A 113,899-nucleotide genomic window follows, 5' to 3' on the forward strand; every position below is an offset into this window, starting at 1 on the left:
GGCGGTCAGCATGGTGCGGGGATGCGCGATGGTCACCGTGCCGACCTCGATGAGGTCCTTGAGCTCCCGCTCGGTCTTTTCTCGCTGATCTCCGAGAAAGCCCGGAGCCCACCCGATACGAATTGGCCCGTCCAACTCGTCGTCCCACGCGCCGATCTCTTCGCGCAGCACCTCGGAGTCGAAGAAGGGCTTCCCGTCACGGGCGCCGACCACGCGCGTGAACGGGTTGACCCCACCCTTCATAGGCGCAAGCAGGACGAGAGCGGGAGTACGGTCGCCGTAGTGCAATGACTGCTTGGCGCCGCCCCGCAGTTTCGCCAAAGTCTCCAGCAGGACCGCGACTCGGCGGCGACGCTCTTCCTGAGGAAGACGCAGCGCTTCGGTGCCTCGAAGGACTGTACGAGTAGATCCTTCAGCCGTGGCCTCCTGCGCGGCGGCAGGGCTGAGTGCGACCCGCAGCCCACTGCCGTCTGTCTCGAACACGCCCACCCGCGGAACGTCCAGCAGGATGTCAGCGCCGAGGACTGCGCTGTAGAGCTCGTGCTGGTGGATGACGGGATGCTCACCGGCGGGGAAATCCCGGCTCATCGTCCCGAAGTCCTCGGTGGGCCGCTGGGGCGTGAGTGAGACCAAGGTTCCGGTCGCCAGCACGGTGTCACGCTGATAGTTCTGCTTGCTCACCGCCACCATGTAGCCGAACAGGTCGTCGTCCAAGTAGCGGTCCGGACGACCCTCGGTGTGAGCCTGCTGCTTCTTGCCCGACCCCGAACGGGTCACCCCGGACCGGGGCTCCTCGCGCGGCAGCGAGTCACGCAACCAGCGACGCACCGCCTGCGCCGAGACGTAGGGATAGACGTCCCTGCCCACCCGCAACTGCTTGGCCTTGCCGATGTTGTCTTCGCCTTCGCCGTTGTTGGGCGCGCCCGCGACGATGTCGAGAACGATCTTTCCGACCAGGTAGCTCACTGCTCTTCCTCCTCGTTGATGAACTTGGCGTCGGTTGGGTTCTCGTCCTCGATCTCTTCCAAGTCCTCCTCGGCCTTCTTGGACCTCCAGCCGAGCTCGGAGAGCTTCTCCAGCACGCCGAACAGGAAAACGTCGCGGTGGAACCAGGAGGGGTTGTCCTGGCCAGGGCCGAACAGCAGGACGAACGCCCGCTCGGTCACCAGGGGTCCGTCAGCGCCTTTGGGTGGCTTGATCGTCCATTCCAGACTGTGCCGGGTCAGCCAGGCGCGCATCTTGCGCGGGTCTCGCATGGAGACGCGTAGAGCGTTGAGCTTGCCTCCGGTTTCTTCTGTGCTCAACAAGCCGGCGACCTTGTGCGCGGCCGTCCTGATCTCCTTGAGATCCTTCTCGTTCATCTGCATCACCTCGGTGACGAAGGAATCGAGCAGACCCGACGCGGACGCAGTCTGCTCACGGTCGTAGTCGGCACGGGATACGACCCGTCCCAGGTGGCGCACTGCGGTGTTGAGCAGTCGTCCCGGCTCACCAAAGGCGGTACGGGCCAGCATCACGATTCCGGGCGAGTAGGCAGTCGTGTGGGCCTGCACCAGGAATCTGAAACCCCCTTTGTTCGCCGGGAGAAGGGTCCGCCGCAGCCACTCGGCGAGCGGCTGGGTGAGCGAATGGATTTCCAGAGTCTGGCCGCGGTTGTTGTTGTTGAAGACCAGCAACTCCACCCCGGCGGTGATTCGCTGGCTGTATCCGCGCAACGCTCGCAAGGCAACCACCTCACGGGATTGCGCGTAGCCCTCGGTGACCTTTCCGGTCTCAGCGATGATCACATTGCGGTCGACCTGGCGCTGGATGGTCCTTCGCATGAAGGCCGCGTCCCAGCTGTGCAACGCGTAGGAGGCGCCGCCGGTGAGATGGCTGCCATACGGAAGGGCATGGAAACTCACCACGCATGGACGGCACAAGGCCATTCCCGCATGCCCGCGCGGTGTGCTGTTTCGATAGGCGTCGCTTTCCGCCAGCGGCACATCGACTTTCCCGAAGAACCCGACCGCCGGACGCCCGCACAGAACACAGTCGGCATCTGGGCTCGTGCCGTTCCCGGACGCGTTGCGCCACTCTTCCACTCGGGCTTTTACGGCGGCGTCAGACTTCCTGGCGTTGCTCGGGTGGTTCATCGGCGAGTTCGGGGTCAGAGAGAAGCTCGCCTTGAGCCAGAAGCCTTTCGCGCTCTTGCTTTCCCGGACCAGAGCGGCACGGGTGGCATCCCGCGTCATGGTCTTGACGACCTGCTCGAAGTCCGCGGCGGGGACATCCTCCGGCTCGAAGTCGCCGGCTAGCGCGGCCACTGCGTATGCGCCGACTCGCTGCAGTGGGTGTGCGGTCAGCATCAACCGCTGCCCCAGGTCATCGCCGCTGTTCATGCGATCACCCAGCCGAAGCCCGCGCTGTTAGCCTGTCCCAGGCCCCAGCTCCACAGAGCCTGCAGCACATCCGGATCAGCGCTGACTGTCACTTCCACGCAGGCGCCAGGCTTACTTCCGCCCGTCCCCGTGCTTCCGGCAACAGAGAAGGACCGTTTGGGGCCGATCCAGTTGACTCGCTCCAACGTGACATCAGGATTCAGACTCAGCGTCTCTGCCTTACGGCGGAGGTTGCGCTCAAAGACCAGATCCCATCCCGGTTCCCCTGGCAAGAGCCAGTCCTGCCGCGTCTCGCGCACTCCCGAGGCTCCGATCCCAGACCCCTTCACCACCACAGGGGTGCTGGTTCGAAACACAGCACTACCAGAGGCGAACGCGGGCGCCTCCAGGACACGGACTGCGTCGACGAAGAACGCCGTCGCGCCCCAGGCAATGACCGGCATTTTGGCGAGTGCCGACCCGAAGGACTGTAAGAGCCTCGGTACCGGGCTCCCCAGCTCCCATGTGCCGGGACCGCCCAGCGTGTAGATGCCCCTGCGACGTTCCGCCAGTGGGAAGACAGGAGCTGAATAGCCGAACGGAACCATTCCGTAGGGCTTCGTTCCTTGAGCGTGTAGCTCGGCTCCCAGTTCGGGTGCTTCACGATCCAGCAGCGAGTACGCCAGTGCCCTTCCTGGCCGTACCACCGACGACCAGGCAAGTTCCCGTGCCTCGGTATGGACATCCAGTTGCACCCGCACCGTGCCCTCCCTAGTGCCCAACAGGACGGAGCAGAAATGTCGGTGGCCCCTGAGACAGTGACCACCATTCACCTCTGCGTGAGGGCGCTTACGGTAGCGCCACATTCCGGATATGTCCACCAGGACGAATAAAACTAATCTCGACGCATGTCGACAACTACGACAAATGCCTCACACGTGTCGTTGCTAGGATTGGGGCAGTCATTCCCTGGATCTGATCAGGGATCCGTGGGGTTGCAACAGATTGGTTCTCTTCGTTCGTGGTATGAGAACTCGGTACTCATTTGTCCCTCTGAGGGGCTCCAGGAAGCAGTGACCAGTAGCCTTGGGTCGCTGCTTCTTGCCTTCTGAATAGCGTTCGGTTTCAGCGACACACCGGGCTCGACTGCACTACCGGAGGTCTGCTGAAAATCAGGCCGAAAACGCCTTGATCCCATCATCTGTGACCAGCGGCTTTACCTTGGGGTCCTCATCGCCCCTGCGAGGGGTCGCAACAGCGAGTCCCACCATGAGACATGGTTTCGATCTTCAGGTCCTCATCGCCCCTGCGAGGGGTCGCAACTTCATGGCGCTGTGTGCATTCCCTTGTGCTAGGTGATCAGTCCTCATCGCCCCTGCGAGGGGTCGCAACTCGACGTCGCCGAGGGCCTTGACTCTCCAGCAGCTGTCCTCATCGCCCCTGCGAGGGGTCGCAACTTGCCGAACCCGTAGGCGATGCTCACCCGGACTTCAAGTCCTCATCGCCCCTGCGAGGGGTCGCAACATCCATCCTCGACTGCCCTTGTTGACCTCGCGGAACGCGTCCTCATCGCCCCTGCGAGGGGTCGCAACATCGCGGTGCACTCGTGCGCGGACACGGCGGCGAGGTCCTCATCGCCCCTGCGAGGGGTCGCAACTTCCAGACGCAGCCGCAGGAGATGAAGAGTTCGCCTCGTCCTCATCGCCCCTGCGAGGGGTCGCAACCGCACCGCCGCCAGGCGGTCGTACTCGACCGGCGTGGGATCCTCATCGCCCCTGCGAGGGGTCGCAACCAGGCGTCGGCCAGCGCCTCCGCGTCCTCCCACAGCCGGTCCTCATCGCCCCTGCGAGGGGTCGCAACAGACCGGTGTCTACCCACCGGAGACTTGCCTGTCAGGTCCTCATCGCCCCTGCGAGGGGTCGCAACATCGTCAGGTAGTTGCCGAGCAGGAGACGGTAGTGGTGTCCTCATCGCCCCTGCGAGGGGTCGCAACGTGGTCTCCTCTGCGGCGGGCGTGCGGCTCCGGAGTCCTCATCGCCCCCTGCGAGGGGTCGCAACGAGCAGCGGGCGATCAACCGGGCGTCCGCGATGGTCCTCATCGCCCCTGCGAGGGGTCGCAACTGATCGTCTTGCCCAGACCCATGTCCATGGCGATCAGGTCCTCATCGCCCCTGCGAGGGGTCGCAACCCGCTGCCGGTGCAGGTGAGGCCGGACCCGGTGCGGGAGGTCCTCATCGCCCCTGCGAGGGGTCGCAACCGCATGACGAAGCTGCCGTAGCGGGGCACGGTGTAGACGTCCTCATCGCCCCTGCGAGGGGTCGCAACTCCAAGCCCAGGCCGCGGTTGCGGACAGGGATGTGTGTCCTCATCGCCCCTGCGAGGGGTCGCAACCCGCTGCCGGTGCAGGTGAGGCCGGACCCGGTGCGGGAGGTCCTCATCGCCCCTGCGAGGGGTCGCAACCGCATGACGAAGCTGCCGTAGCGGGGCACGGTGTAGACGTCCTCATCGCCCCTGCGAGGGGTCGCAACTCCAAGCCCAGGCCGCGGTTGCGGACAGGGATGTGTGTCCTCATCGCCCCTGCGAGGGGTCGCAACCCGCTGCCGGTGCAGGTGAGGCCGGACCCGGTGCGGGAGGTCCTCATCGCCCCTGCGAGGGGTCGCAACTCCAAGCCCAGGCCGCGGTTGCGGACAGGGATGTGTGTCCTCATCGCCCCTGCGAGGGGTCGCAACGCGGACAGGTCGGCCGGGCGCCAGTTGAGCTTGGTGGGTCCTCATCGCCCCTGCGAGGGGTCGCAACACGAGGTTGAGCTGCCAGGACCGGATCAGCGCCGGTCCTCATCGCCCCCGCGAGGGGTCGCAACTCATGGTTGTGTCGTCTCCTGTCCTGTGGGGATGACGGTCCTCATCGCCCCTGCGAGGGGTCGCAACTGGTCCCGGCCGTCACCATGAGCTCGGCCCGCCACGTCCTCATCGCCCCTGCGAGGGGTCACAACCGGCCTGTTTGGCCGCGTACGTCTCCGGGGTCGGGGTCCTCATCGCCCCTGCGAGGGGTCGCAACACATCAACGAGTTCGGCTGGGCCTACGCGTTCGCCGTCCTCATCGCCCCTGCGAGGGGTCGCAACATCGTCATCTCGACGTTGACGATCCGCTGGTTGGCCCGGTCCTCATCGCCCCTGCGAGGGGTCGCAACACGTCTTGCCCCGTAGTACGCCATGGGCGGCCGCAGTCCTCATCGCCCCTGCGACAGGTCGCAACACGAAGTGCCGATCGGCCAGCAGGCCGGAGAGGTCGTCCTCATCGCCCCGGGAGGGGTCGCAACTGAAACTTCTCCATCACAGGAAGTTGCCCACGAAAGTCCTCATCGCCCCTGCGAGGGGTCGCAACCGATTGTGTCTCTTTGTGAGGCCAACAGCCGTTGGCCGTCCTCATCGCCCCTACGAGGGTTCGCAACACGAACAGCGCGAGCGCGGCCCGGCTGAGCGGCGGTCCTCATGGCCCCCTGCGAGGGGTCGCAACGGGTAACCGGATTCGAACCGATGACCTCCTGACCTGTCCTCATCGCCCCTGCGAGGGGTCGCAACTCGGCGTGCAGAACGACGGCCGCGGCGGGGCGGCGCCCTCATCGCCCCTGCGAGAGATCGTCACCACACGTAGAGCGCTGACCAGTCCCTCGGAGTCGTTCTGACTCGCGCCAGGTTGCAACATAAGCACGACATTCCACCGCCGAGGATTGTCATCAGTTATTACGCTGACACCAGTCAACGGTTCCCGTTGAGCCGGGGCTGAGGAACGAAGCCTCGGATCGGCGATCGCCCCCGGCCATCGACGATGGCCAGCCACAATCAGGCGATCGTAAGGGTGATCCGGTACGGCGGCGGGACGCATAGGTCGGTGAGATCGTTCGGCAACGGCGATCGTGTTGGTCGGCGGACGGCCCGGGCGCCGCCGGCCGGGACCGGCCCCCAGGCCGCAGCCCGGCCGGCGGGCGGCAGAGGGCCGGATACGGCGGCACGGCGCGCCGCCGTCTTGATCCCTCACAAGAACAATTCGGCAATGTAACCGGCCGCTATGGCGCCCACCGCAGTAGCCATCCGTGGAGGCGAGTGGCCTATTGCTTTCCGTGTACGTCGGCGATCTATGGCTGTAGCGTCGCGCTGTGGCTACCAACGAGGAGCAGACGCGCTGGATCGTCCACGGCGAACGGCTGATCTACGACAACGAGTGGATCAGGCTGGGCCTGGTTGACGTCGAGATCCCCGACGGCGAGCGCTTCGAGCACCACGCCGTGCATCTGGGACGTGCCGCTATGACGGTCGTCGTCGACGACGAGTAGCGCGTGTTGATGATGTGGCGTCACCGCTTCCTGTTCGACCGCTGGGGCTGGGAGCTCCCCGGCGGCCTGGTCGAGATCGGCGAAGACCCTCAGGTAACCGCCGCTCGCGAGGTAGAGGAAGAAACCGGCTACCGGCTAAGGGAGATCGAGCACCTGATCACCTTTCAGCCCATGGTCGGCATGGTCGACTCCGAACACCTCGTGTTCCTGGGCCGGGGTGCCGAGTTGGCTGGCGAACCCGTGGGAGAGGTCGAGGCCGACCGCCTGGAGTGGATCCCGATGAAGGAGATCCCCGGCATGATTGCGTGCGGCGACGTCTGGAACTCCGGTGTCTTGGTCGGCCTCCTATACGCCCGAGAGCGCCTCAACGGTCAGCACGACTGAGCGCCTTCCGAAGCCGAGCAATCCGTCTTCCGTTACGCCGTGAGCCGGTCATGGTGGCGAGTTGCTCGGCCCGGTAGAGGTGTGGCTGCGCAGCATCGGCTTCGCCCAGGGCGAGCAACGCGTGTGCGAGATCGCATCTCAACCCTGCCTCGGCGCGGTTGAAGGTGCCGTCCATTCCGGCAAGCGCGGACTTGAGATCTTCAACGGTCTCCGAAGTGGACGAGACAACTCCCACGCCACCGGGCCAGATGGTGCCTGTTGAGTGCCAGATAAGGCAACTCCGGATCGGTGTCGCCTTCGGGTAGGAGATCGGCGGCCTGGTCGAGCGCGTCCCGACAGGTCTTCTCGTCTCCGAGAGTGGCGGATGCCTCGGCCTCGGCCACTGCGAGCCACGTCCGCAGTCGGGCGGGCACAACGCGGTCGAACGTTCCGCGCACGTGGTGGATGACCTCGGCTGCCTCGGCCGGCCGTGCCAGGTCCATCAGCACGTATGCCTGCTGCCCCTGCGCATAGGCGAGAACGGCAGGGTCCTCAGCTTCCCGGCCTGCCGTAATGGCGCGTTCGTGATGGTCCCAAGCATCGTTGAGAGCGCAGGTGTCGATGGCCTGCCAACCGGCAAGAGAAGCGGTCTCGGACAACACATGCGCGAGATCCCGGCGTATCCCATGCCTGATGGCGTGATGGTGGGCGCGTTCGATCTGGGATATCTGGGCGCGCATCTTGTCGGCGATGGCCGCGCTTCCGAGACGCCTGTCGAGTAGCCGCAGATTATTGGTGTCGGTCGCAAGGATCATCACGGTAACTGGGTCGACCACGGCGGCGGCCTCGATCCGCGCCTTCAATTCGTCGCTCTGCTCTTGGTGGTCGTTGCCGCGGTTGCCCGTAGGTGAGGCGACGTCGAGCGGTGCCAGGCCGAGCAGCATTCGTGCGTGGTCGGGCAGGCTGAGGCCGGCGGCGATGCGCTCGAACACCTCAAGGTCGGTGACCTGCCGTTGTCCGCGCATGTGCTGGCTGACGCGGCCCTGGGAGATGCCGGTGGCGGTACTGATGCGTACCTGGCTGGCACCCGTGTACTTGACCGCGATCTTGAATAATCCGGCTATGTCGCGATTCCTGAGTATTTCCTGAGTGGACTCCCTGTCCCATACCTCGTCGGGAATGTGGATGGGCTCGTACGCATTTCCTGGCATTCCAGGCTCCGGGGCGTTCATGCTGTACGGATGCTTGAGGGGTGCGCCTTGGACCCTACCTCTTTCCGCTCGATATCACTCGCTGGTATATCCCGGTGAGATAGGACAGGAATTCGGCGCGTTCCATTCTTGCCTCATGACAACCCCGGTTAAGTGCGAAGCGTGCGACGGGCGCGGCTGGAAGATCGTCACCCGTCGCGGTCAGGCCACCGCGAGGCTGCTCGGACTGGAGACCAGCGCTCCAGAGGACTGCCTTTTCTGCGATGGGCCGTTGCAGATGAGTGAGATGTACGAGTGGGAGGTCTTCCACTCCATCGGCGGGGCGGATCGGATCGGTCCCTGTGGCACCACCTCACAGCAGGCGTCGTCGATGGACGAACTGCGTGCCGCTCTGCGTCGGACGTCCGCCGACGTGGCGGCGTGGGGGCGGATCAAGCGCCGCGCGTACCGCTTCGGATTCGTCCAGGACGACAGGGACTGTGAAGTGCTCTTTCACGCGAGGCTCGATGGAGCAGGCCAGGTCCGCTTCGAAAGAACCGGCGGGTGACCGGGCAGTACTGGCCCGGTCACTGCTCGGCTCCCCATGTTCACCCGCGCAGACCGGGAGCGGTGCAGCTGTTCTGGCACCCTGCGCAACGGTTTGAACGATGTCGCGTCGCCGCTTGGACCTGCGCCGACCATGACGGTCCTTGGTACGAGTTGTGCCACTCGGGCGGACAGTGGTTCATCCAGGCGATGCGAGGCGACCCGTCGAAGCCGACCATCCTCCACACGCGTACCTGGCGGGAAGACGAAGCGCAACGGATCTGGGCGGCCCTGCTGTTCGGCGTGGTGAGATAGGGCTTCCTCGCATCTCAGGGCACTGACAGGCGCCTGGTTAACCGCTAGTCTGCTTATGCAGACAAGTGGAAAAGTGATTGGGCGGTCAGAATGAGCATGGAATTCGCCCCTCCCAAGTACGCCCAAGTGATGGCGGCGATACAGCAGCGCATCCGGGATGGCGAGTACGCCCCCGGCGACATGTTGCCTTCAGAGACCCAACTGGTCCGTGAACTGGGCGTCGGCAGGACGACCGTGGTCCGCGCACTCCAGACCTTGGCGATGCAAGGGTGGATCGAGCGTGAACACGGTCGCGGCTCCTTCGTCAAAGGGCGGCCCGAGACGCCGACCGAGCGATCCCGGCCGGGACTCTCGGCAACCGAGGAACCAGAGCTCGGCGACGCCGTCGTCAACGTCAGCCGGGTGCCGGCGCCTCGTCACATCGCGCGCCTGCTCGGAGTGGACGAACGGACGCCGGTGGTCGTCCGCCGTCGGGTCTCTCGGCAGGGTGAGCAGGTCTTCGCCGCCCAGTCGTTGTGGTTCCCGCTTGAGGTCGTCATGGGAACCGACCTGGAGAAGCCCGACCCTCTGCGGCACGGTGTCCGCCAGCACCTCCAGGCCGTGAAGCATCTCCGCTTTGACCACGTGATCGAGCGGCTGTCCGCACGCAAGCCCACCAAGGACGAGGCCGAACAACTCGGTTCGTCTGCGCCCATCCTCGCTGTGCTGTCGTCGGTCCACGACGCGGCCGGCACGGCGTTCATGGTTGTGAGCCTCGCCCTGCCTGGCGATCTCCACGAACTCGAAGATGTCTATCAGGTGAGCTAAGCCTTACCCCACGCGTCTACTCGTTTACTTGAGCGGACGAGTGGGGTATGTTCAGAGCAACTCAATCGGACAAGTGGACGACCGAACAATAGGTTGTCCCAGAAGGAGGCTCATGGCTTTGCAGGGACCGATCCCGGTCACCTTCGCTCAGCTCTTCCCGCACGGCTGCTACATCGTCGGAGACGTCGAGCCGGTCAAGGACTTCGACGCCTCGACCAACGGCCGGTTCGTCCAGACCCGCGACAAGCAGACCCGCGAACTGGTCTGGCAGGTTCCGGTGCTCGACGCCGACCCCGAGGTCAAGCCCGCTCAGAAGACCGTGTCCGTCAAGATCCTCTCCTCGGTTCAGCCGGTGCCCCCGGCGCCGATGCCGGGGTTGCCCATCACGCCGGTGGAGTTCGGCGAGATCGCGGTCGTCGCGTACGTGAACGCGGCGGGCCGCCTGGCCTGGTCGATCAAGGTTCGTCAGATGTACGCCCCGCGCTCCATGGCCGGGGTCGGCAAGCCCGTCCCGAACATGAAGGAGAACGTGTCATGAGTGAGGGCTACGGCTACGCGAGCATCATGATCCACCCCGGCCGAGAGGCCCGGGTCAACGTGGCGATCGACGCCGGACCCGAGGCACGGGTTCGGTACTACCCCCGCCGGGGCTCGATGGGCGGTTACGTCGTCATCGACCAGGACCGCGTCAGCATGCGGATCTGCCTGCCCGACACGGACGCCGAACCGCCGATGGACTTCCTGACCGAACTGCTGGAGGCCGTGACGAGCCTGGTGGCCGAATGCCGGCCTCAGTCGGCGCTCCCCGGCCCCAACGAGACCGAAGCGGCCTGACCTCAGGTGGGGCGGCTGGAGCTTGGACCCTCCGGCCGCCCCGGTTCTCCCAGCCCACTGCATATGTTCCGAGAGGAGCACAACCCTAGTGTTTCGCCGACTTCCCGGTGACGAGGCACGAAACCTCGTCACCACCACTCCGGACACGAAGATCGTGTTCCGGCCGGTCGTGGTCAACACCCCGGCCGTCCTCACCATCGGCTTATGGATCGTCCGTCTCATCGGCGGTTCGTTCCGGATGACCTGGCGACACCCGATCGCGGTCGCCCTCGTCGGGGGACTGGTCGCCCTGGCGGTCCTGGTCGACTGGCGCGGCAGCCTCTTCCTGATCGGTGCGGCTCTGCCCATCCTCGCCAGTTGGGCCATGATCCACCGGCCGTCGTTCTCCTCCTGGATCACTTGGCCGCTGCTGGCCTTCTGGCGACGGTTCTGGATCTACCGGCGGCACTGGCAGCCCGTCATGGTCGTCTCAGGTCTCGGCCGTCACCTGCACGGACGTGACTACCTGCCCCGGCTGCGGAACGTCAGCTGCACACCGTGGGCCGATCTGGTCACCGTCCGCATGCTGAAGGGCCAATCCCTGGAGGACTGGACCAAGCGGGCCGACCACCTCGCCCAGGGCTTCGGCGCTCCCGTTGCCCGCGTCACCCTGCACACCCCCGGGACCGTACTGCTGACCCTGCCGCGTCGTGACCCGCTGGCCCATCCGATCCCGGCTCATCCGCTGCCCGACCACACCGAGCAAGGGCCGGCTGAAGTCGGTCCGGTAGACGTCGGCGACCGTGAGGACGGCGAGCCCTACCGGCTCAACGTGCACGGAACCCATGTCTTGATCGCGGGCGCTACCGGGGCAGGCAAAGGCTCGTGGATCTGGTCCATCATCCGTGGCCTGCTCACTGCGATGGCGGCCGGGCTCATTCAGGTCTGGGCGTTGGACCCCAAGCGGATGGAGCTGTCTCTCGGCAGGCCCCTGTTCGACGGCCGGTACGCCGCCACCCCGGAGGACTGCGCGGACCTGCTGGAAGCAGCCGTAGCGGAGATGCAGCACCGGGCCGACAAGTACGCGGGCGTGCGCCGAACCCACATCGCGACGACAGACGAGCCGTTCGTCCTGGTGGTCGTCGACGAAGTGGCGTTCCTGACCGCCTACCAGTCCGACAAGGGCCTTCGTCAGCGCATCACCGCCGCTCTGGCCACGCTCACCACGCAGGGGCGAGCGGTCGGCTTCGGCGTCCTGGCCGCATTGCAGGACCCGCGAAAGGAGGTCATGAACATCCGCAACCTGTTCCCCGACAAGATCGCGCTCAGGCTCGACGAGTCCGAACAGGTCGACATGGTTCTCGGCGACGGCGCCCGAGACCGGGGCGCACTGGCCGACCTCATCTCGCCCAACACCGAACAGGGCGCCGGCATCGGCTACGTCCGTCTCGAAACCTCTCCGGACCCGATCCGCGTCCGCGCCACCTATGTCTCCGACGACGACATCCGGGACATGGTCGCCCACCACCAGGCCGCGCGGCGTGCTGTCGAGAGCGGGGCGGCGTGAAGCTCACCCTGACCGGCACGCGCGCCGAGGTGACCACCGTTCCCGAGGAGCTCATGTTCCTGCGGCTCACCAGCGCAGGGGAGATGCGGTTCCTGCGCCTGGTGGACGTCCAGATCACCACCGAGCCCTACACCGGCCTGACCCGCCTGCGCGCCGACCTCGTCGAGGGAGACGACCGTGGCTGAGTTCTCCTACGTGCTGGACGACCTGACCTGCTCGTGCTGTGGCACCACCGACAGCCTGTGGATCTACCCCGTCCGCGCCGTCGTCGAGTGCCGCGAGTGCGGAGCCAAGGCGACCGTGATCCCCGACGCCGACCGCTAGGAGGTGACGTTGAGCAACCCGACCGACCGGCACACCCCGCGCGCCGTCAAGCAGGCAATGCCCCTGGCGCGCGAGGTGGTCGAGGCCATCGCGATCGACAACGGCGTCTGCATCCGCCCGGTGGCGCTTCGCCGGATGGACATCACGACCGGCACCTCCCAGATCATCGACGTCCCGTGCGGATCGACGCTGGAAGCCAAGTGTCCGCCGTGCGCCAAACGGAACCGGCAGTTGCGGATGGCCCAGTGCCGCGAAGGTTGGCACCTGGCCGCCGAACCGATCACCACCCCAGACGAGCCCACCGACTTCCAACGGCACCTGGTCGAGTGGCGGGCCGAAGCCCAGGCCCTCCGCGACACCGCACAATCCGCGGGCGACTCCATCGACGACTATGACCAGGCCATCATGGAGCTCGACGCCGAGATCAACGCGGCGGGTGTACGCGGCAACGTCGTCGGTCCGGTCGGCACGAAGCGTTCCCGCTCCACCCGTCGCCGCCAGGACGCTCCCGACCTCCCGAAGCGCACCATGACGGCGACCACGCTGGGCCGCACCTACAGCGGGGCGGGCGGGCGCTCGTACCGGCCCTCGATGTTCATCACCCTCACGCTCGACACCTACGGCCGGGTGAACGCCGGCGCGCCGGTCGATCCCGCCACCTACGACTACGTGCGCGCGGCACGGGACGCGATCCACTTCGGCAAGCTGATCGACAGGTTCGTGCAGAACCTTCGCCGCGTCGCTGGCTATGACGTCCAGTACTTCGCCTCGGTGGAGATGCAAAAGCGCCTGGCGCCGCACCTGCACATGGCTATGCGCGGCACCCTGCCCCGCGCGGACATCCGCACCCTTGCGGCGGCCACCTACCACCAGGTCTGGTGGCCCTCCTGCGACGTCATCCGCTTCGAGGGCAGTCACCTCCCGGTCTGGGACGAAGAGGCCGGCTATCTCGACCCTGCCACCGGCGAAGTCCTGCCCACCTGGACGCAGGCCCTCGACGCACTCGACGCCGACTCCCCGCCGTTCCACGTCGTCCGGTTCGGCCCGCAGATCGACGCCCAAGGCATCCTCGCGGGCACTCCGGATGCTGACCAGGCCATCCGCTACGTCTCCAAGTACCTGACGAAGACCCTCGGCCAAGCCGCCGACACCCAGGCGGCTCGCGACCACGCCGCCCGCCTGCTCGACGCCCTTCGCTACGAACCTTGCACACCAACGTGCCCGAACTGGCTGCGCTACGGCGTCCAGCCCAAGAACGCCAAACCGGGCATGACCCCCGGCCGCTGCCGGGGCAAGGCACACCGCCCCGAACACCTCGGCTACGGCGGACGCCGAGTGCTGGTCTCCCGGAAGTGGTCGAACAAGACCCTCACCGAGCACAAGGCCGACCGCCGCACCTGGGTCCTGGAGGCTCTCGGCCTCGACGACGAACCCGCCGACACCGGCCGGTACATCTGGTCGCCGGTCTCGGCCGGAGATCCCGACGTCTCTCCCATCCGGGTCCGCCTGCTGCGCTCCATCCGTGAGCGCCTTCGGTGGCGAGCCCACATGAACCGACTCCAGGCAGCAGCAGAAGGTCAAGATCTTTCGGCAATCGAAGGGCGGGCCGCGTGAAAGAGGAACTGTCCATCGACCTGCCGAGCGAGGTTCCCCACCTGACCACGCAAGCGGCGGTCCAACTGCTGGCGATCCTGATGGACGCCGTCCACACAACCAAGTCCGCGCAGCTGAACGCGGCCTGAAAGGCGATCATGAGTGAGATCCGGTTCGGCTTCTACGGCCGCGTGTCCACAGAGGACAACCAAGATCCAGCATCGTCCCGAGCCTGGCAGATCACCCGCTCCCGCGCCCTCATCGAGTCGCGCGGGGGCGGGATCGTCGCCGAGTTCTTCGACGTCGACAAGTCGCGCTCGATCCCCTGGCAGCGTCGTCCCCGCGCGGCGGCGCTCCTGACGGCCCTGAGGGACCGCAATCGCGGCTTCGAGGCGGTGGTCATCGGTGAGCCGCATCGGGCCTTCTACGGCAACCAATATGGCCTGACCTTCCCGATCTTCGAGCACTTCGGCGTGCCCTTGTGGGTGCCCGAGGTGGGCGGCCCCATCGACCCGGCGAACGAGGCGCACGACCTCGTCATGAGCGTCTTCGGCGGGATGAGCAAAGGGGAGCGTAACCGGGTGAAGGTCCGCGTCCGCAGTGCCATGGGCGCCCAAGCAAAGATGGAGGGCCGGTTCCTGGGCGGCCGTCCGCCCTACGGCTACATCCTCGTTGACGCGGGACCGCACCCGAATCCGTCCAAGGCGGCCGATGGCCGGCGACTTCACCGGCTGGAGCTCGACCCGATCGCCTCGGTCGTCGTCGCCCGGATCTTCGCCGACTACTTGACGGGGTATGGGTTGTTCGCCATTGCTGAGCGTCTGACCCGGGATGGCATCTTGAGCCCTTCGGCGCATGACCGCGCGAGGAACCGTCACCGCTCGGGCATCGCCTGGTCCAAGGGTGCCGTGCGCGCCATCCTGACCAATCCCCGGTACACGGGCTACCAGGTCTGGAACCGGCAGCGCAAAGACGAGGTGCTCATCGACGTCGATGACGTCGGCCTGGGCCACGTGTCCAAACTCCGCTGGAACCCTGAGAGCAACTGGATCTGGTCGGACCAGCCGGCGCATCCGCCGATCGTGAGCCGTGAGGACTTCGAAGCAGTCCAACTGACCATGGCCGGTCGAGGAGATCGCCACACCGACAAGACAGTCCTGCGGACCCGCCACGTCTACCAGCTCCGTGGCCTGCTCGTCTGTGGTCTGTGTGACCGCAACATGCAAGGGCAGTGGATCAACGAGACGCAGTACTACCGCTGCCGCTACCCGGAGGAGTACGCCTTGGCGAACCGGGTCGAACACCCCAGGAACATCTATCTCCGTGAGATCGACATCGCGTCTCGGCTTGATCGTTGGTTGGAGCGCCTGTTCAGCCCGTCCAACATCAACCGAACCCTGGATCTGCTCGGCGAAGTGGAAGAGACACCAGCTCCCGAGGTCACCGAAGCCGAGAACATCCGCCGTCAGATGGCCGAGTGTGATCGAAAGCTCGCCCGCCATCGCGCGGCTCTGGAAGCGGGTGCCGACGCAGCATTGGTCGCCGGTTGGATGGGTGAAGAGCAGAAACGCAAGGCCGCTCTGGAACACAAGCTCCGGCACCTGCCCGTCCCTCAACGGCGGACTTTCGACCGCGACGAGCTCGCCGCCGCCCTTCGAGACTTGGGCGGCCTGGTGGACGTCCTCGGCCGGGCTGAGCCGACCCGCAAGGCCAAGATCTACAAGGAACTCGGCCTGAGACTCACATACCACCCCGGACAAAAGAAAATCCTGGTTGCTGCTGTCAGCAACCAGGATTCCATAGGCTGTCGGTACGTGTCCGAGGGGGGACTTGAACCCCCATGCCCATCACTGGGCACTAGCACCTCAAGCTAGCGCGTCTGCCTATTCCGCCACCCGGACCGGTGACCCACACATGGAACGTCTTCCCCGCGTCGGCTGTTAAAGGTTAGCACTCCCCGCCGCGTGGTTCATCCCGAGATCCAACCGGCAGGATGGGAGAGGCAAGCCGAACCACGCTCTGGAGGAACGCCATGACCGCCGTCACCGGCGAGAACGACGTCGTCACCCTGTGCCAGGAACTCATCCGCATCGACTCCACGAACGCGGGCGACAACCGCGGGCCGGGGGAACGTGAGGCGGCGGAGTACGTAGCGGCAAAGCTGGGCGAAGTCGGGATCGAGGCCACGATCCTGGAAAGCGATCACAAGCGGGCGAACGTCGTCGCCCGGATCGAGGGCACCAACCCCGACCGTGAGGGTCTGATTCTCCACGGTCACCTCGACGTCGTCCCGTTCCGTGCCGAGGACTGGCGGCATCATCCTCTGTCGGGGGAGATCGCCGACGGGTGCGTCTGGGGGCGGGGGGCGGTGGACATGAAGGACATGGACGCCATGATCCTCGCGACCGTCCGCAAGCGGCTGCGGGAGGGGCGGCGGCCCGAGCGGGACGTCCTCCTCATCTTCACGGCCGACGAGGAGGCCGGCGGCAACTACGGCGCGCAGTGGCTGGTCGACAAGCATCCGCACCTCTTCGAGGGGGCCACCGAGGCCATCGGCGAGGTGGGCGGGTTCAGTGTCACCCTGGCCGAGGACAAGCGGCTCTACCTCATCGAGGCCGCCGAGAAGGGCATCGCCTGGATGAAGCTGACCGCCACGGGGCGGGCCGGCCACGGGTCGATGCTCAACCACGAGAACGCCATCACCGAGCTCTCCGAGGCGCTCGCCCGGCTGGGGCGGTACGAGTGGCCGATCCGGATCACCCCTACGGTCAGCTCCTTCTTCAAGGAGGCCTTCGACATCGAGATCGAGGCCGAGAGCGCCGAGGCGGCCGTGGCCAAGCTCGGGCCGCTCGCCCGGATGATCGGCGCCACGCTGCGCAACACGACCAACCCGACGATGCTCGAGTCGGGATACAAGGCCAACGTCATCCCCCAGACCGCGACCGCCCGGGTCGACGGCCGCTTCCTGCCCGGCCAGGAGGAGGAGTTCTTCCAGACCGTGGACGAGCTCCTCGGGCCCAACGTCACGCGCGAGTTCGACTACCACGACATCGCGGTCGAGACCTCGTTCGACGGGCGGCTGGTCAAGGCCATGGCCGACGCGCTCGAACTCGAGGACCCGGGTGCGAAGGCCGTGCCCTACATGCTGTCCGGCGGGACCGACCTCAAGGCGTTCAGCCGGCTGGGAATTCGCGGATTCGGGTTCGCTCCGCTCAAGCTGCCCGCTGACCTGGACTTCTCTGGGATGTTCCATGGCGTGGACGAGAGAGTGCCGGTCGATTCGCTCCAGTTTGGGGTGCGGGTGCTTGATCGGTTCCTTGACTTCTCCTGAGTAACGGCTTGCGATCACTTGGCGTGGCTGTAAAGTTACTCCGCGTTGAGGGGTTGATCCGCACTGGGCGGCTCGACGGCACCTGGGAGGTCGCGTGTTCCGCATGCCGAGTGTTCAGCGAGGGGCGTTCGCGTCCATCGCTGACCGGCGTGAGGACGCGGCCGTCCCGGCCGGGAGCCGGGAAGCTCGGATGGCGCGGTTCGCGGCCGGTTCCCGGCTGAGTCGCCTGTTGGTCGTCGGCGGTCTGATCGTCGTCGGCTGGGTGCTCGGAGTGGTCTTCGGGTTCGCCGGTGAGGCACACGCCTCCACCGGCACCGTCCCCTCACCTGTCGTCGCCGGGTCGGTGCAGGTCACCGACGGGTTCCCCACGGCGGGCGACGCGCAGGCCATGGCCGGGCGCAACGTCGACGGGCTCACCAGCTCGTCCACGCCGGTCGCGCCTCCTCCTGCCTCCGCCGAACACTCTCAGGGCAACGGGCTCGTTCCCCCGAACGGCGGCGGTTCCATCCTTTTCGGGGATGTCGCTCGGTCCTTCTCCGGCCCGCGGCCCGCGGCCCTGCCTGTTCCCCTGGCGGCCGTGCTTCCCCCGGTCGTCCGCACAGCGGCGGACGACCCTTCTTTCTCCCCTGACTGATCCCGCGATCCGGCGATCGGTCTCGCCTGTGCCCTGACTCTTCCTCGTCAGGCAGGCATCTCCTTCTCCGCGCGGAAGTCGCGGAATTCCCCAATCCTCGTGACGCTCCATGGCTCCGCTGTGCCTTCGGCCAGGAGTTCTTCTGTCACGAGTTGTCAGGTACCCCCAGAACAAATGGAGTTTTCATCATGCGAACGTGGGCGAAGGGCTCTGCCCCCGCGGCTCTCCTCGCGGCCGGCGTCATGGCCCTCGGCACGGGGACCGCTGTCGCCGACACCGACGGACAGAGCTCGATCGGTGGCGGTAACCAGGTCAACCTGCCGGTGTCCCTCCCGATCGACCTGAGCGGCAACGCCGTCGGGGTCGCGGGCGGCTCGACCGCCACGTCGAAGGGCGGCGCGTCCGTCGACAACAGCAGCACCTCCGGCAAGGGCATCCAGGGCAACACCTCCGGCAAGAGCAGCGTCCTGGGCGGCAACCAGGTGAACGCGCCGGTCAGCGCGCCGATCAACGCCTGTGGCAACGCGATCGCGCTGTTCGGCAACTCCGACGCCGGGTGCAAGGGCGGCTCGGAGGTCAAGACGTCGGGCCACGGCGGCGCCGGCAAGAACACCACCAACGGCGACCACAGCCTGCTCGGCGGCAACCAGGTCACTGCGCCGATCAGCGCCCCGATCAACGCGTGCGGCAACGCGGTGGCCATCTTCGGCGACGCCGTCGCGGGCTGCAAGGGCGGTTCGACCGTCAAGAACACCGGCGCCGGGCCCGGCGGCAACTCCACGTCCGGCCGCTCGGCCGCGCTCGGCGGCAACCAGGTCATCGCGCCGGTCAGCGCGCCGATCAACGTCTGCGGTGTCACCGTCGCGGTCTTCGGCGACGCGTTCTCGGGCTGCAAGGGCGGCTCGACCTCGACCAACGGCGACCCCGGGCCGAAATACCAGCACGGTCCGGGCAAGCCCGGCTCGACCGGCAACGACACCGACGGCCGGTTCGGCGCCGGCAGCGGCAACCAGGTGATCGCCCCGGTCAACCTGCCCGTCAACGTCTGCGGCAACGCCATCGGGGGCGCGCTGGCCGGATGCAAGGGCGGTTCCGAGGCGGTCAACACCACGCCCGGCACCGGCGCGGGCGGCAACACCACCGACGGCCGGTCCGGGGTCGTCGCGGGCAACCAGGTCGTGGCGCCGATCACCGCGCCGATCAACATCTGCGGCAACGCGGTCGCCCTGTTCGGCGAGGCCTTCGCCGGGTGCAAGGGCGGCGCCACGGCCAAGAACGGCGGCAAGGGCGCCGGGGGCAACACCACCTCGGGCCGGTCGGGCGTCGTCGCGGGCAACCAGGTCATCGCGCCGATCACCGCGCCGATCAACGCGTGCGGCAACGCCGTCGCGGCGGCGGGCGGGGCCGAGGCCCACTGCACCGGTGAGGTCTCCGCCGAAGGCGGGCCCGGCGGCGGTGGCAACAGGACCAACGGCAAGTCCGGCGTGCTCGCCGGGAACCAGATCATCGCGCCGATCACGGCGCCCATCAACGCGTGCGGCAACGCCGTCGCCGGGCTGGGCGACGCCGCCGCCGGGTGCCTCGGCGGCAGCCGGGTCGGCCGTTCGGTCCACCACACCAGCGGCGACGGCTACGACAACCTGACCCAGAGCTGGGGCAAGGTCGACGCGGCCGAGACCTCCGGCCCGCTGCCCGCCCTGCCGGCGATGAGCTCGGCCCGTCAGCTCACCAAGATGAGCGCCGCCGGTCTGCCGCTGGTCGGCGACCTGCCCGGCATGCTCGGCCTCCCGGCGCTGCCGGGTCTGCCCGGCGCTCCGGCCGTCCCGGCCGCGGCCGGTGGCAAGAAGGCTCCCGCCAAGAACGCGCAGGCCAGCCCGCTGGCCCCGGTCACCGGTGCGGCCCAGGGCCTGCCGGTCGCGGGTTCGCTCGGTTCGGCCGCCTCGGCCCTGCCCGTCAGCGGGCTCGGCCTGATGAGCGCCGCCCAGCCCGACTCGATCACCGGCATGAACGCGGGTTCGCTGGCCGCTCTGCTGCTGGGCGCCATGTTCGCCGCCTCGGCCACCCTGTTCGCCGGCGCCCGCCGCCTGCGCTTCGGCCGCCGCAAGTAACACCGCAAGTAAGAACGTGCCGCCGCCGTCAGGCGGTGAGTCAACAAGGTGTCTCCCCCGGCCGGGCGGTTCCCGCTGGGGGAGGCGGGAAAGCTTTGCCCGTCTCGGGGGCGCGGCCCGGGGCGGGCAAAGCCATGTTTAAAGGGTGCTGACCGCGCGTATGATCTTCCGTCGCAGCCAGACCCTGCGGCTGCCGTCGGAATAGAGGCGCAGACGGTGGAGTTCCCAATGGCCGTATTCGGCATGTTCCGTCAGGAGTTGACGAGCCGCTTCACGCGAGGTTCCGCGTGGAAGGAAGAGCTCCATGTAGGAGTAGTCGAGCACAGCGATTAGTCTCCCGTTGGGGACGGTGGAGTCCGATGGGCTCTATTCTGCGTCCTCGTGGGATAACGGGTCCAGGTGGTTACAGACCGGGGCCCACCCGGGTAGCCCGAGGGGGAGGGCCGCTCGTGACGGGTTACCGTGAAAGGCCCACACCGACGGGGAAAAGCAGCGAACAGCGAGGTAGGTAGCAGCGTGCCAGCGAACAACGGCAACGCCGGCGGAACCCGCCTGGTGATCGTCGAGTCGCCCGCCAAGGCGAAGACGATCGCCGGGTACCTCGGGCGCGGTTACGTCGTCGAGTCCAGCATCGGCCACATCCGCGATCTTCCGGGGAAGGGCGACACGATCCCCGAGGAGTACGCGAGCCAGGCCTGGGCCAAGCTCGGCGTGAACGTCGACGACGACTTCGAGCCGCTCTACATCGTGAACAGCGACAAGAAGTCGCAGGTCTCGAAGCTGAAGCAGCTCCTCAAAGAGGCCGACGAGCTCTACCTCGCCACTGACGAAGACCGCGAGGGCGAGGCCATCGCGTGGCACCTGCGTGAGGTGCTGAAGCCGAAGGTGCCCGTCCACCGGATGGTGTTCCACGAGATCACCCCGCAGGCGATCCGCGACGCCGTGGCCAACCCCCGCGACCTCAACCTGCGCCTGGTCGACGCTCAGGAGACCCGGCGCATCCTCGACCGTCTCTACGGCTTCGAGGTCAGCCCGGTCCTGTGGAAGAAGGTCAAGCAGGGGCTCTCCGCGGGCCGCGTGCAGTCGGTCGCGACGCGGCTGGTGGTCGAGCGGGAGCGTGACCGCATCGCGTTCACCAGCGCCTCCTACTGGGACCTCTCCGCCGTTTTCGACACCGGGCTCGACAGTGACGATCCCAGCCGGTTCGGCGCCACTTTGTTGTCGGTCGCGGGCAAGCGGGTCGCCCAGGGCCGCGACTTCGGCTCCGACGGCCTGCTGACCAGGCAAGACGTGCTCCACCTCGACCAGGCCGCGGCCACCGCGCTGGCCGGTCGGCTGAACGGGGCCTCTTATTCGGTACGTTCGGTCGAGCGCAAGCCGTACACGAGAAAGCCCTATGCGCCGTTCCGGACGACCACCCTCCAGCAGGAGGCGAGCCGGAAGCTGGGGTTCTCGGCGAAGTTCACCATGCAGGTGGCCCAGAAGCTCTACGAGAACGGGTTCATCACCTACATGCGTACCGACAGCATCACGCTGTCGGAGACCGCCGTCGCGGCCGCGCGGGCGCAGGCGATCAAGCTCTACGGTTCGGCCTACGTCCCCGACAAGCCGAGGGTGTACGCCAGCAAGGTCAAGAACGCGCAGGAGGCCCACGAGGCGATCCGCCCGTCGGGTGAGGAGTTCCGCACCCCCGGTGAGACCGGGCTCTCCGGCGACATGTTCCGCCTCTACGAGCTCATCTGGCAGCGCACCGTCGCCTCCCAGATGAAAGACGCCGAGGGCGAGTCGGTCTCCGTCCGGGTCCTGGCCGACCGCGAGCAGGCCGAGTTCAGCGCGACCGGCCGCACCATCACGTTCTACGGCTTCCTGAAGGCCTACGTCGAAGGCGCCGACGACCCGTCGACCGACCGCGACGACTCCGAGAAGCGGCTGCCGAATCTCACCGAGGGCCAGGCGGTCAACGTCCTGGAGCTCGCGCCGGCCGGCCACGCGACCAAGCCGCCCGCCCGCTACACCGAGGCGTCGCTGGTCAAGGAGCTGGAAGACCGCGAGATCGGCCGGCCGTCGACCTACGCGTCGATCATCGGGACGATCCTGGAACGCGGCTACGTGTTCAAGAAGGGCACCGCGCTGGTGCCGTCGTTCCTGGCCTTCGCCGTGGTCAACCTGCTGGAGCAACACTTCGGCAACCTGGTCGACTACGACTTCACGGCCGAGATGGAGAAGGTCCTCGACGACATCGCCAACGACCGCGCCGAGCGGGTGCCGGAACTGCGGCGCTTCTACTTCGGCGACGGCGGCGACGGTGACGAGGGTCTGAAAGACCTGGTCAGCGACCTGGGCAACATCGACGCCAAGGAGATCAGCTCGTTCCCGATCAAGGGAACCGACATCGTGATCCGGGTGGGCCGCTACGGCACCTACCTCGACCGCGAGGGCGCGAAGGTCAACGTGCCCAGCGACGTCACGCCCGACGAGCTGACCGCCGAGAAGGCCGAAGAACTGTTCGCCCAGCCCTCCAGCGCCCGCGAGCTGGGCACCGACCCGGTGACCGGCCACGCGATCTGGGTGCGCAACGGGCCCTACGGCCACTACGTGACCGAGGTGCTCCCCGAGGACGCGCCGGCCGCCGACGCCCCGAAGAAGCGGGTGAAGAAGGCCGACCAGCCGAAGCCGCGCATCAGCTCGCTGTTCAAGTCGATGGATCCCGAGACGATCACCCTCGACGACGCGCTGCGGCTGCTGACGATCCCCCGCGTGATCGGGGAGATCGACGGCGAGGAGGTCGTCGCCCACAACGGCAAGTTCGGTCCCTACATCAAGAAGGGCACCGACTCCCGGTCGCTGACGGCCGAGGAGGAGCTGCTCACGATGACGATCGAGCAGGCCAAGGAGGTGTTCGCGCAGCCGAAGCAGCGGGGCCGCAGGGCCGCCGCCGCACCGCTGCGCGAACTGGGCGAAGACCCGGCGTCGAAGAAGCCGGTCGTGGTGAAGGAAGGCCGTTTCGGGCCCTATGTGACCGACGGCGAGACCAACGCGTCGCTGCGCAAGGGCGACACGGTCGAGGACATCACGATCGAGCGGGCGGCCGAGCTGCTCGCCGACCGGCGTGAGAAGGCCCCGGTGAAGAAGACGCCCGCCAAGAAGGCTCCGGCGAAGAAGGCGACGACGGCGAAGGCCACCGCCACGAAGGCCAAGACGGCGGCGGCGAAGTCGACCACCTCGAAGCCGACGGCCCGGGCGAACACCAAGGCGAAGTAGCCGTTTCACGACGTGTGAGCCTGCGCGGTCCGCCGCGCAGGTGGCCGTTGTCCACAGGCGACAGGTTGTCCACAGGCGGCTCTCCCGGCTGCGCCGCGCGGGTTCTTTGCTCGTAGCATGAGCGCGGTCCGATAGGGGGTACGCGTGGGTTTTCTCGTCGTCGTGTTCGGCGTGGTCTTCGCCGTCCACTACTACCTCTACCGGCGGTTGATCCGGTCGACGACGCTGCCGGGGCGGGCCAGGAGGGCCCTGACCGGCGGGTTGATCGTGCTGCTCGGGCTGCTGCTGGTGGCCCTGGTGGGCAGCCGCGTGTCGTCGTCGTGGGTCGTCCACGTGCTGGCCTGGCCCGGGTTCATCTGGGTCGCGGTCATGTTCTACCTGACGCTGATCTGCCTCGTGCTGGAGATCCCCCGGCTGATCCTCAACCGCCGTTTCAAGGGCGACCCGGTCAAGGAGGCGCCGCCGCCCAAGGTCGTCCCGGCCACGGTGGGGTCGACGTTCGGGCCGAAGAAGATCGAGATCGAGGTCGAAGACGTCGTCGAACCGCCCGAGCGGCCCGACCGGCGGCTGTTCATCAACCGCGCGGCCGCCGTCGCGGCCGGGATCGGGGCCGGCACGATCGTCGGGTTCGGCCTGAAGTCGGGGCTGGGCGCACCGGTCATCGAGAAGGTGCGGATCTCGCTGCCCGGTTTCGCCGGCGGCATGCGGGTCGCCCTGGTCAGCGACATCCACCTCGGGCCGCTGACGGGCATCGGCCACACCGAGCGCATCGTCGAGCTGATCAACACCCTGAAGGCCGACTTCGTCGCCATCGTCGGCGACCTGGTCGACGGGCCGGTCAGCGAACTCGGCCCGCTGGCCGCCCCGCTCCAGCACATCCGGCCGCAGACCTACTTCGTGACCGGCAACCACGAGTACTACCTGGCCGACGGGCCCGAGCCGTGGATCGACCTCCTCGGCGGATACGGCATCAAGACCCTCGTCAACGAGCGGGTGACGATCCAGGGCCAACACGGCAACCTCACGCTGGCCGGGGTCAACGACGTCACGGGCGACACCGTGCGCCACGGTCCCGATCTGGAGCTCGCGCTCCACGGGCGGCCCGAGGGGGTGCCGACGATCCTGCTGGCCCACCAGCCCGTCATCGGCCTGGAGGCGGCGAAGGCCGGGGTCGACCTCCAGCTGTCCGGCCACACCCACGGCGGGCAGATGGTCCCGTTCGACCGCATCGTGCCGCTCCAGCAGCCGGTCGTCAGAGGGCTGGGCAAGATCGGCGACATGCCGATCTACGTCACCCGGGGGGCCGGGTTCTGGGGGCCGCCGGTCCGTGTCGGGGCGCCGCCGGAGATCACTCTGATCGAGCTGACGTGAAGCCCCGGCGCTTGGTTGGCGCTCCCGCCGAAGTGGTGGCCAAAGCGCATGACTACTGCGGCACCACGCGGTTCGTAATACCCTCAGGCGATGAGCAGCCGGGGCAAACCGGCCTGCTCCAGCCCCCCACCCGCAGCGAGCACCTGGATACGCTGACACCATGAGCACCCCCGGCCGGGCCCGCAAGCCCTCCCACGTGCTGGCCATCGCTCCGTTCCGCCGCCTGTGGACCGCGATGTCCGTCGGCGGGCTGGGTGACTGGCTGGCCCTGATCACGCTGACCGCCCTGGCCGGGACGCTCACGCAAGGAGACGGCTACCCGACGCAGAGCCTGGTGATCGGCGGGGTCTTCCTCGCCAAGCTGCTCCCGGCCGTCCTGCTGGGGCCGCTGGCCGGGTTGCTGGTCTCCAAGGTCGACTGGCGGCTGGCCATGGCCGCGGCCGACGCTGTGCGGTTCGTGGTGGTCCTGCTGGCGCTGCTGATCGGCGGCCACCAGTGGCTCATCCTGGCGATGTTCCTGATCGAGTGCGCGTCCCTGGTGTGGGGCGCGGGGCGCGACGCCGCGGTCTCCGGGCTGGTGCCGGCCGACCGGCGGGCCGACGCCGACCGGGTGGGTCTGCTCGCCTGGTACGCCATGGCCCCCCTCGCCGCCTTCCTGTTCGCCCTGGTGGCGGGCCTGGTCAACGTGATCACCGCGATCGTGCCCGGCTTCGGGCTCGGCGCCGGGAAGATCATGATCGTGGTGGCCGGGATCTGCTACCTCGCCACCGCCGCGCTGGTCTTCACCCTCGACCTGCGCAACGCGGGCGGGGCCCCCAGACCGTCGGTGCTGACCCAGCTCGCCGACGGATGGCGGCTCGCGACCGCGAACAGGGCCGTCAAGCGGCTCTACGTCGGCATGATCGGCGTGTTCGCCGCGGTCTCCATCGTGGTGGCCGTCGGGCGGGCCTACGTCGGGGTGCTCGGCGGCGGCGACGCCGGATACGCCACGGTGTTCTGCGCCGTCTTCGTGGGGGCGGCCGTGGGGTCGTTCTTCGGGCTGCGGTGGCTGACGGAGTTGTCGCGCAGACGGTTCTTCGGGCTCTCGATCATCATGGCCGGGGTGACGGTCGCCGCCGTCGGGTTGATCCACAACCTGGTGCTCGTGGCCGTGCTGACCTTCGTCTCCGGGGTGTTCGCCGGCATCGCCTGGATCATCGGCTTCACCATGATCGAGGCCGAGTCCGAGGGGCGGCGGCCGGTCGACTTCCTCCACGCCGCCGCCCGGGTCGTGTTCCTGGGCGTGGTCGCCGTGGCGGCGCTCGTGGGCGGGTTCTTCGGCGAACACGAACTGGTGGTCAACGGGCTGGTCTACGCGTTCGACGGGGCCAACCTGGTGCTGCTCGTCGGGGCCGTGGCGGCCGTGGTGATCGGCGTCCTGTCGCTGCGGCGGCTCGACGACCGGCCCGAGGTGCCGCTGCGGGTCGACCTGCTGGCCGCGCTGCGCGGCGAGCGGTTCGCGCCCGAGCCCCAGGAAGAGGCGCCGGGCATGTTCATCGCCTTCGAGGGCGGCGAGGGGTCGGGCAAGACCACCCAGTCGCGGCTGCTGGCCATCTGGCTGCGCGACCAGGGGTTCGACGTCGTCCAGACCCGGGAGCCGGGGTCGACCAAGGTCGGCATGCGGCTGCGGGCCATCCTGCTCGACTCCACCCACCAGGGCCTGTCGGCCCACGCCGAGACGCTTCTCTACGCCGCCGACCGGGCTGAACACGTCGAGAAGGTGATCAGGCCGGCGCTGAAGCGCGGGTCGATGGTGGTCTGCGACCGTTACGTCGACTCGTCGCTGGCCTACCAGGGGGCCGGACGGGTCCTCGGGACCGACGAGGTCGCCCAGGTCAACCAGTGGGCCACCGGCGGGCTGGTGCCCCATCTGACCGTGCTGGTCGACGTGCCCCCGTCGGTGGGGCTGCGGCGCCACGCCCACCCCGCCGACCGGATCGAGTCGGAGCCGCTCGACTTCCACGAGCGAGTGCGCTCGGAGTTCCGCGCCCTGGCCGCCCGCGAACCCGAGCGCTACTTCGTCGTCGACGGCACGCTCAGCCAGTCTGAGGTGTCCCGGTTGATCCAGGATCGGGTCCGTGAGGTGCTGCCCGACCCCGTGCCCCGGGAGACCGAGGCCAACACCGGAACGATGCCCGCGATCAGGGACTAGCCTTTCCGGGTGGACGTGTTCGATGACCTCGTCGGCCAGGAACAGGCCGCGACGGTCCTGCGCCGGGCCGCCGCCGCTGCCGCCGAGGTGCTCGCCGGGGGCCGCGGCGCGGGCATGACCCACGCGTGGCTCTTCACCGGCCCGCCCGGCTCCGGGCGCTTCGACGCCGCCAAGGCCTTCGCCGCCGCCCTGCTCTGCCCCGACCGGGGGTGCGGCCACTGCGACGCGTGCCACCAGGTGATGATCGGCTCCCACCCCGACCTGGAGTCGGTCCGGCCCCAAGGGCTTTCGTACGGCGTCAAGCAGACCCGCGAGCTGATCCTCCGGGCCGCCGGGCGGTCGACGATGGGCCGCTGGCGGGTGGTGCTGTTCGACGACGCCGACCGGGCCACCGAGCAGGCGGCCAACGCCCTCCTGAAGGCCATCGAGGAGCCGCCGCCGCGCACGGTCTGGCTGCTCTGCGCGCCGGCTCCCGACGACATGATCATCACCATCCGGTCGCGCTGCCGCGTGGTGACCCTGGTGACGCCGTCGAGTCAGGCGGTGGCCCATGCCCTCGTGACCAGAGACAATGTGGCTCCCGGGGTGGCCGAGTCGGTGGCGCGGGCGGCTCAGGGCGACCTGGCTCGGGCCCGGCGGCTGGCGCTCGACGAGTCGGCCAGGGGGCGGCGCGAGGCCGTACTGTCAATTCCCAAAAGCCTGACCAACGTCGGCGAGTGCATCGCCGCGGCCGAGAAGCTGGTGAAGACCGCCGACGAGGACGCCGCGGCGGCCACCGCCGAGCTCAACGAGACTGAGATCGCCGAACTGCGGGCGATCTACGGCGAGGGCTCGACCGGGAAGGGCCTGAACAAGGGGCTGGTCAGGGGCGGCGCGGGCGCGCTGAAGGAGCTGGAGACGGCGCAGAAGTCCCGGGCGACCCGGATCAAGCGCGAGTCGCTCGACACGGCGCTGCTCGACCTGATGGCGTTCTACCGCGACGTGCTGGCCGTGCAGTTCGGGGCGCCGGTCGAGCTGGCCAACGGCGACCGGCGGGCCGAACTCGAAGCCGCGGCGCGGGCGTCGCGGCCCGAGGAGACGCTGAAGCGCACCCAGGCGATCATGCAGTGCCGCGAACGACTCGCGGCCAACGTCAACCCGCAGATCGCGGTCGAGGCGCTCACCCTGGCGCTGTGGAAACCGGTCGGCTGAGACGAGCAACCTCAGAGGGTTCTGTACGTCTCTGAAGCATGCAGGCCGAAACGGTGGACATCGCCCTCTCCTCCGGTGACCGGGATGAGGCGATCAGCCGCCTCTACGAGGAGCATGCGCTCGGGCTGACCAAGCTGGCCCTGATCATGGTCGGTGACCGGGAGAGCGCCGAGGACGCCGTCCAGGACGCGTTTCTGGGGCTGCACCGGCGGTGGCGGCTGCTTCGTGATCCGGCCGCGGCCGTGCCTTATCTGCGTAGTTCGGTGCTGAACAACGCGCGCAGCGTGCTGCGGCGAAGACGGTTGCCGTCGTGGTTCGCGGGGGCCTACGACCCACCCGTCTGGTCGGCGGAGTCGGCGGCCTTACTCGGGGCCGAACGCCGGGAGGTCCTGGAGGCCCTGCATCGGCTGCCGCAGCGGCAGCGGGAGGCGCTGGTGCTGCGGTACTACGCCGAACTGTCGGAGGAGGAGACCGCCCAGGCCATGGGGGTCAGCAAGGGGACCGTGAAGTCCACGACCTCCCGGGCGCTCGACGCGCTGGGCCGCATTCTTGGAGAGAACGCATGAACGACGTCATTTCCCGCCTTAAGGACGCGACGACCGCCGCCGGTGACACGATCTCCGAAGTTCCTCCGCTACGTCTGGAGCAGGCTCGTAAGGGCTTTCTGGTGCCCGTGGCGGCGGCGCTGGCGGTCGGGCTGGCGATCGCCGGGAGCGTGGTGATGACGCGCGGCGGCCTGAACCAGACGGCGGCGGGCACGGCGGCCCCTCGGTTCATCGTGGAGGCCAGGGAGCAGTCGGAGCTGATCGTCCGAGGGGTGACGGACGGAGCCGAGCTGGACCGGGTCGGCGCGATGCCGGGGTGGCTCTACCGGAGTGTCCAGGCCGCGCCGGACAATCGCACCTTCTACGCCTTGCTGAACGGGCCCGCGTTCTGCTCCAGCAGGATCGTGCGATTCACCGTGGACGACGCCGGGCGCGCCGGGGAGCTCGCCGACGTGCCGGTACGTCCCGCGGCCCGCAGCAGGATCAGCGCGTTCGCGGTGAGCGGTGACGGGACGAAGGTGGTCTTCGGGACAGTGCCCTGTGTGCGCCGCGACGACGAGGACCGCGGCTTCCTCGTGGTCGCCGACGCCCAGTCGGGGGAGGGGCGGCGGTTCCAGGTCAAGGCGGGGTCGGGGTTCACGTCGATCTCCACGAGCGACGACGGCTCCAAGATCGCGTACACGACGATACCCGCAGGCCGGACGGTGACGGTCTCGGAACCGGCGGTGGTCGTGGGCTCCCCATCGGCGCCGCCCTGGGTCGCGCCGTCGGGAGCGCCGACACCGGTTTCGAGCGTCGTGCCTCCGCCGGCACCGGTTTTGAGCGCCGTGCCTGCGCCGACACCGGTTTCGGGCGCCGCGCCTGTGCCGACACCGGCTCCGAGCGGCGTATCTACGCTGTCACCGGCTCCCAGCCTCGCGCCTCCGCCGACTCCGACGCCGGTTCCGGCTCCGAGCGGCGTGCCTACCGCGTTCATATCCGTGCCGCCGAGCGGGGTGGCCGTGCCTTCCGGTGGGGCGCCGGAGGATGTGGTGATCGTGCCGATGCCCACGCCCATGGCGTCCGGCGACGTGGTGATCGTGGTCCCGTCTCCCGCGCCGTCGCCGAGTGGCGGGATCGTCGTGTATTCCGCGCCCACGGCCGTGCCGTCCACCCTGGGTACGCTGGAAGGGGTCAGTTCGTGCCGCTTCTTCGCGCTTCGAGAAGACGGGCAGATCCCGGTCAACCAGTTGCGCATGGTCGACTGCGCCGATTCGCCCGAGGTCTACGTGCTCGACGCCGACGAACAAGGGGATCCGCCCCGGCGTGTGGTGTTGTCGGGTGAGCTCGACGGGACGAGGGTCCATTTCTACGGGGTGCGCATGTCGCCCGACGGCACACGGCTGATCGCCGGGGTGAGCACCGGGATGACCCGGCTGGACGACCCCGAGGCCGCGATCATGGCGTTCGACCCGGCCGGTGAGGAACCGGCCGAGGTCCTCTACCGGGGCCGGGCCTGGTTGCGGGTCCTCGACCTGGCCGCCGGGGGGAGTCGTGTGCTCGTCCAGAGCGAACAGGAGATCGGGGAGGTCTCCGGGGACACGTACCGGAAGGTGATGGACATTCCCGGCCGTGTCATGGACGGAGTGGTTGCCTGGTAAAGAGGGCGCGTAGGGTGGCGGGAAGGCGCAACCACACGAGGAGGCCGGGCTCCCTTGGGCATGATGATGGCCGTGAGCTTCACCCGATACGGGCGGTTGTACTACCTCGACCCGGGTGGCCACTCTCCGAAGGTGGGCGATCGGGTGCTCGTCCCGACCGACGCCGGTTTCGAGGTCGCCGAGACGATCTGGGCCCCCCAATGGGTCTCGGAAGACGTCGACGGCCTGCCCGTCTGCGGCGGCCTCGCCGGTGAGGAGCACCTGACCCGCGATGAGGCCAACAAGCGCCGCCGCGCCGAGGCCCGGAGCGTGTCCAAGCGCCTGATCAAGCGCCACGACCTGCCGATGAAGGTTGTCGGCGTCGACTACATCGACGCCGACAACGTCTACACGGTCTACTTCTCGGCCCCCCACCGGGTCGACTTCCGCGCGCTGGTCCGCGACCTGGCCCGCAACCTGCGCGCCCGCGTCGAGCTCCGCCAGATCGGTCCCCGCGACGAGGCCCGGCTGCAGGGCGGCATCGGCCCGTGCGGGCGCGATCTGTGCTGCGCCACCTTCCTGAAGGACTTCGAACCCGTTTCGGTACGCATGGCGAAAGACCAGGACCTCCCGGTCAACCCGTTGCGCATCGCGGGGGCGTGCGGCCGCCTGATGTGCTGCCTGAAGTTCGAGCACCCGCTCTACCAGGAGTTCCGCGCCGGGGCGCCCCGGGTGGGCCTGACCGTCGACACGCCCGAGGGCGCCGGGGTCGTCGTGGGCCACAACGTGCCGTCCGACTCGGTGATCGTGCGGCTCAACGACGGCGGCCGGCGGTGCGCGTGCTCCAAGGCGAGTGTGTGCGGCCCGCGGAAGGCGTACGAAGAAACCTACGAATCGTCGTGAGGCGGCTGCTGCTGGCGCTGGCGCTGCTGGCCGCCGGGTGTTCGGCGCCGCAGGCGTCGTCGTCGCCGCCCGACCAGGCGCTGTCGTGGACGCCCTGCCATGAGGGCCTGGAGTGCGCGACTCTGGCCGTACCGCTCGACTATGACCGCCCCGACGGCGAGAAGATCGAGATCGCCGTCGCGAAGCTCCCGGCCACCGGCGACCGCATCGGGTCGTTGCTGATCAACCCGGGCGGCCCGGGAGGGTCGGGCATCGAATACGTACGTGACTCGCCGGTCTCCGACAAGCTCCGCCAGCGGTTCGACCTGGTCGGCTTCGACCCCCGGGGCGTGGGCGAGTCCACGCCGCTGCGCTGTCTGTCGGAGCCCGAGGTGGAGTCCTACCTGTCGCTCGACATGACCCCCGACACACCGGAGGAGGAGGCGGCCATGGTCGCCGGGGCGAAGAAGTTCGCCGCCGGCTGCCAGAAGAACGCCGGCTCACTCCTGGCCCATGTGGGCACCGCCGACGCCGCCCGCGACATGGACGTGCTGCGCGAGGCCCTGGGCGACGAGAAGCTGACCTACCTGGGCAAGTCCTACGGAACCTACCTCGGCGCGGTCTACGCGCAACTGTTCCCCGACCGGGTGCGCGCGCTGGTGCTCGACGGGGCGATCGACCCCCGGATCTCGGCGCTCGAACTCAACGAGGTGCAGGCCAAGGGGTTCGAGGTGGCGATGCGGGCCTTCGTGGCAGACTGCCTCACCACCGACGACTGCCCCTTCTCCTCCCGCACGGTCGAGGGCGCCCTCGACGAGATCTCCCGGTTGTTGCAACGGGCCGACCTGCTGCCCTTGCGGAACCAGACCGACTCCCGGTTGATCAACGACACGTGGGCGGCCTTCGGGGTGATCACGCCGCTTTACGATCGCGGGTCGTGGGAGATCCTGCGGGGGGCGCTCCGGGAGGCCTTCGCCGGCGACGGCACCCAGTTGTTGCGGATGGCCGACGTGCTGCTGGGGCGGCGGATCGACGGATCGTGGACGAACCAGACGGAGGCCAACAAGGCGGTCAACTGCGTCGATCACGCTTATCCGGCTGAGGTGGCCGACTACGAGTCGGCGGCCAAGGAGGCGGCCGAGGTGGCGCCGCGGTTCGGGCAGTTCGTGATGTGGGACAGTCTCGCCTGCGCGTACTGGCCTTCGCGGTCGGCGGAGGCCGACCTGAAGATCAACGCGGCTGGGGCGGCGCCGATTCTCGTCGTGGGGACCACCCGGGATCCGGCCACTCCCTATGAGTGGGCCGAGGCGCTGGCTTCCGAGCTGGAATCGGGGGTTCTGCTGTCGTATGACGGGGATGGGCACACGGCCTATCAGACCGGGTCGACGTGCGTGGACGGGGCTGTGGACGGGTACCTGACCGATCTTGTGGTGCCCGAGGAGGGCACTCGGTGTTGATCGTGGGCGCGGAGTGGGGGACGGAGGCTGTACAGTAGGACTGCTGCTTGTCAGCATGCCGCCTTAGCTCAGTCGGCCAGAGCGACGCACTCGTAATGCGTAGGTCTGGGGTTCGATTCCCCAAGGCGGCTCTCTCGGAACGGCCCGTGGTTGACGCCCCCTTCGGGGGCGGCTTTCGCGGGCCGTTCCTCGTTTCTACGGGGGGCGACCCCCGAACCCCCGATACGAGAGGGCTGCGCCCCCTCGCGCTCCCCCTGGCCGCTTCGCGTCCTCGCATCGCTGGCGCTCTGGGTCGCTGCGCTCCTGGCGAAGGGCTTCGCCCCTCGCGCTCCCTGACATGGCCTCGCTTCGCTCGGGCTGCGCTCGCTTCGCTCGGTTCCACGTGGAGGTAGCCCCGATGGACGTGAGGTCCGGAGGGGACGGGCATCGTCCCCTCCGGACATCCGGACGGTTTACGAGGAGTAGACCTCGAATTCCGAGACCTGGCCCGCGGGCCAGCCGGTGTTCGCGGTGATGGTCAGGCGCAGGTAGCGCCTGCTGGTGGCCGGGAAGGTGATGGTGGCCGTGTTCCCGGTGGCCGGGTTGAAGGTGTACGCCGCCGAGCCGACGACGTTGGTGAAGGTGGTTCCGTCTGTGCTGCCGAGGACGGTGAGCGTCTGGGTGCGGGTGGCCCAGGCGGTGGCCGGGGGCAGCTTGAGGACGATGCGGCCGACGCTGACCGAGGAGCCGAGGTCGACGGTGATCGACTGCGGGAAGTTGTTGTTGACCGATTCCCAGTAGGTGCCGGCGTTCCCGTCTACGGCGTTGCCCGACGCGTATGTCTGCACGTGGCTGGTTTCGGTGGTCGGCCGGCCCTGCGCGAGGTTGCTGACCGGAACGGCGGCGCCGGTGCCGCTGAGAGCGACGGTCAGCGGGCCGTTCGGGTCGTTGCTGGCGACGCTCAGGGTGCCCGTGCGGGTGCCCGTCGTGGTCGGGGTGAAGGTGACGTTGACCGTGCAGGACGCGCCGGCGGCCAGTGAGGCGCCGCAGGTCTTGGTCTGCGCGAAGTCACCGCTGGTGGCGACCGTGCCGAGCGTCGCCGTCCCGGTGCCGGTGTTGGTGACCGTGACGGCCTGCGCGGGGCTGGTGCTGCCGACGGTCCTTGAGGCGAACGACAGGCTGGCGGGAGAGGCCGTCAGGTTCACGGTCGGGGGCTGGTCGCCGCCGCCCGGGAAGATCTGGAACTCCGCGACCTGTGCCGCGGGCCAGCCGGTGTTGGCGGTGAAGTTCAGCCGGACGTACCGCGTGGCGGTGGTGGTCAGCGGGATCGTGACGGAGTTGCCCGTCGCGGGGTTGAAGGTGTAAGGGGCCGATGGCTTGAGCGTGGTCCACGTCGTGCCGTCGGTGCTGCCCTGGACCGACAGGGTCTGGGTCCTGGTCGCCCATGCCGCGGGCGGGGGCAGCTTCAGCGTGATCGAGCCGATGCTCTGCGTGGAGCGCAGGTCGGCCTGGAGCCACTGCGGGAAGGCGTTGTTCGCCGACTCCCAGTAGGTGGCGGTGTTGTCGTCGTTGGTGTTGGTCTGCGGGTAGCCGCCGGAGGAACTGCCGGCGGTCATCGCGGCGCCGAGGGCGAGGTTGGTGGTCGAGGTGACGGCGTTGCCGGACAGTGCCACCGACAGGGGACCGTTCTCGTCGTTGCTCGCCACCCTGAGCGTGCCCGTGCGGGTGCCGGTCGCGGTCGGGGTGAAGGTGACGTTGACCGTGCAGGACGCGCCGGCGGCCAGGGTGGCGCCACAGGTGTTGGTCTGCGCGTAGTCACCGGTGACGGTGACGCCGCTCAGGGTCGCGGCGGCGCTGCCGGTGTTGGTGACGGTGACCGCCTGCGGCGGGCTGGTCGTGCCGGTGGTGCGCGTCCCGAAGGACAGGCCGGTGGGGTTGGCGCTCAGGGTGACGCCGTTGACGCTCCTGCTGACGAAGTCGGTCCAGTTGACGTTGATCAGCGCGCCGGTGTCGGTGCTGCCCGCCGGCCTGCGGACGACGAAGTACAGCGGCCCGCTGGTGGTGGGCGGGTTGGTGAGCGTGACCGGGAAGTTCTGGTAGGTCTGCCAGCCGCCGGTGCCGGTCACCGTGGCCCTGCCGACCAGCGGACCGTTCACGGCGCCCGACCGGATCTCGATCGTGCCTCCGGCCGAGCCCGAGGCCGCGCGGAAGGTCAGGCGCTCGATCGCCGACAGGTTGACCGGGTCGTGGCTCCAGTAGTCGCCGTCCTCGATGGCGGTGAGGTTGTGGAAGCCGCCCTGCGTGTCGGAGGTCGTCTCCACCCGCGCACCGGGGTCGCCGGCGCCGGTGCCGTCGGGGGCACGTCCCGTCGCCGTGTAGAACTCGGCCTGCTTGTGCTTGGGCTGCAGCAGCACCTGCGCCCTGGTGGTCAGCGGACCGGAGGATCCGGTGCCGCCCTGGTCGGTGTAACTGGCCTCCAGCACGTAGAAGACGTTGTCGCCGTCGCTGTGCCCAGAGGACAGGGTGGTCTGGACGGTGCCCGAGCAGCCGGTGTACTGGTCGAGCGGGTGGCCGTGCGAGTCGTGCCCCAGGAAGGCCTGGAGCTTGACGTTCGCGCAGTTGACGGTGCCGTCTTCGGGGTCGGTGACCGTGACGGTGAAGTTCACCCGGTCGCCGAAGTTGAAGAAACCGCCGTTGGGCGGCAGATTGAACCTCACCGTGGGCGCGGTGTTGCCGGCCACGATCGGCACGTTGGCGGTGGCGGTCGCGCCGCCCTGGTCCTTCACGGTCAGCACGGCGGTGAAGTTCCCCGCCGTGGTGTAGGTGTACGTGGGGTTCGCCTGCGTGGAGTCGACGCTGCCGTTGCCGTCGAAGTCCCAGGCGTAGGTGAGCGGCGTCCCGTCGGGGTCGGCGGATCCGGCGCTGGAAAACTGCACGGTCAGCGGCACGGGGCCGGCGGTCTTGTCGGCCTTGGCCTGGGCGGTCGGCGCCCGGTCGCCCTTCGTGTAGTCGATCCGGTAGATGCCGGAGTCGGTGTTGTTGCCGCCGAAGCCCGAGCCCCACTCGATGACGTACAGCGCCCCGTCGGGGCCGAACTTCATGTCCATCGGCTTCTTGAAGCTCATCGTGCTCAGCAGGGGGTTGATGTCGACCAGTTGCGAGCCGTCGGCGCTGAGCTGGAAGGAGTAGAGGCGGTTCTGGTTCCACTCGCCGAAGACCGCCTTGCCGTCCCAGTAGGCGGGCCACTTGCGGGCCGACACCAGCGCAGGGTCGTAGCGGTAGGCGGGCCCGGCATGGGGTGCGCCGCCGCCGCCGAGTTCGGGGAAGGCGGGGTCGGCGGAGTAGTGGTAGTAGACCGTGGCGGCCTTGGCCGCGGGCAGGTCGGTGAGGCCGGTGTTGTTGGGCGAGTCGTTCTTCGGCGCCGCGCAGTTGAACGGCTGCTTGGAGGTGTTCGTCGCGAAGTCGAAGTCGACGTAGGCCTTGTTGTTGCCGACGCAGTAGGGCCAGCCGTAGAACCCCGGACCGTTGAGGATGTCCCACTCGACGGTGTTCTCCGGGCCGCGGGTGGCGCTGGGCTGGCCGGCGTCCGGGCCGTAGTTGGCGACCAGCAGCTTGTGCGTCTTGGGGTCGATGCCGATCCGGAAGGGGTTGCGCAGACCCATCGCGTAGATCTCCGGGCGGGTCTTCGGCGTGCCCGGCGGGAACATGTTGCCTGCGGGGATGGTGTAGGTGCCGTCCGGCTCGGGGTGGATGCGCAGCACCTTGCCGCGCAGGTCGTTGGAGTTGGCCGAGGTGCCCTGGGCGTCCCAGCTCGACCGTCCGGCGCGCTCGTCGATCGGGGTGTACCCGTCGGAGGCGAAGGGGTTGGTGTTGTCGCCGTTGGCGAGCCACAGGTCGCCGGTGGCCTTGTCGAACACCATGCCACCGCCGTGGTGGCAACACTCCGCCCGCTGGACCGGCACCTCCAGCACGACCTTCTCGCTGGCGAAGTCGAGCGTCAGGTCTGGCCTGACGGTGAAGCGCGACAGCCGGTCCACGGCGGTGGACTGGGGCGAGTAGTACAGGTACATCCAGCGGTTGGTGGCGAACGCCGGGTCGAGGACCATTCCCAGCAGGCCGCTCTCGTTGGCGTTGAAGACGTTCAGGTGACCGGAGGTGACCACGCCGCCGCCCGGCTTGACCGCTTTGACGTCACCGCTCAGGTCGATGTAGAAGACGGTGCCGTCCGCGGCGACGTCCAGCATCATCGGGTTGGAGGTGTTGTCGTCGATGGTGACCTTGGCGAACGACGAGCCCAGGCTCGCCGAGCAGTCGGCCGGCGCCACGCCCGCCGCGGTCTGCAGGCCGCCCAGCAGCATCTTCAGGAAGTTGGGCTCGGCGAAGGACTCGTCGGTGTGGCCCAGCGCGGTGTACCAGGAGCGGCCGCCGTCGTAGTTCTGGCACCAGGTGGTGGGATGGTCGGCGCCCATCGTGCCGCCGCTGTAGCTGGTCTCGTCCAGGGAGGTCAGGACGTGGACCGCGGCACGGGGGTTGGTGCGGAAGTCGTACCACTCGTCGGTGCGCGTCCAGCGGGCGGGCAGCCCGGCCGTGGAGGGGTGCGCGGGGTCCTCGACCTTGACGACGGCCTGCTGCGGCGCGGGGTGCTGCTTGAAGTAGGCGCCGACCAGATTGCCGTACCAGGACCAGTCGTACTCGGTGTCGGAGGCCGCGTGTACGCCGGCGTACCCGCCGCCGCCCTTGATGTACTGCTCGAAGGCGGTCTGCTGGGTGGCGTTCAGCACGTCACCGGTGGTGGAGAGAAAGACCACGACCTGGTATTTGGCCAGGTTGGCCGCGGTGAAGGCGGCGGAGTCCTCGGTGACGTCGACCGTGAAACCCTGTTCCTGGCCGAGTTGCCTGATGGCGGTGATGCCCGCCGGGATGGAGGTGTGCCGGAAGCCGGCGGTCTTGGAGAAGACCAGCGCGGCGAACGGCGGTCCGGCGGCGGCCTGCGCCGGACTCACCTGGGAGGGGATGAGGAGGGTGGAGACGAGCAGCAGCAGGGCGGTGAGAATTCTTCTCATGCCGCACCTCGCGCGCTGCGCAGGTGAACGTCCATGTGCATGTGCATGTCGACCTGACCTCACAGCTCAGTCAGGCAAGGCGCGCGCCGCCACGCTGATTGCCCTGGGGGGTGATTCGAGGGTCGGAGTGTGCCGACTCCGTCGTGCTGTCGAACGGTTGTAGGGCGTGCCAGGAGCAGCACATTTACGCGGCGGACGCTAGCCAATGCGGTTTTAACACGTTCATGCCAGGCGTGTATAGACACGAGATGACCCGAGGCTGTGCTTGAGCGTTTCTCGAAAAACCCCGAAGTTACCGGTCGCGCCATTCGCGACAGCGGCCGAGGAATAGGGTCAGAAGCTCATTCATTCCGCTCGGGCTGGTCGCCGACTTCATGGTGCCGGTGCTCAGAAGGACGCCCTTCGTCAACGAAGTCGAGGCGCCGCCGGTCAGAGCGGCTTGTCCCGAAAGCCTTCCTGGACGGCGGCGAGTGCCGTGGTCAGGTCGGGATGGACGGGGAGCCAGTCGGCCATGCCCGTCAGCCAGAGCACGCGGGTGCGGCGGGGGTCCCCTCCGTAAACGGAGAGCATGCCGCCGTTCTCGCGGGCGGCGCGATGTTGGTCGCTGATCGTGCCGAGACCGCCGGAGTCGAGGAACGTCACCCCCGACAGGTCAAGAATGAGTCGTGTGCCGGGGGCGGCCAACGCCTCGTTCAGCGCGGCGGCGAGAATCGATCTCGTCACCGCGTCGATCTCACCTTCGGGTGCCAGAACGCCGATCCCGTCCTCCCGCCGGGACGAAATGTGCAAGCGGGTCTTCATTGAACGCGCCTCTCCGGGGGTCGCCGATGGCACTGTCCCCCCGAGCCCACTGTAGGACAGACTGCAACGAGGAGGTGCTAGTGGCAGAGCAGGCGGCGGCGCGCGCCATGAACGCCGTCCTCATGAGCGGTGGCGTCACGGGTGCCATGATCGCGGCGCAGGACTGGTCCGGCACCCCGCTCGGCCCCGTCGACACCTGGCCCGCCGGCCTGCGTGGCGCGTTGGACGTGTGCCTGGGCAGCGAGATTCCCCTGTTCGTCCTCTGGGGGCCCGACCTCACCCACCTCTACAACGATGCGTTCATACCGATTCTCGGTGAGAGGCACCCGTCGGCGCTCGGCACGCCCGCCGAGGAGACGTGGCGTGAGGTGTGGGACGTCCTGGGGCCCATGCTCACTGGAGTCGTGGCGAGTGGGCGAGCGGCTAGCGTCGAAGACCTGTTGGTGATCACCAGCCGCCACGGGTCTCCCGAGGAGGCCTACCTCACCTTCACCTGCGGACCCATCAGAGACGCCTCCGGCGCGGTTGCCGGTGTTTTCGGCGTCGTCAGGGAAACCACCGGCGAGGTGCTCGGCGACCGCCGTGGGGCGATCTTGCACCGGCTCGCCGAGCGCACCATGACCGCGGTCTCGGCGGCCGACGCGGCCGAGATCGCCGCCGAGGTGTTCAGCGGCCACCCGATCGACGTTCCGTTCGCACTGATCTATCTGCTCGCGCCTGATCGCAGCACCGCGACCCTGGCCGGTGCCGCCGGGCTACGTCCCGGGGGCCGGTTGAGCCCCCTCACCGTCGACCTCGCCGCGTCCGAGACGGCCTGGCCGCTCGCCGCCGCGCTCACGGGCGCGGTGGTGGCTCCCTGCCCGCCGAGCCCGGAGCTGCCGCCTGCCCGTGCGGGCTTCGACCCCGTCGGGCATGCCCTTGTCCTGCCCCTCGGCTCGTCCGGGGTCCTCGTGGCCGGGCTCCACAGCGGACGCCCGCTCGACGACGACCATCGCACCTTCCTCGACATGGTCGGCGGTCTGGTCGCCGCTGCCCTCGGCAACGCCGCCGCGTTCGACCACGAGCGCCGGCGCGCGGAGGCCTGCTCGCGGTTCCTGGGGGACGTCAGTCACGAGTTGCGCACTCCGCTCACCCTCATGCTGAGCCCGCTGGAAGACGTCCTCGCCGACTCGACCGGGCCCCATCCGCGTGACCGCGACGGGGTGGAGCTGGCGTACCGGAACGCGTTGCGACAGCTCAACCTGGTGAACGAACTGCTCGACTTCTCGCGCGCCGACGCGGGGGCCGTCGAGCCGAGGCCGCAGGCGGTCGATCTGGCCGGGCTCACCTCCCATTTGGCGGACCTGTTCCGCCCGGCGATCAGCCGCAGCGGTCTCACCTTCGACGTCGACTGCTCGCCCCTCCCTCAGCCGGTGTCGGTCGACCGCGGCATGTGGGAGAAGATCGTTCTCAACCTGCTGTCGAACGCGTTCACGTTCACGTTCGAGGGTGGCGTGCGGGTTTCGCTCGACCTCGACCCTGAGGGGTCGGTACGGCTCCAAGTCGCCGACACGGGGACCGGTATCCCACCCGAGGAAGTGGGCCGCCTGTTCGAGCGCTTCCACCAGGTGCCCGGAGGAAGGCCCCGCCGCGCTGAGGGCAGCGGCATCGGGCTGTCGCTGGTCCGGGAACTCGTCGAGCTGCTCCAGGGGAGCATCGACGTGGCCAGCGAGCCGGGCGTGGGCAGCGTGTTCACGGTGACGATCCCCTTCGAGCCCGTCAACGGGGCCGTGGAGCCCTATACGACCGCGCCGGAGACAGCGGCCTTCATCGAAGAGGCGACGAGCTGGACGGCGGGACAGCCGCCCGTCGAGCAGGGCCCGGTCGAGGTGCTCGTCGTCGACGACAGCGCCGACATGCGCGCCTACCTGACCCGGGTCCTGGCGCCCCACTGGCGCATCCACGCCGTCGCCGACGGCCGTCGTGCGCTGGACTTCCTGGAGGCCGCGCAGTCGCCACCCGAGCTGGTCCTGACCGACGTGATGATGCCCGACCTCGACGGGTTCGCCCTCCTCAAGGCCATCCGCGCCGCCGATCGCCTTCGCGGCATCCCTGTGATCATGGTGTCGGCACGGGCCGGTCAGGAAGCCCTGATCGAGGGACTGGACGCCGACGCCGACGACTACCTGGTCAAACCGTTCACCAGTGCCGAACTGATCGCCCGCGTGCGCACCAACCTGACGACCGCGCGCAGCCGCCGCCACGCGGCAGACCGGATCAGGGCCCTCTCAGCGGTCGCCCAGAAGCTCAGCGGCAGTCTCCAGCCCCGTCACGTCGCCGAGATCCTCGCCGAACACCTGGTTCCCGACTACTCCGACGGCTGCTCGGTGTGGTTGCCCACCGAGGACGATCCCGAGGCGCTTCGCCTCGCCCATCTCGCCACCGGGCCGCGACTGTCTCCCGAGTCGCGCCACGCCCTGTCGGAACCCGGGGAGGGGGCCGCCGGCACCCTCGATCTCCCGTTCGAATATGCGGACGCGACCGGACAGCGGACCGCGATGTTGCGGCTCGCCTCCTCCTCGTTGGGGTTCGACGAGCGGGTCTGGCTGCGCGAACTGCTCGACGTGGCCGGGTCGGCGCTGACCAACGCGGCGAGCTACCGTCATGAGCACGGCATCGCCCTGCAACTCCAGCAGTCCCTGCTGCCCATGGCCCTGCCGGTGTCCGAGCGGTACAAACTGGCTTCCCGCTACCGCGCCGGCGCCGCGGGTCATCAGGTCGGCGGCGACTGGTACGACGCCTTCCACCTGCCCGACGGACGGCTCGGCGTGACGATCGGCGACGTGATCGGCAACGGCATCCAGGCCGCCGCCCTGATGGGCCGGGTACGCAGCGCCATGCGGGCCTACGTCCTGGAGGGCATGCCGCCCGCCAGGGCGATGGAGAAGGTCAACATCTTTCTCGAGAGCGTCGGCCGCAACCAGTTCACCACCGCGTTCTCCGCCGTGTACGACCTGGAGACCCGCTGGCTCGAGTTCGCCAACGCCGGCCACCTTCCCCCCGTCCTCGTCGCCGGCGGAAAGGCCGAACTGCTCGACGTCCGTCCCAACCTGTGCCTCGGTCTCCAGACGACGTTCACCTACACCGGCCAGCGGGTGCGGCTGGCGCCCGGGTCGACGCTCCTGCTCTACACCGACGGCCTCGTCGAGCGCCGTGACGAGTTCCTCGACGACCGGCTCGCGCAACTCCGCGACGCCTTCGCGGGCTTCTCCGGAAGCCACGACGAGATGGGCGATCACGTCCTCAGGGCGATGTCGGTGCCCGCCCAGCACGCCGACGACGACATCGCGCTGCTGACCCTGTCCGTCTGAGGTCGCGGCCGTCAGGCGATCCCCATCCGGGTGCGCATGCGCACGGTCGACCGTCCCACGCGTCGGGATATGACCACTTCGTCGCAGATCTGGTGGATGAGCCACAGGCCGCGCCCGCCACCCTTCGACGGCGGCGGTGGCGGCCCGGCTCGTAGGTGCGCCGCCGTCAACTCGCCCTTCTCGTCACTGACCTCGATCACCAGGTCGGTGCCGTCATGCCACATCGTCAGCTCGCCGCGGCCCCCGCCGTGTTCGATGACGTTGACCACTGCTTCGTGCACGGCGAGTGCGAGATCTTCGAGCCGTTCACCGGAAATGCTCGCCAGCCGCGCGCCGCGCTTCACGTGTTCTCGCAGGGTGCTGTAGTCGTCGCTGATGGCCCACCGCTCGAAATTCGCTCGTGGCATCGGCTCCGACCTCCCCGCGGCAGTGCCGCTCTGTGCTTCTATCCTCATTCGGCGCGTTGATACGCGCGGACGGGTCAAAGCACTGCCCGGCCGAACCTTCGGGACATGGACGCGATCCCCAGGTGAGTGACCACCTTGTCACCGCGTGATGGGTGCTGTCGAGACCGTAGCGTGACAGACCTGTTCGTACACGGTCACCGCGCCTGTGGCGTCGTCACCGCGAAGCTGACGCGATCGCGAAGGCGCGTTTGACGTACTCCCACACCTCCTCGTCGACCAGCCCTTTCGTGGCCTGCGCAGCTCCTTGGGCGTCGAGCTTGGCGTACATCGACGACAGCACCGACAGATCACCGCCCGCCATGTCGCGGGCCACGGCGCTCCACCGTCCGGCGAGCTCCTGGACGCGGGGGTCGGCCGGATCGACCTCCTCGGCCACGCAGGCGCGCAGCTCTTCGACCACGTCGGCCAGGGCGGACCGCCAGGTGGCGAGCTTGTCGGCATCGTGCCGCCGGCGTAGGCGGGCGAGTTGCTCGGGAGTGAACGCGCTGGACTGGGTCATGGACTTCATCACCTCGATCAGTTGTCCTGCCGATGGCAGGGGAGCCAGGCGCAGCAGGCCGGCCAGGAGCCGGCGCAGCCGCTGTGCGTCGGCGATGCGGGTTTCCACGCGGGCGAGCTGTTCTCGCACCATGGGGGCGAGGTCGGGCTCCTCGTCGAGCGCGCGGGCGATCTCCGGGAGGGGGATGCCGAGTTCACGCATCGCGACGATGCGATAGAGACGGCGCACGTCCTCCTCGCCGTGGCGGCGATGGCCGGAGGCCGAACGCTCGATGGGCGGCAGCAGCCCGATGTCCTCGAAGTGCCGCAGCGCCCGTGCCGTCAGGCCGGTGACGGCGGTGAGTTCGCCGATCCTCCAGTGCCGTATCTCCACGGTGGCGACGTTAGAACTTCACGTCGCGTCAGGTGCAAGGCCCGTCAGACGGTGGCGTAGCCGGACAGGGCGGGCTCCAGCAGGTCGAAGGCCCGGGTGGCTTCGGCGGCGACGATCTGGGCGATCTCGTCGTTGGGGTGGCCGGCGAGGGTGAGCGTCTGGATGCGGTTGAACAACACGCGGTGGACGGTGCCGAGCAGGCCGGCGGCGGTCTGGACGGTGATGTCGTCGGGCCGGCCGCCGGTGGCCTCGGCCAGGGCCCGTGCCAGGTGGTGTTCCCGCTGGTCGTGCAGGCCGCGCAGGCAGGCGCTCAGGGTCGGGCTGTCGGCGATCATGCGGGCGAACTGCGGGCCGGAGAACCCGGCTACCGGGTCCTGGACGGCCACGACGTCCAGGAACGCGCGGCGCAGTGCGGCCAGCGCCGACTCTCCCGGGTGCCGGCCGGCGACGACGTCTGCCAGGGAGGCGGCGAACTGTTCCTTGTGGTCGAGGGCCAGGTCTTCCTTGTAGGGGAAGTAGTTGGTGACCGTCTTCTTGGCGACGCGCGCGGCGGCGGCGATCTCGGCGATGGTCGTCTGCTCGAAGCCCTGCGCGATGAACAGCCGGGTCGCATGGTCGGAGATCAGTTGCCGGGTCTCCTGCTTCTTGCTCTCGCGGAGCCCGGTCGCAGCCGGTGTCTGGGTGCCCATGGACGCAATCTTACCCTCGTAGCATCTTTATGTTGACACCTTCGAGGCTCTTTGGCTAAGTTTACGTCCGTAGCAAGTTTGCGACGATAGAACCTAGCAAGGGAGACTCGTGCAGTTCACCGCCTCCACCGTTTCGCTGACCGTCGACGACGTCGCCGCCACCCAGGAGTTCTTCACCGCCCACCTGGGCTACCAGCTCCAGCAGGCCGCCGACGGGTTCGCGTCCATGACCCGTCCCGACGCCTTCGACGTCGTCGTGCTCGCCCGTGGCATCGAGGTGCTGCCGCCCGAGCAGCGCGACCAGCGGGCCGGCGGCGTGATCCTGGCCTTCACCCTCGACGGCGGCCTGCGGGAACAGGAGCAGCGGCTGCGCGACGCCGGTGTCGAGATCACCATGCCGCTGCGTCAGGAGCCCTGGGATGAGCGTCTGTTCCAGGTCACCGACCCCAACGGGGTGATCGTCCAGTTCGTCGAGTGGGTCGCCCCCGACCCCGCCTGACCTTTCCCCGCCGAGCCGAAAGAGAGCCTCCTGTTGCGCAAGCTGGTGTACTACATCGCCGTCTCCCTCGACGGTTTCATCGCCGGTCCGGACGGGGCCGACCCCACCGGCCCCGACGGCTTCTGGCCGCTGCCCGCCGACTACATCGGGCACATCGCGGCCCACTACCCCGAGACCCTGCCCGCGCCGGCTCGCGCCGCCCTGTCGATCACCGCCGAAGGCACCCACTTCGACACCGTCCTGGAAGGGCGGCGCAGCTACGAGATCGGCCTGAAGGCCGGCGTCACCGACGCCTACCCCCACCTGCGGCACCTGGTCTTCTCCCGGACCCTCGCCGCAAGCCCCGACCCCGCCGTCGAGCTGGTCGCGACCGATCCCGTGGCGACGGCACGCGACCTCAAACGGCAGGACGGCAAGGACATCTGGCTGCTGGGCGGCGCCGAGCTGGCCGGTGCGCTCTACCGGGAGATCGACCGGCTGATCCTCAAAGTGGGCGCACTGACCATCGGCACCGGCATCCCGCTGTTCTCCGGCGGCTTCGACCCCCGCGCCTGGAAACTCACCGATCACACGGTGCTCGACAGTGGCGCCGCCTTCTTCACCTACGACCGCTCCGCCGATCAAGGCTCCGGTCCGGAGTGAGAGGGCCGTTCGCGAGCCGACCGGGTCTCAGGACGACGCGCGAGTCGGGTGTCGGCGCCAGATGTGGGCGTTGCGCTCGGCGAACTCACGGAAGGTGGCCGGGCGCCTGCCGGTGACCCGCTCGACGTCCCCGGTCGGGACGGATCCGTGGCCGGAGATGATCGTGTCGGTCAGCCACCGCAACATCACCGCGTAGTCGGCGGGCAGGCCCGCGGCGATCGCCCCGCCGATCCAGGCGTCCTGGTCTAGGTCGTGGTAGGCGACCGGCTCGCCGCGCACCGCGCCGATCACGGCGGCGACCTCGTCGAAGCGGAGGGCCTCGGGGCCGGTGAGCGAGTACCGCGCGCCCGCGTGGGCGGCCGGGTCGAGGAGGGTCTCGGCCGCCACGGCCGCGATGTCGTCGGCGTCCACGAAGGCCTCGGCGCCGCCTCGGCTGGGCACCATGATCGCGCCGTTGATCAGGGGGACGTGGTCGTCGGTGAAGTTCTGCATCACCCATGCGGCGCGCAGGACGGAATGAGTGAAGGTCCGCCGGGCCGCGAGGTCGGCCTCGACGGCGGCGATGTGGATCTCCGCCGGGGCTCGGTCGGCGTTGTGGGCGCTGAGGAACGTCACGTGTCGGACGCCCGCCTTCTCGGCGAGGTCGAGGAAGCCGGTGACCTGGTCGGCGTAGGCGACACGCGGCACGGGGGTCACCAGGTAGAGGCGGTCGACGCCGGCCAGCGCCTCGTGGTGGGTGGCCGGGTCGTCCCAGTCGAATCGGACGTCGGCTCCGTTGCGGGCCGCGGTGCGGGTGGTGACTCCCCGCTGCCTTAGGCGTCTCGCCAGTGCGGAGCCGGTGCGGCCGGTGCCGCCGAGGACGAGGGTGGTGTTGGTCATGGCTCAATGCTCGATGTCACAGGTGAGCTGATCCATGGGTGAAAAGCTCGATTCACTACGCGAAACGCTCATCGGATTGACCGCGACGCGCTTTGCGCGCAGCCTGTGGTCGTGGACCTGCTGTACGACCATCTGATCCGGGCCCGCGCCACCGGCGCCGTCTTCGCGCGCACCGTGGCCGAGCCGCCGTGGGGAATGCGGCTGAGCGGCTCGATCCAGCTCGGGGTGCACGCGGTCGTGCGGGGCCGGGGATGGCTCTGGACGGACACTCCCGGCAGCGCGGTGGAGCTCTCGCCCGGGACCGTGGTGCTGGTGCGCGGCGGTCCCGACCACTACGTCGGAGACCAGCCGGGCGCCCACTGCGTGGGACCGGAGGAGTTCGGGGCCCGGCATCCACTGACGGAGGTCGATGAGAGCCCCCGGGCCACGGTCTTCCTGTGCGGCGCCTACCGGTTCTCCGGCGAGGTCGGCAGGGCGCTGCTCGACGCACTGCCCCAGGTCATGACCTTGACCCCGGCGCTCGACGACCCCCTCCGGGACGTGATCACCCTGCTGTCCCGCGAGCTCGGCAGGACCCGGCCCGCCCAGCAGATCGTGCTCGACCGGCTGCTCGACCTGCTTCTCGTGCTCGCCATCCGCAGCGACTTCGAGCAGAACACGACCGCGCCGCGCTGGTACCGGGCGTCGGCCGACCCTCGGCTGGGCGCCGCGTTGCGGGCCATGCACGAGAACGCGGCCCACCCGTGGACGGTGCCGGAACTGGCCGCGATCAGCGGGTTGTCGCGGGCCGCCTTCGCGCGGGCCTTCCAGGAGAAACTCGGTCAGGCGCCGATGCGCTACCTGACCGAGTGGCGCATGACCCTCGCCCGCGACCACCTGCGCGACGGCGACCTGAGCCTGGCGCGCGTCGCCGAGGCCGTCGGCTACGCCTCACCGTTCGCCTTCACCGCCGCCTTCCGCCGCCACCACGGCAGCCCGCCCGGAGTCTGGCGGAAGGCGGAGCAGACGGCCGCCGCGGTTCACCGGCCGGCCCTGCTCCATTCGGCGAGCCTGCGCAGCTCCTCCACCGACGGCGAGCCCGTGGCCGCCGGCTGGCCTTCTTCCGCGACCCGTGGGGGAACATGATCGAACTCTCGGAGACGCTGCCCGGCGCGGGCGCCTGACGCCCGATCGTTTGCCTGGACATTACGGGTCCGTGCCCAGGTCAGCGCGGTAATGCGCCCTATCATCGAGGTTTCTATGTTGCGGGCGTTCTTCAGGACCGAGGCGGGCAGCACGAGTGTGCTGCTCGGGGCCACCCTTGCGGCGCTGCTCTGGGCCAACTCCCCGTGGGGCGACACTTACGAGGCGTTCTGGCACCTTCAGGCCGGGTTGTCCTTCGGTGACGCCGTCTTCTCGCTCGATCTGCGTCACTGGGTCAACGACGGGCTCATGACGCTGTTCTTCTTCCTGATCGGCCTGGAGATCTCCTACGAGGTGCGTCTCGGCCAGCTCACCGACCGGCGGCTGCTGGCCGTCCCGGCGGTCGCCGCGTTCGGGGGGCTCGTCGTGCCGGCGGTGGTCTACCTGGCGTTGAACGCGGGCGGGCCGGGGGCGGGTGGCTGGGGGGTGCCGATCGCCACCGACACGGCGTTCGTGCTGGGGGTGCTGGCCGTCGTGGGGGCACGCTGTCCCGAGCCGTTGCGGGCGTTCCTGCTGACGCTCGCGATCGTGGACGACGTGCTGGCCATCATCGTCATCGCCGTCTTCTACACCGAGGACCTGTCGATGGCGTCGCTGTTCACCGCGGCGGCGCTGCTGGCGGCGATCGTGATGTTGCGCTGGTTGAGGATCTGGCGGGCGCCGGCGTACATCGTGCTGGGGTTCGCGTTGTGGGTGGCGACGCTGGAGAGCGGGGTGCATCCCACGTTGATCGGCATCGCGCTCGGGGTGCTGGTCTTCGTGTACGCGCCCAGCGACTACAAGCTGCTGACGGCGGGAGAGGCCGTCCACGAGTTCACCGCCGACCCCAGCGCCCGGGGGGCCCGCAGGGCGGCGCGGAAGGTGCAGGCGGCGGTCTCGGTGAACGAGCGGCTGCAGCTCAGGATCAGCCCGTGGAGCAGCTATCTGATCGTGCCGGTGTTCGCGCTGGCCAACGCGGGCGTGGTGCTCGACGCCGAGTCGCTGCGGCGGGCGGTCACCTCGCCGATCACCATCGGCGTGGTGCTCGGGCTGCTGTTGGGCAAGTTCGCCGGCATCGCGATCGGCACGTGGTTGCCACTGCGGCTGAAGTGGGGGGCGCTGCCGGGCAACCTGGTGTGGGGGCAGTTGCTCGGCGGCGCCGCCGTCTCGGGCATCGGGTTCACGGTGTCGTTGTTCATCGTCGGGCTGGCGTTCGACGATCCGGTCGTGCAGAGCCAGGCCAAGATCGGCATCCTGGCAGGCTCGTCGTTGTCCGCGCTGACCGGCTGGTTGATCTTCCGGATGGCCTGGGACAGGGGCGGCGTGTGCGCACCACCGGAGGCGGACCTCGAACCGGTCGAGGAGGTGCCGGTCGTGCTCTCCGAGCCGGTAGGCCCCGACGACCACGTGCGCGGCCCGGCCGTCCACAAGGTCACGATCGTCGAGTACGGCGACTTCGAGTGCCCCTACTGCGGACGCCTGCACCCGATCTTGGAGGAACTGCTGGCCAGGCACCGGACGACCCGGCTGGTGTTCCGCCACTTCCCGCTGCGCACCATCCACCCCAGGGCGGTGCCGGCCGCGCTGGCGGCCGAGGGAGCGGCGGCCGACGGGAAGTTCTGGGAGATGCACGACGTCCTGTTCGCCAACCAGCGTTTCCTGACCGACGGCGACCTGGCCCGCTACGCCGCCGACATCGGGGTCGAGCCCTGGCCGGACGTGCCGGCCCGGCTCGCCAGGATCGGGCACGACGAGGAGACCGGCCGGGCCAGCGGAGTGCGCGGCACCCCGACCTTGTTCATCAACGGCCTGCGCTACCAGGGCGGCATGGACCTGGAGTCGATCAGCCGGGCGATCAGGGAGGCCGAGCGGCAACCCTGACCGTCAGGCCTGTTCACCCTCCGGTCTGCTCACCACGTGGGCGTCGGGTCCGGGGAACACCAGGGACTCGTGGTCGTCGCCCGTCCAGCGCACCAGGTAGGGAGGAGAGCCGTCCGGGTGGCGCACCTCGGTGATCACGCCGATCTTCCGGGGCTCGTGGTCGCTGCTGCCCTCGACGATCAGCCGGTCTCCCATAGCGGCCTTCATCGTTGTTCTCCTTTCTCGACGCGCCTTTTCATCCATCGTCCGTCCGGGCACGCCCACGGCCTATGCGGTGGACGCCAAGAGACCGGAAAATGCCGTCGGCAGAAGGACAAAGCCCTTTGTGGCGGCCGGGACCGGCGGACGAAAGTGGAAGGAAGACCCGAAGAAGGACACGAGACATGGTTCCGATCATCGTCGTGGGCGTGGACGGATCAGCTCCTTCGCTCGCGGCCGTGGAGTACGCGGCCGAGGACGCCGCACGCAGGCACGCCGCCCTGCGGATCATACACGCGCGGTCGGCGGCCGTCCGGGACGCCGAACTCAACGCCGTGCAGGAGAGACACCACCAGGAGGTGCTCGCCGAAGCGCAGCGGCGGGCCTGGGAGTGCGCCCCGGACATCCGGATCAGCGCCCAGCTCGTCGTGGGCCCACCCGCCGAACGCCTGAGGGAGGCGGCGCACGACGCCGACGAGGTCGTGATCGGCAGCCGTGGCAAGGGCGGCTTCGCGGGGTTGATCCTCGGCTCGGTCAGCCTGTCGATGGTGGGTCACATCCCCGGACCGGTCGTCGTCGTCCGCAAGCCCGCCCAGCGGATCTACGGAAAACTCGTCGTCGGGTACGACGGAGGCGACGAGTCGGAGACGGCGCTGGAGTTCGCCTTCGCCGAAGCCGACCGGCGCGGCGCCCGCCTCAAGCTCGTGTACGCGTGGGAACCGCCGTCGTTCGCGGCCTCCGCCGTCGTCTACGGAGCGCTGCTCCAGCAACTGTTCGACGAGCGCATCACCTTCGTGTGGCAGCAACTCGCGCCGTGGACGCGGAAGTACCCCCACATCCCGGTCGAGCGCCTGGCCACCTGCGGTCACCCCGTCTTCCTGCTGTCGGAGGAGTCGCGCACGGCGGATCTGGTGGTCGTCGGCTCACGCGGGCGGGGCACGTTCGCCTCGACCGCCCTCGGCTCGGTCGGCCACGGCCTGCTGCACCGCGCCCACTGCCCCGTAGCCGTCGTCGCGGAGGAGGGCCGGCGATAGGTCAGCTCAGTTCAGCCGGAAGACGGTGAGCACCGCCGCGTGGTCGGAGGACCAGGAGGCGCCCTCTCCGACCGCTTCGGAGGACAGGACGGTGAGGGGGCCCTTGTAGTGGATGAAGTCGATGCGGTCCTGGGGCTCCGGTTCGCCGGTGTGGGAGTCGTAGCCGTAGCCGCCGGTGAAGGTCTTGAAGACGGGTGACCAGGTGGCGCCGGGGTGGGTCGACGGGTTGGGATTGGCCTGGCGGTAGGAGTCGACGAGCCCCGCGCCGGCCGGGGCCGTGGACGTCGGCCACGGGACGGAACCGTAGCCGCAGCGGGAGGTCGCGGGCGTCCAGTCGAGGTGGCTGGGCGCGTTGAAGTCGCCGGTCAGCAGCACCGGGGTGGTCGCCGACGCCGAGAGGTCGGCGGACATGGCCGTGAGGATGGTGTTGATCTGGCCGGTGCGTCCAGAAGAGGCCTCGCGGTTGAGGAGCTGCTTGACGGTCATCCTGCCGAAGCAGGCGTCGTACGGGCCGTAGGGGGTGTAGCCCAGGTGGGCGCTCCAGAGGCGCAGGGAGCGGGCGCCGAGGTCGATCCTGGCGGCGACGGCACTGCCCGCGACGGTCGGCGTGGTGCCGGTGATCGGATAGCGGCTGAGGACCGCGGTGTCGGAGTTCTGGAAGTACGACCAGCCGAGGGCCGACGCGAGGGCCTGGGCGGCGGAGCCCTCGTTCTCCTGGATCCCGACGACGTCGACGTCGCGTTCGAGCAGGAACCTGAGCTGCTTCTCGAAACCGTCCGCCACCCGGGTGCCGCCGTGCCACAGGTTCCAGCTCAGCGCCCTGAACTGCGGCACCAGCACGCCCGACTGGACGCGGACCGTCACGGTCGCGTCGGCCGTGCCGGAGGCGGTGGTGGCCCTGATCCCCACGACGGCGTCGCCCGCGGTGGTCGGCGTCCCGGTGACGGCGCCCGACGACGACACCGACACCCAGGCGGGACCGGAGGTCTTGGCGAAGGTCAGGCCGGTGACGTCGCCCTGCACGAGCCCGCCGACGGTCGCCGAATAGGCGGCGCCCGCCTTGGCGTTGCGCAGCGTGAACCGTGAGGCCGGGAAACGCGGCGGGGTGTCGGAGGTGATCCGCAGCGAGACGGGCTGGGCGAGCCAGGTGTACCCGTCGTCGAACAGGTAGAAGAGCTTGTAGTTCCCGGCGGCGAGTCCCGTGGTCGGCAGCGTGCCGGTGCCGGTGGCGGACGGTGCGTACACCCACTTGAGGGAGGGGCCGACATAGGTCTCGCCGACGGGCCCGTTGCCCGGGTCGCGGTAGAGGCCCACCCAGTTCTTGGTGTCGGGCCGGGAGGTGGCGTAGCCGAACCGGATGTCGGCGCCGACCGTGACTGACGGCGACGCGACCGTCAGCGTCCCGTCGGCGGCGGCGTCGGCGGGCTGGACGGGCAGGGTGACGGCCGCGACGGCCAGCACCAGGGCGAGCAGTCTTCGCATGCCGTGATCGTCCGCAGGCGGCGTGCCCGCCGGGTGACATCGCGGTCGCGCCGAACCGAACCACGGCCCAACACTGGGCGGCCCCACTACTACGTGCTACTGTTTAGCAGTACTCGGTGCTACTTAGTACCGACGGAGGTGAGGATCCTCGATGGACGACCTGACGGAGATGTTGAAGGGCACGCTGGAGGGCTGCGTGCTGGAGATCATCGGCAGCGAGGAGACCTACGGCTACGCCATCACGCGCCGGCTGAACGACCTCGGCTTCACCGACGTCGTCGAGGGGACGGTCTACACCATCCTGCTGCGGCTGGAGAAGAAGGGGCTCGTGCAGGTCACGAAACGGCCGTCCGGGGTGGGGCCGCCCCGCAAGTTCTACACGCTCAACGAGGCCGGACGCGGCGAGCTCGCGACGTTCTGGGCGAAGTGGGAGTACGTCACCTCGCGGATCGAGAAGCTCAGGGAAGGCGGGAGATGAACCTCTGGGACACCGTGACGGGCAACGACATGACCAGGGAGTGGAAGGAGTTCGCGGCCCGCGCCGGGAAACTGCCGGCCGACCACCGGGCGGCGTGGGAGCAGATCCAAGGCCATCTCTTCCTCTACGGAGACTTCACGGGCCGGAACCTCATGCCGATCCTCGACGGCGCCCTCGGGCTGCTCGAAGAGACGGCGGCCGACGGGCGGACCGTCCACGAGGTGCTGGGCGACGACATCGCCGGCTTCTGCGCGGCGCTCGCCGGCGGAGAGGGGGCCCACACGTTCCGCGACCGGTGGCGGGCGCAGCTGAACAGGAACGTGGCGAGGAAACTGGGGCGGCTGGGAGGCTGACGTGGGCATTCGGGACATCATCGAGGGCAAGCGGCAGTGGCGGGCGCATGTGGCGCGGGTCAAGGCGCTGCCGCCCGACTACCAGATCGTCCACAAGGAGATGCAGCGTTACTTCTTCAAGGTCGGCTCGGCCGAACTGCTCTCCGGGGTCCTCGACTTCTTCGAGGAGGGGGTAGCCGACGGGACGGGCGTCAGGGAGCTCATCGGCGACGACGTGGCGGCCTTCTGCGACGGTCTGATCGGTGACACGCGCACCCATGTCGGCGGAACCGCGTGACCCTGCGTCCGGAACGGCCGGCGGCCGCGGGCGTCGTGCTCGCGGGCGGGCGGTCCAGCCGGATGGGACGCCCCAAGGCCTGGCTGGAGTGGCACGGCTCGACCCTGCTCCACCGGGCCGCCGCGGTCCTCGCCCGGTCGGTGGCCGGTCCGGTCGTCGTGGTGGCCGCCCCCGGGCAGGAGCTGCCGCCGCTGCCCCCCGACGTCTCGGTGGTCGAGGACCCCGTCGAGGGGCTGGGGCCCATGCAGGGGCTGGCGGCAGGGCTCGCGGCGGTGGCCGACCGGGCCGGGGCGGCGTTCGTGTGCTCCACCGACATGCCGTTCCTCCACCCGGCCTTCGTCCGCCGCGTGCTGCGCGCCCTGCCCCCCGGGGCGGACGTCGTGCTCCCGGTGGCCCGGGGTTTCCGGCAACCGCTGGCCGCCGCCTACCGGACGTCTCTGGCCCGGCTGGTCGACGACCTCCTGGCCGAGGGCGACCTGCGGCCCGGCATGCTCTTCAAGCACTGCGAAGTCGTCCAGCTCGACGACGGGCAACTGCTGGCCGACGCCGAGCTGGCCCGGCTCGACCCGGCGCTGGAGAGCGTGGTGAACGTCAACTCCCCCGACGACTACGCCGTGGCGCGTGAGCGGCCGCGGCCCGAGATCGTGGTCGAGCACGACCGCCGGCCGCACCGGGTCCGGGCCGCCACCCTCGGGGCCGCCGCGACCGCCGTCGGGCTCGGCCTGCACCGCGGCGTGGTGGTCACCCTCAACGGCGATCGGGTTGCCCCCGACGAGTGGTTGCCTCTGGTGACAGGGGACACCGTCACCTTCTGAGCGCTGGTCGTCGACCCCCGGCTCGCCCTGCGCGAGTTCGCCGAAGGGCCTCCCACGCCACCGGCCGTCACCCACGACGAGGAACTGCTCGCTCCGCTGTGCGCATGTCGTAAGTCTTCATCCCCTGGTCACCGGCTGGTCGCACACCCGCTGACCGCGCCTGGCTGAATGTGACCGCTCGCTCTTCCGGGGCCGCGACACTCCACCTGAAGATCACGAGTCGGAAATGGTTGGCTTCGTGCAGGAGATCGCGTGAACTTCCCCACCCGCGCGCGGGCGGACCTCGCCGGGAGACCGGCATGACGGGCCTGAACGGCATCGACAGCCGGTTCGTCGCGTTCTTCGACGGCGGCGGCGCCTTCTGGCTGGCCCTGGCCATCGCCCTGGGCGTCGGCGCGATGCACGCCGTCGCGCCCGGCCACGGCAAGAGCGTCACCGCCGCCTACCTGGTCGGCACCCACGGCCGCTATCGCGACGCGGTCCGGCTCGGCGTCATCGTGGCGGTCATGCACACGTTCTCCGTGCTGGTGTTGGCCCTGCTCTGGGTCGGCGTCTCCGGGGTCGCCGGAGTGGGCACGGAGTCGATCACCGCCTGGATGCAGGTGGTGGCCGCCGTCGTCGTGATCGGGGTCGGTGTCCACCTCGCCGTCCGCCACCTCCGCCGGCGGGTGCACGTCCACAGCCACGCACACGGACACGGACATGGTCACGGGCACGGCCATGGGCACGGTCACGGGCACGAGGCCACCCATCCGTGGTCGCGGAAGGGGCTGGTCGCGCTGGCCCTGTCCGGCGGGCTGCTGCCGTCGCCGTCGGCCTTCATCGTGCTGGTCAGCGGGCTGCTCACCGGGCGGGCGCTCGACGCGGTCGTGCTGGTCCTGGTGTTCGGGTTCGGCATGGCCTGCACGCTGACCGCGGTGGGCGTCGCCACGATCCGGGGCCACGGCCTGCTCACCCGCGGGATGCGCGGCCGTTCGGCGGCCGCCGCCGTGTCGGCGTGGACGCCGGTGGTGGCGGGCGTCGCCGTCACGATCGCCGGTTGTCTCTACCTGGCGAGCGCGGTCTCCGTCCTGGCCGCCTAGCGTCAGACGTCGGTGATCAGGGAGTTCAGCACGGCCTCCCCGTCGACCTTGGTGGTCAGGCCGTAGCGGCGGGTGCTGTCGAGGGAGCCGAGGCCGAGCAGTTCGGCGACCAGGACCGGGTCCCGGCCGTCGCGGACCAGCTGGGCGGCGAAGGTGTGGCGGAGGATCAGCGGGTTGACCGGCTCGTCGGGGTCGGCGAAACCGGCGATGACGTCACGGGCCGCGCGGTCGCTCAGGCGGCGGCCCCGGTGGTTGAGGAACAGCGCCGGTTCGGTGTCGGCGCCCTTCCACCCGGCGCGGGCCTCCAGCCAGGTGGTCAGCACCTGGCGCAGGTCGGGGTGGAGGGGCATCCGGCGGGACCGGCCACCGGCCCGGACGGTCAGGCCGTCGGGAGCGACGTCGCCCGCGTCGAGGCCGACGACCTCGGAGATCCGCAGCCCGGCGAGATAGGGCAGCAGCGCGATGGCCCGGTCGCGGGGGGTCGCGGTGAGCCTGACCCGGCCGAGGTAGTGGCGGATACGCGGGCCGTCGAGGGTGCGGGGGACCGGATGGCGGACCGAGCGTTCGCGGCGGATCTCCGGCCGGCCGACGCCGCGGCGGGCGTAGAAGTCGTCGAGGGCCGACAGGTAGGTGTCGATCGTGGTGGGGGCCCGATCGGCGTTCTTGAGGTGGCCGCAGAAGGCGCTCACCGCGTCGGCCGCCGTCGCCGGGTCGGTCAGCGGGTCGCCGTCGAAGGTCCGCCCGCCCAGCCACGAAAGGTATGCGCGCAGGCGGGAGAGGTATTTGGCCTTGGTGGAGCCGGCCAGGGAGGCGGGTTCCAGCGCGGCCGCGTAACCGGCCAGTGCGGTCGCCAGCTCGGCCGACAGCAGGACCGTTCGAGACCGGGTCTTTCCGCTTGCCACGCCTTAAGTCTACTTCCGGAAACACGACATACCGGAAGTCCTGGGATATGGTGAAGAGACCGAGGACTTTTCGAGCGTTGGCACTCAGGTCGGCGTCGCCCCCGGCGAACGATGACCGAGTCACCCCGGATAAGGGGCATTCGGCCGCCCATACGACTCACGAGGAAGTTCCGTCATGACCGTGCTGGGAACCACGGCGCCCACGATCCTCCACCTGTCCGGGGACATCGACGTCTGCACCACACCCGACATCCGCCGGCGGATTCTCGGCGCCCTCGACCAAGCCGTCGAGGTGCTCGTCCTGGACCTGTCCGAGGTGACCTTCTGCGGCGCCGGGGGGCTCGGCCTGCTGCTGCACGCGCAGGGCAGGGCCCGATCGCGGGGCGTGACCCTGGCGTTGACCCGCCTCACCCCGCAGATGACCAGACTGCTGGAGATCACCGAGCTGAGCGACCGCTTCCCGATCCTGGCCGAGCAGTAGCCCGGCCAGGACCGTGAAGGCCCGGGTCCTCCCGTCTTGTCACTTCGCGTGATCGAGGGCCCAGTCGAGGACTTCGTCGGCGATGGCCTCCCAGCCGGGGGCGGCGGGGAGCAGGTGCGGGTAGCCCTCGTAGTGCTTGAGCTCGGTGATCGTCTTGGACTTGTAGTGCTTGGCGTTTGAGGCCTGGACGGCCGGGGGCATGATGTGGTCCTCACTGGCCGACACGAACAGCAGCGGGGCGCGGTCGTCGTTGTGGTAGTCGACGGCGACGGCCTGCTTGCCGGGCTGGAAGTTGGCCAGCACGCTGTCCCACAGGATGCGGCCCGAGACGGGGATGGAGTAGCGCTCGTAGAGGGCGCGCGACTCGTCTTCGGGGAAGGTGTTGGTGAAGGCGTACCTCCACTGGTCGTACTCGATCGGCACGGCCTTGTGGTGGTTGGCCGGGCTCTTGAGCACCGGGAAGGTCGACTTGACCTGGCTGAGCGGAACGACCCGCACCCCCTCGGTCGGGGCCGAGCACAGTGCGACCCCGGCCGCGCCGTAGCCGTGGTCGAGCAGGATCTGGGTGAACGCGCCGCCGGCCGAGTGGCCGATGATGATCGGCTTGCTGTCCAGGCCGTCGAGGATCTTCTCGAACTTCTCGATGATCTGCGGGACGCGCAGGTCGACGATCGGCGTCGGGTCGGCGCGCAGGGCCTCGACCTCGACCTCGAAGCCGGGATAGCCGGGGGCCAGCACGCGGAAGCCCTTGGCCTCGTAGTGCTTGACCCAGTGTTCCCAGCTCCGGGGGGTTACCCAGAAGCCGTGGACGAGGACGATCGTGTCGGGTCTCATGTCGGTCGGTCTCCATTCGGTGGGGGTGTTCTCAGCCCGTGTCGTCGAGGACTTCTCTGAGCTGGCGGCGGGAGCTCACGCCGAGCTTGCGGAAGATCTTGCGCAGGTGGTAGTCGACCGTGCTGACCGACAGGAAGAGCTGCGCGGCGATCTCGGGGTTGGTGGCGCCACCCCTGGCCAGGACGGCGATGGTCAGCTCGTGGGGCGTGAGGTCGGAGCCGGGGCCGCCCGAGCGGGCGCGAGGTTGCTCGCCGGTGGCGGCGAGTTCCGTCCGGGCGCGGGCGGCGAAGCCCACCAGTCCGTTGCGCTCGAAGATCGTGAGCGCGGCGCGCAGCTGGTGGCGGGCGTCGCGGCGCCGTCTGCGGCGGCGCAGCCATTCGCCGTACAGCAGGTGCGCGCGGCCCAGGTCGCCCGGCGCGCGCAGGCCGCCGAGGAGGTCCAGCGCCCGCCGGTACAGCGGTTCGGCGTGGTCGCCGTCGGTCAGGAGGGCCTCGGAGTAGGCCAGCACGCCCAGCGCGCGGGGCGCGCCGCTGGCGGTGGCGCGGCGGGTCAGGGTCTTCAGCGTCTCCTCGGCCAGGGTCCGGTCGCCCGAGCGCAGCGCCGCCTCGACCAGGTCGGGCAGCAGGCGGGAGTGCACGGCCATGTCGTCGCCGTCGACGAGCGTGCGCAGGAGGGCGCCCGCCTGGGCGTACTCGCCCCGGCTCAGTGCGATCAGCGCCCGGCCGACGCGGCCCTGCGCCTCCACCGCGCCCGCCCCGAGCGCGGCCGAGGCCTCCATCGTGCGGGCGAGCCGGGTCTCCAGGTCGCCGACCTCGCGCCGGGCCAGCAGTTCGGGATGGCGGTAGACCTCCCACAGGTCCTCGCTGGCGCCCATCGCCGAACGGATCTGGTGACACTGGACGATCAGCGCGTCGGCCCGGTCGAGGTCGCCCAGGACGGTCTCCTGCATCGACCAGGCGTACAGCGAGGCGTCGAGGCTGAACAGGGAGCCCGTCCGGCGGGCCACCTCGCCGGCCCGCCGGATGACGGCCCGCTGGGTGTCGTCGTCCCACAGGACCATGACCAGCGTGGTCGTCAGGATGGACTTGAGCAGGACCTCGTCGTCGGAGGTCGCCGGGTCGAGCACCCGTTCGGCCGCGCGCCGCAGGTGGGGGACGGCCGCCTCGTAGCCGTCCAGGACCAGGACGGCGAAGGACGTGAGCACCGGGTCGGTGGTCTCCAGCGCCCGCGCCGCCTCGGCGATCTCGGTGAGGCTGGTGCCGGTCGTCAGGTGCCCGGAGGTCACCGCCCGTTCGGCGGCCCGCAGCACCGCGTCGCTCGCCAGGTCGGGGGCGGCTCCGGCGAACGCGCGGGCGGCCTCCATGAACACCGCGGGGGCGGTCCCGAAGGCGCCCGGCAGGCCCAGCGAGTGGGACGCGCCGCCCCGCACGATCAGGGCGCGGCCCCGGGTGACCTCGTCGAGGGCGTCGTGGTCGACGGTGTCGAGCAAGGTCTGGGCCTGCACGGGTGCGCCGCCGATGAAGGCGGCCTCGGCGGCGGCGACCCGCCGCCGGTCGCGGAGCGGGCCCCGGGGGGTGAGTTCGGCGGCCCTGGCCAGGTAGGCGGCCCGTGCGGCGAAGCCGCCGCGCGCACCCGCCCGGTCGGCGGAGCGTTCGAGCTCGGCGGCCACCCGCTCGTCGGGCAGCAGGCACGCGGCGGCCAGGTGCCAGGCCCGCCGGTCGACGTCGGCCGGGCGTGTGGTCGCCTCGGCCAGCGCGCGGTGGGCCTGCCGGCGCGCCACGCTGGTCGCGCCGCCGTAGACGGCCGAGCGGATCAGCGGATGGCGGAACGCCGCGGTGACGCCCACGCAGAGCAGCCGGGCCGACTCGGCCGGGCCGGTCGCCGCCTGCCGCAGTCCCAAGGTGTCGGCCGCGGCGGTGATGTAGCCCAGGTCGCCGCCAGGTTCGGCGGCGGCCAGCAGCAACCAGGCCTGCGTGTCCGGCGGCAGGTCGCGCACCTGCCGGAGGTAGAGCTCCTCCAGCCTGCTGCCGATCGGCAGCGGATCGGGCAGCGAACGGCCGCCGCTGAGCTGCTCCGGCGACAACTCCCGGCCCAGGTCGCTGAGGGCGAGCGGATTGCCCGCCGTGGCGGCGACGATCCGGACGGCCACCCGTTCGTCGAGGGTGCCGTCGACGGTCGCGCGCAGCAGTTCCAGCGCCTCCGGTTCGGGCAGCCCGGTCACCTCGGTCACCGGCAACCCGGCCAGGCCCGGCAGTTCGGCCCGCATGGCGAAGACCAGCCCGATGCCCTCGGCGTAGGCCCGGCGGGCCACGAAGGCCAGCACCGTCAGCGACTCGCCGTCGAGCCACTCCGCGTCGTCGACGCAGACGAGGATCGGCCGGTCGGCGGTCACGTCGGCCAGCATGCTCAGCGTGGCCAGGCCGACCAGGAACCGGTCCGGAGGCGGCCCTTCGGCCAGCCCGAACGCCACCCGCAGGGCACCGGCCTGCGCGGGCATCAGCCGGTCGTGCCGGTCGAGGAACGGGATCAGCAGGCGGTGCAGCGCGGCGTACGCGAACGCCGCCTCCTCCCGCACCCCCGCCACGCGGACGACCCTCGCCGAGGGCGACGCCTTCTCCGCGGCGTAGTCGAGCAGCACGGTCTTGCCGATGCCGGCGTCACCACGCAGCAGGAGCACGCCGCTGAAGCCGTCGCCGAGGGTGGCGACCAGGCCGTCGAGCGCCGCGCGCTCCTCGGCGCGTCCGACGATCACACTGCCGATCACACTGTCGACCACACTGGGCGTGCCGCCCGGCACCATGCTCAGCACCCTTCCCGAAGCGCCGACTCCCGGCGTCAGCGACGCTATGCGCCGTCGCCGCCGGGCGGCATCCGTCAGCCGACGTACGCTGACGGACCCAGGGCGTCGCGCAGTTGCCCGCGCGCGGTGATGCCGAGTTTGCGGAACAGCCGGTAGAGGTGGGTGCTGACGGTGCGGTGCGACAGGTAGAGCTGCTGGCCGATCTCCCGGTTCGACAACCCGCCCGCCGCCAGCCGGGCGATGTGCAGCTCCTGGGGCGTCAGCCGGTCGACCCCGCTGGAGACACGCAGGTCGCTGACCTCGCCCGCGGCCCGCAGCTCCTGCCGGGCCTTCTCGCCCCACGCGAGCAGGCCGAGCGCGTCGAAGGCGTCCCGCGCGGTGCGCAGCGGCACCCGCGCCTCCTGGATCCGGCGGCGGCGCCGCAACCAGACCCCGTAGGCGAAGGTCAGCCGGGCCCGGCCGATGGGCCATGGCGCCGGGTCGCCGTTGAGGGCCTCCTGGTAGAGGCGTTCGGCGTCGGCGTCTTCGGCCAGGAGCGCCCGCGCGTACCGCAGGCCCTGGTGCAGCAGGGCGGCGGGGGTCCGGGCGCCGAGCTCCTCCGCCTCGGCCAGCAGCGGCTTGAGCTCCTCCCGGTGGGCGGGCAGCGCGGCGTCGACCAGGTCGGCGAGGGCCCACAACCGGGTCACGGGGTGGAAGGCGACGTCGGCCGGGTCGAACAGGCGGCGCAGGTGCCCGTAGGCGTCCTCGTGCCGTCCGGCGCAGAGCGCGATCACGCCCCGGGCGTGCTCGATGAGGGCGACGGCCGAGCTGGTGGCACCGGAACCGAGAGTACGCTCGCCTTCGGCGGCCAGGGCCAGGCCGTGCGCCTCCTCGCCCCGGAACCCCGCGACCATCGCCTGCCCGGCGTAAGCGGAGGACTGCCAGCGCGCCTGCCCTGTTTCGCGGGCCAGCCGCTCGGCCTCCTCGGCGGCCAGCAGCGCGCCCGGCGCGTCGCCGCAGAACAGCATGCTCCAGACCAGCGACACGAGCGCCTGGGCCAGCAGTCCCAGCCGGCCCTGCGCCCGCAGGTCGGCGATGGCCGCGTCGAGGAACGGCACCGCCAGGTCGTGGGCGCCCATCGCGCTGCCCGCCGTGCCGAGGATTCGCGCCATGGGCGCCTCGAAGCGCCGCCCGCGCAGCGCGGTCAGGCGCTCCACCACCACCGCGCCGCTGTCGATGGGGCTGACGGTGGCCAGGATCTGGAGCAGTTCCGGGTCGTCCGGCCCGGTGGCCACCCGTTCGGCCAGGGTGACCACCCGCTGCCGCAGCTCCCGGCCGGAGTCGGTCCACCAGCAGCGCAGCGCGGCGGCGCGCAGGAAGTTGAGCGCGAGCGTGCGGTCGGTGACGCTCTCGGCGGCGGCGATGAGCCGCAGGATGCGGGGTGGTCCCTCGTTGCGGTTCTCCTCCAGCACCTCCTTCAGCCAGGCCAGCCGCGCCTGCTGGCGTTCGCCCTCCAGCTCGGGTTCGGCCAGCGCGATCAGCTCGGCGATCTGGCCGGTCCGGCCCAGCTCGAAGGAGAGTTCGGCGGCGCGCAGCAGCCGTTCGACCCGGTCGCCGGGGTCCTCGCTCACCTCGGCGGCGCGGCGCAGCGCCGACACCGCCACGGTGATCGCGCCGCGCCGCCGGGCCCGGTCGGCGACCTGGTCCAGCTCGGCGGCGACCGCGTCGTCCTGGTGGGCGATGGCGGCGGCGCGGTGCCAGGTCCTGCGGTCGGGGTTGCCGGCGTGCACCTCGGCCAGCGCGGCGTGCACGGCCAGGCGGTCGGCGGGCCCGGCCTTCTGGTAGACGGCCGAGCGCACCAGCGGATGGTGGAAGTGGACGCCGTCGGAGTCGGCCCTGACCAGCCCGGCCTCCACGGCGGGGATCAGCGCGTGGGCGGTCGTCCCGGCGCCCGAGACGATGGCGGCGGCCTTCAGCGCGGCGGTCAGGTCGGGCCCGTCGTTGGCGGCGGCGGCCAGCAGCAGCAGCCGGGTGCCGGGCGGCAGCAGCGCCAGGCGGGCGGCGAAGGCGCGCTCCAGACGGGCGGTCAGCGGCAGGAACTCCACGTTGCCGGGGTTCGCCGCCGCCAGCGCCCGGGGCAGTTCGACCAGCGCCAGCGGGTTGCCCGCCGCCTCGGCCAGCACCCGCCAGCGCATGCCCACCGGCAGCGCGGGGGCCCGGGAGTCGAGCAGCGCCCCGGCGTCGTGCGGGTCCAGCCCGGAGAGCCGCAACTCGGCCAGGTCGCTGTCGTCGAGGCTGGTGGGGTGGCCGTCGCGCACGGCCAGCAGCAGCACGATCGGTTCCGACCGCACCCGTCTGGCCACGAAGCCGAGCACTTCGGTGGTGGGCCGGTCGAGCCACTGCACGTCGTCCACGATCATCAGGAGCGGCCGCTGGGCGGCCGCCTCGCCGAGGAGGTTGAGCACGGCGAGCGCGATGAGGAACGGTTCGGGGGAGCTCACGTCCACCATGCCGAAGGCGCCCAGCAGGGCGTCGCGCTGCCGGACGGGCAGCTCGTCGGCCGATCCGAGCAGCGGATGCACGAGCTGGTAGAGCCCCGCGAACGGCAGGTGGGTCTCGCTCTGGACGCCGGAGGTGCTCGACACCGTCACCTCGGCCGCCCGCGCGCGGTCCGCCGCGACCGCCAGCAGCGCCGACTTGCCGATCCCGGGAGCGCCGCGCACGACCAGCGCGTCACCCCGCGCCCGGATGCCGTCGACGAGCGCTTCGAGGCGCGCGGTCTCGGCGCCGCGCCCGATCAAGGAGTTCACTGGCCGGCTCCTCCCAAGATCGCCATGCGAATTGTCTCAGACATACGTCACGTGACGAATGTCCGAAGCGCTGACTCCTCTTAAGGTCAACCGTCATGCGCAGACCCGTGCTGGAGCCCGCCGCGAGAGCGCTGGCCGACGCCACCGCCCAGCCGCCCTTCCTGTACGGCATGCCGCCCGAAGAGGCCCGCACCGCCATCCGCGACCTCCAGCGCCCCGAGATGCTGGTGCCGGGCGTCACCCGGGAACACCTCGACGACGCCAACCTGACGATCTTCCGCCCGGAGGGCGCCCCCGGCCCGCTGGCCGTCGTGGTCTACCTGCACGGCGGCTGGGTCTTCGGCGGAGAGCACAGCCACGGCCGGCTCGCCCGCGAACTGGCGCTGGGCTCCGGCGCGGCCGTGGCGTTCGTCCACTACAGCCGCCCGCCCGAGGCCCGCCACCCGGTGGCCCTTCACGAGACCCGGGCCGCGCTCGACTGGCTGCGCGTGCACGGCCGCGCCCACGACCTGGACGCCACCCGCATCGCCGTCGCCGGGGACGCCGAAGGCGGCGCACTGGCCGCCGCGCTGGCCCTGCTCGACCGGAAGGGCCTGGCCGGGCAACTGCTCCTGTGTCCCGCCACCGACGCCTCGTTCGACACCGGCTCCTACCGGGAGTTCGCCGAGGGCTACTTCCTGCGCGCCGACGACATGCGCCGGGCCTGGGACCAGTACCTCGCCGACCCGGCGCACCGTACGGAGACGACCGCCAGCCCCCTGCGGGCCCCGGCCCAGGAACTGGCCCGGCTCCCGGCCGCCCTGGTCATCACGGCCGAGGCCGACGTGCTGCGGGACGAGGGCGAGGCCTACGCGGCCCGGATGCGGGCGGCCGGCGCCACGGCCACCTCCGTACGCTACGACGGGGTGATCCACGGGTTCGTCGTGCTCAACGCGCTGCGCGGCACCCACGCCGCCGCGATGGCCATCGACCAGGCCGGGCGCTTCCTGGCCCACATCCTGCAGAGGAAGTGATCATGACCGCGAAACGGGTCGTCAGCGCCGCCGTGGTGGGCAGCGTGGTGGAGTGGTACGACTTCGCCCTCTTCGGGCTGGCCGCCGCACTCGTCTTCAACGACCAGTTCTTCCCCACCGGCAGCCCGGTCGCGGGCACACTCGGCGCCATGGCCGCCTTCGCCGTGGGTTTCGTCGCCCGGCCGATCGGCGGCGCGGTGTTCAGCCACTTCGGCGACCGGGTGGGCCGCAAGCCGATGCTCGCCGCCACGTTGCTGCTGATGGGCGTGGCCACGGCGGGCATCGGGCTGCTGCCCACCTACGAGACGGCCGGCGTCCTGGCCCCGATCCTGCTCGTGATGCTGCGGCTGGCGCAGGGGTTCGGCGCGGGCGCGGAGTACGCCGGCGCGCTGGTCGTGGCGGCCGAGGCCGGCGAGCCGCGGCGGCGCGGGCTCTGGGCCTCGCTGCCCGGGATGGGGGTGGCCATCGGCATGCTGCTGGCCACGCTCGTGTTCACGGCGGTGTCGGCGCTGCCGGACTTCCACGCGTGGGCCTGGCGCATCCCGTTCCTGCTCAGCCTCGCCGGGGTGGGCGTCGGCCTCTACGTCAGGTCGCGGCTGCCGGAGTCGGAGGTGTTCGAGCGGGAGCGCCGGCGCGGGGTGAGCCGCTTCCCCATGCTGGAGGTGCTGCGGCGGCAGCCGCGCAGCGTGCTCATCGCCTTCTTCGCCACCGCGCCGTACAGCGCGATGGGCTACCTCATCCAGGTGTTCGTGTTGTCGTACGTCAGCGGGACGCTCGGCGTCTCCCCGACGGTGGGCCTGATCGCGAACGTCGCGTCGTCGGGCCTGTCGATCGTGACCGGCCCGCTGTTCGGCCTGCTCAGCGATCGGGTGGGGCGGCGTCCGGTCTTCCTCGGCGGGGCGCTGCTGCTCCTGCTGTTCTCGTTCCCGATGTTCTGGCTCGTGGACACCCGTCATCCGGTGCTCATCGTGCTCTCGGTGGCGTTCGCGTACGGGATCGGCATCTCCGCCATGTTCGCCGCGCAGGCCGCGCTGTTCGCCGAGTTGTTCGACACCCGCTACCGGTACAGCGGCATCGCCGTCGTGCGTGAATGGGCGGCGGCGCTGGTCAGCGGCCCGGCTCCGCTGGTGGCCACGGCCCTGGCCGGGGCGGCGGGCGGCGCGTCGTGGCCGATCTCGATCCTGATGGCGGGCTGCGCGCTGGTCTGCGTCACCGCGGTCGTCTTCGCCCCGGAGACCCGCGAGCGTGACCTGAACGAGCCCATGAGCCGGATGGGACCGGTCCGGTCCCATCCGGCGTCGGCGGGTCACAGGTAGACGTACCAGGCGCGCGAGGGGTGGCTGTCGCAGGTGAACTGCACGAGCGGCACGTTCGGGGCGGTGGAGACGCCGCCCGAGACGGTCAGGCACTTGCCCGTCTGCACGTTCTGGAGTTTGTAGAGGCCCGGCGTCCCGGTGTAGTTCAGGTACCAGGAGCGCGAGTTGTGGTTGTCGCAGTCGAACTGGACGATCGGCAGGTTGTTGTCGGTGGAGACGCCGCCGGCGGGGGTGAGGCACTTGCCGGTGTAGACGTTCTGGATCTTGACGCCGCCGCCGACGCCGGGGGCCAGGGTCCAGCGGCGTGAGCCGTGGCCGTCGCAGTAGTACTGGACCGCCGGCACGTTGTTGGCCGTGGAGACGCCGCCCGAGATGGTGGCGCACAACGCGGTCTGCTGGTTCTGGACGTAGTAGCCGACGGACGCCTGGGCCGCCGGGACCGTCGCCAGGGCGACGCCGGCCACGGCCGCGAACGCCACACCGGCGCGAGCGAGGTTGCGGAGCATGGGTCTCTCCCGTTCTGGATGGGACTGGGTGAGACCAGGTTGCGAGGTTTTGGCACGGTCCACATGAGTAGGCCCCTACGCAACCGCCCTTACCTCCGGGCGAGGCCGGCGAACAGGGCGATCGTGCGGTCGTGGTCGTCGGGGCGGCCGACCGGGAAGACGATCAGCTCGGTGGCCCCCGCGTCGGCGAAGCGGCCGACCGCCTTCTCGACGGCGGTCTCGTCACCGGCGACGAGGGTGTCGCCGGGGCCCGACGAGCCCTGCCGGTCGAGCAGCCCGCGGAAGGTGGGGAGGGCCGCGGCGTGGCGGAAGTCCGCGTCCACGCGCTCCCGGGCGCCCTCGGCGTCGGAGGTCACCGACGCGAGCAGCCCCACGGCGATGCGGGGCGCGGGGCGGCCTGCCGCGGCGGCGGTGACGATGGGGACCGCGACCTCGTCGAGGAACCGGGGCGTCGTCCACATGGTGAGCGCGCCGTCGGCCCGTTCGCCGGCCAGGGCCAGCATGCGGGGGCCGTTCGCGGCGAGCAGCAGGCCGGGCGGGGCCGTCGCGGGGGCGCTGACGCCGCCGACCGCCGTGACCGACGGGCCGTGGACGTCGACCTGCTCGCCCCGCAGGACCGGGCCGAGGATCTCCAGGATCTCCCGCGAGTGGCGTACGGGCGGCTGCCAGGTGAGGCCGTAGCGGCTCTCGACGACCGGCTGGTGGCTCGGGCCGACGCCGAGTGTCAGCCGCCCGCCGGTCGCGGCCTGGGTGGTGAGCGCCTGGGCGGCCAGGGCGAGGGGGTGGCGCGGGTGGGTGCCCACGACGGATGTGGCCAGGTCGATGCCGGGGGCGCGGTCGCCCAGCGCGGCGAACACCGTCAGGGGGTCCCATCCGCCGTGCTCGCCCAGCCAGAACCGGGAGAAGCCGTGCGCCGCCGCGCGCTCGATCTCGGTCAGGAGTTCCGGGACGGGCCCGGCGCCGTAGCTCGACAGTCCGATTTCCATGCGGTCCCTCCGAGGTATTCGGGGCGGTCGTTCCGCTTGGCACTATAGCGGAACGTTCGCCCCGCTTATCTGGGAGTGAGACCGGCCCTGATCAGCGGGTAGAGGCGCTCGGCCTGCTCGCCGCGGAAGCGCCGCATCGCCTGGAGGCCGACGATCAGGGTCTTGACGTCGTCGACGTCGACGTCGGGGCGCACGGTGCCCGCCCGCTGGCCCCGGGTGAGCATGTCGGCCATCAGGGTGGTGAACTCCCGCTCGGCCTCGGGCAGCGAGGTGGCCAGGTCGAAGCCGCTGCCCGCGAAGGTCTCGGTGAGCCCCAGGTCGGTCGCGCCCTGTTCGGCCAGGTGGAAGAGGAAGGCGTAGAGGCCCTCCCCGGGGTCGGTCGCCGCCTGGTCACGGGCCCGTTCGACGACCTGCCGCAGCCGGTCGGCCACGATCGCCTGGAACAGCGCCTCCTTGGTGGGGAAGTGGCGGTAGATCGTGCCGGCGCCCACCCCGGCGCGGCGGGCGATCTCGTCGATCGGCACGCCCGCGCCCTCCTCGGCGAAGGTCTCGTAGGCGACCCGCAACACGCGGGCGCGATTGCGGGCGGCGTCCGCGCGCAGCGGCCGGTCGTTCTCGGTCACAGGGTCCTCCTCGACAAACGGGGCGAGCGTTCCGGTATGGTGCTAACCGGAACGAGCGTCCCGATTGTATCTGGAGGACCCATGCCCCCACGGCGCTGGACCGCCGCCGACGTGCCCGACCAACGGGGGCGGGTGGCCGTGATCACCGGCGGCAACACCGGTATCGGCTTCGAGACCGCCAAAGTGCTCGCCGCGCGGGGGGCGTCCGTCGTCCTCGCCGTACGCGACGCGGACAAGGGCAAGCAGGCGGCGGCGGAGATCGCCGCGGCCCATCCCGAGGCGGACGTCACCGTGCAACGCCTCGACCTGGCCTCGCTGGCGTCGGTGCGCGCCGCCGCCGGCGAGCTGCGCGCCGCCCACGACCGCGTCGACCTGCTGGTCAACAACGCGGGCATCATGTACACCCCGCGCACGACCACGGCCGACGGCTTCGAGCTGCAGTTCGGCACCAACCATCTGGGCCACTTCGCCCTCACCGGGCTGCTGCTCGACCTGATGCTGCCAGTCCCCGGCTCCCGCGTGGTCACCGTCAGCAGCGCGGGCCACCGGCAGGGCGGCCCGATCGACTTCGCCGACCTCGACTGGACCACCCGCGACTACAGCCGGGTCGCCGCGTACGGCAACTCCAAACTGGCGAACCTGATGTTCACCTACGAACTCCAGCGGCGGCTCGCCGGCACCGGGACCGTCGCCGTGGCGGCCCATCCCGGCGGTGCGGACACCGGAGGGTCCCGCACGTCGGTGTCGCTCCAGCCTTTCTACTTCCGGGCCTTCTTCGCGCTGGTCCGGCCGTTCCTGATCCAGTCGGCCGAGATGGGGGCGCTGCCCGTGCTGCGCGCCGCGACCGACCCGGACGTCCAGGGCGGCCAGTACTTCGGCCCGGAGGGGTTCCAGGAGAGCAGGGGGCACCCGAAGGTGACGCGGTCGAGCCCGCAGTCGTACGACGTCGCGGCCCAGCGCCGGTTGTGGTCGTCGTCAGAGGAGCTGACCGGGGTGCGGTTCCCCGTGTGACCCTTCGAGGGCCTCGGTGTAGCGGCGGGCGATGGTGCGGACGTGCGCGACCAGTTCGGGCGGGCCGTCGACGCGGAAGTCCATCATCAGCATGCTGAGGTAGATGGCGATGGTCTCCAGGGCGTCCGCGCCGGTGACCAGCACGCTGGTGCGGGAGTCGACGGCCTCGACGAAGCCGACGGCCGGGTTGATGCGGGCGATGACGGTCTCGGCCGGGGCCAGGACGGTCACGCGGGCCTGGACCTTCCAGCCGGTCTGCGCTACCTCGCGCAGGACGAAGGCGACGAGGTCGTCGTCGGGCAGGGTGCGGGCGGCGAACCGGCGCGACCCCGGCCGCACGAGCGAAAGATCGGCCACCGGCAGCGCCCGCCAGGTGTGCGAGAGAAGGTCGTAGGCGACCAGGAACCAGCGCCGCCGCCAGCTGATCAGGCGGTAGGGCTCCACCTCGATCTCGGCGCCGGCGTGCGCCGCCAGCAGGGTCGCGCCGTCGCGGATCGCGCTCGCCACGACGGTGAGGGTGGCGGCCGGCACGGGGGCGTCGGGTTCGCGGGAGCCGACCGTGGCCGGCCCGACCGCGGTGGCCGACCGCAACGCCGACACCTTGCGCTGGAGGTGCCTGGGCAGGATGCGCTGGAGCTTGGCGAGCGCCCGGGTGAGGCTGGCGTCGATGTCGGCGATGCCGCTGGAGCCGTCTTCGGCCAGGCCGACGGCGACCGCCACGGCCACCGCCTCGTCGTCGTCGAGCAGCAGCGGCGGCATCGTCGCGCCCTGACCCAGCCGGTATCCGCCCACCGCGCCGCGTGTGGCGTGCACCGGATAGCCCAGTTCGCGCAGGCGCTGGATGTCCTGCCGCAGGGTGCGTTCGGTGACGCCGAGACGTTCGGCCAGCTCACGGCCGGTCTGCGACCGGTCCTGCAGCAGGGAGAGGAGGCGGAGCACGCGGGTCGTCGTCGGAGCCATCTCGTCCTCGGGACTATTAGGAAGGAATCTAGCCTAATGGGCCCATAGCCTTTTCTCATCAGCACGAACGAGATCGAAAGGCGTACACGATGAACGCTCGTGAGGTTCTGGCCACCTCCTTCCTGGCTCTCGAGAACACCGTCGCCGGTGTGCGCGACGACCAGTGGGACGCCGCCACCCCGTGCTCCGAGTGGACGGTCGCCCAGGTCGTCCAGCACGCCGCGGCCGACCAGCTCGTGTGGGCGGGGGCGCTCGGCGTCGGCCCCGGCCCGGCCTACGACCCCTTCTCGCCCTCCGGCACGATCGACGGCACCGCGGCGGAGCTGGTCAAGAACGCCGTCGAGGTGGGGCGGGCGGCGTGGGCCACGGTGCCCGACGACGCCGCGACCGTGCCGACGCCGCTGCCCCACGGCGAGCTGCCGACCTCGGTCGCCATGGTGATGTGCGCCCTCGACGCCGCCGTGCACGCCTGGGACGTCGCGGTCGCCACGGGCCAGCCGTCGCCGCTCGGCGAGGAGCCGGCCGGCCACCTGCTCGCCGCCGCGCGGCAGATCGTCGAACCGCTGCGCCAGTGGGGCGCCTACGCCCCCGTCGTCGAGGCCGTCGGCGACCCCTCGGGCACCCCGGTCGCCGACGAGCTGCTCCGCTACCTCGGCCGCACCCCCGCGTAACCGTTCACTGCGGCGGGGCGTCCATCGGCTCGGCGGCCAGGGCCGCCGCGACCGACACCAGGTTGGCGGCCATGGTGCGGCCGGTCTTGGCGGACCAGTCGTGGCCGCGCTGGTCGTCGAGGTAGTCGGGGCCCGCGCCGGGGCCCAGGTGCCAGTACGTCCAGGCCTGGCCGGGGATCGTGAAGCCGATGTCGATCAGGGCCCCGCAGATCTCGCTGATGACGTGGTGGGCGCCGTCCTCGTTGCCGGTGTTCACCACTCCCGCGACCCGGTTGTACGCCACCGGCCGCCCCTCGTCGTCGGTCTCGGAGATCATGGCGTCCATCCGCTCGATCACCCGCTGGGCGACCGACGACGGGTGGCCGACCCAGGTGGGGCTGGCGATGACGAGGATCTCCGATTCGAGCACCTTGGCGTGGACGGCGGGCCAGTCGTCCCCCGGCCCCAGGTCGGTCGCGACGCCGGGCAGCAGGTTCAGGTCCACCGCGCGTACCGTCTCGACCTCCACGCCTCTGCGGCCGAGCTCGGCGATGACGACGTCGGCGAGGGCCTGCGTGTTGGACGGCGCGGGTGACGGCTTGAGCGTGCAGTTGATGACCAGTGCTTTCATCGTGACCCCATCTGTTCGTAGCGTGATCGTCGGTAGTCAGCTGCCCACTGATGGGTTCCTGACCCACATCGGGGCATGACAGCCGTATGGCGAACGAAGTCTTCGAATTCGAGTTCGACGACCGTTACCGGCGGCTCCTGGGGCTTCTCGGGCTCCGCCCCGACACGTGCCGGGTGGTGGTGGGCGACGACGACGTCCGGGTGACGTTCGGGCCCTGGAAGGCGGCGACCGACCTCGGCAACCTGGCCGGCGTCGAGCTGAGCGGGCCCTACTCGGCGATCAAGGCCATCGGGCCCCGGGTCTCCCTCGCCGACCGGGGGCTGACCTTCGGCACCGCCACACGGCAGGGCGTCTGCCTCAGGTTCCGCCGCCCGATCGGGCCGCTGCGTCATCCCGGGCTCACGGTCACGGTCGCCGACCCGAAGGGGTTGATGGAACGACTGCTCGCGCGGGCTCCGGGTAGCGGAGGTCCATGACCCAGCCCCCCGTGCCCGACCGCCCCACCGAAGTGCTCAGACGTTCCTGGTGGCAGGTGCTGCGGCGGACGGTCGCGGAGTTCCAGGACGACAAGATCACTGACTGGGCCGCGGCGCTGACCTACTACGCGATCCTGTCGATCTTCCCGGCCCTGCTGGCCGTGGTGTCGCTGCTGGGACTGTTCGGACAGTCGGCCACGGGGACGATCTCGGAGAACCTCGGCGCCGTCGCGCCGGAACCGGTCCGCGAGATCATCGACACCGTGCTCGGGGCGCTGCAGGACAACCGGGGCGCGGCCGGGATCGCCACCGTCATCGGCCTCGCCGTCGCGCTCTGGTCGGCGTCGGGCTACGTCGGGGCGTTCATGCGGGCCGCCAACATCATGTACGAGATGCCGGAGGGCCGCCCCATCTGGAAGACCCTGCCGCTCCGGCTGGGCATCACGGCGGTGCTGGTCGTCATGATGGCCGCGGGCGCGGTAGCCGTGGTCTTCACCGGCGGCCTGGCCGAGCAGGCCGGGCGGGTGCTGGGCATCGGCGAGACCGGGCTGGCGATCTGGAACATCGCGAAGTGGCCGGTTCTGGTGGTCGTCGTCATCTTCGTGCTGGCGCTGCTCTACTGGTTCGCGCCCAACGTCGACCATCCGGGCTTCCGCTGGATCACGCCCGGCAGCACCGTGGCGGTCATCGGCTGGCTCGTCGCCTCGGGCCTGTTCGGCTTCTACGTGGCGAACTTCGGGTCGTACAGCAAGACGTACGCGACGCTGGCCGGGGTCGTGGTGTTCCTGATCTGGTTGTGGATCACCAACATCGCGGTGCTGCTCGGGGTGGAGTTCGACGCGGAGATCGCCCGAGGGCGGGCCATCGCGGCCGGGCAGCCCGCCGATCAGGAGCCCTACGTCGAGCCGCGAGACACCCGCAAGCTCTAGATCTCCCGGGCGATGAGGCGTTCGGCCACGTCCCTGAGCTTCATGTGGGCGTTCTGGGAGGTGCGGCGCAGCTCGGCGAAGGCCTGCTCGGCGTCCACCCCGAGCGCCTGCATGATCATGCCCTTGGCCTGCTCGATCGTCTCCCTGCCCTCCATGGTCTGGCGGAGCTGGCGGACCTCCCGCTCGTGCTGCTCGCCGGTATCGGCGAAGGCCGACAACCACGCCGCCTGCCGGGCCAGCGAGGCGACGAACGGGGCGACCGGCTCGCCGGGCTCGCCCGGACGCAGGCCGTAGACGGTGATCACGGCGGTCGCCCCGGGACCGCGCCCGGCCGCCGCCACGCAGGCGCGCAGCCCCCGGGTCAGCGCCTCGCGCCCCAGCCGGGTCCAGCGCGGGTCGTGGACGAGATCGGGCACGCGCACCGGGTGCTCCGAGCGCAGGGCGTGCAGGCCCGGGCCGTCGCCGAGGAAGTGTTCCAGCTCGACCAGTTCCCCCAGTTCCGGGTGGGAGGCCACCAGCACCGTCTCCACGCCGGCCCGCGGCCAGAGCGCCATCGTCGCCCCGCATCCGCCCGTCACGGCCGCCGCCTCGTCGGCCAGCGCGGTGAGCACATCCACTCGCATCAGGTCTCCATCACAGGCAGTCGCCGGCCGGGAGCAGTTCGGCCCGCATGTTCCGCTCCATCATGCGCAGGGCCGCTTCGCCGAGGTCGTCGTGGATGGCCGCCACCGCGTCGACCGCCACCCTGACCGAGAACTCGCGCACGTAGGCGTCGAGCGCGCTGTAGAGCACGCACTGCTCGGTCACCTGACCGGCCAGGACGACCGTCTCGATGCGCTCGCGGTTCAGCGCGTACTCCAGCGGGGTGCCGTAGAAGACGCTGTGGCGGACCTTCGGCAGGAACGCGAAGTTGCCCGGCGGCACCAGCGGCTCCACCAGGTCGGGACGTTTCCCCGCCAGGGCCCGCCGGACCAGGTCGTCGCGGCTGGCGCTGAAGTCGCCGTGGTTGTCGTTCACGAAGATCAACTCCACGTCGGCGCGCCTGGCCTTGTCGATCAGCCGGACGATCGGGCCGATCGTCGTCTCCACGTTGGCGGCCAGCGCCTCGGCGTCCTCGTGGTCGTAGGTGTTGAGCACGTCCATCACGACGACCGCGGTCGTGGTGCCGCTCATGAGGCCGTCCGTTCCACGCGGCGCATCGCCTGGGCGTAGGCGTGCACGGTGTCTCGCGCCACCCGGTCCCAGCCGTAGCGGGTGCTCGCGCGGTCGGCTCCGGCGATCCCGAACGAGTCACGCTGCAGGGGGTCCTCCAGCAGCCGCCGGACCGCGCCGGCGACGGCGGTCGGCCGGCGCGGCGGCACCAGCAGGCCCGTCACCTCGTTGACGACGGTGTCCTTCTGGCCGCCGACCGCCGACGCGATCACCGGCACCCCGCAGGCCATCGCCTCCAGCACGACCATGCCGAAGGGCTCGTACCAGGGCACGCACACCACGGCGGCGGCCGAGCGCATCAGGTCGGGCACGTCCTCTCTGGCGACCTGGCCGATGAAGGTCACCCGGTCGGCCACGCCCACCCGTTCGGCCTCGGCCCGCAACCGGGTCGCCTCCTCGTCGTGGTCGAGATCGTCGACCGGCAGGCCCCCGCCGACGACCAGATCGGCCTCCGGCACGTACGGCAGCGCCTGGATGACCGTGTCGACGCCCTTGCGCGGCACCAGCCGCCCGATCGACAACAAGCGGGGGCGCTCCGGGCGCTCGCCGGGCACGCCGGGACGGAACAGGCCGAGGTCGACCCCGCACGGAACCACGCGGGCCCGATGGCGCGGCACCCCCATCCGGGCCAGTTCGTCGACCTCGTCGGGACAGGTCGAGATGATCACGTCGGCGGCGCGGCCGATGGCCGTCTCGGCGGCGATGCGCTCGGCCGGGCTGGTGTCGGCCGCGCCCTGGTGGCGGCGCTTGACCGTGCCCAGCGCATGAAAGGTGTGGGCGACCGGCACGCCCAGCCGCCCGGCCGCGCCGAGGGTGGCCAGGCCGCTCATCCAGAAGTGGCTGTGCGCCACGTCGGGGCGCTCGAAGGCCCACTGCTCCCGCAACCAGGAGGCGAAGTCGGGCACCCACGGCAGGATGTCGTCCTTCGGGATCGGCTCCGGCGGCCCGGCCGGCACGTGGGCGACCGTGACGCCGGGCCCGAACGGCACCCGTTCGGGCAACCCGGGATCGTCTCTGCGGGTGTAGACGGTGACCTGGTGGCCGAGCGCGGCGATCGCGGTCGCCAGGGCCGCCACGTGGACGTTCTGGCCGCCCGCGTCCGGGGTGCCCAGCCCGGCCAGCGGGCTGGCGTGCTCGGAAACCATCGCGATCCTCATCGCACCACCTCCTTGAGCAGCCGGTCCCAGTCGGCGAGGAACCGGTCGAGTCCGTAGCGGTCGAGGGCCGCCGCGCGCGCCGCCTCCCCCGCGTGGCGGGCGAGATCGGGGTCGGCGGCGAACTGCCGCGCCGCCTCGGCGAGCCGGTCGGGGTCGGTGGACAACACGCCCGCCTCGGGCGGCACCGCCTCCCCGGCCTCGGTCGAGGCGACCGCGACGACGGGCATGCCGAGGGCCATGGCCTCCAGCAGCGACAGGCCGAGCGAGGTCCATCGGTAGGGGTGGACGTAGACCCGCCGCCGCGCCAGTTCGGTGAGCATGCGGTCGTGCGGCAGGTCGCCCTGGCCGTTCTCCAGGGTCTCGGTGCCGATGCCGAAGACGTCCACGGGGGAGAAGAGCGGCAGCAGGTCGGTGCCGGCCACGCGGGTCCGGCGGACCGGCTCGTTGATCACGGCGGCGGCCCGGGGGAGCTCGCCGGTGTAGCGCATCCCCGGGTCGGGGATGCCATGCTCGATCACCGTGGTGGCGGCGCCGCCGTTGTCCCAGAACAGGCGGTTGAAGTGGGTGACGTGCACGAGCGGCCCGCCCTCGCCGGCCATGGGATGGCGGGTCTTCACGTCGGGCGGGGTGTTGTGCTCGACGTACACCCACGGCACGTCGCGGCCCAGCCAGCGGCGGGCCAGCTCCAGTTCGTCGGGGCGTTGCAGGACGACGACGTCCACGTGTTCGTCGCGCAGCCGCTCGGGGGCGACCTCGCGGGCGCCGGCGGGCCAGTCGTAGGTGCGGGCCCGGCCCCGGCCGTAGGGGCCGCGGTCGGGGGTGACCGGGACCAGGTAGTCGTGCGGGCCGTGCACGAACGCCGTCATCCAGGAGCCGTGCACGTGCCAGGCCAGGATCCTCATCGCATGACCTCCTTCATCGCCTCGTACACCTCGGCCGGGCCGACCGAGCTCAGGCACGGGTGCCCGGCGACCGGGCAGACCGTGGCCCGGGTCCCGGCGCAGGCCGCCCCCTGGTCGCCGAGCAGCCGGTGCGGCACGCCGTAGGGCGCCCAGCGCACGGCGGGCACCGTCGGCGCGAACAGCGACACCACGGGCGTCCCGACGGCAGCGGCCAGGTGGGCGGGGCCGGTGTTCCCGGCCACCACCACCCGCGCGCCGGCCAGCACCCCGGCCAGCTCGGCCAGGGTCGTGCCGCCGCCGAGGTCGACGCCGTGTTGCCCGGCCACCCGGGCCGTCAGCTCGCGTTCGCCAGGGGAGCCGGTCACCACCACCGGATGGCCGTGCCGGGCGAGCAGGCCGACCAGCTCGGCGCAGTGGCCGGGCGGCCAGGCGCGCGCGGGCACCGAGGTACCCGGGTGCACCACGAGATAACCGGGAGGCAGGCCGGGATCGGGCAGCGGCCGCCGGACCGCCGGCCTGGAGCCGCGGGCCGGGTAGCCCGCCGCCGTGGTCAGGCTGAGGGCACGTTCGGTCTCGGGGATGTCGTCGGGCACCCGGTGCCGCAGGTCGAGCAGGGAGCCGGGGTAGTCGTCGCTGATCGCGCCGATCCAGGGCACCCCGGCCATGCGCAGCAGCAGCGCCAGCGGCAGCGGCGACTGGTGGAACGAGGTGAAGATCAGCGCCCGGTCGACGTCGTCGACCGTCTTGACCAGCAGCCGCAGGTGCTCCGGGTCGACCGGATCGGGTTCCGGCTCGATCCAGGGCGCCGGCCACTCCAGCACCCGGTCGACGCCCGGCAGCAGTTCGGCGGCCGAGCGTCCGCGCGGGCCGGCCAGCAGCGTCACCCGGGCCGCCCCCGCCGCCACGGCGCGGACCGCCGGGCCCATGAGCAGCACGTCCCCGACACTGTCGAGGCGGGCCAGCAGGACGTGTGCGCTCATCCCTTCGACAACTCCCGTTCCTCCGCGAACCAGCGGATCGTGCGGCGCAGCCCCACCGTGGCCGGGACCGTCGGCCGCCAGCCGAGCCGGGCGGCGGCCAGCGAGGTGTCCGGGCAGCGCCGGTGCGGGTCGTCGACCGGGCGGCCGACGTAGGTGATCGGGGAGGAGGACCCGGCCAGGTCGCGGATCTCCCGGGCCAGCTCCGTCATGGTCGTCTCGGCGGGGTTGCCGATGTTCACGGGGCCGGCGAAGTCGCTGTCGGCCAGGGCGAGGATGCCGGTGACCGTGTCGTCGACGTAGCAGATCGACCGGGTCTGCTCGCCGGTGCCGGTGACCGTGATCGGCTCCCCGGCCAGGGCCTGGCGGATGAACGTCGGGATGGCGCGGCCGTCGTGGGGGCGCATGCGCGGGCCGTAGGTGTTGAAGATGCGGACGATCGCGGTGTCCATGTCGTGGGCGTGGCCGTAGGCGGTGGTGAGCGACTCGCCGAACCGTTTGGCCTCGTCGTACACGCTGCGCGGGCCGACCGGGTTGACGTTGCCCCAGTAGTCCTCCCGCTGCGGGTGCTCCAGCGGGTCGCCGTAGACCTCGCTGGTGGACGCCAGCACGAACCGCGCGCCTTTCTCCCGGGCCAGGCCGAGCGTGTGGAGGGTGCCGGTGCTGCCGACCTTGAGGGTCTCGACGGGATAGGCGAGGTAGTCGGCCGGGGAGGCCGCCGACGCGAAATGGAGCACCAGGTCGACCGGCCCCGAGACGTGCAGGAAGTCGGTGACGTCGCAGTCGACCATCCGGAAGCCCGGCCGCTCCATCAGGTGGGCGAGGTTCTCGGGGTCGCCGGTGAGCAGGTTGTCGAGGCAGACCACCTCGTCGCCCCGGTCGAGCAGCCGCTCGCACAGGTAGGAGCCGAGGAACCCGGCCCCGCCGGTCACGACGGTCCTCATGCGACACTCACCTCCAGCCGGTCCCGGGCCGCGCCCAGCACCTCGGTCACCGTGATCTCCAGAAGTCCCGGGTCGGGGGCCGGGCCGTGCGGGTCGCCCGCGCGGCCGTGCCAGATGACCCGGTGCGGCCCCGGCGGCGGCCCCCAGAGCGCCGGGGGCGTGGGACCGAACAGCACCACCGAGGGGGTGCCGTAGGCCGCGGCGAGATGGGCCACGCCGGTGTCGCCGCAGATCACCAGCCGGGCCCGGCGCACCAGTCCGGCCAGTTCGGTCAGCGTCGGCGTCAGCACCGGCAGGCCGCCGGCGACCTGCCGGGCCAGGTCCGTCTCGCCGGGTCCGGCGGTCACCACCACGGGCCGTCCTTCCGCGTTCAGCGCGGCGGCCACGTCGGCGAACCGCTCCGGCGGCCAGCGGCGGGCCGGGAAGGCCGCGCCGGGGTGGACGACGATCGGCCCGCCGCCCTCGTGCGCGCCGAGCCGGAGGTCGGCCGGGTCGGCGGGGATGCCGTACCGGCCGAGCAGGTCGCACCATCGGGCGACCTCGTGCGCGGCCGGATTCCACGGCGGCCCCGTGGTGTGGCTGACCAGCAGGCGCGGCCCGGCCGCGCGCAGCGCCGCGACGCTCTCGGGGCCCCGGCCGTGCAGGTTGACCGCGACGTCGCAGCCGGTCACCGGCACCGGGCCGGGCCCGCGCACGTCGAGCCACGCGTCGGCCTCCCCGCCCAGCAGCTCCCGGTACGCCTCCGGCGCCGCCAGCACCAGACGGTGCCCCGGAAAGGCCCGCCGCAGGGCACGCAGCGCGGGCAGCCCGGTGAGCAGGTCGCCGAGCCCCAGGCCGCGCAGCACCAGCAGGTCTAGGGCCACGAGGTCTCCATCGAGTGGCACACGACCAGTTCCCGCACCTCGCACCCCGGCGGCTGCGACAACGCGAACACGACCGCCTCGGCGACGTCCTCGGGCCGGTTGAGCTGGGCGTCCGGACCCGGTTTGTACTGCTCGGGGCGGCCGTCGAAGAAGCTGGTGCTCATGCCGCCGGGGATCAGCAGCGTCACGCCCACCGTCCCGGCCAGCTCGGCCGCCAGCGCACGGGTGAACCCGACGACGCCGAACTTGCTGGCGCAGTAGGCCGTGGCGTCGCCGACGGCCTTGATCCCGAGCGTGGACGCGCAGGTCACCACCCGCCCCCGGCTCTCGACCAGGTAGGGCAGCGCGGCCCGCACCACGGCGGCCGTGCCGAACAGGTTGACCTTCACGACGCGTTCCCACTTCCCGCCTGGCACGTCGGCGAGCGCGCCGCAGGCGTCGGTCCCGGCGGCGGTGAAGACGCCGTCGAGCCCGCCCGCCCGCGCGGCCAGCGACCGGACCGCGGTCTCGGTCGCGTGGCTGTCGGCCAGGTCGGCACGGACGTGCTCGAACTCGTCGGGCACCGCGCGGTCGATGACCAGCGGGCGCCCGCCCGCCTTGGCGACGGCCCGCGCGGCGGCCAGCCCGAGGCCGGACGCGCCCCCGGTGATCAGGATGTTTCCCAGCATCGATGTTCCTTCCAGAGATCGGGCCGTCGGGCGGCGGCGGTGATGAGCCGGGTGGTCGAGCGTTCGGGCACCGTGTCGAGCAGCACCAGTTCGGCGCCGACGTCGGCCAGCACCGCCGACTCGGGCAGCGCCCGGCCCTCGTAGTCGGAGCCCTTGACCCACACGTGGGGCCGCAGGGCGCGGATGACCTCGGCCGGGGTGTCCTCGTCGAACACGACGACGCCGTCGACGTCCTCCAGGGCGTTCAGCACGGCCGTCCGGTCGTCCTGCCGGGAGACCGGGCGGCCCTTGCCCTTGAGGCGGCGGACCGACAGGTCGGAGTTGAGGCAGACGACCAGCAGGTCGCCCAGCTCGCGGGCCCGGCGCAGGAGGCTGACGTGACCGGCGTGCAGCAGGTCGAAGCAGCCGCCCGTGGCGACCACCCGGCCGCCCGCCCGGCGCACCCGGTCGGCCCGGCGCAGCACGTCGGCGTCGCCCTCGGGCGCGGAGGCCGGGATCGTCGCGACGCCCCCGTCCGAGACGAAGGCGGTGGCCGCGGCCGTCGCCGCGACGGCGGCCTCCGCGCAGGTGGCGCCGCCGAGCAGGGCGGCCGCCGCGGCGGTGGCGAACCGGTCGCCCGCGCCGCAGGTGTCGCCGCTCGTGACGCGCTCCGGCGCGGGCACGTGGAAGCCCCGGTCGCCGGAGTGGAAACGCGCGCCCCGCGCGCCCAGGGTGACCGCCACCGCCTCTCCGCCGAGCATGGCCAGCAGGCGGCGGGCCGCCTCGGCGGGCGGGCAGGCCCCGGTCAGGGCGACGGTCTCGGCCAGGTTCGGGGTGACCATGGTGCACTCGGGCGGCAGCGGGCCGCGCGGATGCGGGTCCCAGACCACGGGTTTGTCCGTCAGCCCCGGCAGCAGCTTCGCCACCAGGTCGGCGGCGCCGCGCCCGTAGTCGGAGACGAGGATCGCCCCCGCCCGCCGCAGCACCGGCAGCGCCCGGTCGGTCAGGTCTCCGGCCACGCCGTCGCCGGAGTCGAGCCGGGCCACGGTCGCGCCGCCCACCCTGATCCGGGTCTTGCGCACGGTCGTGCCGCGCATGGGCAGCGGGACCACCATCAGGTGGCGGGCCAGCAGGCGGTGCAGCAGGCGGCCGTCCGGGTCGTCGCCGAGCGGCGTGACCAGCACGACCTGCGCGCCGTCGGCCGCCGCCAGCAGCGCGGCCAGCCCGGCCCCGCCCGGCCGGACCCGTTCCGACACGTCCTCGACGACGGGCGCCCCGGAGTCGGGCGCGACGCGGTCGCTGCGCCCGTCGAGATCGCAGTCGAGCAGGGTGTCGCCGATGACGACCAGAGGACCGGTCACGACAGCGCCTCCTCGATCGCCTCGCAGAGCAGGTGCACCAGCACCAGGTGGACCTCCTGGACGACGCACGGGCTGGACGAGAACACCGAGATGGCGTCGTCGCAGAGGTCGGCCAGCTCGTTCGGCGGCGGCCCGGTCAGCGCCCAGGCCATCAGCCCGCCGTCGCGGGCCGCCCTGGCGGCGGCCAGCACGTTGGAACTGGCCCCGCTCGTGGACAGGGCGATCAGCACGTCGCCCGGCCGGCCGTGCGCCCGCACCTGGCGGGCGAAGACCTCCTCCGGGCCGTAGTCGTTGACGATCGCCGTGGTCGACGAGGTGTCGGCGTGCAGGGCGATGGCCGCGTAGGGCCTGCGGTCGGCCCGGAACCGGCCGACGAGTTCGGCGGTCAGGTGTTGCGCCTCGGCCGCCGACCCGCCGTTGCCGCAGGCCAGCAGGCGGCCCCCGTCGTCGAGGACCCCGGCCAGCTTGCGACCCCATATGCGGACGCGGGCCGTCTCGTGTTCCAGCCGGTTCAGCGTGGCGGTCAGATCGTTCAGGTGCGGATGCACGCGCCTCCCCCTTTCACTCGGACCCGCAGTTCGCCGCCCAGCCGGTGGAGGCAGGCGGCGGGTGGTATCAGCACGCTGGTCGCGGCCATGCGCAGCACCTCGGACGGGGTTCTCGGCCCCGGCGCGATCCGGCTCCACGCGAACCGGGCGGTCAGCGCCGCCCAGCCCGCGAACGCCGCCTTGGCGGCGGGTCTCCCGCGCCAGGCCAGCACGGCGGCGGTCAGCCCGAGCCCCGTGGTCAGCAGGTGAGCGCGCAACCGGCCGGGCCCGCCGACGCGGGAGCGCCAGCCGGGGCCGTGGACGCGGCGCATCAGCGCGTCGTCGGCGTTGCCGCGCTGCCGTCGCACGCTGGCCCAGAAACCTTCGTCCCGCACGGGGTGGACGGTGGTCCGCAGGCCGGTGACCAGCCGGTACCCGGCGGCGGTCAGCCGCAGGGCGAGGTCGGCGTCCTCCCGGTAGGCACGCGGGAACCGTTCGTCGAAGCCGCCCACGGCGGCCAGGGCGCTGCGCCGGAACGCCATGTCGGCGGTGATCCACCGGGCGGTGGCCAGGCCCGCGGTGTTGCGTTCGGCGTCGGTGGGGGGCCGGGTCCCGTCGAGCGGCACCACGATCCGGCCCTGCGAGCCCGCCACCTCCGGCGGCAGACCGCGCAGGTCGGCGCCGATCTTCTCGGCCCAGTCCGGCCCCGGCAGCACGTCGTCGTCGAGGAAGACGACCCACTCCGAGGAGGCCGCGCGCCACCCCTGGTTACGCGCCGCCGCCGGGCCCCGGCCGCCCGAGGGCAGGATCACGAGCGTCGCCGACGGCTCCCCGACGGGCAGCGGACCGGCGCCCGGCCTCGCCCGGTCGTCGACGACGACGAGTTGAAAACGTGCCGGCACCGCCTCGGCGACCGCGCGCAGGGTCGCCCGGCCGACGGTCGGGATCACGACGGTGATCTCGGGGTCGCTCATACCGACCTCCGCACCAGGAACGGCCCGATGGCCAGCACGTCGACCGGCGCGGACCCGAAGCACTCCAGGGCGTCGCGCGGATCGTCGACCATGGGCCGCCCGGCCGTGTTCAGCGACGTGTTGACGATGACCGGCAGCCCGGTCAGCGACTCGAAGGCGTTGAGCACGGAGGCCATGAGCGGGTCGCGCCCCGCTGACACCGTCTGGATGCGGGCCGTCCCGTCGACGTGCACCACGGCCGGGATCCGGTCGCGCCACACGGGGGCGACGTCGTGCACGAACAGCATGTACGGGCTGGGCACCGGCCCCCGCGAGAAGATCTCGGCGGCCCGGTTCTCCAGCACCATGGGCGCGACCGGCCGGAACTGCTCCCGGCCCTTCACGTCGTTGAGCCGTTCGGTGTTGCGCGGGTTGCCCGGGTGGGCCAGCAGCGAGCGGCGGCCCAGCGCGCGGGGGCCGTATTCACTGCGCCCCTGGAACCAGGCGACGATCCGGTCCTGGGCCAGGGCGTCGGCGACCGCGACCGCGATGTCGGGAGGTCGTGAATAGGGGATCTGGGCCACGTCGAGCCAGGCCGCCAGTTCGGCGTCGGTGAACCCCCGGCCCAGGTCGGCGCCCGGCATCGGGGCGACCGGGTCGCCGTAGGTCCTGGCCAGGTGGAGCGCGCCGCCCAGGGCGGTGCCCGAGTCGCCGGCCGCCGGCTGCACCCACACCTCGCGGAACGGGCTGCGGTCGAACAGGCGGGTGTTGGCCACGCAGTTCAGCGCCACGCCCCCGGCCAGGGCGAGCCGGTCGAGGCCGGTGCGGTCGTGCAGCCAGGCGGCCAGGTCGAGCAGCACCTCCTCCAGCCGGGCCTGGACGCTGGCCGCCAGGTCGGCGTGCTCGCCGTTCCAGGCGCCGCCGCGCTGGACCTGCTTGGCGAAGACGTTCCAGTCGACGGGGCCGACGTGGAAGCCGCCGTCGCCGGTCGCGCCGATCAGCTCGCGGAGCGCGGGGAGGTGTTTCGGCGTGCCGTAGGAGGCCATCGCCATGACCTTGTACTCGTCGCTGGAGCGCAGGAAGCCGAGGTGCTCGGTGACGTCTTCGTACATGAGCCCGAGGGAGTGCGGCAGCGTCTGGCTCGCCAGAATGGTCAGCTCCCCGTCGCGGTAGGCGCCCGCCAGGTGGGAGACCGCCTCGCCGCGGCCGTCGCAGACCAGCACGGCGCAGTCGCCGAACGGAGCGGCCAGCCCGGCCGAGGCGGCGTGGGCGATGTGGTGGGGCACGAATTTCACCTGCGCCGGGTCGAGTCCCGGCAACGCGGTCGCCAAGAAGGCCGGGGCCCGCACGGCGTAGGCGGTGCGCAGCATCTCCCAGGCGCCGTCCTGGCCGGGCCCGTTCTCCACCACCAGGGCGGGATCGTAGGAGTAGGCCACCCCGTCGAGGTCCTCGGGCCGCAGCCCGGCCTTCTCCAGGCACCAGGTGGCCGCCATCTCGGGCAACTCCCAGGCCGAGAACGCCAGGGGCCGTTTGCCGTGTTTCCTCCTGCTGAAACGCTCCTCCTCTGCGGCGGCGACGGTACGCCCGTCGACCACCAGCGCGGCGGAAGGGTCATGGAAGATCGCGTTGATTCCCAGAAATCTCATGGGACCCGCTTTCGCGTGGAGAACACCACTCGAGAAGCGCTCCTCCGAGTAGCGCTTCACCAGCGTCTGAAACGACCGCACCTGGTTTGGCGGCGTTGACATTTCCGGCCTGGGTCACGGGTAGCGCGAGATCATGCGCGCGATTCTGTTCGACCGGGATGGCACCCTGATTGTCGACCTCCCCTACAACAACGACGCCAAACGTGTGATCCCGATGCCCGGCGCGCGGGCCGCCCTCGATCGCCTGCGAGCGGCGGGGGTCCCGATCGGAGTGATCACCAACCAGTCGGGGGTGGCCAGGGGCCTCATCACTCTCCGTGAACTTTCCGAAGTCAACGATCGAGTGGAGGAACTTCTCGGCCCGTTCGACGTGTGGGAGGTCTGCGTCCACGACGAGACCGACGGATGCCCCTGCCGGAAACCCGAGCCCGGCATGGTCCTGTCGGCCGCGCGGCGGCTGGGCGTGCCGCCGGCCGAGTGTGTGGTCATCGGCGACATCGGCCGCGACATGGAGGCCGCGCGGGCCGCCGGGGCGCGGGGCATCCTCGTGCCGACGGCCGTCACCAAGATCGGCGAGATCAGGGCGGCCGAACACGTCGCCCCCGATCTCCGCGCCGCGGTCGAGGCGGCGCTCGCTTTTCAACCGCCGTGACAGGGGCAGCGGGGCCCTGACGGAAGGAGCGGCCATGACCACCGCACGCGAGATCATGACCCCGAACGCGGAGTGCGTGAACTCCGATCAGACCATCGCCGAGGCGGCGGAGAAGATGCTCAGCCTCGACGTGGGATCCCTGCCGATCTGCGGCGAGGACAACCGGCTCCAGGGCATGCTGACCGACCGCGACATCGTGGTGAAGGTCATCGCCCAGGGCCGCGACCCGAAGTCGTGCCTGGCCGGTGAGCTGGGCGGCAACGAGGTCGTGACCATCGGCGCCGACGACGACGCCCGCGAGGTCCTGCGGACCATGGGCTCCCACAAGGTCCGCCGGCTGCCCGTGATCGACGGGCACACCCTGGTGGGCATGGTCGCCCTGGCCGACGTCGCCCGGGCCGTGCCCGACGCGACGGTCGGCGACCTGATGGACGCCCTCACCACCGACTGACCCTCTTCGAACTCTGGAGACGAGATGAGCCAGACCGTCATCGACCTGATCATGGCCGACCACCGCGACGTCGAGCAGCTCTTCGAGCGGCTCAAGAAGGAGCGGGAGAACCGCCCCGCCCTGGTGGCCGAACTGGCCGCCAAGTTCGTCGCGCACGCCCGCGCCGAGGAGAGCCACGTCTACTCCGCGCTGGCCCAGGCCGCGCCGAGCGAACGCGGCGAGGTCCACCACGGCACCGAGGAACATCACGAGGCCGAGGAACTGCTGGCCGCGCTGATGGCGGCCGATCCCGACAAGGCGGAGTTCACATCGGTTCTGGAGCAGATGGAGAAGGCCGTCAAGCACCACGTCGAGGAGGAGGAGAGCGACATCCTCCCCGTCCTGGCCAAGGCCGTGCCCGGCGACAAGCTGGTCCGGCTGGGCCGGGTGTTCAGCGAGGCCAAGGCGGCGGAACTGGCCAGGCCGCCGAAGCCGCGTGGTCGTACCAAGGAAGAATTGCTCGAACAGGCCAAGGAGAAGAACATCGAGGGCTACAACTCGATGACGAAGGACCAACTCTTGGCCGCGCTGGGCGAATGACTCAGCCGGCGGGCTTCTCCCAGGTCAGGAGGTAACGCCAGAAGACGAGCCGCCGCACCCGCGCGCCGGGGAGCAACTCGGCGGCTTCGCGGGCGACCTCCCGGGTGGTGAGCGGCGGGTTCAGGACCATGGGCATGGCCGCGTGGGCGGCGTCCTTGGCGAACCCGCCGCCGCCGTTCAGCAGCCGTTTGGTCAGGAACACCGCACCGAGCGCCCGGTGCCCGGTCGCCGCGGCGAGTTCGGCGGGCAGTTCCCTGAGCAGGTCCCGCCGGGGCAACGCGATCGCGGCCAGCACCCCGCCGGGCCGCAGCGCCGCCGCCAGGATCGGCAGCACCTTCTCCAGCGGCATGTGGTGCAGCGCGCAGATCGAGAAGATCGCGTCGTAGTCCTTGCCCGGCAGCGGATCGGTCAGGACGTCGCCGAGCACCCAGGTGACGTTGCCGAGGTCACGCGCGGCGGCCTCCTCGATCATCTCCGGCGAGCGGTCGAGACCGTCCACCCGGGTGGCACGCGAGGCCAGCTCGGCCGCGAAGGCCCCGGAGCCGCAGCCGACGTCGAGCACCTTCCGGGGGTCCGGCGGGAGGTGGCGGAGCAGAAGCCGGTGGTAATAGGCGTTGTGATCCCAGTCGAGCACAGCCAGAGGCTAGCCCCTCGCGCCGGCGGCTAGGGGTTCAGGACGCAGAACTCGTGACCCTCCGGGTCGGTCAGGCACGACCACTCGACCTCGCCCTGACCGAGGTCGAGATCGGCGGCCCCCAGCCCCCGCAGCCGGGCCACCTCCGCCGCCCGGTCGGCACCAGAGGAGGGCAACAAATCGAGGTGGACGCGGTCGGGCGCGGTCTTCGGCCCCGGCGTACGCAGGAAGCCGAGAAAGGGCCCGGCGCCCGTGGCGGAGCGCAGCACGGCGTGGTCGTCGGTGACCCGATGGAGGGTCCAGTCGAGCGCCTCCCCCCAGAACCGCGCCATGGCGCGTGGGTCGGCGCAGTCGACCACGATGGAGGCGATCGGCCCGGTGTCGCGGTAGACCTCGCTGGGCTCCAGGACGCAGAACTCGTTGCCCTCGGGGTCGGCGAGCACCGTCCACGGCGCCTCGCCCTGGCCGATGTCGGCGGGCGTCGCGCCCAGCGCCTTGAGACGCGCGACCAGCTCGGCCTGGTGGGCGGCGGAGGTGGTGGCGAGATCGAGGTGCACCCGGTTCTTCGCCGCCGTCTTGCCTTCCGGCACGGGCACGACGTCGACGCCGACGAACACGGGATCGGGCCAGACGAGGCCGCCGGGCGGCCCGACGTAGGTGGTCACGCCGGGGTGGTAGGCGGTCCACCCGAGCGCTTCGGCCCAGAACCGGCCGACCGCCGCGGCGTCGAGGGCCTTGATGTTCACCTGCGCGGGTCGCAATGCCATGGCGGCGATCTTACGTAGCCGCGCCGAAGAACAGGTCGCGGTTGGTTCTGACGTACTGTTCGACGGTTTGCGGGCGCTTGCCGGTGATCTTCTCGATGACGTCGTCGGTGCCGGCCAGCAGGCCGTTGCGGTAGTCGATCGCCACCGACTCCAGATGCTGGATGAGGTGCTCCGGGCTGCCCGCTTTCCGCAGCGTGTCGGCGTAGGCCTCGGTGGTGATGGGCTCGTAGCGGACCGGGATGCCGAGCGTCTCCGACATGATCTCGGCGATCTCGTGGTGGTTCAGCTCGACCGGGCCGAACAGCGGGTAGGACCGGCCGATGTGGTCGGCGGGGTCGGTCAGGATGGCCGCGATCACGCGGGCCTGGTCGGCGGCGGCGATGGGGGCGTGACGGCCGTCGCCGAGAGGCAGGCGCAGGACGCCGCTGCCGTCGATGAACTGCCAGTTGATCGGCAGCCATTCGGCGAAGAACGTCGGCCGCAGGTGCACGGCGCCCACCGGGGCCCAGTCGAACACGCGCTCGCCGAGCCAGTGCTGGCGGGCGGCCTTGCTGGCGGCTTCCCGGCGGGCGGGGGTCTGCGACATGTTGACCACGACCTCAAGGCCGCTCTCGGCGCCGGTCTGGGCGAAGATCGTGGTCGCCTCGACGAGGCCGGGCAGGATCGGGTAGACGAAGTAGGCCCGGCGGACGTCGTCGAGGGCGTGGGCGACGGCGTCGAGGTCGAGCAGGTCGCCGGTGACGATCTCGGCGCCCTGTTTCGACAACCAGGCCGACCGGTCGTCCTCGCGGTGGACCATGGCGCGGACGCGCAGGCCCCTGTCGAGCAGGTCGCCGACCACCTGGGCGCCCGTCTTGCCGGTCGCGCCGGTGACCAGGATCGGGTTGTCGCTCATCGATGCCTCCCACGTCATGACGATGGGGCTCCTTCTCACCCTAAGCGCCATGCGGGAACGGCCGCCCCGACGCCGTCTTGACGTCCACGGGCGCGGACCATGCCGTTTGCTGAGACGCCGTGCCGCACACTGAACGGCGTGACCGACGAAGAAGAGACGGGCGGCCGGCGGATGGCCGACCACTGGTGGTGGCGGCCCGGCTGGCGGGTGGGGCGGCGCGGCTACGCCTGGCATCTCACCTTCCGGAACAGCCCCGACGTGCACCGCCTCGCCGCCGTCTACCGGCAGGGGCTGGCCGGGGTGCCGGAGCTCGACCCGGTGCCCGACGCGTCGCTGCACCTGACCATGCAGCAGGTCGGGTTCGTCGACGAGGTCACCGGCGACCAGGTGAAGGCGATGGTCGAGGGCGCCGCCCGGCGGCTGGCGCTGCTGCCCGCCTTCGACATCGAGCTGGGGCGGCCGGTGATCACCCGTGAGGCGGTCCGCTGGGACCCGGTTCCGGCCGCGCCCGTGGTGGCGGTGCGGCTGGCGATCAGGCAGGCGATGGCCGAGGTGTGGCCGCAGGTGCCGGGCCGCGAGGAGGGCTTCGTCCCGCACATCTCGATCGCCTACAGCAACGCGCCGGTGCCCTACGCGACCGTCGCCGCCGCCCTCGGGGCGATCGACGCGCCCCCGGCGCGCGCCCGCGTCGAGAAGGCCGACCTGATCGTCATCCACCGGGACCGGCGCATGTACGAGTGGACCGAACACGCCGCCGTGTGAACCGGTTCTCCGCCACGTTTTCCGGGTAGCTGGGCCTCCGGTTCCCCACGAGAAGGATCAGGCCATGGGCATGTCGGCGGCTGAACAGCGCATCCTGACGGAGATCGAACACTCCCTGCGCACGAACGACCGGGCCTTCGCCACCCGGATCGACCGCATGAACGCCGCGCAGGCGACCGGCCGCCGACCCAAATGGACCGTCACGGCCGGGACGGTGCTGGTGGTGGCCGGGATCATGACGGGGCTCATGGTGGCCGTGGTCGTGCTGGCCGCCTTCCACATCTAGTCGAGGCCGGTTCGGCCCTCGGCCCAGTACGCCTTGCCGAAGACCTTCCCCGGGGCGGGCGTCCAGCCGCCGGCCGCGCGCCTGACCGGGCCCACGGTCGCGGCGTCCCCGGTGACGACCAGGTCGTAGGCGCCCGTTCCGGCGGCGGCGAGCAGGTCACGGCGGTCGGCGGTCTTCGGCACGACCGTCGCGGTCACCCCGAGCCCGGCCAGGACCTTCGTGTACTCGGCCGGGTCGGCCGCCTCCAGCAGGTAGGTGACGCCGTCCGGCCGGGTCTGCCCGAGCGCGGCGGCCAGGCCGACGCTGGTCTCGTCGCCGACGAACACCACCTCGGACGCGACCCCCGTCAGGTCGATCGAGCGGCGGGGGCCGAACAGCTCGCAGGCGTCGCCGGGCGTCACCCGGTCGAACCAGCGGGCGGCCGGTCCGGCGCCGTGGACGTAGGCGACCAGCGAGACCGTGCCCTCGGCGGTGTCCCACCCGAACGGGGTGTAGGTGCGCCTGGTCATCGTGCCGCGGTCGGTGCGGAGCTGGACCTTGCAGCCCGGCGTCCACGGCGCGGTCCGGAAGCGGTCGGACCGGAGTTCGACTCTCACGAAGTGCTCCGACAGCGCCGTCTTCGCGGTGACGACCGCCTGGGTGAAGAAGGCCCCGCTGGCGAGGTCGGCGAGCCGTTCGGTGATCCGTGCCATGGCGCCCGACTCTAGCGTCACCGCGCCGCCGGTTGGCGCCCCCGGTTCCACCACAGTGACAGGCCCGCTCCGGCGAACGTCAGCAGCGTGCCGAGCAGCACGAACCAGACCGTCGTCTCCCGCTCGGCCCGGTGCAGGCCGATCTCGCTGGGCAGGTCGGTCAGGACGTCGGTGAGCTGCCCGGCGTCCTCGGCGCGGAAGTACTTGCCGCCGGTGGTGTCGGCGACCTCGGTGAGGGTCTCCTCGTCGATCTGCATGACCCGGCGCAGTCCGCTGTCGTCGCCCCAGCGGCCGAAGCCTCCGCCGCCGCCCCGCCAGTTGTCCCCGCTGACCTGGTCGGCGGTGCACACCATCGCGGCCGGTTCGGTGGTGCCGAAGCCGATCGTGAAGACCCGCAGGCGCCGGGCGGCGGCCTGTTCGGCGGCGGTGATCGGGTCGACGCCGGTGGTGTTGGAGCCGTCGGTGAGCACCACGATCGTGTCGGGCTGGAAGTCGCCCGGCGCGGCCGGGGCGTTCAGGTCGACGCCGGTCTCGGTGACGTCGGTGTTGTACTCGGCGATCGTGTCGATCGAGGTGAGGATCGCCTGGCCGATCGCGGTGCCCCGGGAGGTGCGCAGGCCGTCGACGGCGTCGAGGAGCTGATCCTTGTCGGTGGTCGGGGGGACGAGCAGGCCCGCGATGCCGGCGAAGGCGACCAGGCCGATGCGGGTGCCGTCGTCGCTCTGCTCGATGAACGCGCGGGCGGCCTCGCTGGCCGCCGTCAGGCGGTTGGGCTCGACGTCGGTCGAGCACATGGAGCCCGACGCGTCCATGGCCAGGATGATCGAGGTGTTGTCGGCCGGCACCGTGACCATGGCCTGCGGGCGGGTGAGGCTGAAGCCGATCAGCAGCAGTCCGACCAGGAACAGCGCCACCGGGACCCGGCGCCGCCACGCGCTGCGGCCGGGGATCGCCGCGCGGATCAGCCCGACGCTGGAGACGACGATCGCGGAGCGTTTGCGGCGGCGGTTGAACCACCAGCGCGCCAGCAGGAGCAGCGGCACGACCAGCAGCGCGAGCAGGGCCAGGGGCCAGCTGAGCGACATCAGACGATCCTCCCGTGCCAGCGGGTGCCGAGCAGGCCGCCCAGGGTGAGCAGCAGCAGCCCGGCTCCGGCGAACGGAGCGGTCAGCTCTAGGGGCTCTTTCTTCATGGTCAGCCGCAGGTCGATGGCGTCGGCCGAGGCGGCCAGCGCCTGCGCGTCAGCGGCCTCGTGGTACTTGCCGCCGGTGACCTGGGCGACCGAGGAGAGCAGCTCCGCGTCGAGCGCGGTGGCCAGCCGGAAGCCGTCGACCTCGACGGTCGAGCCCCGGGCGGTGCCGACGCCGACGGTCTGGACGCGCACTCCCGACGCCGCCGCGAGCTCGGCCGCCGCCGCGACGTCGGGGCCGCCCATCTCCTGGCCGTCGGAGAAGACGACGATCGTCGCCTCGGGGAAGTAGCCGAGGCTCTGCGGCTGCTGCCCCTCTTCCGGCAGCGCGACCGGCTTGCCGGTGATGGTGCCGAGCCCGACGAGGATGGCCCGGCCGAGCGAGGTGCCGCCGCTCGCCCCCGCCCGGCCGATCGCGGCCAGCACCGCGCCGCGGTCGTCGGTCGGGGCCTGGGTGAGCAGCGCCTGGTCGCCGAAGAGGATGACCCCGATGTCCACCGAGGACGGCTGCCGGTCGACGAAGCCCTTGGCGGCGGCCTGCGCGGCGGCCAGCCGGGAGGGCCGCACGTCGTCGGCCTTCATGCTGTTGGAGACGTCGAAGGCGAGCAGCACGGTGCCCGAGATGCGCGGCACGCTGACCTCGGCCTGCGGGCGGGCCAGCCCGGTCAGCAGGATCGGCAGGGCCGCGAGGAGGAGGGCGTACGGGAGGTGCCGGCGTAAGCCGCCGCCGGCCAGGCCGGCGAAACCGGCCGCCGCGAGGGTGGCGTCGCGCCGCCTCTGGATTGCGACGTAGGCGGCCACCGCGCCGATCGTGAGCAGCACGGCGAGCACGAGCACGAGGGGCTGGTCGAAGGTCACCGGGCCCTCCGTCCACGCACGAGGCCGAGCAGGGTGGCCACCAGGTCATGGTCCGTCGTGACGCGGTGGGCGTCGACCCCCGCCCGGCGCATGGCGTCGGCGAGCTCGGCCTCCCGGGCCGACACCTGTTCCGCCAGCCGTCCGCGCAGCAGCGGGTCGCTGGAGTCGACGAGCAGCTGCTCGCCGGTCTCGGCGTCCTCGACCACGATGAGGCCGAGGTCGGGCAGGTCGAGCTCCGACGGGTCGACGACGCGGACGACCACGACCTCGTGCCGGTGGGCGAGCATGCCCAGCGGCCTCTCCCAGCCGGGGTCGCCGATGAAGTCGGACATGACGACGACGAGGCTGCGCTGCCGGATCGTCGCGGCGGCCAGCCGCAACATCCCGGCCAGGTCGGTGGTCGCCTTCGCGAACGCCGACTCCCGCATCAGGTCCCTGGCCAGGCGGAGGACCTGGTCCCGCCCGGTGCGCGGGGGGATCAGGCGGTGCTCGGTGTTGTCGTAGAGGATCGCGCCGACCTTGTTGCCGCCGCGGGAGACGATGCGGGCGATGCTGACCGCCAGGTCGGTGGCGGCCTGGGTCTTCCCGGCCCGCATCGAGGCCGAGCGGTCGACGACCAGCCAGGCGGTCATCTCCCGGTCTTCGGTGTAGAGGCGCACGAACGGCTCGTCGAGCCGCGCGGTGACGTTCCAGTCGATGTGCCGGACGTCGTCTTCGGGCAGGTAGCCGCGCAGGTCGGTGAAGTCGATGCCGGCGCCGCGCCACACCGTGCGGTAGGCGCCCTGGAGCCGGCCGTCGAGCCGTCTGCTCAGCCGCCACTCCAGGCGGCGCAGCAGCCGGTCGGGCGGGGTGGCCATCGGTCAGCGTCCCCGGCCGGCCGGCCTGGGCACCGGCAGGTTCGCCAGGATCTTCGACAGGATCAGGTCGGCCGTCACGTCGTCGGACAGGGCCTCGTAGGACAGGACCAGCCGGTGCCGGAACACGTCGAGGGCGAGGTCGAGGAGGTCCTCCGGTACGACGTACTCCCGCCCCCGGATGTAGGCGAGCGCGCGGCCCGCGAGCACCAGGTTGATCGACGCGCGCGGGCTGGCGCCGTAGGTGACGTATCTGGCCAGGTCGTGCTGGCCGACGCGGGAGGGGTCGCGGCTGGCGTGGGCGAGCTGGACGGAGTATTCGATCAGCGACGGGTCGACGTAGACCTGGTCGGCCTCCTGCTGGAGGTCCCTCAGGTTCTCGGGTTCGATGATCTTCTGGATGGCGGCCGTGCGGGTGAGGGCCCGTTCGACGACCACGAACTCCTCGGTCGTGCTCGGGTAGCCGACCAGGACCTTCATCATGAACCGGTCGACCTGCGCCTCCGGCAGCGGATAGACGCCCTCGTTCTCGATCGGGTTCTGGGTGGCCATGACCAGGAACGGGTTCGGCACCCGGTGGGTGTCGCGGCCGATGGTGACCTGGCGTTCCTGCATGACCTCCAGCAGGGCGCTCTGCACCTTCGCCGGGGCCCGGTTGATCTCGTCGGCCAGCAGCAGGTTGGTGAACACCGGCCCGAGCTGGACCTGGAACTCGCCGCTCGGCTGGTGGTAGACGCGGGTGCCGACGATGTCGGCGGGCACCAGGTCGGGGGTGAACTGCACCCGGCGGAAGTCGCCGCCCATCGCCTCGGCCAGCGACTTCACGGCCAGCGTCTTGGCGAGGCCGGGCACGCCCTCGACGAGGATGTGCCCCCGCGCCAGCAGCGCGACGAGCATGCGCTCAAGGAGGGCGTCCTGGCCGACGATGGTCTTCTTGACCTCGTACAGGAGCTTCTCGATCGGGCCGGACGGCACGGTCTCGGGGTCGTTCCAACTCACGGGGGAGGGTCCTTCCTCACAGGGGCGGGGCCGGGCCGTCGCCGATCGCGGTGCCGATGGGCATGGCGAAGCCGATCCCGATGAACGTGCCGGCGTCGGTCGGGTTCGCGAGGGAGACGACGATGCCGATCACCTGGCCTCGGTCGTTGACGAGCGGCCCGCCGGAGCTGCCCGGGTTGACCGTCGCGTCGAACTGGATGTGCCCCTCGGTGCCCGCGACCTCGCGGTTCAGGCCCGAGACCACGCCGGTGCTGGTGCTGAGGGTGAGCCCGAGCGGGTTGCCGATCGCGACGACGTCGTCGCCGACCTGGGCCCCGCCGCCGAGCGTGGCGGGTACGAGCGTGCCGGGGAGTCTCTCCGGCAGAAGGGTCGCGATGTCTTTTTCCGCATCGCTGGCCGCGACCTTGGCCGGCGTCCGGCTGCCGTCGGTGTAGGCGACCTCGATGGACGAGGCCCCGGCCACCACGTGGGCGGCGGTGAGGATGGTGCCGTCGGCGTTGGCGATGACGCCGGTGCCGATGGCCGAGGTGGTCATGCTGGCGTGGTCGGACTCGTCACGCTTGGTCTCGATGCGGACGATGGACGGCAGGAGCGTCTGGTAGACCTCGGCGGCGGATAACGGGGTGTCGGAGGGGGACGGTGACGGGCTCGGGGCGGCGGTTTCCGGTACGTCGCCTCCGCGGAAGAGGACCATCGCGGTGATCACCACGGCCCAGACCACGGCGGCCGCGACGAGCAACCATGACTTCGGCCCTTTGGTCATGAACCGACGGTACGTGCGAGTCCTGAAAACTTCCTTAAAGGGCGCCCTTGGGGTGTCTGATCGTTTTCACGGCATCCCGGCGCCGTCGGCGATCGCCTTCAGCGCGGCCAGGTGACGCGCGAACGCCGCGTGCCCCTCGGGGGTGAGCTTGAGCCAGGTGCGCGGGCGTTTTCCCAGGTAGCCCTTGACCACCTCGACGTATCCGGCCTTCTCCAGCGTGGTGACGTGCTTCGACAGGGTCGGGTCGGTGACCTCGACGGCGTCGCGCACGAACGCGAACTCGACCTCGCCGGCCGCCGACAACACGGCGACGACGGACATCCGGACCGGCGAGTGGATGACCTCGTCGAGATCGTGGCGGGGATGGCTCACGCGGCCCGGCTCTCCGCGTGGGCGCCGGCGAAGAAGGGGGCCGCCACGGCAGCCGCGCCGACGAGCGCGACCAGGGGCTCGCCGTGCCAGCCGGCCAGCACGAGGACGAGCACGTAGCCGACGTGCAGCAGCATCCCGGCCGCCAGCGAGACGGAGTAGCGGCGGAGGTAGCCGCGCGGCCTGACGCTCTGCCGGCTCGCGTACCAGCCCACCCACGCCGCGCAGATCGCGGCCCAGGCGGCGGGGAGGAACGTCCAGGCGCCGGATACGAACGCCGTCGTGAACTCGGTCGCGAACAACACGCCGCCCAGCGCGAGCAGGACGGTCACGGGCCACCTGCCCGCGGCGCGCACCGTCTCCCGGTGCGCCTCGGCCGCCCGCAGGACGGCGGCCGCCTCATCTCGATCCATGGTTGGATGATGGCAACTACTTTCCATGTTGGCAAGTAGTTTCCGGTCAGCAGGTGCCGAGCATGTCGCGGAGGGCCGACTTCTCCCTCGGGGTGACCGACAGGCGGTAGTGGTGTTTCACGGTGATCCAGTCGCGGGCGTACACGCACCAGTACGCCCGCACCGGAGGCCGCCAGTTGGCCGGGCTGTGGCCGCCCTTGGCCACGTTGACCGACTCGCTCACCGCGACCAGTTCGGGCCGGGTCAGGTCGTGGGCGAAGGCGTGCCGCCGGGCGGGGCTCCAGCGCCACGCCCCCGAGATCCACGCGTTGGCGAGCGGCACCACGTGGTCGACGTCGAGTTGCGCGGTGTCGGTCAGGGTCCGGTCGTCGTAGGGGCTGTACCAGCGCCCTTCGGCGCCGCCGCACTCCTCCCCGGTGCCGGGCGAGAGGTCGCTGCGCAGCAGGACCCGCTGGCGGGTGTCGCAACCCGCGGCTCCGTCGCGCCGCCAGCCGGTCATGAACTTCGAGCGCTCGTAGCGGGCGAGGACCAGGGCGCTGGCGGGCTTCACCTGGAGCCGCTCCAGCGCCGTGCGGGCGGGGAGCGTGCCGGCGGAGGCGGGCAGGGCGGCGGAGACGAGCAGGGCGGTCATGAGAACGGCGGTCATGACCGAGGCGATACCCAGTGATTACAGAGAGTAGTCGGTCGGCCGTCCTGATCGGGCCGCGCTTTACGGTGCCCTCACAAGCTATCTTCTACATTGGGTAAAAGTTCAGTGGAGGGAGCGGGCCATGGGGAGTGTCCGTACCAAGGTCGCGGCGATGCGGGAGAAGGACCGGCGGGCCGCCGCCCAGCGCCGGGCGCGACTGGTCTCGGTGGGTGTGGTCGGGCTGTTCGTCGTGGTCATCGCCGGGTTCCTGGTGTTCGACCGGGCCCAGACCGCCTCGGCCGACGGGAGTTACGTCCGGGAGGACAGCCACGTGTTGTCGAAGGCGGCCGACGGGAAGGTCACGCTGGTCGAGTTCCTCGACTTCGAGTGTGAGGCGTGCCGGGCCTACTTCCCGGTCGTGGAGGAGCTGCGGAAGAAGTACGAGGGCCGGGTCACGTTCGTGGCGCGCTACTTCCCGATCCCCAGCCACTTCAACGCCGAACGCGCCGCCCGCGCGGTCGAGGCCGCCGCCCAGCAGGGGCGGTTCGAGGACATGTACAAGCGCATGTTCGAGACCCAGCAGCAGTGGGGCGAGAAGCGGGTGCCGGCCGACCCGCTGTTCCGGACCTTCGCCGAGGAGCTCAAGCTCGACCTGGCCGCCTGGGACAAGGCCTACGCCGACCCCGCCACGCTGGCGCGCATCCGCAAGGACCAGTCCGACGGCGAGGCCCTGGGCGTGAGCGGCACGCCGACCTTCTTCCTCAACGAGCAGAAGATCCAGCCGGAGTCGGCTGAGGCGTTCGAGGCGGCGCTCGATGCGGCCCTGGCCGGTTGACCGGGCCACCGCGAGGTGGTTGCTGGGCGGCGGCCTGATCGGGCTGGTCGCCGCGTTCGTCCTGACGGTCGAGAAGATCGCGCTGCTGAAGGACCCGTCGTACGTTCCGACGTGCAGCATCAACCCGCTGCTGTCGTGTGGCTCGATCATGAAGACGGCGCAGGCCGAGGTGTTCGGCTTCCCGAACCCGCTGCTCGGGATCGCCGGGTTCGCCGTCGTGGCGTGCGTCGGGATGGTGCTGCTGACCGGCACGGAACTGCCGTCGTGGTTCGGCTGGTCGGTGCGCGGCGGGTTGCTGCTCGGGGTGCTGTTCGTGCACTGGCTCATCTACCAGAGCCTGTACGTCATCGGCGCGCTCTGCCCCTACTGCATGGTCATCTGGGCGGTCATGATCCCGATGTTCGTCTACGGCTGGTCGCGCAGCCCCTACCGGATCCTGATGGTGACGGCGTGGTACCTGCTGATCATCGCCCTGATCCTGCTCAGGTTCTGGAGTCTGGTACGCATGTGAGCAGGTCGGCCGACGGGTGGCAGTCCCACACCAGCCACGGCGCGACCAGCACGGCCACCGGCCCGCTGAGCACGAGCAGCGCCGACGAGTAGACCAGCACCGACACCCACCACACCGCCTGACGGCCCCGGGCCAGCAGGCGGCGGACCCGCTCGACCACCCCGGCGTCGGCGACGCCCAGCCCGCCGGCCGGGGCCGGGGCCGTCATCGCGACCAGGGCGCGGGCCAGCGGGATCGGGTCGCGGGCGTGGTCGTCGGCGATCATCTCCAGCAGCACCGCCACGGCCTGCCGGGCGGTGCGGGCGAACGGCAACCAGGCGAACGCCTTGGCCAGCGCCACGAAGGGCAGCAGCACCAGATCGTGGCGGCCCTTCGCGTGGGCGCGTTCGTGTCTCAGCACGGCCTGGAGCTCGGCCGCCGACAACGAGTCGATGGCCCCCTGGCTGAGCACCACCCGGCCGCCCGCTCCCGGCACGCAGTAGGCGAGGCGGCGGGCGCTCGGCAGGACGTACACGTCGGAATCGGGGAGGTGCTCCGCCGCCACGTCGACCAGCAGCCGCTGGCGGCGGCGTTCGGCCAGCGCGACCACGGCCGCCCTCGCCGTGTGGGCCGTCAGCCAGACCAGCACCCCGGCCGACCAGGCCAGCGCGGCGAACTCGGCCCAGCCCAGGCCGTGGAAACCGTGTCCCCACGCCAGCTGGCGGACGAACGTGTGCATGCCGTGCGGGAAGACGGCGTCGAGCGGGGCGACCGCCGCCACCAGCCCGGCGGTGATCACGCCGAGCCCGGCCGACAGGGCGACGGCCTGCCAGAGCGCCAGCGCCGCCCGGGGGTGCCGCCACGTCCATTCGGCCTTCGCCAGCCGCGACGCGAAGCTCATCGGCAGCAGCGCGACCAGGGCCGACAGTAACCACGGGGTCATCGGGCGTCCCTCGCGTCGAGGGCCTCGCGCAGCGCCGCGGCGACCTCGGGGGAGACCGTGCCGACGAACCGCTGCACGGCCCCTTCGAGGTCGCCGGCCTCGTCGAGGGCGGCCCGCATCGCCTCGGCGACGACGGCGTCCTTGTCGACGGCGGCCCGGTAGAGGTGGGCGCGGCCGACCCGCTCACGGGACACCAGGCCCTTGCGGGTCAGCCGCACCAGCACGGTCAGGACCGTGGTGGTCGCCGGTCGCGACGGCAATTTCGCCGCTAGGTCGTGGGCGAAGACCCCGTCGGGGTGTTCCCACAGGGCGTCCATGATCGAGCTCTCGAGAGTGCCCAGCCGTGCCATGCCCTACAGAGTACGCAAACCGGGTCTCTAGGCGGGGGCGCCGTCACCGGATCGGCGCACGCGGTAGCGCAGGTGCGTGACGCCGGTGCCCTCGACCACCCTGACCGGTCCCTCGAACTGGACCGGCGCGATGCCGAGGTCGGCGAACAGCGGGGTGCCGCCGCCGAGCAGCACCGGCACGAGCTCCACGCCGACCTCGTCGAGCAGGCCCGCCTCCAGCGCCTGGCGGGCCATCTGGCCGCCGTTGACCACGACGTCCTTGCCGCCCGCGAGCTCCTTCGCCTTCGCCACGGCCGCCTCGATGCCCTCGTCGACGAACACGAAGTTCGGCCGCTCCTCCGGGACGCGGTGCGTCAGCACGACCACCGGGACGCCCATCGGGTGCATGCCGCCCCACGCGCCGGTCATGTCGTAGAGGTGGCGGCCGACGACCAGGGCGCCGATGCCGCCGTGCTCCTCGGCCATCAGGTCGGCGCTGGCGCGCGACAGGCGCAGCGGCGGGACGTTCGGGCTGGCGCCGACCACCTCGACGTCGCCGTTGCCGTACCACTGGAACAGCAGGTCGAAGCCGCTGTCGCCGGGGCCGGCGATGAAGCCGTCGAGGGACATCGTGCCGCCGGTGATGACCTTGCCCATTTTTGGTGTCTCCTTCGGATTCTTGGTCTTCCGTCAACGCGTCGTCCGGGTTGCCGTGGTTTCGACATCGGGTCTCCAAAAATTTTTTATCCGGGCATACCGGCCACCCGATCGGCGGTTGGCTCAGGTGTGCAAGCGATTGGGGGATCGGGAGCATGTGTGGAATCACCGGCTGGGTGGACTACGAGCGCGATCTGACGGGAGCACGCGAGATCGCGCAGGCCATGACCGACACGATGAGCTGTCGGGGGCCCGACGACGAGGGGCTCTGGCTCTCTCCGCACGCCGCGATCGGGCACCGGCGCCTCGCCATCATCGACCTCGCCGGAGGACGGCAGCCGATGATCGCCGAGGCCGACGGGCGCGACCTGGCGGTGCTCACCTACAGCGGTGAGGTCTACAACTTCCAGGAGCTCCGCGACGAGCTGGTCTCGCGGGGGCACTCGTTCCGGACGTACAGCGACACCGAGGTCGTGCTCCACGCCTACCTGGAGTGGAGCGAGGACCTCGCCGAACACCTGAACGGCATGTTCGCCTTCGCCGTCTGGGACACCCGGAAGGAGGAGCTGATCCTGGTCCGCGACCGGATGGGGATCAAGCCGCTCTACTACTACCCGACCCACGACGGGGTGCTGTTCGGATCGGAGCCGAAGGCGATCCTGGCCAACCCGATGGCCGAGCGGGTCGTCGACGCCGACGGGCTGCGCGAGATGCTCGCGTTCGTGAAGACGCCCGAGGTGGCGATCTTCAAGGGCATGTACGAGGTCCGCCCCGGCCAGATCGTCAAGATCCGCCGGGAGGGCGTCACCAAGCGCCGGTACTGGCGGCTCACGTCGTACGAGCACACCGACGACATCCCGGCCACGGTGCTGAACGTGCGCGGGCTGCTCGACGACATCATCGCCCGCCAGCTCATCAGCGACGTGCCGCTGTGCACGCTGCTGTCGGGCGGGCTCGACTCCAGCGCCGTGACCGCGCTGGCCGCGCACGACCTGAAGGCGCAGGGCCTCGGCAGGGTCCGGTCGTTCTCGGTCGACTTCACCGGCTACACCGAGAACTTCAAGCCCGACGCCGCCCGCTCGACACCCGACGGGCCCTACGCCCACGACCTGGTGCGGCACGTCGGGTCGGACCACACCGACATCGTGCTCGACTCGGCCGACCTGATCGAGCCGGCCGTCCGGGCGGCGGTGCTGCGCGCACGTGACCTGCCGGTCGGCATGGGCGACATGGACACCTCGCTCTACCTGCTGTTCCGCGCGATCCGCAGCCACTCCACGGTGGCCCTGTCGGGTGAGTCGGCCGACGAGGTGTTCGGCGGCTACCAGTGGTTCCACGACCCCAAGGCCGTCAACGCCGACACCTTCCCGTGGCTGGCCGTCGGCGACGTCGTGGGCCAGCTGAACCTGGACCTGGTCGACCAGGATCTGCTGCGGATGCTCGACATCCCCGGCTACCAGGCCGACAGCTACCACGACGCGATGGCCGAGGTGCCGCGTGTTCCCGGCGAGACCGGGCTGCAGGCGCGGATGCGGGAGATCAGCTACTTCAACCTGACCCGGTTCGTGCAGATGCTGCTCGACCGCAAGGACCGCATGAGCATGGCCGTCGGGCTTGAGGTCCGCGTGCCCTTCTGCGACCACCGCCTCGTCACCTACGTCTTCAACGCGCCCTGGGCGATGAAGACGTTCGACGGCCGGGAGAAGAGCCTGCTCCGCGCGGCCTGCGCCGACATCCTGCCCGACTCGATCCTGCGCCGGGTCAAGTCGCCCTACCCCTCGACGCAGGACCCGACCTACGGAGTCGCGCTCCGCGACGCCGCACGCGAGCTGCTGCTCGGCGACTACCTGCCGAGCCAGGAGATCATGGATCTCGTCGACGCCCGTAGGCTGGTGAGCCGGTCCGACGGCCAGCCGCTGCCGAGGCCGCCGCTGGAGCGGCTGCTCCAGCTCGACGCCTGGCTGAAGGACTACGAGGTCAAGGTGAGCGTCTGAACCGGCGACGGGTCAGCACGATCAGCGCGGCGCCCTCCAGCGACGCGACCGCGCCCGCGAGGGCGAGGACCAGGAGGGCGTCGCCGTTCATCCCGGTGAAGGGCAACTCCTCGGGCTTGGCCCCGGTGACACCGGAATCGCGGTCGGCCTGCGAATCACCGTGGAGGCCAGGATCACGCTCGGCCCGCGAATCCCCGTGAACGCCGGAATCGCGCTGTACGCCGGAATCGCCGTTCACCCCGGAATCGCGATGCATTTCTGAATCGCGGTTGATGTCCGAGTTGTCCGACCCGGTCTCGAAGTTCAGGCCGTCCACATTGCCCTGAATGCCGTCGACGTGATGGTTCACCGGCTTTCCCTGGTGCCCGTCCGGCTCGACCGGGGGGTCCACGGGGTCCACGGTTCCCTCGGGGGGCAGCACCCTGATCGAGACCTCTGTCAAGCCCGGACCCTCCGTCGCCAGCGCGGCTGTCGGCGTGACGGCCGCGAACATCAGTCCCGCCAGCGCGGCGATGCTTTTTCTCATTTCTCCCCCGTATATCCCTGCCCTCCGGCCCATATACCCAATTGGGGGAAGTAAGGCGCATCGGGGGAAGCTTTACGGAATACCACCCCGCCGAAAACCATGAATGGAGAGTAGGAATCCACGGACGATCTAGAGCAGTGCTCTTGGCGGTCGATTGACTACCTTCTCGAATTGATCGCTATGGGGGGCATTGCGGATGGTCAATTCGGTTCGGGGCGGCACGGCGGGATTCCTCGTCGTGTTGTGTCTTTTCTTGACCCAAGGCACACCGGTTCGGGCGGCCGAACCAGAGCCCGCCTTCTCGATGCAGGTCACGCCGACCCGGCTGGTCGTCCCGGCGGCGGGGACCTCCGAGCACCGGTTCGACGTGACCAACAAGGGCCGGGAGACGTTCCAGGTCACCGTCGAGAAATCGGACTTCGTCGCCGGTGAGTCGGGAGCGATGCGGTTCCAGCCGGGCGCGCCCCACGCGGCGGCGGCCTGGGCCGAGGTGGAGCCGGCCCAGGTGACGGTGCCGCCGGGGGAGACCCGGCCGGTGACGCTGCGGGTGGTCGTGCCGGAGAGCCCGGAGCCCGGCGACCACCAGTTCGCGGTCATCTTCAAGGTCCCGGCGGCGAAGACCACGGCGAACATCCGGATCAACCGGGGCATCGCCGCGCCGGTGTTCGTCACCGTGCCCGGGGCGATCGACAGGTCGGCCGAGATCGCCGACCTTCAGGTGCCCGGGTTCGTGCTCGGCGGGCCGGTGCCGATCACCGCGCGGATCCGCAGCACCGGCACGGTGCACCGGGACTTCCGGGGGCTGGAGCGCCTCAAGGTCCAGGCCGGTGGTTCGGAGGTGTCGTTCCCCGACTTCACGGTCGTGCGCGGCGCGACCCGCGAGGTGGCGGCCACCTGGGACCCGCCGCTCGTCTGCTTCTGCGACGTGACCGTGGCGGTCCCCGGCGGGAACACCCGGACGGTGCAGGTGGTCGTCTTCCCGCTGCACCTGGTCGTCGCCCTCGTCGCCGTCGTGATGGGCGGCGTGCTGATCTGGGTCGTCGTCCGGCACCGGTACCGGCGCCGGGTCGAGTCGGCCGCGCGTGAGCTGGCGGGGAGTGGCAGCCGTGTTTAAGCGGGTGCTCGCCGTCGCCCTCGTCGCGACGGCCGTCCACGTCCCCGTGTCGGTCTCCTACGCAGCCGGGTCGACCCTGTTCGTGCAGTCGTTCAAGAACAACACGATCGACCCCGCCTATCCGGTGTCGATCCCGGCGCTGCCCTCGGGGTCGACGGGCAGCAACGTCGCCTGTCTGTCGGCCGCCGGGAACACCACCGGGACCGGGCTCAAGAGCTGCACCACCTCGACCGAGGTCAACGGCTCGGGCGCGCTGCGGCTGACCAGCGCGGTCACCAGCCAGCAGGGCGGGATCTTCGGCGCCACGTCGGTGCCGACCTCACAGGGCCTCGACGTGACGTTCAACATGTACCAGTACGGCGGCGGCGGCGCCGACGGCATGGCGTTCGTCGCCGCGGCCGTCGACCCGGCCAACCCGGTGCCGCCCGCCACCATCGGGCGGCCCGGCGGTTCGCTGGGATACTCGCCGTTCTCGACCGGCGCGGGCCTGGCCAACGCCTATCTGGGCTTCGGCTTCGACGCGTACGGCAACTTCAGCAACGCCTCCTACCAGGGCACCGGGTGCACGAACCCGCCCTACATCTCGACCACCGGGACCGTGCCCGGCCAGGTAGTGGTGCGCGGGCCGGGCGCGGGCACCGTCGGCTACTGCGCCCTGAACAGCACCGCCACCTCGACGAACTCGGCGGCCCTGCGGCTGCGGGGCACCACCCGGGCGGCGTCGGCGGTCCCGGTCGCGATCGCCATCAACCCGACGTCGAGCACGCTGACCACCGCAGCCGGTCTGTCGGTCGCGGCGGGCACCTACGTGGTCCAGTTCACCCCGGTCGGCGGCACCGCCCGCACGCTGACGGGCGCGCTCCCCACGGTGTCGTCGAGCCTCTACCCGTCGCCCACGTGGACGACGGCGGCGGGCATCCCCCGGCAGCTCGCGTTCGGCTGGGTCGCCTCGACGGGCGGCGTCACCGACTTCCACGAGATCGACAACGTCGTGGTCAACAGCCTCAACCCGGTGCCCGACCTGGCCGTCACGCAGACGAGCTACAACGGCTCGGCGCCGAAGCCGGGCGACCCGGTGACCTACACGGTGAGGCCCGTGGTGTCGGCGACGGGCGCCGCCGAGACGCTGCCGATCACGGTGACCGAGACCCTCCCGGCCGGGGTGGTGCCCGTGGGCGCGTTCGGCAACGGCTGGGTCTGCGGCGCGCCGTCAGGCCAGAAGATCACCTGCACGAACTCCACCACCCCGTTCCCCAGCGGCACGACCCTGCCGACGATCACCGTCGTCGGCATCGTCACCGGAAACGCGGTGACGCCCTCGACCGTCCAGACCGGCTCGACCGTGACGGTCTCCTCCAACGACGGCAACCCGGGCATCGCGACCACCACCACGGCGGGCACGATCCCGGCCGCGCCGTCGGGCATCACCCTGTCGACCACCAGCGGCACCATCGCGGGCGGCGGCAGCGTGACCGTCAGCGGGTCGAATTTGAGCGGCGCGACCGCCATCGAGATCGGCACCACGGCCGAGCAGCAGGCCGGCACCCCGGTCGTGCTGCTGCCGTGCTCCAGCGTGATCACCACGAACTGCTTCGTCGCGAACGCCAACGGCACGCTGACGATCCCGTCGATGCCGTCGCGTTCCTCGGCGGCGGCCGTGACCGTGACGGTGGTGACTCAGGGCGTGGCGGGGGCCGCCGCCTACACCTACACCTCCGCGCCCGGCACGCCGGCCGCTCCCACCGCGACGGCGGGCGCCACCAGCGCGACCGTGACGTGGACGGCTCCCGCGCCGAACGGCAGCCCGATCACGGGCTACGTCGTCACGCCCTACCTGAACGGCGTCGCGCAGACGCCGATCTCCTATCCCTCCACCGCGACGACGCAGACGCTGACCGGCCTGACGGCCGGGGCCTCCTACACCTTCACCGTCGCGGTCGTGAACGCCGTCGGCACCGGGACGGCGAGCCCGCAGTCGAACGCGGTCGTGCCCTACACCGTGCCGGGGCGGCCGACGATCACCTCGGCCACCGCCGGTGACCTGTCGGCCACGCTGACCTGGTCGCCTCCGGCGTCGAACGGCGGCAGCACGATCACGGGCTACGTCGTCACGCCCTATCTCAACGGGGTGGCGCAGACGCCGGTCTCCTATCCGTCCACCGCGACGACGCAGACGGTGACCGGGCTGACGGCGGGGGCGTCGTACACCTTCACGGTCGCGGCGGTGAACGCGGCGGGCACGGGGTTGCCGTCGACGGCGTCCACGACCGTGACGCCGAACGCCAACCCGCAGCTCACCTTCGGGCCGCCGCCAGGCGGGCAGGTGAACGTCGTCTACAACGTGCCGCTGACGATGACGGGCGGCACCGCGCCGGTCACCTGGTCGGTCAGCGCCGGATCGTTGCCGCCGGGGGTGACGCTGAACCCGTCGACCGGCCTGCTGTCGGGCACGCCGACGTCGGCGGGCAGCTACGGCTTCACCGTCAGGATCGTCGACGCGAGCGGGCAGAGCGACACCCGGGCGGCGACGGTCACGATCCTGCCGCCGCCCGTGCTGACCATCCCGTCGCCACCGGCCGCGCAGGTGGCCGTGGCCTACAACCTGCCCCTGTCGGTGTCGGGCGGCACCGCCCCCTACACCTACTCGCTCGCCTCGGGCACGCTGCCGCCGGGGCTGACGCTGAACACCACGTCCGGCCTGATCTCGGGCACCCCGACGACGCAGGGGACCTACGCCTTCACGGTGAAGGTCACCGACACGAACGGGCAGAGCGACACCAGGTCGGGGTCGATCACGGTGGGGGCCGGGCCGCTGGTCATCACCAAGTCGGCCAACCAGTCGGCCGCGGTGCCGGGGTCGACGGTCTCGTACACGATCACCGTGGCGAACACCGGCCCGTCGGCCTTCACCGGGGTCACCCTGAGCGACGCGCTGGCCGACGTGCTCGACGACGCCGCCTACAACGGCGACCTCGCCGCCACGCTCGGGACCGCGTCGTTCGCCGGGCAGAACGTCACCTGGACCGGCAACCTGGCCGCCGGGTCGACCGCGACGATCACCTACTCGGTGACCGTGGGGACGAACGGGAACGGCATCCTGACCGACACGGTCTCCTCGCCGACCTCGGGCACCAACTGCGCCGTGTCGAGCGGTGACAGCCGCTGCCGGTCGACGGTCACGCTGCAGTCGCTCGTGATCGGCAAGACCGCCGACACGGCCAACCCCACGCCGGGGGCGACCGTGAACTACACGATCACGGTCACCAACACGGGGAAGACGGCGTACTCCCCGGCCACGTTCTCCGACGCGCTCGCCGGAGTGCTCGACGACGCGACGTACAACGACGACGCGGCGGCGACCTCGGGCACCGTGACCTACGGTGCACCGACGTTGTCGTGGTCGGGCAACCTGCCCGCGGGCGCGTCGGCCACCATCACCTATTCGGTGACGGTCCGCGACCCCGACGCCGGTGACCGCTCGCTGACCAACACGGTGACCTCGGCCAGCCCGGGGAACAACTGCCCGTGCACGATCAGCGTCACGACCCTGGTGCCGCGGCTCACCGTCACGACCGCCACCGACGTGTCGAGCACGACGCCCACCGGCGTGGTGCGCTACACGGTGACCGCCACCAACACCGGGCAGACGACCTATCCGGCGGCGAACTTCACGCTGGCCCTGGCGGGAGACGCGACCTACGCCAACGACGCCACCGCCACCTCGGGCAACCTGACGCTGAACCCGAACGGGACGATCACCTGGACCGGCCCGCTCGCGCCCGGCCAGTCGGTGACCGCCACCGCGTCGGTCACCGTGAACAACCCGGCCACGGGCACGCTGACCGGCAACGTCACCTCGACGACGGCCGGCCTGAACTGCGTGTCGTGTACGACCTCCGTCCCGATCCTGCAACCCCGGCTCACCCTCACGAAGACCGCCGCTTCGCCGACCGTGACACCGGGCGGCACGGTCACTTACACGATCACCGCCGCCAACACCGGCCAGGTCCCCTACCAGGGGGCCACGTTCACCGACTCGCTGACGGGCGTGCTCCCCGACGCCGTCTACAACGGCGACGCCTCGGCCACCTCCGGCACGGTCGCCTACAACGCGCCCGTGTTGTCGTGGACGGGCGACCTCGCGGTGGGGGCCACGGCGACGATCACGTACACGGTGACCGTGAAGAACCCCGACCCGGGCGACCGGCTCATGTCCAACACGGTGGTGTCCCCGGTCCTGGGCGGCACCTGCCCGCAGGGGTCGCCGAACCCCGACTGCACCGCCGTGGTGAACGTGCTCGTGCCCGGCCTGTCGATCACCCGGCAGGCCGACCGGACCACCGCCGTCCAGGGCGACGTGATCCGCTACACGATCACGGCCGAGAACACCGGCCAGACGCCCTACACGGGGGCGACCCTGACCGACCAGCTGGCCCAGCTCCTCGACGACGCCGTCTTCAACGCAGACGCCGCCGCCACGTCAGGAACGGTGTCGTACACCGCGCCGAACCTGACCTGGACGGGCGACCTCGCGGTCGGCGCGACCACGACGATCACCTATTCGGTGACGGTCCGCGACCCCGACCCCGGCGACGGGCTGATCACCGGCACGGTCGTCTCGACCGACCCCGGGTCGACCTGCCCGGCCGGCTGCTCGTCGACGGTACGCCTGTCCCGCCTCGCCCTGAGCCAGGCCTACACCGAGACCAGCACCACACCCGGCTCGGTCATCCACCTGAGCGCGACGTTCGCCAACACGGGCCAGACGCCCTACACGGGCCTGACCGTGTCGGCCTCCAGCCTCGACGTGATCGACGACGCCGTCCCGAACGGCGACCAGGTCGCCACCTCGGGGACCCTCGTGCTGGGGCCGACCGGCATCAACTGGACGGGCGACATCCCCGTCGGCGGCACGGTGACCGTCACCGGGACGCTGACCGTGAAGAACCCCGACACCGGCAACAAGATCATCCGGGGCACGCTCGTCTCCGACGCTCCGGGTGGCTCCTGCCAGGCCGGCGGCACGAATCCCGCCTGCACCGCGCGGATCGACGTGCTGATCCCGGCCCTGACGATCACCACCACGCCGGACACCACCACCCAGGAGCCGGGGGGCGTCGTCCACTACACGACGACGATCACCAACAGCGGCCAGACGCCCTACACCGGGATCAGCGTGACCGACGACCTGACCGGCCTGCTCGACGACGCCGTCTACAACGGCGACGCGTCGGCCACCGCGGGCACGGCCGTCTTCGCCACGCCGCAACTGCACTGGACGGGCGACCTCGCCGTCGGCGCCACCACGACCGTCACCTACAGCGTGACCGTCCGCGACCCCGACGCGGGGGACAAGCAGCTCATCAACGCGGTCACCTCGGCCGAGCCCGGCAGCACCTGCGTCTCGGCCTGCACGTCGCGGGTGGTCGTGCTCACTCCGGCGCTGACCGTGGCGACCTCGGCCGACCGGCAGACCGCCGTTCCCGGCGACACCGTCACCTTCACCACGACGATCACCAACACCGGCCAGACGCCCTACACGGGCGCCACCGCGCTCACCGGCCTGGCGGGCCTGCTCGACGACGCCGCGTACGGCGGCGACGCCGTCGCCACGTCGGGGTCGGTCGCCTACACGGCGCCCACGCTCACCTGGACCGGGAACCTCGCCGTCGGCGCCAGTACGACGATCACCTTCACGGCGGTCGTCGACAACCCCGACCTGGGCGACGAGCGGCTGACCGCGGTCACGACCTCGGCCGCGAAGGGCGCCAACTGCCCGGCGGGATCGGCCGACACGCCGTGCGCGGTCACCGTGGTGGTCACCGACGCCACCGATCTCACCTTCACCAAGACGGCCGACCCGTCGTCGGCGGTGCGGGGCGGGGTGGTGACGTACACGATCACCGTGGCCAACTCCGCCGCCACGACCTATGTGGGGGCGACCTTCACCGACCCGCTGACGGGGGTGCTGGACGACGCGTCGTACAACGGCGACCTGTCCGCGACGTCGGGCACAGCCGCCTTCACCTCGCCGAACGTGACCTGGACGGGGAACGTCCCGGCCGGGGGCACGGTGACCGTCACCTACTCGGTGACGGTCGATCCGGCGGGCGGCTCCGGCGACGACCTGCTCACCGGGACGCTCACCTCCCCCTCGCCCGGGGGCAACTGCCCGGCCGGGGGCGCCGACCCGCGCTGCTCGGCCACGGTCACCGTGTCGGAGTTGGAGATCACCGCGTCGTCCAGCGCGGCCACCGTCAAGCCGGGGGAGACGGTGCAGCTCACCACCGTGTTCACCAACACCGGGCAGACGCCCTACCGAGGGATCAGCGTGGCGATCCCCGTCGGCGGCTTCGTCGGCGACGTCACGCCGACCGGCGAGCAGACGGTCACCTCGGGGACGTTGTGGGTCGACGGGTTCGACCTCATGTGGACGGGCGACGTCCCCGTCGGCGGCAGCGTCACGGTGTCGGCGATGTTCACCGTCAACTCGCCGCCGACCGGGGACCGGCGGATCGTCACCCGGCTGGTGTCGGCCGCGCCGGGCTCGAACTGCCCGGCAGGCGGCACCGACCCGGTGTGCGCGATCGACGTGCCCGTGCTGCTGCCGCAGCTCACCATCGCCAAGACGGCCGACCGCGCGATGGCCCAGCCGGGCGACGTGGTGGCGTACACGATCACGATCGCGAACACCGGCGAGACGCCCTACACGGGCATCGGCGTCGCCGACCCGCTGGCGGGCGCCCTCGACGACGCCGTGTACGGCGCGGACGCCGCCGCCACGATTGGATCGGTGGCCTTCGCCGACTCGGTGCTGACCTGGACCGGCGACCTGGCGGTGGGGGCGTCGGCGACGGTGACCTACACGATGACCGTGCGGTCGCCCGACCCGGGCGACAAGATCATGGCAAACACGGTGACGTCGGACGCCGAAGGGGTGTCGTGCGGGGCCTGCACGAGCAACGTCCAGATCCTCACCCCGGCGCTGACGATCGTGAAGTCGGTCAGCCCGGAGTCGACGGCGCCGGGCGGGACGGTGACCTACACGGTCACGGTCACCAACACCGGGCAGACGAACTATCCAGCGGCCACGTTCACCGACGCGCTGGCGGGGGTGCTCGACGACGCCGTCTACAACAACGACGGCAGCGCCACGCGGGGGACCGTCGGCTTCTCGGCCGGCGAGCTCACCTGGACGGGCGCGCTGGCCCCCGGCCAGTCGGCGACGGTCACCTACTCGGTCACCGTCCGCGACCCCGACCCGGGCGACCGGATGTTGTCGAGCCGGATCACCTCGCCGACGGTCGGCGGCAACTGCGGGACCGACCCGCGTTGCGAGACCGACGTGCCGGTGGCGGTGTTCACGGTCGTCTCCGCCGCCGACCGGACGGTCGCGATGCCGGGAGACGTCGTGCGCTACACGGTGACCGCGACCAACAACGGCCGCACCACCTTCACCCCGGCCGACTTCACGCTGTCGCTGGCCGGCGCGCTGGCGAACGCCCAGTACAACAACGACGCCCAGGTCAGCACCGGCGGCCTGACCTTCAACGCCGACGGCTCGGTCACCTGGAACGGCGCCCTGGACCCCGGCGAGTCGGTCACCGCGACGGCCTCGATCACCGTGATCGATCCCGGAGGCGACGGCGGCACCCTGACCAGCGAGGTCACCTCGACCACCCCGGGTCTCGACTGCCAGGCCTGCACGACCACGGTCACCGTGCTCATCCCGCAACTGACGCTGACCACGGTCGCCGACCGGGAGACCGCGACCCCGGGCGACGTCGTGACCTACACGATCACCGCCAGGAACACCGGTGAGGCGCCCTACCAGGACGCGACCTGGAGCACGTCCCTGATCGGTGTGCTCAACGACGCGGACTACAACGGCGACGCCACGGCGACCTCGGGCGTGGCGGCCTACGCCGAGCCGACGTTGTCGTGGACCGGCGACCTGGCCGTGGGCGCGGTCGCCACGGTCACCTTCTCGGTGCGCGTCAAGGACCCCGATCCGGGCGACGGCCGGCTCATCCAGCAGGTGGTGTCGCCGACCAGGGGCGCGACCTGTCCGGGTGGCCCGTCGTGCTCGACGACCGTGCGGGTGCTGACGCCGCAGCTCACGATCACCAAGCGGGCCGACGCGGCGAGCATCGTCGCCGGGGGCGTCGTGACCTACACCGTGACGGTCGCCAACACGGGGCAGACGCCGTACACGGGGGCGACCTACACCGACCCGATCGGCGGGGCGATCTACGGCGGCGACGCCTGGGCGTCCACGGGCTTCGTCTCGCCCGTCGACGGTGAGCTGATCTGGACGGGCGACCTGGTGGAGGGCGCGACCGCGACCGTCACCTACTCGGTGCGGATCGACCCGGCGGCCGGGAACGGCTCTCTGGCCACCACGATCACGTCGCCCACCCGTGGCTCCAACTGTGCGGTGGGCTCGGCCGACCCGCGCTGCTCGACGACCATCACCGTGATCGCCCAGAGCATCACCGTGGCCGACCTGACCAGGAGCTTCACCCTGACCGGTCCGCCCGACACCACCCAGCGGGGCGACGGCATCGTGACGATGAACGTCATCACCAACAGCCCGACCGGCTACACGGTGACCGTGCGGTCGTCGGCGTCCGCGCTGACCTCGCCGGTCACCGGCGCCTCGATCCCGATCTCCGCGCTGAAGGTGCGCTCGCCCGAGACCTCGGGATTCGAGCCGCTGTCGGCGACGACGCCGATCGTGGTGCACCGGCAGCCGGGACCGTCGGCGCAAATCGGAGATTCGCTCTCGAATGATTATGAGGTGGATATTCCATTTGTCCCGACAGGAAACTATTCAGTGACCCTCGACTACATTGCCGGCACATCGTGAGTTTAACTGCGGGAAAACGCGGTGATCATGGCTGTCGAGGTTAATTGAAAGGGATGGCACAAATGCCTGACATGAAAATCGCGTGCGCGGCCTTCGCCTGCGTCGCGGGCGTGCTGCACGCCGTGCCCGCCGCGGCCGACACGGCCACCGGCAACACCGAGGCGATCGTCGTGGTCACCGACGAGATCACGCTCACCGAGCTGACCCCGTCGTTCACCCTGACCGGTGTGCCGGGCGCGGTCGTGACCACCGGATCCCCGGTGACCATGCGCGTGACCACGAACAACTTCGCCGGCTACACCGTCACGGTGCAGCCGACGACGCCCAACCTGCTGCCGTCGATCGCCGGCAGCACCGACGTCATCCCGGCCTCGCTGCTGGAGGTGAGCGGGCCCGCCCAAGCGGGCACCTTCACCCCGCTGAACCCGGGAACGCCGGTCGTCGTCGACACCAAGGCGTCGGCGTCGGCGCCCACGGGCGACATCATCGCGAACAACTACCGCATCACCATTCCGTTCGTCCGCCCCGACACCTACACGGGCACGCTGAATTACATCGCCACCACGCTCTGAGGCCGGAAGAATGGCCGGCGGAATATCCGTCCGCCGGCCTCTGGGGGGACCATGGCGTTTTGGGGAAAAGCCGCGGGAATAATCGCCGTACTGCTCGTCGCGGCGCCGGCCGCGCACGCGAAACCGAAGGCCCAGCTGACCATCGCGGTCGAGGGCGGCAGCGATTCGATCAAGCAGGGGCAGCGGCTGACGTACACGACGACGGTGGTCAACACCGGCGCCGGTGACGCCAGGTCCCTCGACATCAGCCAGACGATCGACCCTGCGCTGACGCTGGTCTCCTCGTCGCCGCCGGGGAAGGCGGCCGACGGCCGGGTGCACTGGATCCACCCGCTGAAGGCCGGCGAGACCGTGACGTTCAGCGTGACCATGGACGTGCAGCGGCTGACGCCGGGCCTCAAGCGCCTGGCCGTGGTCTCCTGCGCGGCCCGCGGGGGCGAGGCGCGGCCGCTGGTGTGCGCGACCGACTCGGCCCCCGTGGCCGCCCCCGCGCCGGTGGCCATGAAGACCCAGGGGTCGTCGGCGTCGCTGACCTGGGGGGTGGGCGCCGCCCTTTTGGCGGTGCTCGGCGTGCTCGTCTGGCGCCGCCGTCTGAGCGCTCCTACGCGCTGAGCGACGTCAGGCAACCCTTCAGCACCCGCTTGAGTTCGGCGATCTCGGCCGGGCCCGCCGCCGCCACGAGCGGCTTCGTGGCCTGGAAGACGCGCCCCGGCATCCGGGCGTCGTCTTCCTCCAGATGCTCGGCGTCGGGACAGCTCTTGCGGTCGTGGTCGACACGACGATCATCAGAGGGAGGGCTGCCGCCCGCCGCGACCACGGAGAAGGAGAGGCCGCTGATCCGCATCGGGATCTTCCTGGTCGGCGCGTTGTTCCCCGGCCAGACCTCCGGCGAGGTGCTGCGGAACACCGTCGAGACGGTCGTCGCCGCCGAGCGGGCCGGCTTCGACGACGCCTGGCTCGCCGAACACCACTTCATGTCCTACGGCGTGATCCCCTCGGCCGTCACGCTCGCGGGGGTGGCCCTGGGCCGCACGTCGCGCATCCGCGTCGGGACGGCGGTGAGCGTGTTGTCCACCCGCCACCCGGTCGCCCTCGCCGAGGAGGCCGCGATCCTGCACCACACGTCGGGTGGCCGCTTCGAACTCGGCGTGGGCCGGGGCGGGCCGTGGGTCGACCTGGAGGTCTTCGGCACCGGCCTGCCCCGGTTCGAGCGGGGCTTCGCCGAGTCGCTCGACCTGCTCGGCGCGGCGCTGACCCGGGAGAGCGTCTCGGCCGACGGGGAGTTCTTCCGCTTCCGCGAGGTGCCGATGACGCCCTCGCCGCCGGGCCTGCGCCCGGTCGTCGCCTGCACCTCGGACGAGACCGCCGACCTGGCCGCCGCGCGCGGCCTGCCGATGTTGCTGGGCATGCACGTCGGCGACGACGAGAAGGCCGCCATGCTCGCCCGGTATCACGACCGGGCGCTGACCGGCTGTTCGCCGCCGCGCGCGGAGACGGCTGACCACGTCGGGGCCGCCGTCGGTTTCGTCGCCGACACGACCGAGGACGCGGTCGCCGAGCTCAAGAGGGCCATGCCCCGATGGCTGCGCCCCGGTCTGGCCGGTTATGTCCCGGTCGACGGCCGCCCGCGCGCCGCCCGCGACGTCGACGCCTACGTCGACCTGCTCTGCCGCATCCACCCGGTCGGCTCGCCGGAGCACTGCGTGCGGGTCATGCGCGAGACGCTGCGGACGACCGGCCTGACCCGGCTGATCCTCCTGGTGGAGGGCGCGGGCGACCACCGCAGGACGCTGGAGAACGTGGCCAGGCTCGGCCGGGAGGTTCTGCCGCACGTGTCCGGGGCGTGAACTCGAGATTGCCTATAAAAGAGGTAGGTAAAGTTGCCTATCCTGAGGGCATGACTCCCGTCATCGTGGTCGTGGGCGGTGGGGCCAGTGGCACCCTGGCCGCCGTTCACCTGCTGCACAACGCACGCACCCGCCGTCTCCCGCTGCGCGTCGTGCTGATCGACCGGTACGCCCGGCACGGTCTCGGTCAGGCCTACTCCACCACCGACCCCGCGCATCTCCTCAACGCCGCAGCCGCGAAGATGAGCGCCCTCCAGCACGACCCCGACGACTTCGTCCGCTGGGCCAGGGCGCCGGAGTGCGCCTTCCTGCCCCGGCAGACCTACGGTCACTACCTGCGCGAGGTTCTGGAACGTGCCCAGGACGGGCCCGAGCGCACCGTCCAGCGGGTCACCGGTGAGGTCGCGACGGTCTCGCGGCGGCCCTACCGGGTGGGCCTCGCCGACGGGAGGCGCTTCGACGCCGACGCGATCGTGCTCGCCACCGGCAACGCCGCCCCGGGGCTGCGGCTGCCCGGCGAACGATGTACCAACGACCCCTGGGCGGTGGGCGCGCTCGGCGAGGTCGCCGACGGCGACGTGCTCGTCGTCGGCACCGGCCTGACCATGGTCGACATGGCCGTCACGCTCAGCCGCGTGCCCGGCCGCACGGTCTACGCGGTGTCGCGGCACGGCCTGCTGCCCCGCGTGCACGTCGAGGGGCCGGTGACCCCGCGCCACGTCACGCTGCCCGAAGGGCCGCTGACCCTGCGGGTGCTCTTCCGGGCGGTGCGTGAGGCGGCCTCCGACGACGACTGGCGGGGCGTGGTCGACGGGCTGCGCCCGCGGGTGCCGGAACTGTGGTCCCGGCTCCCGCTGAGGGAGCAGCGCCGGTTCCTGGCGCTGGCGGCGCGCCACTGGGAGATCCACCGGCACCGGATCCCGCCCGTCACCGCCGCGAAGATCCAGAACCTGCGGTCGTCGGGCCGGCTGAAGGTGCTGAGCGGCTGCGTCGACGGGGTCACCCCCCGCGCCGACGGGGTGACGGTGCACCTG

General features: G+C 70.9%; 102 protein-coding genes, 2 tRNA genes, 2 pseudogenes and 2 CRISPR repeat arrays (2 of these 108 cut by a window edge). Of the genes and pseudogenes, 54 read left to right on the plus strand and 52 right to left on the minus strand.

Features of this window, described 5'->3' with window-relative positions; all coding sequences use genetic code 11:
- The 3 genes in view from cas7i to QSK34_RS14855 are tightly spaced (each overlapping or abutting the next) and all read right to left on the minus strand, a layout consistent with a single transcriptional unit that may run on beyond the window.
- On the minus strand, positions 1–966 hold the 5' portion of the coding sequence (cas7i, locus tag QSK34_RS14845) for a type I-B CRISPR-associated protein Cas7/Cst2/DevR (RefSeq protein WP_285584421.1). The gene continues 60 nt to the left of window position 1, outside the view; 966 of the gene's 1,026 nt are visible here — the first part of the coding sequence; it begins with the start codon at positions 964–966; its stop codon lies off the left edge, out of view.
- Positions 963–2,381: a hypothetical protein gene (locus QSK34_RS14850; RefSeq protein ID WP_285584424.1), complete on the minus strand. Its 1,419-nt coding sequence runs from the start codon at positions 2,379–2,381 to the stop codon at positions 963–965. Before QSK34_RS14850 ends, cas7i begins: the two co-directional genes overlap by 4 nt.
- On the minus strand, positions 2,378–3,121 hold the full coding sequence (locus tag QSK34_RS14855; RefSeq protein WP_285584427.1) for a CRISPR-associated endoribonuclease Cas6: 744 nt from the start codon (positions 3,119–3,121) through the stop codon (positions 2,378–2,380). Before QSK34_RS14855 ends, QSK34_RS14850 begins: the two co-directional genes overlap by 4 nt.
- Before the next feature lie 465 nt (positions 3,122–3,586).
- Positions 3,587–4,354: direct repeats of the CRISPR family, unit length 30 nt; unit sequence GTCCTCATCGCCCCTGCGAGGGGTCGCAAC.
- Positions 4,355–4,451: 97 nt separating this feature from the next.
- Positions 4,452–5,616: direct repeats of the CRISPR family, unit length 30 nt; unit sequence GTCCTCATCGCCCCTGCGAGGGGTCGCAAC.
- A gap of 900 nt (positions 5,617–6,516) precedes the next feature.
- Between QSK34_RS14855 and QSK34_RS14860 the strand changes: the two are divergent.
- Positions 6,517–7,077 (plus strand): annotated as a pseudogene (locus QSK34_RS14860) (NUDIX hydrolase).
- Positions 7,078–7,277: 200 nt separating this feature from the next.
- Here QSK34_RS14860 and QSK34_RS14865 read toward each other — a convergent pair.
- Positions 7,278–8,288 (minus strand): NsdA family TPR-like regulatory protein, encoded by a 1,011-nt coding sequence (locus tag QSK34_RS14865; protein ID WP_285584429.1) that lies wholly within the window; start codon positions 8,286–8,288, stop codon positions 7,278–7,280.
- Between the two features lie 115 nt (positions 8,289–8,403).
- Here QSK34_RS14865 and QSK34_RS14870 point away from each other — a divergent pair, with 115 nt between their 5' ends.
- The 9 genes and pseudogenes from QSK34_RS14870 to QSK34_RS37775 form a co-directional block, all read left to right on the plus strand.
- Positions 8,404–8,814, plus strand: coding sequence for a hypothetical protein (locus QSK34_RS14870; RefSeq protein ID WP_285584431.1), 411 nt, complete (start codon positions 8,404–8,406; stop codon positions 8,812–8,814).
- 383 nt (positions 8,815–9,197) lie between these two features.
- Positions 9,198–9,914 (plus strand): GntR family transcriptional regulator, encoded by a 717-nt coding sequence (locus QSK34_RS14875; protein WP_285584434.1) that lies wholly within the window; start codon positions 9,198–9,200, stop codon positions 9,912–9,914.
- Positions 9,915–10,026: 112 nt separating this feature from the next.
- Positions 10,027–10,452 (plus strand): plasmid replication, integration and excision activator, encoded by a 426-nt coding sequence (locus QSK34_RS14880; RefSeq protein ID WP_285584437.1) that lies wholly within the window; start codon positions 10,027–10,029, stop codon positions 10,450–10,452.
- A complete protein-coding gene (locus QSK34_RS14885) occupies positions 10,449–10,748 on the plus strand; it encodes a hypothetical protein (protein ID WP_285584438.1) in 300 nt (99 codons plus the stop codon). Before QSK34_RS14880 ends, QSK34_RS14885 begins: the two co-directional genes overlap by 4 nt.
- 88 nt (positions 10,749–10,836) lie before the next feature.
- Positions 10,837–12,294 (plus strand): FtsK/SpoIIIE domain-containing protein, encoded by a 1,458-nt coding sequence (locus tag QSK34_RS14890; protein ID WP_285584440.1) that lies wholly within the window; start codon positions 10,837–10,839, stop codon positions 12,292–12,294.
- On the plus strand, positions 12,291–12,479 hold the full coding sequence (locus tag QSK34_RS14895) for a hypothetical protein (protein WP_285584442.1): 189 nt from the start codon (positions 12,291–12,293) through the stop codon (positions 12,477–12,479). The genes QSK34_RS14890 and QSK34_RS14895 overlap by 4 nt, the downstream gene beginning before the upstream one ends.
- Entirely contained in the window at positions 12,472–12,618 is a 147-nt protein-coding gene (locus tag QSK34_RS14900) for a hypothetical protein (RefSeq protein WP_285584444.1), read from the plus strand. The genes QSK34_RS14895 and QSK34_RS14900 overlap by 8 nt, the downstream gene beginning before the upstream one ends.
- A 9-nt stretch (positions 12,619–12,627) precedes the next feature.
- The gene (locus tag QSK34_RS14905) at positions 12,628–14,232 is read left to right on the plus strand and encodes a replication initiator (RefSeq protein ID WP_285584445.1); all 1,605 of its coding nucleotides are present in this window, start codon (positions 12,628–12,630) and stop codon (positions 14,230–14,232) included.
- Positions 14,233–14,369: 137 nt separating this feature from the next.
- Positions 14,370–15,479, plus strand: a pseudogene (locus QSK34_RS37775) (recombinase family protein); the annotation flags it as partial.
- A 547-nt stretch (positions 15,480–16,026) separates the two neighbouring features.
- On the opposite strand, the gene QSK34_RS14915 reads toward QSK34_RS37775, so the two are convergent.
- Positions 16,027–16,112, minus strand: a tRNA-Leu gene (locus tag QSK34_RS14915).
- Positions 16,113–16,243: 131 nt separating this feature from the next.
- On the opposite strand from QSK34_RS14915, the gene QSK34_RS14920 reads away from it, so the two are divergent.
- From QSK34_RS14920 to QSK34_RS14930, 3 genes are all read left to right on the plus strand, one after another.
- Complete coding sequence (locus QSK34_RS14920) at positions 16,244–17,542, plus strand: M20/M25/M40 family metallo-hydrolase (protein ID WP_285584449.1); 1,299 nt, start codon at positions 16,244–16,246, stop codon at positions 17,540–17,542.
- Between the two features lie 190 nt (positions 17,543–17,732).
- Positions 17,733–18,176 (plus strand): hypothetical protein, encoded by a 444-nt coding sequence (locus QSK34_RS14925; RefSeq protein ID WP_285584451.1) that lies wholly within the window; start codon positions 17,733–17,735, stop codon positions 18,174–18,176.
- 188 nt (positions 18,177–18,364) lie between these two features.
- Positions 18,365–20,284 carry a chaplin family protein gene (locus tag QSK34_RS14930; protein WP_285584454.1) on the plus strand — a complete coding sequence of 640 codons (1,920 nt, stop codon included), beginning with the start codon at positions 18,365–18,367 and terminating at the stop codon, positions 20,282–20,284.
- A gap of 138 nt (positions 20,285–20,422) precedes the next feature.
- On the opposite strand, the gene QSK34_RS14935 is transcribed toward QSK34_RS14930, so the two are convergent.
- On the minus strand, positions 20,423–20,608 hold the full coding sequence (locus tag QSK34_RS14935) for a DUF5703 family protein (RefSeq protein WP_081898449.1): 186 nt from the start codon (positions 20,606–20,608) through the stop codon (positions 20,423–20,425).
- A gap of 192 nt (positions 20,609–20,800) precedes the next feature.
- On the opposite strand from QSK34_RS14935, the gene topA reads away from it, so the two are divergent.
- From topA to QSK34_RS14980, 9 genes are all read left to right on the plus strand, one after another.
- A complete protein-coding gene (gene topA / locus QSK34_RS14940; RefSeq protein WP_285584459.1) occupies positions 20,801–23,545 on the plus strand; it encodes a type I DNA topoisomerase in 2,745 nt (914 codons plus the stop codon).
- Between the two features lie 144 nt (positions 23,546–23,689).
- Positions 23,690–24,916 carry a metallophosphoesterase gene (locus QSK34_RS14945; RefSeq protein ID WP_285584461.1) on the plus strand — a complete coding sequence of 409 codons (1,227 nt, stop codon included), beginning with the start codon at positions 23,690–23,692 and terminating at the stop codon, positions 24,914–24,916.
- 160 nt (positions 24,917–25,076) lie between these two features.
- Entirely contained in the window at positions 25,077–27,107 is a 2,031-nt protein-coding gene (tmk, locus tag QSK34_RS14950) for a dTMP kinase (protein WP_285584463.1), read from the plus strand.
- Positions 27,108–27,116: 9 nt separating this feature from the next.
- On the plus strand, positions 27,117–28,298 hold the full coding sequence (locus QSK34_RS14955) for a DNA polymerase III subunit delta' (protein WP_161480818.1): 1,182 nt from the start codon (positions 27,117–27,119) through the stop codon (positions 28,296–28,298).
- Between the two features lie 38 nt (positions 28,299–28,336).
- A complete protein-coding gene (locus QSK34_RS14960; RefSeq protein ID WP_285584465.1) occupies positions 28,337–28,864 on the plus strand; it encodes a SigE family RNA polymerase sigma factor in 528 nt (175 codons plus the stop codon).
- Positions 28,861–30,483 carry a hypothetical protein gene (locus QSK34_RS14965; protein ID WP_285584467.1) on the plus strand — a complete coding sequence of 541 codons (1,623 nt, stop codon included), beginning with the start codon at positions 28,861–28,863 and terminating at the stop codon, positions 30,481–30,483. The genes QSK34_RS14960 and QSK34_RS14965 overlap by 4 nt, the downstream gene beginning before the upstream one ends.
- 66 nt (positions 30,484–30,549) lie before the next feature.
- The gene (locus tag QSK34_RS14970; protein ID WP_235966901.1) at positions 30,550–31,365 is read left to right on the plus strand and encodes a PSP1 domain-containing protein; all 816 of its coding nucleotides are present in this window, start codon (positions 30,550–30,552) and stop codon (positions 31,363–31,365) included.
- Positions 31,362–32,801 (plus strand): alpha/beta hydrolase, encoded by a 1,440-nt coding sequence (locus QSK34_RS14975; RefSeq protein ID WP_285584469.1) that lies wholly within the window; start codon positions 31,362–31,364, stop codon positions 32,799–32,801. Before QSK34_RS14970 ends, QSK34_RS14975 begins: the two co-directional genes overlap by 4 nt.
- 57 nt (positions 32,802–32,858) lie before the next feature.
- Positions 32,859–32,932 (plus strand) — tRNA-Thr (locus QSK34_RS14980).
- Positions 32,933–33,253: 321 nt separating this feature from the next.
- Here the strand turns inward: QSK34_RS14980 and QSK34_RS14985 are convergent.
- Positions 33,254–37,843, minus strand: coding sequence for a ThuA domain-containing protein (locus QSK34_RS14985; protein ID WP_285584472.1), 4,590 nt, complete (start codon positions 37,841–37,843; stop codon positions 33,254–33,256).
- 429 nt (positions 37,844–38,272) lie between these two features.
- Positions 38,273–38,644, minus strand: a complete 372-nt coding sequence (locus QSK34_RS14990; protein WP_285584474.1) for an STAS domain-containing protein — start codon at positions 38,642–38,644, stop codon at positions 38,273–38,275.
- 80 nt (positions 38,645–38,724) lie between these two features.
- Between QSK34_RS14990 and QSK34_RS14995 the strand changes: the two genes are divergently transcribed.
- Positions 38,725–41,994, plus strand: a complete 3,270-nt coding sequence (locus tag QSK34_RS14995; protein WP_285584476.1) for a SpoIIE family protein phosphatase — start codon at positions 38,725–38,727, stop codon at positions 41,992–41,994.
- An 11-nt stretch (positions 41,995–42,005) separates the two neighbouring features.
- Here the strand turns inward: QSK34_RS14995 and QSK34_RS15000 are convergent, their stop codons facing one another.
- From QSK34_RS15000 to QSK34_RS15010, 3 genes are all read right to left on the minus strand, one after another.
- The gene (locus QSK34_RS15000) at positions 42,006–42,449 is read right to left on the minus strand and encodes an ATP-binding protein (RefSeq protein WP_285584478.1); all 444 of its coding nucleotides are present in this window, start codon (positions 42,447–42,449) and stop codon (positions 42,006–42,008) included.
- 166 nt (positions 42,450–42,615) lie between these two features.
- Positions 42,616–43,332 carry a MerR family transcriptional regulator gene (locus tag QSK34_RS15005; RefSeq protein WP_285584480.1) on the minus strand — a complete coding sequence of 239 codons (717 nt, stop codon included), beginning with the start codon at positions 43,330–43,332 and terminating at the stop codon, positions 42,616–42,618.
- 44 nt (positions 43,333–43,376) lie between these two features.
- Positions 43,377–44,021 carry a TetR/AcrR family transcriptional regulator gene (locus QSK34_RS15010; protein WP_285584482.1) on the minus strand — a complete coding sequence of 215 codons (645 nt, stop codon included), beginning with the start codon at positions 44,019–44,021 and terminating at the stop codon, positions 43,377–43,379.
- A gap of 109 nt (positions 44,022–44,130) precedes the next feature.
- On the opposite strand from QSK34_RS15010, the gene QSK34_RS15015 reads away from it, so the two are divergent.
- Together QSK34_RS15015 and QSK34_RS15020 are read left to right on the plus strand one after the other, a co-directional pair.
- Positions 44,131–44,520: a VOC family protein gene (locus tag QSK34_RS15015; protein WP_285584484.1), complete on the plus strand. Its 390-nt coding sequence runs from the start codon at positions 44,131–44,133 to the stop codon at positions 44,518–44,520.
- Between the two features lie 33 nt (positions 44,521–44,553).
- The gene (locus QSK34_RS15020) at positions 44,554–45,162 is read left to right on the plus strand and encodes a dihydrofolate reductase family protein (RefSeq protein ID WP_285584486.1); all 609 of its coding nucleotides are present in this window, start codon (positions 44,554–44,556) and stop codon (positions 45,160–45,162) included.
- Between the two features lie 27 nt (positions 45,163–45,189).
- Here the strand turns inward: QSK34_RS15020 and QSK34_RS15025 are convergent, their stop codons facing one another.
- Complete coding sequence (locus QSK34_RS15025; RefSeq protein WP_285584488.1) at positions 45,190–46,041, minus strand: NmrA family NAD(P)-binding protein; 852 nt, start codon at positions 46,039–46,041, stop codon at positions 45,190–45,192.
- A gap of 111 nt (positions 46,042–46,152) precedes the next feature.
- On the opposite strand from QSK34_RS15025, the gene QSK34_RS15030 reads away from it, so the two are divergent.
- Positions 46,153–47,166, plus strand: coding sequence for an AraC family transcriptional regulator (locus tag QSK34_RS15030; RefSeq protein WP_285584490.1), 1,014 nt, complete (start codon positions 46,153–46,155; stop codon positions 47,164–47,166).
- Positions 47,167–47,280: 114 nt separating this feature from the next.
- Positions 47,281–49,083, plus strand: coding sequence for a Na+/H+ antiporter NhaA (gene nhaA / locus QSK34_RS15035; protein ID WP_285584492.1), 1,803 nt, complete (start codon positions 47,281–47,283; stop codon positions 49,081–49,083).
- Positions 49,084–49,086: 3 nt separating this feature from the next.
- On the opposite strand, the gene QSK34_RS15040 is transcribed toward nhaA, so the two are convergent.
- The gene (locus tag QSK34_RS15040) at positions 49,087–49,290 is read right to left on the minus strand and encodes a DUF1918 domain-containing protein (protein WP_161480828.1); all 204 of its coding nucleotides are present in this window, start codon (positions 49,288–49,290) and stop codon (positions 49,087–49,089) included.
- A 176-nt stretch (positions 49,291–49,466) separates the two neighbouring features.
- On the opposite strand from QSK34_RS15040, the gene QSK34_RS15045 reads away from it, so the two are divergent.
- Positions 49,467–50,315: a universal stress protein gene (locus tag QSK34_RS15045; protein WP_285584496.1), complete on the plus strand. Its 849-nt coding sequence runs from the start codon at positions 49,467–49,469 to the stop codon at positions 50,313–50,315.
- A gap of 6 nt (positions 50,316–50,321) precedes the next feature.
- Here the strand turns inward: QSK34_RS15045 and QSK34_RS15050 are convergent, their stop codons facing one another.
- Positions 50,322–51,797 (minus strand): endonuclease/exonuclease/phosphatase family protein, encoded by a 1,476-nt coding sequence (locus tag QSK34_RS15050; RefSeq protein ID WP_285584498.1) that lies wholly within the window; start codon positions 51,795–51,797, stop codon positions 50,322–50,324.
- 151 nt (positions 51,798–51,948) lie between these two features.
- Between QSK34_RS15050 and QSK34_RS15055 the strand changes: the two genes are divergently transcribed.
- The 5 genes from QSK34_RS15055 to QSK34_RS15075 all read left to right on the plus strand — a co-directional run bounded on the left by QSK34_RS15055 (position 51,949) and on the right by QSK34_RS15075 (position 54,802).
- Complete coding sequence (locus tag QSK34_RS15055) at positions 51,949–52,275, plus strand: PadR family transcriptional regulator (RefSeq protein WP_285584500.1); 327 nt, start codon at positions 51,949–51,951, stop codon at positions 52,273–52,275.
- Complete coding sequence (locus QSK34_RS15060) at positions 52,272–52,628, plus strand: DUF1048 domain-containing protein (protein WP_285584503.1); 357 nt, start codon at positions 52,272–52,274, stop codon at positions 52,626–52,628. Before QSK34_RS15055 ends, QSK34_RS15060 begins: the two co-directional genes overlap by 4 nt.
- Position 52,629: 1 nt before the next feature.
- Positions 52,630–52,905 carry a DUF1048 domain-containing protein gene (locus tag QSK34_RS15065; RefSeq protein WP_285584505.1) on the plus strand — a complete coding sequence of 92 codons (276 nt, stop codon included), beginning with the start codon at positions 52,630–52,632 and terminating at the stop codon, positions 52,903–52,905.
- A complete protein-coding gene (gene mobA / locus QSK34_RS15070; protein ID WP_285584507.1) occupies positions 52,902–53,720 on the plus strand; it encodes a molybdenum cofactor guanylyltransferase in 819 nt (272 codons plus the stop codon). Before QSK34_RS15065 ends, mobA begins: the two co-directional genes overlap by 4 nt.
- Positions 53,721–54,019: 299 nt before the next feature.
- Complete coding sequence (locus tag QSK34_RS15075) at positions 54,020–54,802, plus strand: nickel/cobalt transporter (protein WP_285584510.1); 783 nt, start codon at positions 54,020–54,022, stop codon at positions 54,800–54,802.
- Between the two features lie 2 nt (positions 54,803–54,804).
- Here QSK34_RS15075 and QSK34_RS15080 read toward each other — a convergent pair whose 3' ends face one another.
- On the minus strand, positions 54,805–55,704 hold the full coding sequence (locus tag QSK34_RS15080) for a tyrosine-type recombinase/integrase (RefSeq protein WP_285584511.1): 900 nt from the start codon (positions 55,702–55,704) through the stop codon (positions 54,805–54,807).
- A gap of 175 nt (positions 55,705–55,879) precedes the next feature.
- Here QSK34_RS15080 and QSK34_RS15085 point away from each other — a divergent pair, with 175 nt between their 5' ends.
- Complete coding sequence (locus tag QSK34_RS15085; protein ID WP_285584513.1) at positions 55,880–56,185, plus strand: STAS domain-containing protein; 306 nt, start codon at positions 55,880–55,882, stop codon at positions 56,183–56,185.
- Positions 56,186–56,224: 39 nt separating this feature from the next.
- Here the strand turns inward: QSK34_RS15085 and QSK34_RS15090 are convergent, their stop codons facing one another.
- The 3 genes from QSK34_RS15090 to QSK34_RS15100 form a co-directional block, all read right to left on the minus strand.
- The gene (locus tag QSK34_RS15090) at positions 56,225–57,019 is read right to left on the minus strand and encodes an alpha/beta hydrolase (RefSeq protein ID WP_285584515.1); all 795 of its coding nucleotides are present in this window, start codon (positions 57,017–57,019) and stop codon (positions 56,225–56,227) included.
- A gap of 31 nt (positions 57,020–57,050) precedes the next feature.
- Positions 57,051–59,819 (minus strand): helix-turn-helix transcriptional regulator, encoded by a 2,769-nt coding sequence (locus tag QSK34_RS15095; protein WP_285584518.1) that lies wholly within the window; start codon positions 59,817–59,819, stop codon positions 57,051–57,053.
- 74 nt (positions 59,820–59,893) lie between these two features.
- The gene (locus tag QSK34_RS15100; protein WP_285584520.1) at positions 59,894–62,608 is read right to left on the minus strand and encodes an ATP-binding protein; all 2,715 of its coding nucleotides are present in this window, start codon (positions 62,606–62,608) and stop codon (positions 59,894–59,896) included.
- Positions 62,609–62,703: 95 nt separating this feature from the next.
- Here QSK34_RS15100 and QSK34_RS15105 point away from each other — a divergent pair, with 95 nt between their 5' ends.
- Both QSK34_RS15105 and QSK34_RS15110 read left to right on the plus strand, forming a co-directional pair.
- On the plus strand, positions 62,704–63,621 hold the full coding sequence (locus tag QSK34_RS15105; RefSeq protein ID WP_285584521.1) for an alpha/beta hydrolase: 918 nt from the start codon (positions 62,704–62,706) through the stop codon (positions 63,619–63,621).
- A gap of 2 nt (positions 63,622–63,623) precedes the next feature.
- Entirely contained in the window at positions 63,624–64,937 is a 1,314-nt protein-coding gene (locus tag QSK34_RS15110; RefSeq protein WP_285584523.1) for an MFS transporter, read from the plus strand.
- Here the strand turns inward: QSK34_RS15110 and QSK34_RS15115 are convergent.
- From QSK34_RS15115 to QSK34_RS15125, 3 genes are all read right to left on the minus strand, one after another.
- Positions 64,928–65,443 carry an RICIN domain-containing protein gene (locus QSK34_RS15115; RefSeq protein WP_161480842.1) on the minus strand — a complete coding sequence of 172 codons (516 nt, stop codon included), beginning with the start codon at positions 65,441–65,443 and terminating at the stop codon, positions 64,928–64,930. The two genes, QSK34_RS15110 and QSK34_RS15115, sit on opposite strands and share 10 nt — an antisense overlap.
- An 89-nt stretch (positions 65,444–65,532) precedes the next feature.
- The gene (locus QSK34_RS15120) at positions 65,533–66,429 is read right to left on the minus strand and encodes a TIGR03564 family F420-dependent LLM class oxidoreductase (protein WP_285584526.1); all 897 of its coding nucleotides are present in this window, start codon (positions 66,427–66,429) and stop codon (positions 65,533–65,535) included.
- 65 nt (positions 66,430–66,494) lie between these two features.
- Positions 66,495–67,052, minus strand: a complete 558-nt coding sequence (locus QSK34_RS15125) for a TetR/AcrR family transcriptional regulator (RefSeq protein ID WP_285584528.1) — start codon at positions 67,050–67,052, stop codon at positions 66,495–66,497.
- Between the two features lie 81 nt (positions 67,053–67,133).
- Between QSK34_RS15125 and QSK34_RS15130 the strand changes: the two genes are divergently transcribed.
- Complete coding sequence (locus QSK34_RS15130; protein ID WP_285584530.1) at positions 67,134–68,063, plus strand: SDR family NAD(P)-dependent oxidoreductase; 930 nt, start codon at positions 67,134–67,136, stop codon at positions 68,061–68,063.
- Here the strand turns inward: QSK34_RS15130 and QSK34_RS15135 are convergent.
- Entirely contained in the window at positions 68,028–69,023 is a 996-nt protein-coding gene (locus QSK34_RS15135; RefSeq protein ID WP_285584531.1) for a helix-turn-helix transcriptional regulator, read from the minus strand. The genes QSK34_RS15130 and QSK34_RS15135 overlap by 36 nt on opposite strands.
- A gap of 89 nt (positions 69,024–69,112) precedes the next feature.
- Here QSK34_RS15135 and QSK34_RS15140 point away from each other — a divergent pair, with 89 nt between their 5' ends.
- Positions 69,113–69,694 (plus strand): TIGR03086 family metal-binding protein, encoded by a 582-nt coding sequence (locus QSK34_RS15140; protein ID WP_285584533.1) that lies wholly within the window; start codon positions 69,113–69,115, stop codon positions 69,692–69,694.
- A 4-nt stretch (positions 69,695–69,698) separates the two neighbouring features.
- On the opposite strand, the gene QSK34_RS15145 is transcribed toward QSK34_RS15140, so the two are convergent.
- Positions 69,699–70,304: a flavodoxin family protein gene (locus QSK34_RS15145; RefSeq protein ID WP_285584535.1), complete on the minus strand. Its 606-nt coding sequence runs from the start codon at positions 70,302–70,304 to the stop codon at positions 69,699–69,701.
- Between the two features lie 86 nt (positions 70,305–70,390).
- Between QSK34_RS15145 and QSK34_RS15150 the strand changes: the two genes are divergently transcribed.
- Positions 70,391–70,780, plus strand: coding sequence for a hypothetical protein (locus QSK34_RS15150; RefSeq protein WP_161480848.1), 390 nt, complete (start codon positions 70,391–70,393; stop codon positions 70,778–70,780).
- Positions 70,777–71,709 carry a YihY/virulence factor BrkB family protein gene (locus QSK34_RS15155; RefSeq protein WP_285584538.1) on the plus strand — a complete coding sequence of 311 codons (933 nt, stop codon included), beginning with the start codon at positions 70,777–70,779 and terminating at the stop codon, positions 71,707–71,709. The genes QSK34_RS15150 and QSK34_RS15155 overlap by 4 nt, the downstream gene beginning before the upstream one ends.
- Here the strand turns inward: QSK34_RS15155 and QSK34_RS15160 are convergent.
- Genes QSK34_RS15160 through QSK34_RS15215 form a run of 12 tightly spaced genes read right to left on the minus strand, consistent with a single transcriptional unit; the run spans position 71,706 to position 82,898 of the window.
- Positions 71,706–72,332 carry a GAF and ANTAR domain-containing protein gene (locus QSK34_RS15160; protein WP_285584540.1) on the minus strand — a complete coding sequence of 209 codons (627 nt, stop codon included), beginning with the start codon at positions 72,330–72,332 and terminating at the stop codon, positions 71,706–71,708. The genes QSK34_RS15155 and QSK34_RS15160 overlap by 4 nt on opposite strands.
- A gap of 10 nt (positions 72,333–72,342) precedes the next feature.
- A complete protein-coding gene (locus QSK34_RS15165) occupies positions 72,343–72,882 on the minus strand; it encodes a cysteine hydrolase family protein (RefSeq protein WP_285584541.1) in 540 nt (179 codons plus the stop codon).
- Positions 72,879–74,078, minus strand: a complete 1,200-nt coding sequence (locus tag QSK34_RS15170; protein ID WP_285584542.1) for a glycosyltransferase — start codon at positions 74,076–74,078, stop codon at positions 72,879–72,881. Before QSK34_RS15170 ends, QSK34_RS15165 begins: the two co-directional genes overlap by 4 nt.
- The gene (locus QSK34_RS15175) at positions 74,075–74,980 is read right to left on the minus strand and encodes a glycosyltransferase (RefSeq protein ID WP_285584544.1); all 906 of its coding nucleotides are present in this window, start codon (positions 74,978–74,980) and stop codon (positions 74,075–74,077) included. The genes QSK34_RS15170 and QSK34_RS15175 overlap by 4 nt, the downstream gene beginning before the upstream one ends.
- Complete coding sequence (locus QSK34_RS15180) at positions 74,977–75,960, minus strand: glycosyltransferase family 9 protein (protein ID WP_285584547.1); 984 nt, start codon at positions 75,958–75,960, stop codon at positions 74,977–74,979. Before QSK34_RS15180 ends, QSK34_RS15175 begins: the two co-directional genes overlap by 4 nt.
- The gene (locus QSK34_RS15185; protein WP_285584549.1) at positions 75,957–76,901 is read right to left on the minus strand and encodes a UDP-glucuronic acid decarboxylase family protein; all 945 of its coding nucleotides are present in this window, start codon (positions 76,899–76,901) and stop codon (positions 75,957–75,959) included. The genes QSK34_RS15180 and QSK34_RS15185 overlap by 4 nt, the downstream gene beginning before the upstream one ends.
- On the minus strand, positions 76,898–77,764 hold the full coding sequence (locus tag QSK34_RS15190; RefSeq protein WP_285584551.1) for a glycosyltransferase family 9 protein: 867 nt from the start codon (positions 77,762–77,764) through the stop codon (positions 76,898–76,900). Before QSK34_RS15190 ends, QSK34_RS15185 begins: the two co-directional genes overlap by 4 nt.
- Entirely contained in the window at positions 77,755–78,432 is a 678-nt protein-coding gene (locus tag QSK34_RS15195) for an SDR family oxidoreductase (RefSeq protein WP_285584553.1), read from the minus strand. The genes QSK34_RS15190 and QSK34_RS15195 overlap by 10 nt, the downstream gene beginning before the upstream one ends.
- Positions 78,414–79,772, minus strand: a complete 1,359-nt coding sequence (locus QSK34_RS15200) for a PfkB family carbohydrate kinase (RefSeq protein WP_285584555.1) — start codon at positions 79,770–79,772, stop codon at positions 78,414–78,416. Before QSK34_RS15200 ends, QSK34_RS15195 begins: the two co-directional genes overlap by 19 nt.
- A complete protein-coding gene (locus tag QSK34_RS15205; RefSeq protein ID WP_285584557.1) occupies positions 79,769–80,320 on the minus strand; it encodes a D-sedoheptulose-7-phosphate isomerase in 552 nt (183 codons plus the stop codon). The genes QSK34_RS15200 and QSK34_RS15205 overlap by 4 nt, the downstream gene beginning before the upstream one ends.
- Entirely contained in the window at positions 80,305–81,273 is a 969-nt protein-coding gene (locus QSK34_RS15210; RefSeq protein WP_285584559.1) for a glycosyltransferase family 2 protein, read from the minus strand. The genes QSK34_RS15205 and QSK34_RS15210 overlap by 16 nt, the downstream gene beginning before the upstream one ends.
- Positions 81,270–82,898 carry a carbamoyltransferase family protein gene (locus tag QSK34_RS15215; RefSeq protein ID WP_285584562.1) on the minus strand — a complete coding sequence of 543 codons (1,629 nt, stop codon included), beginning with the start codon at positions 82,896–82,898 and terminating at the stop codon, positions 81,270–81,272. The genes QSK34_RS15210 and QSK34_RS15215 overlap by 4 nt, the downstream gene beginning before the upstream one ends.
- A 133-nt stretch (positions 82,899–83,031) precedes the next feature.
- Here QSK34_RS15215 and QSK34_RS15220 point away from each other — a divergent pair, with 133 nt between their 5' ends.
- The 3 genes from QSK34_RS15220 to QSK34_RS15230 are packed head-to-tail and all read left to right on the plus strand — an operon-like array spanning position 83,032 to position 84,580.
- Complete coding sequence (locus QSK34_RS15220; RefSeq protein WP_285584564.1) at positions 83,032–83,550, plus strand: D-glycero-alpha-D-manno-heptose-1,7-bisphosphate 7-phosphatase; 519 nt, start codon at positions 83,032–83,034, stop codon at positions 83,548–83,550.
- Between the two features lie 34 nt (positions 83,551–83,584).
- Positions 83,585–84,001, plus strand: coding sequence for a CBS domain-containing protein (locus QSK34_RS15225; RefSeq protein ID WP_161480863.1), 417 nt, complete (start codon positions 83,585–83,587; stop codon positions 83,999–84,001).
- A 24-nt stretch (positions 84,002–84,025) separates the two neighbouring features.
- The gene (locus QSK34_RS15230) at positions 84,026–84,580 is read left to right on the plus strand and encodes a hemerythrin domain-containing protein (RefSeq protein ID WP_285584567.1); all 555 of its coding nucleotides are present in this window, start codon (positions 84,026–84,028) and stop codon (positions 84,578–84,580) included.
- A 1-nt stretch (position 84,581) separates the two neighbouring features.
- On the opposite strand, the gene QSK34_RS15235 is transcribed toward QSK34_RS15230, so the two are convergent.
- Genes QSK34_RS15235 through QSK34_RS15245 form a run of 3 tightly spaced genes read right to left on the minus strand, consistent with a single transcriptional unit; the run spans position 84,582 to position 86,894 of the window.
- Entirely contained in the window at positions 84,582–85,214 is a 633-nt protein-coding gene (locus QSK34_RS15235; RefSeq protein WP_285584569.1) for a class I SAM-dependent methyltransferase, read from the minus strand.
- 29 nt (positions 85,215–85,243) lie between these two features.
- Positions 85,244–85,981 (minus strand): VOC family protein, encoded by a 738-nt coding sequence (locus QSK34_RS15240; RefSeq protein WP_285584571.1) that lies wholly within the window; start codon positions 85,979–85,981, stop codon positions 85,244–85,246.
- 10 nt (positions 85,982–85,991) lie between these two features.
- A complete protein-coding gene (locus tag QSK34_RS15245) occupies positions 85,992–86,894 on the minus strand; it encodes an NmrA family NAD(P)-binding protein (protein ID WP_285584573.1) in 903 nt (300 codons plus the stop codon).
- Between the two features lie 120 nt (positions 86,895–87,014).
- Between QSK34_RS15245 and QSK34_RS15250 the strand changes: the two genes are divergently transcribed.
- Together QSK34_RS15250 and QSK34_RS15255 are read left to right on the plus strand one after the other, a co-directional pair.
- Positions 87,015–87,638: a 2'-5' RNA ligase family protein gene (locus QSK34_RS15250; protein WP_285584574.1), complete on the plus strand. Its 624-nt coding sequence runs from the start codon at positions 87,015–87,017 to the stop codon at positions 87,636–87,638.
- A gap of 70 nt (positions 87,639–87,708) precedes the next feature.
- Positions 87,709–87,924, plus strand: coding sequence for a DUF3040 domain-containing protein (locus QSK34_RS15255; protein WP_285584576.1), 216 nt, complete (start codon positions 87,709–87,711; stop codon positions 87,922–87,924).
- On the opposite strand, the gene QSK34_RS15260 is transcribed toward QSK34_RS15255, so the two are convergent.
- The 9 genes from QSK34_RS15260 to QSK34_RS15300 form a co-directional block, all read right to left on the minus strand.
- Positions 87,921–88,616 carry a siderophore-interacting protein gene (locus QSK34_RS15260; RefSeq protein ID WP_285584578.1) on the minus strand — a complete coding sequence of 232 codons (696 nt, stop codon included), beginning with the start codon at positions 88,614–88,616 and terminating at the stop codon, positions 87,921–87,923. The genes QSK34_RS15255 and QSK34_RS15260 overlap by 4 nt on opposite strands.
- A gap of 17 nt (positions 88,617–88,633) precedes the next feature.
- Positions 88,634–89,701 (minus strand): VWA domain-containing protein, encoded by a 1,068-nt coding sequence (locus tag QSK34_RS15265; protein WP_285584580.1) that lies wholly within the window; start codon positions 89,699–89,701, stop codon positions 88,634–88,636.
- Positions 89,701–90,663, minus strand: a complete 963-nt coding sequence (locus QSK34_RS15270) for a VWA domain-containing protein (RefSeq protein ID WP_285584582.1) — start codon at positions 90,661–90,663, stop codon at positions 89,701–89,703. The genes QSK34_RS15265 and QSK34_RS15270 overlap by 1 nt, the downstream gene beginning before the upstream one ends.
- Positions 90,660–91,520 carry a DUF58 domain-containing protein gene (locus tag QSK34_RS15275; protein ID WP_161480871.1) on the minus strand — a complete coding sequence of 287 codons (861 nt, stop codon included), beginning with the start codon at positions 91,518–91,520 and terminating at the stop codon, positions 90,660–90,662. The genes QSK34_RS15270 and QSK34_RS15275 overlap by 4 nt, the downstream gene beginning before the upstream one ends.
- 3 nt (positions 91,521–91,523) lie before the next feature.
- Positions 91,524–92,516 (minus strand): AAA family ATPase, encoded by a 993-nt coding sequence (locus QSK34_RS15280; RefSeq protein ID WP_285584587.1) that lies wholly within the window; start codon positions 92,514–92,516, stop codon positions 91,524–91,526.
- Positions 92,517–92,532: 16 nt separating this feature from the next.
- Positions 92,533–93,279, minus strand: coding sequence for a S1C family serine protease (locus QSK34_RS15285; protein ID WP_285584589.1), 747 nt, complete (start codon positions 93,277–93,279; stop codon positions 92,533–92,535).
- 66 nt (positions 93,280–93,345) lie between these two features.
- A complete protein-coding gene (locus QSK34_RS15290) occupies positions 93,346–93,651 on the minus strand; it encodes a winged helix-turn-helix domain-containing protein (RefSeq protein WP_285584591.1) in 306 nt (101 codons plus the stop codon).
- On the minus strand, positions 93,648–94,061 hold the full coding sequence (locus QSK34_RS15295; protein ID WP_285584595.1) for a hypothetical protein: 414 nt from the start codon (positions 94,059–94,061) through the stop codon (positions 93,648–93,650). Before QSK34_RS15295 ends, QSK34_RS15290 begins: the two co-directional genes overlap by 4 nt.
- Positions 94,062–94,107: 46 nt before the next feature.
- A complete protein-coding gene (locus QSK34_RS15300; RefSeq protein ID WP_285584596.1) occupies positions 94,108–94,707 on the minus strand; it encodes an HNH endonuclease family protein in 600 nt (199 codons plus the stop codon).
- A 124-nt stretch (positions 94,708–94,831) separates the two neighbouring features.
- Here QSK34_RS15300 and QSK34_RS15305 point away from each other — a divergent pair, with 124 nt between their 5' ends.
- Positions 94,832–95,524: a DsbA family protein gene (locus QSK34_RS15305; protein ID WP_285584599.1), complete on the plus strand. Its 693-nt coding sequence runs from the start codon at positions 94,832–94,834 to the stop codon at positions 95,522–95,524.
- Positions 95,505–96,035, plus strand: a complete 531-nt coding sequence (locus QSK34_RS15310; RefSeq protein WP_285584601.1) for a vitamin K epoxide reductase family protein — start codon at positions 95,505–95,507, stop codon at positions 96,033–96,035. Before QSK34_RS15305 ends, QSK34_RS15310 begins: the two co-directional genes overlap by 20 nt.
- On the opposite strand, the gene QSK34_RS15315 is transcribed toward QSK34_RS15310, so the two are convergent.
- Genes QSK34_RS15315 through QSK34_RS15325 form a run of 3 tightly spaced genes read right to left on the minus strand, consistent with a single transcriptional unit; the run spans position 96,007 to position 97,943 of the window.
- Positions 96,007–96,957 carry a M56 family metallopeptidase gene (locus tag QSK34_RS15315; RefSeq protein ID WP_285584602.1) on the minus strand — a complete coding sequence of 317 codons (951 nt, stop codon included), beginning with the start codon at positions 96,955–96,957 and terminating at the stop codon, positions 96,007–96,009. The genes QSK34_RS15310 and QSK34_RS15315 overlap by 29 nt on opposite strands.
- Positions 96,954–97,307, minus strand: coding sequence for a BlaI/MecI/CopY family transcriptional regulator (locus QSK34_RS15320; protein ID WP_285584604.1), 354 nt, complete (start codon positions 97,305–97,307; stop codon positions 96,954–96,956). The genes QSK34_RS15315 and QSK34_RS15320 overlap by 4 nt, the downstream gene beginning before the upstream one ends.
- A 27-nt stretch (positions 97,308–97,334) precedes the next feature.
- Positions 97,335–97,943: a dihydrofolate reductase family protein gene (locus tag QSK34_RS15325; RefSeq protein ID WP_285584606.1), complete on the minus strand. Its 609-nt coding sequence runs from the start codon at positions 97,941–97,943 to the stop codon at positions 97,335–97,337.
- A 155-nt stretch (positions 97,944–98,098) separates the two neighbouring features.
- On the opposite strand from QSK34_RS15325, the gene asnB reads away from it, so the two are divergent.
- The gene (asnB, locus tag QSK34_RS15330) at positions 98,099–99,937 is read left to right on the plus strand and encodes an asparagine synthase (glutamine-hydrolyzing) (RefSeq protein ID WP_285584608.1); all 1,839 of its coding nucleotides are present in this window, start codon (positions 98,099–98,101) and stop codon (positions 99,935–99,937) included.
- On the opposite strand, the gene QSK34_RS15335 is transcribed toward asnB, so the two are convergent.
- Entirely contained in the window at positions 99,921–100,463 is a 543-nt protein-coding gene (locus QSK34_RS15335) for a hypothetical protein (protein ID WP_285584611.1), read from the minus strand. The two genes, asnB and QSK34_RS15335, sit on opposite strands and share 17 nt — an antisense overlap.
- A gap of 253 nt (positions 100,464–100,716) precedes the next feature.
- Here QSK34_RS15335 and QSK34_RS15340 point away from each other — a divergent pair, with 253 nt between their 5' ends.
- From QSK34_RS15340 to QSK34_RS15355, 4 genes are all read left to right on the plus strand, one after another.
- On the plus strand, positions 100,717–101,577 hold the full coding sequence (locus QSK34_RS15340; RefSeq protein WP_285584613.1) for a COG1361 family protein: 861 nt from the start codon (positions 100,717–100,719) through the stop codon (positions 101,575–101,577).
- The gene (locus QSK34_RS15345; RefSeq protein WP_285584615.1) at positions 101,570–110,446 is read left to right on the plus strand and encodes a DUF7927 domain-containing protein; all 8,877 of its coding nucleotides are present in this window, start codon (positions 101,570–101,572) and stop codon (positions 110,444–110,446) included. Before QSK34_RS15340 ends, QSK34_RS15345 begins: the two co-directional genes overlap by 8 nt.
- Positions 110,447–110,508: 62 nt before the next feature.
- Entirely contained in the window at positions 110,509–111,018 is a 510-nt protein-coding gene (locus tag QSK34_RS15350; RefSeq protein WP_285584617.1) for a hypothetical protein, read from the plus strand.
- A gap of 51 nt (positions 111,019–111,069) precedes the next feature.
- Positions 111,070–111,630 (plus strand): hypothetical protein, encoded by a 561-nt coding sequence (locus QSK34_RS15355; protein ID WP_285584619.1) that lies wholly within the window; start codon positions 111,070–111,072, stop codon positions 111,628–111,630.
- On the opposite strand, the gene QSK34_RS15360 is transcribed toward QSK34_RS15355, so the two are convergent.
- A complete protein-coding gene (locus tag QSK34_RS15360; RefSeq protein ID WP_285585308.1) occupies positions 111,620–111,925 on the minus strand; it encodes a hypothetical protein in 306 nt (101 codons plus the stop codon). The two genes, QSK34_RS15355 and QSK34_RS15360, sit on opposite strands and share 11 nt — an antisense overlap.
- Between QSK34_RS15360 and QSK34_RS15365 the strand changes: the two genes are divergently transcribed.
- Together QSK34_RS15365 and QSK34_RS15370 are read left to right on the plus strand one after the other, a co-directional pair.
- Complete coding sequence (locus QSK34_RS15365; protein ID WP_285585299.1) at positions 111,855–112,865, plus strand: LLM class flavin-dependent oxidoreductase; 1,011 nt, start codon at positions 111,855–111,857, stop codon at positions 112,863–112,865. The two genes, QSK34_RS15360 and QSK34_RS15365, sit on opposite strands and share 71 nt — an antisense overlap.
- 50 nt (positions 112,866–112,915) lie before the next feature.
- Positions 112,916–113,899, plus strand: partial view of an FAD/NAD(P)-binding protein gene (locus QSK34_RS15370; RefSeq protein WP_285584621.1) — the 5' portion only. It continues 318 nt past the right edge of the window; 984 of the gene's 1,302 nt are visible here — the first part of the coding sequence; the start codon lies at positions 112,916–112,918; the stop codon falls past the right edge of the window.

Origin of the sequence: Herbidospora sp. NBRC 101105 (genome assembly GCF_030269205.1) — a bacterium.
Taxonomy (GTDB): Bacteria; Actinomycetota; Actinomycetes; order Streptosporangiales; family Streptosporangiaceae; genus Herbidospora; species Herbidospora solisilvae.

Coding starts and splice junctions, on each gene's coding strand:
- QSK34_RS15335 (WP_285584611.1), bottom strand. CDS start 100,463: ATGAGAAAAAGCATCGCCGCGCTGGCGGGACTGATGTTCGCGGCCGTC.
- QSK34_RS15120 (WP_285584526.1), bottom strand. CDS start 66,429: ATGGAAATCGGACTGTCGAGCTACGGCGCCGGGCCCGTCCCGGAACTC.
- QSK34_RS15165 (WP_285584541.1), bottom strand. CDS start 72,882: ATGAGCGGCACCACGACCGCGGTCGTCGTGATGGACGTGCTCAACACC.
- QSK34_RS15010 (WP_285584482.1), bottom strand. CDS start 44,021: ATGGGCACCCAGACACCGGCTGCGACCGGGCTCCGCGAGAGCAAGAAG.
- QSK34_RS15045 (WP_285584496.1), top strand. CDS start 49,467: ATGGTTCCGATCATCGTCGTGGGCGTGGACGGATCAGCTCCTTCGCTC.
- QSK34_RS15320 (WP_285584604.1), bottom strand. CDS start 97,307: ATGGCACGGCTGGGCACTCTCGAGAGCTCGATCATGGACGCCCTGTGG.
- QSK34_RS14875 (WP_285584434.1), top strand. CDS start 9,198: ATGAGCATGGAATTCGCCCCTCCCAAGTACGCCCAAGTGATGGCGGCG.
- QSK34_RS15275 (WP_161480871.1), bottom strand. CDS start 91,520: ATGGCCACCCCGCCCGACCGGCTGCTGCGCCGCCTGGAGTGGCGGCTG.
- QSK34_RS15305 (WP_285584599.1), top strand. CDS start 94,832: ATGGGGAGTGTCCGTACCAAGGTCGCGGCGATGCGGGAGAAGGACCGG.
- QSK34_RS15175 (WP_285584544.1), bottom strand. CDS start 74,980: ATGAGGATCCTGGCCTGGCACGTGCACGGCTCCTGGATGACGGCGTTC.
- QSK34_RS15295 (WP_285584595.1), bottom strand. CDS start 94,061: ATGGATCGAGATGAGGCGGCCGCCGTCCTGCGGGCGGCCGAGGCGCAC.
- QSK34_RS15240 (WP_285584571.1), bottom strand. CDS start 85,981: ATGGCATTGCGACCCGCGCAGGTGAACATCAAGGCCCTCGACGCCGCG.
- QSK34_RS14990 (WP_285584474.1), bottom strand. CDS start 38,644: ATGAAGACCCGCTTGCACATTTCGTCCCGGCGGGAGGACGGGATCGGC.
- QSK34_RS15325 (WP_285584606.1), bottom strand. CDS start 97,943: ATGGGCAAGGTCATCACCGGCGGCACGATGTCCCTCGACGGCTTCATC.
- QSK34_RS15180 (WP_285584547.1), bottom strand. CDS start 75,960: ATGAGCGCACACGTCCTGCTGGCCCGCCTCGACAGTGTCGGGGACGTG.
- QSK34_RS15095 (WP_285584518.1), bottom strand. CDS start 59,819: ATGGTGCCGGGCGGCACGCCCAGTGTGGTCGACAGTGTGATCGGCAGT.
- QSK34_RS14885 (WP_285584438.1), top strand. CDS start 10,449: ATGAGTGAGGGCTACGGCTACGCGAGCATCATGATCCACCCCGGCCGA.
- QSK34_RS15110 (WP_285584523.1), top strand. CDS start 63,624: ATGACCGCGAAACGGGTCGTCAGCGCCGCCGTGGTGGGCAGCGTGGTG.
- QSK34_RS15215 (WP_285584562.1), bottom strand. CDS start 82,898: ATGAGATTTCTGGGAATCAACGCGATCTTCCATGACCCTTCCGCCGCG.
- QSK34_RS14960 (WP_285584465.1), top strand. CDS start 28,337: ATGCAGGCCGAAACGGTGGACATCGCCCTCTCCTCCGGTGACCGGGAT.
- QSK34_RS15355 (WP_285584619.1), top strand. CDS start 111,070: ATGGCGTTTTGGGGAAAAGCCGCGGGAATAATCGCCGTACTGCTCGTC.
- QSK34_RS15000 (WP_285584478.1), bottom strand. CDS start 42,449: ATGAGGATAGAAGCACAGAGCGGCACTGCCGCGGGGAGGTCGGAGCCG.
- QSK34_RS14985 (WP_285584472.1), bottom strand. CDS start 37,843: ATGAGAAGAATTCTCACCGCCCTGCTGCTGCTCGTCTCCACCCTCCTC.
- QSK34_RS15185 (WP_285584549.1), bottom strand. CDS start 76,901: ATGAGGACCGTCGTGACCGGCGGGGCCGGGTTCCTCGGCTCCTACCTG.
- QSK34_RS15315 (WP_285584602.1), bottom strand. CDS start 96,957: ATGACCCCGTGGTTACTGTCGGCCCTGGTCGCGCTGCTGCCGATGAGC.
- QSK34_RS15230 (WP_285584567.1), top strand. CDS start 84,026: ATGAGCCAGACCGTCATCGACCTGATCATGGCCGACCACCGCGACGTC.
- QSK34_RS15075 (WP_285584510.1), top strand. CDS start 54,020: ATGACGGGCCTGAACGGCATCGACAGCCGGTTCGTCGCGTTCTTCGAC.
- QSK34_RS15225 (WP_161480863.1), top strand. CDS start 83,585: ATGACCACCGCACGCGAGATCATGACCCCGAACGCGGAGTGCGTGAAC.
- QSK34_RS15170 (WP_285584542.1), bottom strand. CDS start 74,078: ATGAGGATCGCGATGGTTTCCGAGCACGCCAGCCCGCTGGCCGGGCTG.
- tmk (WP_285584463.1), top strand. CDS start 25,077: ATGAGCACCCCCGGCCGGGCCCGCAAGCCCTCCCACGTGCTGGCCATC.
- QSK34_RS15210 (WP_285584559.1), bottom strand. CDS start 81,273: ATGAGCGACCCCGAGATCACCGTCGTGATCCCGACCGTCGGCCGGGCG.
- QSK34_RS15105 (WP_285584521.1), top strand. CDS start 62,704: ATGCGCAGACCCGTGCTGGAGCCCGCCGCGAGAGCGCTGGCCGACGCC.
- QSK34_RS15060 (WP_285584503.1), top strand. CDS start 52,272: ATGAACCTCTGGGACACCGTGACGGGCAACGACATGACCAGGGAGTGG.
- QSK34_RS15085 (WP_285584513.1), top strand. CDS start 55,880: ATGACCGTGCTGGGAACCACGGCGCCCACGATCCTCCACCTGTCCGGG.
- QSK34_RS15025 (WP_285584488.1), bottom strand. CDS start 46,041: ATGACCAACACCACCCTCGTCCTCGGCGGCACCGGCCGCACCGGCTCC.
- QSK34_RS15055 (WP_285584500.1), top strand. CDS start 51,949: ATGGACGACCTGACGGAGATGTTGAAGGGCACGCTGGAGGGCTGCGTG.
- QSK34_RS15195 (WP_285584553.1), bottom strand. CDS start 78,432: ATGCTGGGAAACATCCTGATCACCGGGGGCGCGTCCGGCCTCGGGCTG.
- QSK34_RS15350 (WP_285584617.1), top strand. CDS start 110,509: ATGCCTGACATGAAAATCGCGTGCGCGGCCTTCGCCTGCGTCGCGGGC.
- QSK34_RS15220 (WP_285584564.1), top strand. CDS start 83,032: ATGCGCGCGATTCTGTTCGACCGGGATGGCACCCTGATTGTCGACCTC.
- asnB (WP_285584608.1), top strand. CDS start 98,099: ATGTGTGGAATCACCGGCTGGGTGGACTACGAGCGCGATCTGACGGGA.
- QSK34_RS15260 (WP_285584578.1), bottom strand. CDS start 88,616: ATGGCACGGATCACCGAACGGCTCGCCGACCTCGCCAGCGGGGCCTTC.
- QSK34_RS15300 (WP_285584596.1), bottom strand. CDS start 94,707: ATGACCGCCGTTCTCATGACCGCCCTGCTCGTCTCCGCCGCCCTGCCC.
- QSK34_RS14965 (WP_285584467.1), top strand. CDS start 28,861: ATGAACGACGTCATTTCCCGCCTTAAGGACGCGACGACCGCCGCCGGT.
- QSK34_RS15285 (WP_285584589.1), bottom strand. CDS start 93,279: ATGACCAAAGGGCCGAAGTCATGGTTGCTCGTCGCGGCCGCCGTGGTC.
- QSK34_RS14850 (WP_285584424.1), bottom strand. CDS start 2,381: ATGAACAGCGGCGATGACCTGGGGCAGCGGTTGATGCTGACCGCACAC.
- QSK34_RS15160 (WP_285584540.1), bottom strand. CDS start 72,332: ATGCGAGTGGATGTGCTCACCGCGCTGGCCGACGAGGCGGCGGCCGTG.
- QSK34_RS14970 (WP_235966901.1), top strand. CDS start 30,550: ATGGCCGTGAGCTTCACCCGATACGGGCGGTTGTACTACCTCGACCCG.
- QSK34_RS15150 (WP_161480848.1), top strand. CDS start 70,391: ATGGCGAACGAAGTCTTCGAATTCGAGTTCGACGACCGTTACCGGCGG.
- QSK34_RS15155 (WP_285584538.1), top strand. CDS start 70,777: ATGACCCAGCCCCCCGTGCCCGACCGCCCCACCGAAGTGCTCAGACGT.
- QSK34_RS14870 (WP_285584431.1), top strand. CDS start 8,404: ATGACAACCCCGGTTAAGTGCGAAGCGTGCGACGGGCGCGGCTGGAAG.
- QSK34_RS15255 (WP_285584576.1), top strand. CDS start 87,709: ATGTCGGCGGCTGAACAGCGCATCCTGACGGAGATCGAACACTCCCTG.
- QSK34_RS15140 (WP_285584533.1), top strand. CDS start 69,113: ATGAACGCTCGTGAGGTTCTGGCCACCTCCTTCCTGGCTCTCGAGAAC.
- nhaA (WP_285584492.1), top strand. CDS start 47,281: ATGTTGCGGGCGTTCTTCAGGACCGAGGCGGGCAGCACGAGTGTGCTG.
- QSK34_RS15265 (WP_285584580.1), bottom strand. CDS start 89,701: ATGTCGCTCAGCTGGCCCCTGGCCCTGCTCGCGCTGCTGGTCGTGCCG.
- QSK34_RS14865 (WP_285584429.1), bottom strand. CDS start 8,288: ATGAACGCCCCGGAGCCTGGAATGCCAGGAAATGCGTACGAGCCCATC.
- QSK34_RS15245 (WP_285584573.1), bottom strand. CDS start 86,894: ATGACGTGGGAGGCATCGATGAGCGACAACCCGATCCTGGTCACCGGC.
- QSK34_RS15145 (WP_285584535.1), bottom strand. CDS start 70,304: ATGAAAGCACTGGTCATCAACTGCACGCTCAAGCCGTCACCCGCGCCG.
- QSK34_RS15040 (WP_161480828.1), bottom strand. CDS start 49,290: ATGAAGGCCGCTATGGGAGACCGGCTGATCGTCGAGGGCAGCAGCGAC.
- QSK34_RS15115 (WP_161480842.1), bottom strand. CDS start 65,443: ATGCTCCGCAACCTCGCTCGCGCCGGTGTGGCGTTCGCGGCCGTGGCC.
- QSK34_RS15135 (WP_285584531.1), bottom strand. CDS start 69,023: ATGGCTCCGACGACGACCCGCGTGCTCCGCCTCCTCTCCCTGCTGCAG.
- QSK34_RS14880 (WP_285584437.1), top strand. CDS start 10,027: ATGGCTTTGCAGGGACCGATCCCGGTCACCTTCGCTCAGCTCTTCCCG.
- QSK34_RS15050 (WP_285584498.1), bottom strand. CDS start 51,797: ATGCGAAGACTGCTCGCCCTGGTGCTGGCCGTCGCGGCCGTCACCCTG.
- QSK34_RS15130 (WP_285584530.1), top strand. CDS start 67,134: ATGCCCCCACGGCGCTGGACCGCCGCCGACGTGCCCGACCAACGGGGG.
- QSK34_RS14920 (WP_285584449.1), top strand. CDS start 16,244: ATGACCGCCGTCACCGGCGAGAACGACGTCGTCACCCTGTGCCAGGAA.
- QSK34_RS14930 (WP_285584454.1), top strand. CDS start 18,365: ATGCGAACGTGGGCGAAGGGCTCTGCCCCCGCGGCTCTCCTCGCGGCC.
- QSK34_RS15310 (WP_285584601.1), top strand. CDS start 95,505: ATGCGGCCCTGGCCGGTTGACCGGGCCACCGCGAGGTGGTTGCTGGGC.
- QSK34_RS15090 (WP_285584515.1), bottom strand. CDS start 57,019: ATGAGACCCGACACGATCGTCCTCGTCCACGGCTTCTGGGTAACCCCC.
- QSK34_RS14925 (WP_285584451.1), top strand. CDS start 17,733: ATGGCGCGGTTCGCGGCCGGTTCCCGGCTGAGTCGCCTGTTGGTCGTC.